The organism is Sediminispirochaeta bajacaliforniensis DSM 16054, from assembly GCF_000378205.1.
GTDB lineage: Bacteria > Spirochaetota > Spirochaetia > DSM-16054 > Sediminispirochaetaceae > Sediminispirochaeta > Sediminispirochaeta bajacaliforniensis.
This window is the reverse complement of the sequence record NZ_KB899407.1, coordinates 172,279-285,515: the sequence shown is the minus strand read 5'-3', so window position 1 is coordinate 285,515 and position 113,237 is coordinate 172,279. Positions and strand designations below refer to the sequence as shown.

The following is a 113,237-nucleotide window of genomic DNA, read 5'->3' as shown; positions in this document are numbered from 1 at the left end:
TGGTTCTTGCCGAGGCGGGGTGTTCGGTAACCGTCATAGAACGCGGTTCCCGGATTGAAAAACGTAAACGCGATATCGATGCCTTTGAGGCCGACTCGATCTTTCCCCTGTGCAACAACTATGCCTTTGGTGAGGGAGGGGCGGGGGCCTTTTCCGACGGCAAACTGACCTCCCGATCGAAGCATATCGGCCCCGAGCGTGCTCTTATCCATAAAGCCTTCATCGAAGCCGGGGCCCCCGAAGAGATAGCCTGGCTTGCACACCCCCATCTCGGCAGCGATAACCTTTTTCGAATAACTCGTGCTCTTCGTGCCAAGGTGGAGACCTTAGGAGGCTCCTTTGCTTTTGATACGTTTTTGGAGGGATTTACCCCTCTTTCCGCAGGCGGGTTTCGTTTATCATGCAAAAAAAGCATTGGCGGCAAAGGTTCGGAAATTGATGGGATGGAATGTGATTATCTGATCGTTGCCTGCGGCCATTCGGCCGACGATACCATCGCTATGATGATTCACAGCGGGGTACCTTATCGAACAAAAAACTTTGCTCTTGGCTTTCGGGTGGAGCATGAGCAGCGTGTCATTAATCATGCCCAATGGGGCAGCTTCCATGTGCCCGGGGTAAAGGCTGCGGAGTATCGTCTGACGGCAGCGGATAATGTCTATACCTTTTGTATGTGTCCCGGCGGTCGGGTGGTTCCGGCGGCGGCTTTTTCCGATCGAAATATTGTCAATGGTATGAGTAATTATTACAGGGACGGACGCTTTGCCAATGCGGCGGTGGTTGCTGGACTCCATCCCGACCAGCTTGCCGGACGCCCCGTTTCTCCTCTCGAAGCCCTGGAGCTTCTTGCCGATCTTGAGCGCCGTTTTGTGCAAGTAGGCAATGCTTATGCGGTACCAGCCGCCTCTATTTCGGCCTTCCTCGCCGGAAAGGCTCCGGGAATACTGCCCCAGGAGAGCTCCTATCCCTTTCCTCTCATTCCTGCAGACCCCGAGGCCCTCTATCCTGAATTGCTTCTTCCAAGGCTTCGTCGTGGTCTGGCTCAATTCTGCAGCAAGATCAGGGGGTTTGATACGGGAACCATCCTTGGATTGGAAAGCAGAACCTCTTCTTCCGTCCAGGTTCTGCGGGATCGGGATGGATCTATCCCTCAATTCCCGGGGCTTTTTGTGGTGGGGGAGGCCTCCGGCTGGGCCGGGGGAATCGTAAGTTCCGCTGCCGACGGCATCCGGGCGGCGATGACAGTGGTCGGAACTTAGTCGTCCGTTTCCTCTTCTATGGGAATGGCTTCGGCTCGTTCTTTTAGTCTTCCGGAAGGTGAGAATTTAACTACAGCTCTGCTTGGCTTTGCGGGAATTGTCATCTCCTCTCCAGTCGCCGGGACGGTAATGATCCTGGCTTTGCTTGGCGGCCTCACACGGTAACCGATTTTCCCGAGGGAGCCTAACGAGACCCGCTCGCCCAACATAATGCCGCTTTCCACCACCGAGAAGAAATCATCCAAAATTCTGCGGACCTGGAGTTGGGTGAGGTCGTTACGCCCGGCAATATAGGCTGCCATGCGATCTTTCGTAAAATGCTCGATCTTACCTGCCATAGGGGTTTCGATGGTGCAATTAATCCTTGCAAAGCCATTGGTCAAAAAAATGGTGGCTTCCCTGATCCTCTTTTCCTGTTCCGCAGGGGATACTCCTTCTTCGCAGACGGCAATGCGATATACCGGTGAAGTCTTTTTGATGGGAGCCCCATGAAGGATCGCAGGATTGCCGATCGAGAGGGAGGGTGCGTATGTGACCCCCTGTTCTCTGATGATGTCAGGAACATCGGATCGTATGGGGATGCTTGCATATTCCATTACCCGCCCTTCACCCTTATGGGGAAAAAGCGAGAGGAGAGAGCCTGAATTTGTAAGAAGGATACAGCCCCGGGAATCATCTTCGGCAAGTTCCGTTATTTCGGCCATTTCGAGAAGCCTTGTCTGCCCGGTAAAAAGCCGTTCCTTTTCCGACCATGCCTGTTTTAGACGAGAAAACCCTTCTTCGGCATCGACAAAGTCAAGCGTGTCGGCCAGGCCTCTGAGATGCTGCTCAATCACCTTCGGCATAGTTTCTACAACTTGTTTGTCATTATTCATACTTGAAAGATAGTTCGAAGCAGAAGAAAATTCAGCAGAAGAGAAAAAATATTGTTTTTCAACGCCATGGGTAGTACGTTCAATGCACTAGTTAAAGATGAGGAGGCAGATCAATGACGGATGGAAATGGTATTGAAGGAAAGATCAGAGACCATCTCAAGCTCCTGGTGAAAACAGCAGGCCTTCCCGGTAACGAAGATTCGCTGAAACAATTGGAGAATGCCTGGATGGAAAAGATGGAGGCATTCGATAGTGAGGTAGAATCTCGGGGAATGGAGGTGGCTGATTCCTTTTTTGCGGATGATGAGCGAGGTGCTCTGCTTATGACCTATTCTGGAAGCCTGATTACCTTGGGCCCGATGGTGGGGGAGTCCCGAAGTGCCGCCTACCGAAGTATTGGGATACGGAATGATGTTCCTGAATCGATTGACAGCAATGCCGCTTCTCTTTCCGGGGATGTAGAGGTTGATTCGGTCGTATCTTTCATCGACGGCCCCATTGAAAAAAGCTCTCCGATATTCAAAATTGCGGTTATTTCGAGCGATATGGCTGAAGAGGAACAGGAAGAACTTTTGGCCGAGGCGACGAGAATTCTTACCGAAAGCTTTGTGGACGTGAACAAGACCATCATTCAGTAGCCTATGTTTTTCTTGCCTTCGATAGTCACACGCAGAACGCTTCCCACTCGGGAAGCGTATCTGCAGATTGTGAAAGCCGCGACAGATAAACTCAGGGGAGAGGACCAGCTTGTTCGTCCCCGGGATGAGCATAATCGTCCCGGAGGCCTTATTCGTCTGCAGGAAGGGATCACCATGATTGTCCCCGATCTTCATGCCAGAATCCCTTTTCTTCTGCATGCCCTGGTTTTTCCCGTAGAAGGCCGACCTTTCATCGACCTGATGAAAGAAGGGGCGGGGACGATGGTTTGCGTGGGTGACGGCTTGCACTCCGAAGCCAGAGCTTACCAGCGGTGGCAGGTTGCTTTGCTGGAGCTTCTGGAGGGCTTTTCCCATCATGAAGCAATGGATGAGGAGATGCTGGAGGGACTGGGACAAATGGAACTGGTGATGCGGCTGAAACTCGCCTTTCCCGATCGTTTCCACTTTCTCAAAGGTAACCATGAGAATATTCTCAACAGGGAGGGAAACGGAGATCATCCTTTTCGAAAATTTGTTTTGGAGGGCGAAATGGTCCGCGTTTATCTTCAGAAATTCTACGGTGATGATTTTCTGAAGTCCTATGCCGATTTTGAACGAGCGCTTCCCCTTGTTGCTGCGGATGGTAACTTTATGGTTTCCCATGCAGAACCGGCGCGCTCCTTTTCCCGTGAGGAGGTTATCCGTTACCGTTCGCTTGATGATGTGGTGGAGGGACTTACCTGGACCCCCAACGACGGCTCAGATGAGGGAAGTGTACAAACGATGATAGAGAGTTTCTGTGCAAGCCCCGATCAGGCGGTCTATTTCGGCGGACACCGGACCATAGAGGGGCGTTACTCCCTTCGGGCTTCGGGACGTTTTATCCAGCTTCATAATCCCTCTTCCTTCCGGGTAGCCCTGGCCGATTCCGGACGGCCCTTCGACCCTGAGAGGGATATTGTCGATGTTTCGGGGGATCCGGCAGCGCTTTTACAGCGTTCGGAGCTTGAAATATCAGAGGAAACGCTATGAATCGGCCTCCGGAGATGATCGGAAAGTATAAGATCATAGATCTCATAGCAACAGGTGGAATGGGGGCCGTCTACAAGGGGGTGCATCCTACCCTTGATTGCTATGTGATCATCAAGAAACTGACCCTGCGGGGAAATCCTGATTTTGCCGAACGCTTTCGTCGGGAAGCGAAAATCCTCATGGATTTTCGCAACGACAACATTGTCGATATATATGACCATTTCAAGGAAGGACGCTCTCACTATATTGTCCTCGAGTATATCGATGGCCTTTCTCTGGAGCAGCTTATCAGACGGGAACGTTACCTCTCAAACGATATGGCCCTCTACATTTTTCGAGAGGTATGTAAGGCCCTCGATTATGCCCATAAGCGAAAGGTCGTCCACCGTGATATCAAACCGGCGAATATTCTCATCTCGAAAAAGGGAGAGGTGAAACTGGTGGATTTCGGTATCGCTTCTTCCAAGGAAGAGGAGGGAGAAGCTGGCCTGACCCGGGACGGGATGACTCTGGGATCGCCTTCGTATATGGCTCCCGAGCAGTTCGAAAATAGCAGGAATGTCGACCAGCGGGCCGATATCTACTCTCTTGGGGTGATGTTGTACGAGAGTGTCACGGGAAAAAAGCCGTATCCCGGTGGTTATACCGCCGATTTAATAGCGGCGATTACCAAGGGAAAGCATCCTGCCCCTCGTCGCCTTAATCCCAAGGTGAATCGTTTTGCTTCTTCGATCGTTAAAAAGACGATGCATCCTAAGCCAAAACGACGTTATCAGGATCTTACCCCTCTGCTTCGTCGTCTGGACCGTTACTTCCGCCGCAAACCGGTCGAAGTTCTTCGGGAACAGCTGAAAAAGGCAATTTCCGGAGGGACGTTGGAATCCACTCCACGAAAGAAGATAGGAAAGCTCCGACGTTTTTTTTCAATAGCTATATCCTTGTTGTTTTTGTTGTTCCTTTTGCTCGGTGGTGCATATCGTAGCGGCTGGTACCAGCGCCTCTTTCTTGCCGATAGCTATGGTGAGTTGAGAATCGCCTTGCATCTGGATCATTCCTATAAGGAGCCGAAGGACCTTTATTTGCGGGGCTGGCTTTTTGCCGATACAGGTGAAGACGGAACAGCCCTCGATATTGATCCGATACGTTTTCGTCTTCTCCCCACGCAAGAGCGGGAAGGAGAGCTGAATTTTGTCAGCAGGCGGGTTTTTCTTCCTGCAGGTGATTATCGTCTTAAGGTCCAGATAGAGAACAACTTGTTTTGGAACACCTTTAGGCTCCATACCGTAAAGGAACAACACAACCTTTACCAGGGCGAGCAGGGTCGTACCATCACCCTGTGCACCACCTCCCATACGCTTCCGCTTTCGGTCGATTTTTTTGTTCAGGATCGTGATACCTGGGTTGATATTACCCCGCTTTCCCTCATTGAACTCAAAACGGGCGGAAGGTGGACTCCATGGAATGATGAGCTTGCCGAAGGGCTTAAAACAGGATCGGTATATCGATTTCGCATTTCTGCCCCGGGATACACGGAAAAGGAATTTAGTCTTTTGATCCGGGAAGATCAAAGTACACTCTATCTCAACCCACGATTGGAGAAATCAAAACCATGAAAGGAGCCGAAGCATGAGTATCGGTCTTAAAAGAATCATTATCATAGCCTTGGGAATTCTTGCCGGTGCGGCTGCATGGCCACTGATGGAGCTTGTCCTTTCATTTCAGTCGTTTTTTCCGGGCTATTTTATCTTCAGCATTGTCCAGGGTGCCCTCTTCGGTCTCGTTCTCGGCCTTTTTTTCGGCTCTGGAGAGGGGCTGACCTCACGGAACGGAAAGAAACTTGGACATGGGCTTGCAAGTGGTGCGGCGGTCGGATTAATCGGAGGGGTGATCGGTTTTCTTTTTGGTCAGGGGGTGCTCTTTTTCATCCTTGATAAAACATCCAACTACCTTGCTGTCCCCGTGGCGAGAGGAATCGGCTGGGCGCTTCTTGGGCTTTTTGTCGGTGCTGTGGATGGCATCAGAGTCTGTAGCCTGAGAAAGACGGCAATAGGCGCTTTGGGGGGTATTATCGGCGGAGCGGCTGGCGGGGCCGCCATCGAGCTGATCCGCCTTCATTTTTCGGGGCTTCTTGTGATACGGGCCGTCGGCTTTATTTTGTTCGGCTTGCTTGTGGGAATCGGCTATGCGGTTGCCGAACGAAGCTTCTCCTTTGGCATCCTTCACGTCCTCAACGGGCCTCAGCGGGGACGGGAATACAGCCTCTCCCAATCCTCCTTTTTTGTGGGGACCTCTTCTTCGAATGATATCAGTGCAGAGGGGTATCACGATATTGAGCCTCGGCATATACGTTTTTATTCCAAGGGAAAAGAACTCTACATAAAAGATATCTCCGGGAAAGCAGTGACTAAGGTCAATGAGGAGGCACTCCGGGGAGAGCGCTTACTAAAATATGAAGATGTGATTCAGGTCGGTTCCCTGAAGATCTGTTATCTTACCGAATAGAGGATCATGGGGGTTTGTATGAATCGTTTCGCCGCTGTTGTTTGTATAACTGTTTTTTTGGCGTCTGCTTTTACACTTTCTGCAGAGACCCTGCAGATTACGCAGATAGATTCTTCATCACTGCTTCTTTCCCAGTCGGTTGATCTCTATGTTTCTCTGACCGATGATACCGGAACTCCCCTGAAGGGGATATCCGGGGATTCTTTTCAACTTTTTGAATCGGATGGTCCCGATACTTTTTCCGAACCTATGCTTATCCGATCGTTAGCTCCGAATCCGCACGAATCACAAGGCCTATCCATCCTCCTGCTGATGGATAACTCCGGGAGTATGTATGATACCCTTTCCGGTGATCCCACTGGCGATCCTGCTCTCATGCGTACCACCTATGCTCGCAATGCGCTTCGGACCTTTGTTGGCTCTTCCTTTCATGCCGGAGATAGCGTCTCTTTTGCCACCTTCAATACAAATGTTGTACTTCATGCGGATGAGGCCGGGGATCCCGTCGTAATGGATATGTTGCTTTCCGGTATTCGCCGCCCGGGAACGGACGAATCGTATACGGAACTCTACCACGCGCTTGCCGATATGGCGCTTCCTGTGGGAGAGCGGTCCGGGCGCCGGGCCGTCATTGTCCTTTCCGATGGGGAGGATTACTCCTATGCGGCCCATAGTGGAAACCTCCATCCCATCTACGGGAATCAGCAGCTTAGCCCGGATGAGGTTGTGGAGGAGTATATCCGCAATGGTGTTACCTTATACGCTATCCATTTCGGCTTGGAAAAGGACCAGTACCTTGGTGAGATGGCGCTCAAAACCGGGGGAGCAGTCTATGATGCAAAAGACCAGGAGGAATTGACAGGCATCTACCATGATATTCGGCAAAAAATCGATGGAGAGTACCTGATCCGCTATCGGGCCGGGATGTTTCCCACCGACAAGACCTATGTCAAACTGATTCATAAAAGCCCTGAGGGAAACAGTGAAGCGGTTCGTTACTACTATACCTCGACCATGTTCGGCCAGCCGGTGGTTCCTTTCCCTTGGAAAATCTTTTTGATTCTACCCGCCGTGCTTCTTATCTGGCTGTTGCTTCTCTTGATTCGCAACCGGACCTTCCATTCCGACGCTGCCTTGCGGATTCTTCGTGCAGGATATGGCACGAAGATCAGTTCGGCAACCATTGCGATACAGCAGGAAAAGACAGTGATCGGAGGAGGGGAACAGGCGGATCTTACCCTTTCCGGCAGAGGGGTTCCCCATGACCGGGATGTAACCATTGTGTTCGATAAGCAACAGAAGAACTACACCATTGTGGGAGGCGCCGGAGTTAGCGTCAACAACCAACCGCTCAAGGGTGAAAGGCGCCTGAGCGGTGGAGATGTACTTAATATCGAAGGGACTACCATCGTTTTCGAAGAACCGGACGAGAGCAAAAACTAAGCCTTTTTTCTGTTCACGACCCAAACACCGAGGAGCACGGCTGCTCCTCCGGCTGCCTGGAGAGGGGCGAGGCGCTCGGCGAGTACAAGAAAACCGGCGATGACACCGAAGATCGGACTAAGATTGCTGTACATGCTTGTGCCGGTGCTGCCGATTCGTTTTACCCCATGACTCCAAAGGACATTTCCGATCAGAATCCCGAAGGTCCCAGCATAGCCGATGCTGAAGAATTCAGCCGGCGTCGGGAAGAACAGACCCGACCGCAAAAAAACGGGAAGCGAAATCAGCAGAAAGGGGAGCAGTACGATAAAGATCACAATACAGACAATTTGTTCGATGGAATATCGTTTTGTAAGTGGGCGTACGTATACGGTGTATACGGCATAGGCAAACTCTGCAATGATCAGGAGCAGGACCCCTCGAAAGTAGGTGCCCTTGACGGAAACAGCTTCTCCTCCGGCGGTAATGGCCACCACACCGAGAACCGAAAGGGCTATTCCCAGGGCCTTTTTTACAGTGATTTTTTCCTGCCGGGTTACAATGGAGATGACGGCAACGAAAACAGGAAGCAAGGCGAGGATAATTGCCGAAATGCTTGCCGCCGTATCGTGTACACCAAAGGTGTAGCCACCTTGGAAGATAAAAAAACCACCGAGCCCTACCGCAATGAACCGCTTCCTATCCTCTTTTGCTACAGGCTTCCAGCGTCTTCCCAGCAGAACGAATATAAGAGAGACAAGAAAGGCCAGCAGCAGTCGAAGGGTGTTGTAGCGAAGGGGATCAATGGTCGCAAGGCCTATTTTCATGATCATCGGATTTATTCCCCAGATAAAGGCCGCGGCGATGAGCATGAGATGGGTCATTGTATGTAGTACCTTATGATTCGATGATCTTTTGGCTTACCATGGCTTCATCCTCAAAGATGAAATAGCCGGTGACCCTTTTCCCTTCAAGGACCTTCGGAAGCCAGAGAGCATCGTCTTCCCACATCTTATCAAACGGGATTTCCCCCACTGGGGTCCAGAATGGATCGGCTTCATCGGTTGCTCGTGCTTCGCCTTCATGGTTATAGGCAAAGAAAACCGTTCCTTTGAGCGAATAGCCGTCGGTGAAGATGAAATGGAGGCTGGCAACCTCTTTCAGCTCTTTTGGCGTAATGCCGGTCTCTTCCTGCATTTCACGGATTGCTGCATCGATAGGCATTTCCGCTGCCTCTATCCTACCGCCGGGAGCATTTACAAGGCCCCTGCCCAGTCCAGTTTTCTTATGTATCAGTAGTACCTCGTCTCCCCGAAAGAGATAGCAGAGGACCGCTTTTTCCGCAAATTCCCAGGCCTCCCAATCGATTCCGTCTGTGTCCCGGGGGATCTCTTCTCGAGGCGTACCCTTTCCCAGTGTATGACGGTTCTCTTCATCTATCTCTGGAGCTGCGATGGTTATCGGCTGAGGCTTCTCTTTCTTTTCCTCTTCCGGTTTCTCTTCTCCCTCCGGTGTCGGAGCGCAGGTGGCACAGAGGTTGTCATCTCTGCCGATGAACTCCCTGCTGGCTAAAGGTGCGCCGCAAGAGGCGCAGGTCCGCCGGAAGACAAAGATCTTCTTTCTCAGCAAAAAAAGGATGACTGCGTAAAGGGCAAAGGCGGGAATGAGCATCCAATCGGGTTGTTTATTCGCTGCGAGAAGTCCGATCTCGATCTGTAAGATAAGAAGAGTTCCGGCAAGCCACAGGGTGGCGAAACGTTTCTTCTCTCCTGTTGCCATATGCTTTCTTTGAAAAAGATTGAGGATCATGATCGAAAGCATCAGATAGTAAATAGGGGTTGATAGTTTTTCAGCAAGCATGAAAGCACATTACTCTCTCCCCGGCCCCAGGTCAAGGTTTATCTGGCCAGAGCCATCCGTTCCGGGTACAATACCTGCCATGAACGAAGTCAAGAACAATCCGGAGACCATCAGCTTCCTCAAAAGCCTCGGATTTCCCAGTGTGCGGGTGCACCATTCCTTTAATCATTTCGATTTTAGCCGTCCCGATCGCCGAATCCTTGTCATCGGGCCTATGGGATCGGGCAAAACCGAGTATTCGGCGCGGGTCTGGCGCGATGCTCAGGTTGCCCTGACAAAAAGCGAAGCTATTGCTCGGGAAACCAGTACCGACGGGGCCGATCGCAGGAAGGTTTTTTTTATTCGTTCGTTACTGGACACCCAGCGATTTCCCGATTATCCGGAGGATGCTCTTGCCTATCGGGGTGGATATGAGCGTTGCGGCGATTACATCGCCAGGATAAGTGACTCCTTTGCCCTTGAAAAGCTTGTACACGACATGCCGGAAATCGGTACCTGGATCGTTGATGAGGCCAGTTTTTACGATGAGCGGCTTGTCTACGTTGTACGAAACGAATGCCAGCGTCGTGGACTTATCTTCATCTTTCCTGCTTTGATCCTGAATTTCAGGCGCGATATTTTCAATCCCACGGCCCGGCTCATGCTCGAAACCGCCACCGATGTTTTTCCCCTGACCGCTTACTGTGAGCATCCCGACTGCCTTGAGGATTCTTTCTATACCTACCGCTACTACCAAATAGATGGAGAGGAGTGTCCCGCTCTCTATTTTGATCCGCTCATCGTGATTGGGGGGGACCGAAAAAAAGAGGATGCCGTGGAACCGAATTATTGTACCCGCTGCGATCGCCACCATTACCTCCCCGGCAAGGAGTACACCTTTTTTACCTTGAAACCTCTCGGCCAGCAGGCCAGCGGAGGCAATAGTGATCCGCTGAAACGGGAGCTTGCCGCCTTACAGGAGCGAAGAGGGAATTCCCTTCTCGCCCGTCATCTGCGGGACAAATTCGGACACGATGAGGAACAGCGGGTAAACCTGAATGCCCTCAAGGTTGCCCGCATTGCCGAGCGTGCCCTTATCTATCTTTATGCCGAGCAAAACCTGATCCCCGAAGAATTGCTGTTGAAACTCGTAAATGAATTAGGGCTGGACCGGGCATACATGAAAAAAACATTATCGGAAAATGGCCGACTCGTTAATCTGGATCAACAGATACTCGACGGCTTTTAGGCTTTCCCGCTATTGTTGAGTTTGTAAATATTTCTCGGCATATTTTTTGTCTTCAATCAAAATATGGTTTTTAATCCAGTCCTTGAGTTCCGAGGTTATTTTCATTGACATTACCAGTTTTCCTTCATCCATTGATGTACGAAAAGCCTGGATTTTTTCTCTTATCTCTTCATGAAGCCGTTTGTGTTCTTCAAGTTTCTCGTAGCCCATCTTTGTCATAAACCGTTCTTCTTCGGTAAAGTGATAGAGTGTATAATCAAGGACTTCATCCAGCAAGGTCTTTGTTTTGCTTTGAATATCGCTAGCGGCAAGCTGATCATAAAACGTATTGAGGATTTCTACAAATTTTTTGTGTTGTGCATCGATCCCGGGGATCCCAAGTTCATAGTCAGAATTCCATGTTATTAAACTCATGTCACACCCCTCCTTTTTGTATTACCTGAAAATACTTCTCGGCATATTTTTTGTCTTCGATCATGATATGCTCTTTGAACCACGATTTCAGTTCGGAGGTTACGGCTGTTGATATCACTAAATTCCCGGCATCCAAACGCTGTTTGAATCGAATGATTTTGTCCGTTATCTCTTTATGCATCTGCTTTTGCTGATTCAGTTCGTGGTAACCGATACTTGCCATGAGCTTTTCTTCTTCCGAGAAATGATATTGTGTATAGTCGATAACATCCTGAATAAGGCTTTTCATTTGGGCAGTAAGGTCTTTGTCGCTGAGATGGTCATAAAAACTATTCAGAATCGCGAGCCACTTCTTATGTTGCTCGTCCATTTCCGGGATGCCTAGTTCGAATTTCGAGCTCCAAGCCATAAATCCCATAGTTAACCTCCTGGTCGTAATGCTATTGTTGATAAAAATTCTATTAAACAAGAGATGTGAATGCAAATTTAGATGCTTGCCGAAGAGGTTTTTGCAGTATAGGCTTGTTCCATGGAAAAGGACGTGGTCGAATTTGTTCGAGATGAGCTGGCGCTGCAAGGTGATGAGTCTGTTCGTGAAAGTGGAAAGCGCTTTTTCAAGGAAGAAACCAAGAGCTACGGCGTAAAGACCTCTGTGGTAACAAAGATTGCGAAATCCAGTTTTCGTGAACTTAAAGGCTTGGATAAGAATACAATTCTTGCCTTATGCGAAGAACTCTGGAAGTCGGGGTACATGGAAGAGAGCTTTATTGCATGTCATTGGGCCTACGCCTTACGTGAGATGTTCATACCCGATGATTTTGTGATTTTCGAAGGATGGGTGGAGCACTATGTGAGTAACTGGGCTTCTTGCGATACCCTCTGCAACCATACGGTAGGGGCCTTTGTCGAAATGTACCCCGAATATCTCGAAAACCTAAAAGGGTGGGCGAAAAGCGAGGGGCGTTGGATGCGTCGGGCCGCTGCGGTGTCGCTTATCATCCCTGCAAGGTCGGGACTTTTTCTTGAAGATATTTTTGAGATTGCGGATACATTGCTGCTTGATCAAGATGATTTGGTGCAGAAAGGCTACGGCTGGATGCTGAAAGCGGCAAGTCAGGCCCATCAACGAGAGGTATATGATTATGTCATGAGCAAGAAAGCCGTGATGCCGAGAACCTCCCTGCGCTATGCCATCGAAAAAATGCCGAAAGAGCTGCGTGCAAAGGCAATGGCAAAATAATGAATCTTATTCCAGTATTTCCTTCATTTTGAGAAGGGTATTCCAATTACGTGCGGTGCAACTGGTCCCTAAGAGCTTTTCCACATAGTCGATGGTCAGTTTTGACCTGCCTGCTCCGTTTCTATAAGAGATATAAAGGAGATCTCCTCTGCCGTAGGTTTTTTCTTCTATGGCATTATCCTATCTCAACTGCTCTTCTACCGGAATTCGATTTCTTTCTTTGATTCTTAGGTGAGTCGAGCAAGTTTTGACGGTTACGCTTAAGGCTGCTGCATAGTCAAATTATACCGATAGGTTCCACCTTAAATAGTTTGCAAAACTGTTTGACAAACGGGCTCAACATAGTTGATGTAAAAGAAGCATTTCAGCAAACGTTGTTGACGAGAAATATTCTGATATCATGAAATTGAGGAAAACTCATGGCATAAAAACGCTTTGCATCGAAATCTACTTCATCTACGTAGGCAGAACCAGTATGCCTTGTGTCATGCTAGTTCTGCCGAAGTTTTTACTCTTTATTCTCCAAGGGCCTCTCTATCGGTCTTTTGTTTTTTCATCCGGTTCATCTGGGCAATTGCTTTCTTATCACCCGAAGTTTTAGCCAACTGGGTCATATCATCAAGAGCCTTATCGTAATCGCCCATCACTTCGGTTAACAGTATTGCATTGTACAAGGCCGCAAAATCCGAGGTTTCACTGTAAATTTCCATATAAAGATCGTAGGCCTCTTGGTAAAAATCTCCTTTGATGAGGTCATTGATCCTCTTTACGCGGGGGTCTTTATCATTTTCGAGCTTCGCCATTGTCCGATATTCGGTATAGGTTTTGGGGATGAGATCATATTTCACTTTGTTCACGATCTGATTGATGGCCTGAGACCGTACGGTTTCCTCGGATTTGAGGGCTTCGTATCTATCGGCGGTATCCTTTGCAGTTACCGTGTACTCAACAGTGTCGAGGATGGTGAGATCCGAGGCCGAAAGAATTTTGAAAACAACTGTTATTTGGGCTTCTCGTGTGTATTCCGGTACTTTGGTAGTATTGCCGTCGGCATCGGTTCTTTCATTATATTCTTTATTGTAATCATCCAATACCGAAGCAATCTTTCCTGTCACGACAGCCTCTGCTGTAATGGTGCCATTTGCTGCCTGCTGCTGCAATTGTTCTGTTGAGATAACCGTAAAGTAATCGGAAGAAGCTAAAACCGACTCAACCTTGCTTGTCAGGGCCGAGGCCAACTTCAAATCATCATGTAATGCTCTGCTATTGTACCAGGAAAAATAATACCGCAAGTCCTTTGTTGCTTCCGAGGCATCTTCAGAAGATGTGGTAAAGGGGATGACCCCGATGGTACGGGCACCACCATAATTCAGATTGGGAGGGACGGTCATCTGGACAGGAATGGATGTGCTGCAGCCGAATAAAATCAGGCTGAGCACTAATGCAGTGAGAACCTTTTTCATGTTGTCTCCTTGATATACTTCATAGAAATGATTTTTTAGAAAGTTTTACCTTTCTTGTCAAGATGAAAATTGTTTTTTCCTCACCAATTATGTATGTCGTGTCTTTTTCGTTGCCGGCAGATGCTGATATCGGTGATGACATACTTCCTATGGTGAAAAAATATGGATATAGTTGCCAAGAGCTGTATGGCTCGATTCCACGACTTTCTATCCTGCTTACTACCATTTGCTTCATCAAATTTCTCTTTGGGGTTTCTGCGGGGTCGGAAGTATCAGCTGATAGAAGACCAGGTTAAGCCATCTTCCAAATTTGTAACCTACTTGTTTGAGTTCTCCGCATAAAGAAAAACCCAGCTTTTTGTGGAGATGAATCGAGGCTGCGTTTTCTGAATCGATTCCAGCTATGAGGCAATGATAATCCTGTTCTGTCGCCTTAGCGATAATTTCGCGGAGCAAAATTTCTCCATATCCGCATCCCCGGTATTCTTTCTGAACGTAGATCGAATGCTCCACCGTATAATGGTAGGCAGGTCTGGCCCTAAAATTTCCATAGGTTCCGAAACCGATCAGCCGATTCTTCTCATCAACAAGACCTATTATCGGAAATCCTTTTTTTTCCTTGTCGGCGAACCAGGTTTCCATCGATTCGATTGTTCTTGGTTTGTAATCGTACAAAGCTGTCGAGTGAATAATTGCTTCGTTGTAAATATCCAAGATCAAGGAAGCGAAGCTCCTGCCGCAATCAACTAATTTCATGTCAAACCTCGTTTATTTCCTTCAAGGCCCTTTCCAAAGCCGTATTGAAGAAATTCCAGTCATGACCACCTGGCCATTCTTCGTAGCGGTTGGGGATATTCAGCTTTTTCAATTCGTGTGAGAAGCGTTGATTTTCATCTTTCAAATGATCTGCTGTTCCGCAGGCCAGATAGAGCCGGGGTGGGGCGGATCTTGACTTCGCCAGTTCGAGCAACTCGTATTCTGGTTTCCACTCCAATGCCTGACCGAATATCGACTCAAAATCGTTGAGTAGCTGCTTACCATACTGTTTTTCCATTTCCGCTGTCTTCCCATAACGTTGTTGCCTTTCCAACCCTTCCTTCAGGAAAAGGCAGGCAGAAGAGAAGGCTGCACAATAGCCATACTGATCGGGATAGGATAGCGCGCATTTCAATGCGCCGTATCCCCCCATTGAAGCACCGATAACCAAGGTGTCTTCCCTTTTTGCCGATATGTTGAAAATTTTTTTGACAATGGTGGGTAGCTCCTGATGAATGTAGGTGAAGAATTTCTGGCCGAAGACCATGTCGGTATAAAAACTTCTTGCCACTTCTGGCATGATGAACATGATGTCGAATGCTTCGGCGTAAGCAGGCAGCATTGTGTAATCCAGCCAGTCTCCGTTTCTACCGCAGAGGCCGTGCAAAAGATAGGCGACCTTGTATGGAGGGGTGCCCACGGCTTTATTGGGGATAAGTATTGAAAGCCCCGTTTCCATTTCAAGTGTCTGTGAAAAAAAAGATCCTCGTAATATCATGGTGAACTCCTCAAACAATAGCGATGCTATATCGAACACTTTACCTTGAGGTGGAGAAACGCTTTGTAGCTCGTAATTATTGTTCAGCATAGATACAATAGCCTGTCGTGGCAAGCCGCAGTGTTTATTAGCAGACATCCGCCCTGTCTCTTTTGACCTTTTTGTTGATTGTGTATACCGTACTATTGGTATGGTCCATATCTGTTTTCAGGAGGAAACGAATGGCTGAAATAGTACTGAAGGTGACAAGCCCTTCATTTGAAGATGGAGATTGGATACCAAGAAAACATTCGGCCCGAGGCGAAGATCTCTCACCTCCGCTTGTGCTGGAAGGAATTTCTCCGGATGCAAAAGCAATTGCTATTACATTAGATGATGCCTCGCATCCCTTGATCTCCAATTATAACCACTGGGTGATATGGGATATTCCTGTACAAAATAGTATTCCTGAGGCAATTCCCCATGGACCTTCTGTTGATAGTTTGGGACATGCGGTTCAGGGAAAAGCTTACGGAAAGCATAGATACAAAGGGCCGAAGCCCCCTTTGAAAGCCGTACACACCTATGTGTTTACGGTATTTATTCTGGATTGTACGTGTGGTATATCACCTCGAAGCAAAAAAGCTGATCTACTTAAAACAATGCAGGGGCATGTTCTCCAGAAAAGTACTCTTTCCGGAAAATTCCGGAGCAGAACATAGAGAACAGGATATCCTGCCATGGTAAAAATCCTGCGATATTGTTCCGATCCCGTATGTGAGCTGAAATGGGGCCGGGGAGAACACGCTGTTAGAAAGCATGCCCATAGCCTTTGGTCTTTTAGCATTGTTCTGTCTGGCCGAACGCAGATTGAGCTCGGAAGAGATCAGGCGACCCTGTCGGCCGGCAGTTCTGTTGCAATTCCAAGTGGGGTTGCTCATCTCTGTACGCCGGAAAAAGAACCGCCTTTTGCCTTTGCCGTTCTTTACTGCGACGAAAAGTGGTTGAAGGCGTGTGGGGTTGATTCAGACCGTGTCCTTTGGGGGCGGATCGGTGCACAGGAGTTTCAGGAAATGCTGCATACATCGAAGGGAACTGAAGCTGGTAGGATGTTGGGAGCCCTCTTGCAGCGCTTCGAAAGAATCTTACCGGATGTGGATCGGCTCACCTTTCCTAAGAATGCAGATTCGGAGTTTGCCTCTGTTGCCATCAGGTCGACATCTGAGAACCGCTTCAAGGCGTATCGGCAATATGCTCAGCGTTATTCTTTAGGTCCCCATGCTGTTCGGCAGAATAGGCGTATCGAGTTGGCAAAGGCCGCCTTACGTACGGGTCTATCCGTTGCGGAAACAGCTGCAGCCTGCGAATTTTACGATCAAAGCCATTTTGTTAAAACCTTCCGCCTTTATACCGGCACCACCCCTTCATTATACCAAAAGGGCATATAGCGCACATTTTTACAAGCCAAAATTGCTGCTTTCTTCCATACTTTTCGGGTAAGGAGACCATATGAAAGCTGCCATCATTGTAGATACTACTCTTCCCTTAGGCTTGATCGCTAATTCTGCTGCTGTACTTGGGGCCTCGCTTGGGGCATTGCATCCTGAAATTATCGGTGAGGACCTTGTCGACCTATCGGGACGCAGGCATGCGGGTATAACCGGCCTTCCGATTCCCATTCTTGGAGCGGATAAAGAACAGCTTCGCAAGCTGGTGGACAGCGCGGAGCATGATGATGATATTGATCTTGTTGCCTTTAACGATGTGGCACAGCGATGCAAGAACTATCAGGAGTATTCGAAATTATTGGCAGCGGTCCCTTCGGATACACTTCGTTATCTTGCGCTTCTTGTTGTAGGAAAAAAACAAGCGGTTAACAGGCTTACCGGTTCCTTACCCCTGGCGAAGTGAAGTTAAACTTCCATAAGGGGGAACCATATGCAACCTGTTGTTTTTTGAAGATATAGGTTACTCATTATTTACCTTGTTGATATAGCGATATATGGTGGGTTCTGAACAGGCAAGCTGCTTCGCCGCCTCTTTTACCGCTCCCTTTACCATGAAAATTCCTTTTTGATTGAGGATGTCGACGACGTGCAGACGATCATCCTGCGATAATCGATCCGAGGGAATACCGTTTTCACTAAGATATTTGTCCAGTACACTACTGATTTCTTCGGCGGCTGAACCGTAAAAGCGTTCTTCCGCATTATCGACAATCGTACTGGAATCGTACGACGTATTCAGTTCTACGAGCTTATCCGGATGGCATAGCTTCAGTATATTTTCGCTTAACGTTTTATATCGTCTATCGTCGAAATTGATACAAAGAAGTCCTACAATCTCATTTTTTTCATCCTTGATGAAAAGGGTGGAGGATCTTAAAATCCTTTGGTCCTTTGAAATACCATTATAGTTTATCTTGTAATCTTCTTTTTTATACCGTTCTTCTGATATGACTTCGAGGCCAAAGTTCGTCATCGGCCCGCCAACGGTGCGATGGCTTACATGACCATTTGCGATTGCCACAATGGAATTGATATGATCGTCGACATCATGGAGAACCACCTCATAGTCCGGCCCCAAAGCTTTACCCAGAAATTCGACAATGATACTGTACTGCTTTTTCATGGCATCGTTCATAGTAGTGCCTGCTTTCTCTCATTCATTGTTTCTATGGAAGAATACTTTAATTCTACCATGCTGTTAACGGAAGTACAACATGGCTAAAAATAAGCGTTGTCGTTTTGGCGGGCATATGTTTTTTACCTCTCTTTCCACTGTGGACGGTGGAAAGAGAGGTTATCGCTCAACCAATGCCGCCGTACAAAATACCAAGAATATAAATAAGAATCGTAAAACCACAGAACACATATTTTGTCATCGGTTCGAACCATCTCCCGATTTGCTTTTTGCGGCCTGTCTGGGCTTGCTGACGTGCGAATCCCGGCCCGCAGACCCAGAAAAACATGATTCCGGAAAGCAATGCGCCTAGAGGTATAATATAAATTGATACAATATCCATCCATGTGCCCAACGTCGATCCATTCTCCAGGATGAGTCCTGCGCTTGCACTTATTATTGCGACAACGGCAATTGCCGTACCTCTTGATACCTTGAATCGCTGTTGGATTGCTTCGACTGGGGTTTCAAGCAGGTTCATAAGTGAGCTTATCCCGGCAAAGAGTACTGCAACGAAAAAAATGATGGAAAACAAGTAGCCCATCGGCATCATCTTGAAGACATTCGGCATGGTGATGAACATCAATGGGGGCCCTGCTGTCGGATCGAGGTGGAAGACAAAGACTGCGGGAAGAATTACGATCGCAGCAAGCAGCGCAGCAATGGTATCGTAGAGGGCCACGTTTTTCGCGCAGCTGACGACATCTTCTGTATTCTTTAGGTAGCTTCCGTACACTACCGTTCCGGAGCCTGCAAGAGAGAGAGAGAAGAATGCCTGGCCGAGGGCGTATACCCAGGTTTTAGGTTTTGCAAGAAGCTCCCACTTAGGAATAAAAAGATACCTATAGCCTTCGATTGATCCGGGAAGCGTGAGGACTCGAATCGCTAGAAGAACAAAAAGAATGAAAAAGGTAGGCATCATGAATTTATTCACTTTTTCTATGCCTTTGGCAATTCCCATAAGCATAATTACAAAGGTTAAGGCCAAACCGGTAAAGTGCCAGCCGATACTTCCCAGCGGACCTGCAATCTTGCCGAAATATACTGCGCTGTCTGTTGTATTGATCACGGCTCCGGTAATGGATCCCACCACAAAGCGTAGTATCCAACCGACGACGACTGCATAGCCAATGGCGATACCGAGGGAGCCTATGACCGGTATAAGGCCCAAAAGCTCTCCATGTTTTTTGCCTCTGCGTAGAAATGCCTTTTTGAAGGACCCCAATGGACCTGTTCTCATTGCCCGACCGAAGGACATTTCTCCAATGACTCCCACCAGGCCTATAAAGATAATGGAAAGGCAGTAGGGTATTAGAAAAGCGGCTCCACCGAATTGTCCGATTCGGTAGGGAAACAGCCATAAATTTGCCATCCCGACGGCGGATCCGATACAGGCAAGAATAAAACCTATTCGTGTATTAAAGCTGTCGCGGGTAATTTCTGCACTTTGGTCATCCATTCTTTTCTCCTTTTATTGTTTAAGAAGAAAGGCGGAACCGGGGCCTTCGTAGAGAAAGCCCCGATTATTACTTTTATGTAAGAGGCTTAAGGCTTGCCTGGAAATGTCGCAAAACGGGAGGTTCCCAGGTGATTTTGTAGCCTTTTACCCTATTTGCCCTCTTCTTTATCTCGATTAATGCTTCTGCCATTACGTCGATGTGGGCTTGAGTGTAGACCCTTCTGGGAATGGCGAGCCTGGTGAACTCAAACTCTGCGTGAAGTTGTTTACCTGTATCGGGATCGTTGCCAAGCATGTACGAGCCTATATCGCATGTTCGAATACCGGCTTCTTTGTAGAGCTCCACCGCAAGCGCCTGACCAGGGAACTCATAATAGGGAATATGGGGCAACAAGGCCTTTGCATCTACAAAAATGCCGTGCCCCCCGGCCGGTGCCTGATAGGTGATCCCCGCATCATCCAGACGACTGGCGAGATACTCTATTTGGCCGATTCGGTAGCGCAACTGATTTTCATCGATTCCTTCGTAAAGGCCTATCGCAAGGCTTTCAAGATCCCGTCCCGAAAGGCCTCCGTAGGTTATAAAGCCCTCGAACGATATGGTTCTTCCCTTGCAGGCCGAAAAGAGTTCAGCATCATCCTTTATACCGATGAGGCCCCCCATGTTTACAATGGCATCTTTTTTTGCACTCATGGTAAACATATCTGCATAGGAGAACATTTCATTGGTTATATCTTTAATCGAAGCATCTCCATAACCATCTTCCCGCTTCTTGATGAAAAAGGCGTTTTCTGCAAAACGTGCTGCATCGATACAAAACTTGATATTATATTTCTTGCAAACCGATGCCGTTTCCCGGATGTTTTGCATCGATACGGGTTGCCCTCCTGCCGAATTGTTGGTAACGGTCATGATGACAAGTGCGACCTTTTCGGCTCCGTATTTTTTAATTAGTGATTCAAGCTTATCAACGTCCATATTCCCTTTGAATGGTGCCCGCTTGGCTGGATCCATAGCATCGGAAACCACACAATCGATGGCCCTCGCTCCGGTAAGTTCGACGTGCGCTCTAGTTGTATCAAAATGCATGTTGGAAATCGAAAACTGGCCTTTTCCCATCAGAATACCGAAAAGAACCTTTTCAGCTGCCCGTCCCTGATGGACCGGCTGGATGTATGCATAACCGGTGATATCCTGGGCTGCCTCGATAAGCTTGTAATAGCTGGCACTTCCGGCATAGGCTTCATCTCCTTTCATGACGCCGGCCCATTGTTCCTGACTCATTGCATTGGTACCGCTGTCGGTCAGAAGATCGATATAAACATCTTTTCCTTTAAGATTGAAGAGGTTGTATTTTGCTTCAGCAATCCTTTGTTCCCGTTCTTCGGGGGTAAGCATCTTAATTGTTTCAACCATTTTTATTCTAAACGGTTCTGGTAAGTATTTTATTGCCATAATGAACTCCAATGAAAATATGATGAAAATTAGTTTTTAGTAGCAATTGCCTCAATTTCTACCAAAGCATCTTTTGGTAATCGGGAAACTTCGACCGCAGAACGAGCGGGGACAGGCTCTTGAGCAAACATCTTTCGATATACTTCATTCATGCTTGTGAAATTTTCCATGTCGCTCAAGAATACCGTTGTTTTCACGACCCGATCCAAATCGAGTCCTCGTGCCTGTAGTACCTGTCTTACATTCTCTACGGATTGTTGTGTTTGGCCCTTGATCTCGGCAGACGCAAAGCAGCCAGTAGCGGGATTAATCGGAAGTTGTCCCGATACAAAGATGAGGGTATCGGTTTCAACAGCCTGAGAGTAAGGGCCTATTGCGGGCGGAGCTTTTTCGGTTACAATTGGTTTTATCATATAAATCCTCCTGTTGAGAAAATTTTATCTCTATAATATTTTTTTGTCAAATTAATAATAGAAAATTATCAAATTGAATGCATAATGTATGAATTTTGCGTATTTACCTGTTATTGTTGATTTTTGTGATAAAAAATTATTGTACTGTTTGTTGTCTTACTATTATTTTGCCCGTCTTCCTATGCGGCGCAATTTCCCCTGTTTGTGCATTCTCTCTGTTCGGGAGGCGCCTTCTTTGTTGCTGCTTCAGCCCAAATGGTCTGTATTGCATTGAGAAATATTTCCGCACTGCGCTGGTCTTGGCCGCTTTCTTCGGCTACTATGTCAGGCGGGGGGAGGTTACCATTTCTGGTACGGTAATACACTACCCTCTCCAGGCAGTGGAGAGGAGCTGTGTCCTGTTCATCGGCAAGGAACGTTGCATCAAAACTCATCCAGTACGGTTGAACCTTGAAAAGCTGAAAAACTGCATATTGCATGGCGCTGCTTACCGCTTGCTGGGGTTTTTCCGGAAATTCCACAGAGGAAAGAAGAGCAAAACGTGCTTTACGGTACCCTTCGAGGGTAAACGTTGCCAGCGTGAGTGAATGGTCTTTTTTATCCAGATAAAGAGTCGGTGGATTCGTTACAAGATTACCACCAAGGCACATCCGGATATACCTGTCGTTTTCTAATATTTGGCACTTGCATCGGCATTGATTGATAAGACAGTGGATATCAGATGGTAGTGTGAGTTGTGAGGAACAGGCCCTGGCAATTTCTCCATGAAAAAGCGTTTGGGGAAGTTCTGAAAATTCTCTGAGCAATAGAAAAGGCAGAGGAGAAGCAACAATAGCACTTTCCATTCCCTTTTCTTCATATTCCCGGCATGCTGCGGTACGGGCAAAAAAACGGATGTCGCCTTCAAAAAAAGAATCAAGTAGTACGACTTCACCCCAGCTCTGAAAACATGTGCCGTTAAAAAAAAGAAGCCCTAACATGCAGCCTCCCCCCTCTCTCGCTTTTGCTTCCGCCGGTTTGCTGAAAAGCATTTCGTGGGAATCCCGTATTTTGGCTATAAGGAAACCATCCCCTACTATTTTTTCTACCTCAAAGATGGTATAAAACCACGGATACGTAATAAAATGTTCAAGTACGACCTTTAGGTTGAGGTCGACTTTAGGTGCAATGCGCCTTGCGAAAGCCCTGGTAGATTCCGGATCCGTCAAAATGCTTCCTACTCTTGCGGTTTGAAATAATCTCCTTTTTGTTTCTCCGGAGAAAGGCCCTGCGGCAAGGGAAAAACGCCTCCATTCACGGTCGATATCCGCAGTTGTGGTCATAAGGTTGGCCAGGACCTCCAGAGCCGTTTGCATATAGTACACACGGGCGGCGAATACTGTTTGGGTTGTTTCCATGATATGTTCTCCTTTTTTCGTCTATGATAAATAAAGCGAAAAAAAGCATGGATGATTGCATTAATGGGTATTATTGAGAGATTTTTCTGATAGTGTCCGGAATCCTGGTGGTAATAAGAGGATAACGCTTGATTGGTCCTACGAATCGCCGGGATTCGGAACAGTGCCGAAATCCTTAAAAAGCTGGCTTGTCTGAATACCGCTATTTGCCTGATATTTACCGTCTGTATATTCGATATGATCTTCGGAAATCTGGTGATAGTAAATTTGGCAAATCTCAACTGCGGGATAAATGACAATGGGTTGAACACAGAAAATTTCCAGTGTCCAATATCCCCGAAATCCGACATCGCCGAAACCTGCCGTGACATGGATGAACAATCCCAGCCTTCCAACGGAAGAGCGCCCCTCGAGCATGGGGACGGCATGGTGGGTTTCGGTATATTCGATGGTCCTTCCTAGGTATAACCTGCCGGGTTCCAGGGTAAGACCTTCCTGCGGAATGGTTATTTCGTCTGCAGGGTTATCACGCTTCATATCCAAAAGCCGATCTCGATAGACCACCAATTTGTTATGAAGCCTAAGATTGTAGCTATTCGGATTCAGCTGCCTTTCATTGTATGGTTCAATGATGATATGCTTTCCGAGCTTTTTTTTGATTTCGTTTCCCGAGAGAATCATGTTGGCAGTGTAGCCGGATATGCTTTCGAGTACAAGCAGGAAATCTACTCTTGCCGGCTGAGCTCTTTGTTGGTAGTTTTGAGATATAATGGATCCTGTCGAATGCCTTGCCGAGGCCGGTCATAATAGCGCCTACGTTCTCTGGAGTGCCCTGGATGGCTATTTTGGCAGTGATAGTTCTTCTGGCTACCAAATTGCTTGCACCGAGGCAACGCTTCCTCAGCTTGCGGGCATGCCGGGATCTCTCGAATTCCCCGGCTCGGAATGGGCCGATGCCATATGGTATCCGATGGGACGGGAAAGTGGAGTTATGCTTCGTTGTGTTGATGCTCTCGATGTTGCTCCTCCCAGCACCGTAATACAGGGCCGTTTGTTACGTATGCCGGGGAAGGCGTGGTATCGAGACCCCTTTGGGTGCTATCCTCTCCTCCGAAACTCGCAGCTTAGTGTGGATTTTGAGGATGAAGGAAGTTGGCTTGATGCTGCGGAGATTGCCATCTATCTCTCACGATATGATTATCAACTGCCCGAGAAGGGGTTCGGTCCAAAGCGCTTTACCGGCCTGAAATTGCTTCCGGGTGAGCAACGGATGCTTTTGATGCTGATGCTTGGCGGTGAGCACCCGGGTAGAGGCCTTCGTTTCCTTTTTGACTGTGGCTTTATCGAAGAACATTGGCCGCTCTTTCTCAGTATGGCAAGGACACATCAAAGCAAGGATTTTCATCCGGAAGGTAATGTGTGGGACCATACACTTGCCACACTTGTGCACCGAAAGAAGGCGGATTCCGAGCTGGGGCTGGCTCTTTTACTTCATGACTGCGGAAAACCCTCTTCTCACCGGTCGGAGGGTAATCAATTTCACCGACATGCACAGATAGGAGCCGCTGCTGCGGTTCGTTTTCTTCGTTCGCTTGAGTTCGATGAAGAAGTGATCGGCCGCATTCATTATCTGGTCGCGAATCATATGGTTCCCTCGTTTTTGTCTGCCTCTCCGCCTCCTTCTATTGCCGAAGTACTCGACCATGAACTCTTTCCTCTGCTTCTTGAGCTTTTTCGCTGTGATATTTCTTCGTCATTTCGGGGGCCCGAACCCTATTATCAGGCGTGCAAGTTGTATCGTAATTGGAAAAGAAAGCGTAGGGTTTGAGTTTTTTAGCTAAGAGTACTTAACGTTTGTGTTAGAATTTTATGATGTTTTTATTAGATAATGATCGTTTCTCGCTTTTGGGCGCTGTTGGGATTAAGCGTCTTTATACTAAGATTTTTCCATGACTACGATTCTCTATATTGACGACGACCTGCATGATGGCGAAGTTGTTCATTCCATGCTGTTCGGTTACCATGTAGTTCTTGCCAGAAACGGTACGGCTGGGCTTGAAGCCTATTATCGCCTTATGCCGGATATTGTCATTCTCGACATACTTTTGCCCGATATGAACGGCTTGGAATTGCTTGATCGCTTGCCTACCGGTTGTGAACAGCATCCCGAAATTATTGCCCTTTCAGGTGTCGCCGATCCTGGTCTTGCTCAGGAGGTCCGACGGCGGGGTGTGAAGAAGTTTTTAAGAAAACCCATAGAGAGTAAAATACTCAAAGATGCCATCAACGAGTTGCTTAGAGGCAATGGAGCGGAGCGCCACGGGCAGCTGGAGGAACATCCTCCTGAATATACTTTTCTGGATGAAAGTGAGAACGCCTTGAGCGTGAAAAGTCCCGCATTTGCTTCGATTATTGGTTCTTCGATGATAATTTCCCGGTTGAAGGATCGGGCACATCGTTATGCCCGCTGCTCTTTTCCTGTTCTCATCCTCGGAGAGAGCGGGACCGGTAAGGAGCTTTTTGCAAAGAGTATTCATGAACTTTCCAGACGATGCAAAGATCCTTTCATCATTCTTAATTGTGCAGCACTCCCCGACACTTTGATCGAGTCGGAACTTTTCGGTACCGAAGCCGGGGCCTTCACCGGAGCGGTCAATCGGGCCGGAGGATTCGAGCTGGCAAACGGTGGAACCCTTTTTCTCGATGAAATCGGTGAGCTCTCGCCTTCCGGGCAGGCGAAACTCCTTCGTATCTTGGAAGAGAAGGTGGTATATAGGCTTGGGTCAAGACGGGGGAGAAAGATCGATGTCCGTTTTGTTGCTGCCACGAATAAGGATCTATTTTTGCGTGCCGAGGGGGGAATGTTTCGGAAGGATCTCTTCTATCGGATTTCCGGTCTCGAATTGCATATTCCCCCGCTTCGGGAACGGAAAGAAGATATAGAAGAACTTTCAGATGTGATTCTCCGCAAAGGGGTTGAAGGAGGTGAGGCAAATAGACATTATCGCCTTTCAGCGGCGGCCTTGGCACGGCTTAGGGCCCATCATTGGCCGGGAAATGTAAGGGAACTGGAACACGTTCTTCATCGTGCCATGCTTCATAGCGATTCGGCAGTAATCGAAGCAGCTCATTTGGAAGGTTCTCGTAATGGCAGGGACTATGCTTCTTTACCTGTGGATGAAAAGCAGCTCCCTCTTTTTTGACACGAATTCATCGTTATCTAATAATTCTTACCGCATTTCCCAATACGACAGGATACCGATTGCCCTGCGCGTCCTCGGAATATCCAATATACGTACCGAAAACGAGAACCTTTGTATTTAATGGAATTTCGATTGGACTTGTTTCCCTCGTTCTTCCTGCCGGGATCATATCAGCAAAACGATCACCTTCAAGCTGAACATAGCAACGGTACACTTCAACCGATTCCAATCCCTCCCATTCTCCTACGGTTAATTCTAAAAGGCCAATAAAACCTTCTTCCGCAGGCTGGAGGATCTCTCGTGCCGATACCGTCCCATCGATGGCTAATGTTTGATTCTGATTGATCTCCGGTGGCTGTGAACTATTTACCGAAAGATAGAGCGTTTTCAGATCAATTTCGGGAGCTATCGTTTGGGCGTTGGAAAAAGAAATCGCAAAACAGAAAAGGGGAAGAAAAAAGGAAAAAAAATGGTGAAAGCTTCGTCTCATCATGATATTGTAGAACGTGGAAACGTGCCGGTCAAGGACTGCCCACTGTTTTGCCGATTGCTTCATAGGTTATTTGACAAACTATCAGTAACTTCATACTATAACGAGAAGAGAACGAAGATAGAGGGTTGCTCATGAATAATAACGATATTGTACCCGGATTCGATGATGAAAAAGACGATAGTCTTAAAATACGGCTGCAGAAGGTGGATGATGTTGAAGGGTGCCTGGTTCTCTATCTGACCGGCTATATTGATACCTACAATTCCAACTTCTTTCAGAAACGGGTAACGAAAGCAGTTGAGCACAATTTTACCAGGCTGATTTTCAACTGTGGCGGACTTAACTATGTTTCCAGTACCGGTATTGGATCTTTCACTGCTTTCCTCAAGGCGGTAAAGCCACGGGGGGGAGATTTGGTTCTGCTGGAGATCCAGCCGAAGGTCTATGAGGTATTTCAGCTGCTTGGGTTCAGCCAGTTTTTCAATATTAAAGATAATCTGAATGAAGCCGTCGAATTCTTTTCTTCGGAAGGGAAGAGTGGTGCGACGGATGTCTTCCCCAAGATTTTCCAATGCCCTATCTGCAGCAAAAAGCTCAAGGCGACAAAATCCGGAAGATTCCGCTGTAGCGAATGTAAGACGATCCTTGCCATCGATAACGCGGGGCAAGTTTTTCTGGGATAGATGTAATGAACGCAGTGGAGCGTTACCTTCTAAACCTTGATCTGAATTATGAAGAGGTTGCTGCAAAAACCTATATTATTCATGAGCCCGAAAAAGGACTTGAGAATGTTGCGGTTATGCTTGATGACCCCTTGGTGATTGTGCAGGTTAAGGTGATGGATGTTCCGTCTTCCGGCCGGGAACGATTTTTCAGGACATTATTAAACCTCAACGCAACCGATTTGATCCATGGCGCCTACGGTGTCAACGGGGACGAGGTTATTCTGATAGACACCCTTCGTTCGGCTACCATGGATCTCGAAGAATTTCAGGCCTGTCTTGATGCGATCGGTCTGGCTCTTTCGCAGCATTACCGAATTCTGTCGGATTTCCGATAATATTCAGAAGGAGAATCGTAGATGGGGTTCTTCCAACGATTCAGACGAATGATTAAATCTAATCTGAACGAAATGATCAGCAAGGCCGAAGATCCGGAAAAAATGCTTGATCAGGTTATCGTCGATATGAATCGGCAGATGATCGAATCGAAAAAAAGTGTTGCCGGTGCCATTGCCGATGAAAAGAAACTTGAGCGTCAATTGAATCAAACCATTGCTGCCGCTAGGGAATGGGAAGAAAAGGCAAAGCTTGCGGTACGGGCAGGGAAAGACGATCTTGCCAAGGAAGCTCTTTTACGGAAGCAAGAGTATATGGGAGAGGCCGCCCAGTATCGGGAGCAACTTGAGGGCCAGCATGACTCGGTGGAGAAGCTGAAGCAGAGCCTTCGCCAGCTTCAACAAAAAATCGATGAAGCCCAGAGGAAAAGAAATCTTCTGATTGCCAGGGCAAAGCGGGCCAAGGCTCAGCAGAAAATGCAGGAGACGATCAAGGGCATTAATCAGAACAGTGCCTTTGAAGCGTTTGATCGACTCAGCGAAAAGGTCGACCGCATGGAGGCCGAGAACGAAGCGTATGAAGAATTGGATGCCCCGGTCAAGGATGATCTGGAGCGCCAGTTCGAAGCCTTGGAAGACGGTAGAGGCACGAGTGCCGACCTGTTGCTGGAGGATCTTAAGCAGCGGATGAAGCATGAAGAACCATCGTAATAATAATTCTTTTCGTTTTGTCGCAGCGGGAATCGATAGTGGAATTCGTATGCGCCTAAGGGAGGCGACCATTATTGATTCCCGTTTTCGTTTGAAAGAAATCGATCATTTTACTATTCCTCTCGAGTACGATGGTCCTGTTATCCTTTTTTCTAGCTTCGAGGTCCTCAGCAATCCCATGCTGAACGAAATCGTGGAAAGAGGATTCCCGTTGATTGTCTCGGGGCCGGCTTCTCTGTTGCTTCGGGCTTTTGAGTTGGGCGTAGCCGACTACCTGAGAGAGCCTTGGTCGGTAGAAGAGCTTTTGGCTCGCTGTGGCCGAATTGCCTCTCGTTTTCCCATTCCCGTTTCCAACGGCCTTTTGACCATTACGAGCGAGGGTATAACCGGTCCCGGCGGTAGTGTCGATCTTAGCGCAGCGGAAGGAAAGTTGCTTCGTCTGCTGTGTAGCGTGCCGGGACGATTGGTAGGTAGGATGGAGCTTGCATTAAGAGTAGGGCTTGAGAATGGGTCGAGAGCCCTGGATGTTCACATTTGTCATCTGCGAAAGAAGCTTGTTCAGGCCGTTCCGGCTTGGGCAAATGCGCATCAGGGGCCGATTATTTGTGAGCGGGCAAAGGGTTACCGATTTATCCCCTCGTGACTGGGATAACCTGTGGATAATTTGTATAAGAATGTGGATGAGCGTATCATATGATCAATTTTTCTGTTAACGATGAGTATAAAAATATTAACAAAGGAGTAAGGAATTGGGTGGTATCCTTGTAATTTTTTTAGTGATAAAGAATTACATGCCTATTATAGAATTTCTTGCTATATAGAAAATTTGGTTTCAAACAGTAGGTTTCGATATTGTTAGCCAGAAACCAATGGAGTTTTTTGTGGATGCTTGTGGATAACTTGTTATTAATATTGCTCGTCGGCTACTTGCGTGGTAGAGTTTGATGGTGAAGAAGATAATTCTAACGCCCTTTGTTCATTTGCTTTGGTTCCTCGTAGTGCTTATAGTAGCTTTTTTCTTTATTGTTACATACGGAACCGTGGTTTCTTCACTCCCGGGAACCCCCAATCCATCCTTGTTCCCCATTGCTGCAGATGCACTTTGGGATGCTTTTCTTATTGCAATGCCACTTTCGCTTTTTCTGGTGATTTTTTTTATTCGCAGACGCCGTAGTTTTCGTTTCCTTTCTGGAATCATAACGCTTGTTACCGCAACCTTGTTGTATGCAGCATGTTTTATTGCTCTGCAAACACTTATCGTTCCTTCTCAGATAAGAAATGACCGGGGACCCCGTCAACTCTTCGTCAAAGGAATGTTTCATCGATTCGGAGACGCATCGCTCTATCCCTTTGTGGTGAAGGATGACGGCAGCCCTGGTGAAAGCCTCTTGGTACGTCCCGGAGAAAACCCTCGTTTTTCTCTGCAAAGCGGCTTCTCGTTACAGCGTAGTGGAGCAGGGGTTTCTCTGGTCGCTTCCGACGGATACCGGTTGTCGTCACCCATGGTTAATCCCGTGGTTGAGCCCTATATTGAGCCGCCTGCAATCGTCCTGCGGCTATCATATGACTTGGAAACCAGCCATGGTGTATTATTGCGCGCCCGGGAGGACGGGTTCATGTTCTTTCTTCTTATGATCGGGGTTCAGTGTTGGTTTTGTATTCAGAGCTGGGTCATTGTGCGGGCAGGCCGATGGCCGCTCATGAACGCCGTACTTGGTATTGGAATCTTTTGGCTCTTTCTACGTGCTCATTGGTTTTTTGTATCTGATCTCTGGTTACGTTTTCTTGATTGGCTTCCCTCTTCTCTGCCCTATACGGCCATTACGGCGGGAGCCTTTTTCTTCCTTGCCTTACCCCTCTTTTTCTGGAATATTTTCAGCAGCGGGGAGGCAGCGGGTCATGAGTAAATCGGCAACGGGAAGGTGGCTTTTGGTACTTGTGCTGTTCTGGCTTATCGCTTTTGGAGCTTCTTTCGGGTACGCATTTTTCACCTTTCCTGCCGATCACGTTCTGCCGCTTTTTCGGCTGCCGTGGAGTTTTTATACCGGCTTTGATCTCTGGATTGATTTTTTACCCGCCGTTACCGCGGCCTCCATGCTGCTCTCTTTCTCTTTTTTCTTTCCCTCAATAGCTTCTTCGAATTCCGGGAAGATAAGCTTTTTCGGACGTATCTTTCCAGGAGTAATGGCCTGGGGGATTGTTTTTACCTTGTTATATGTAATCGGGGCCGAGTTGATCCTTCCTCCCTTAACAGAACGAAGGGAAGATATTGCGTATCAGAGCAAGAGGGCCGGAGAATGGGCTCGGCAGGGGGACGCTGCGGAGGCTCTGGCCGATTTTTCCGAAGCATATGACGCTTATAAAAGAGCTCTGGCCATCGACCTCGATAACCCTCTTCTTGTCGAAGATCTGGAACGGGTCGAGGGGCAGATCCCCCTTGCCGAACAAGGCGCTTCTTCCTCTTCTCTGGAAAGCAAAACCGGCCCGACGAGGCAGGAGCTTGAGATGCAGGCCTCCGATGCGCTTATGCTTGCGAAAAAGGCCTATGCAGATGAGGATTATTTTACCGCCCACTATTGGGCACTTCTTGCCTCGAGGTGGGATCCCGAGCAAAAACGTACGGCAATGGGGATAGCGGGGCGTTCCTGGGAGGCTATTGGGAAGCTTTCTCCCGACCGACTGGATGAAGAGCGGTTCGGCCGATTTGCCAAAAAAATTGCAGGGTACCAGGCTCTCGAACAAGGTGATGCGATTGAAGCATATCAGACATTTCTTGAACTTGCTGGAGATCCTGAAGCAAAATCCGATCCCGATATAGTCGAATTTTTGGAGCGTAGTCGGGAAGCTGTCGCTGATGTTTCCTATTCGGCGGAATTGGCGCTTCAGGCCGAGGCGATGCCTGGTGTTCCCGATCTTCTTTTCCGTGATTCTTCAAGCGGTCCCTTTATTGCTGCGGGAAAGATGGTATCCATCGAGGGGAAATCCTTTCTGCTTCATTTGGAGCTACTGGCATTGGACGATGACGGAAAACCGATAGTGCATATTACGGCCCCTGCTGCGCAGTTTCATGGAAAAACCCTTTTGCTTAGGGGCCTCGATCCGAACAGTGGTAAGATTGTAGATATCCCAGAAGAACTCTTTGCGCAGAGGCGTCTCTACCGTGGTACCGGTTGGCTGCTGGATCTTGATCGCGGCCTTCTGGCACTATCTTCCGACCAGCGTGAAATAGCGGATTTTGGATCGCAAAGCCACGGCTTAGGTGTGAGCAATGCCGCCGCGCTTTTTAGGTCGTCGATCCGTGAAAGTCGTCACGGATACTTTCGATTTCCCGGGCAGCTTGAACTTCTTTTTCGAGGTTCCATGCCCTTTTTGTTTTTGAATATGTTGATTTTTTCCGTAGGATTGGGACATTTTTTCCGGTTTCGGGGGGAGCATATCCCCATCTTCGGCTTTTTTTTCGTTCCCTTTGTGCCTTTCCTGATGAAATGGGCCATTGATCTTTTCTCATATGCCATGAGGCTTGTAACGGCGTTGTTGTTATTTTCCGTTTCCTTTTCTCTTGCTCTTGCCGCAATGTTGGTTTTTCATGGGATAATGCTCTTCGTGGTTCTGCTTTTTTCTGCTGGTCAACGTGATGCCTGATATGCGAAGCATTGGGAAGGGGGTTCACTTAGCCTTTGACCGTTATCCGATGGAAGTGTTGATCGGACTGTTGCTTGGGGTCTTAATCGGCTGGGGTGTATTCGGATCGGTTATCGGTGCTCTGTGTGGATATTTTTTTCGGGTTCTTCGCAGACAACTGGCGGCTGAACGTAGAGAATTTAACCATGAAGGATCAGTCCCGGGGGGATTGCTTGACGACGAAAAGCAAGAGGCAAAAAAGCAGGCTCTTGCCGAAGCCTATCGGGTTCTTGGGGTTGATTCGGATAGCGAGGTCGAATCGATCAGAAAGGTGTATCGTTCGCTTGCCGCATCTTTTCACCCCGATGGTATGGTAGCTCTCACCGATGAGCAGCGAAGGGACGCTGAGGAAGCCTTTCTGCGTATCCGTTCCGCATGGGAGTGTATTGCCCGGGATAGGGGAGCCCGTCCCTAATCTGCGGCTCCATCCCGCTCTATTCTTGCTCCCAGGCTTTTCAGTCTTTCTGCAAGCTTCTCATATCCCCTTTCAATCTGATAAACGTTGTGGATGATGCTTTTCCCTTCTGCACAGAGGGCGGCGATGACCATTGCCATGCCTGCCCGGACATCGGGACTGACCAGCTCTCCGCCACGGAGACGGCAGGGACCGCTGACTACGGCCCGATGAGGATCGCAAAGGATGATTCGTGCACCCATGCCGATGAGTTTATCGACAAAAAACATCCGAGATTCGAACATTTTTTCATGGATCAGGGTCGTTCCCTCCACCTGCGTCGCGACAACTGTTATGATGCTGGTAAGGTCTGCAGGAAATCCGGGCCAGGGGGCATCATCAATCTTGGGAATCATACCCCCGAGATCGGGGACAACCTTGAGGGTCTGGCCTCCGGGGATATGTATGGTGGAACCGTCGGTTTCCCAGTGAATGCCCAATTTTGCAAAGGCGAGACGAGTCATACGTAGATGTTTTGGATCGGCTTTTTCGATTTCCAGATCTCCCCTGGTAACAGCGGCCAGGCCGATATATGATCCTGTTTCCATAAAATCAGCACCGATGCGAAAATTGGTACCTTGAAGTTTTTTTACACCCTTTACATAGAGGATGTTCGAACCAATACCGGTAATATTGGCTCCCATGGTGTTGAGCATGTTGCAAAGGTCTTGAACATGGGGCTCACTTGCCGCATTGGAGATGATCGTTTCGCCATCGGCCAGTACCGCCGCCATGATGGCATTTTCCGTAGCAGTTACCGATGCCTCGTCGAGAAATATATCTTCACCAACAAGTTTGTTTGCCGTGATTCTGAACATACCATCGACCTCGATACGACCGCCAAGAGCACTTAGGGCAAGAAAATGGCTGTCTAATCGTCTGCGTCCTATCACGTCACCGCCGGGCGGAGGGAGCTGCACTTTCCCCGTTCTGGCAAGTAGCGGCCCCGCAAAGAGAATCGAAGCCCGTATGCTTTTGGCCATATCCGATGGTATTTCACTGGAGACAATATCGCTTGCCTTGATGCGATATACTCCCCCTTTTTCTTGTGTAACCGTCGCACCTAATTTTTCCGCAATCTCAAGCATGACCGAAACATCCTCAATGTCCGGGATATTTTGCAAAACAATCTCTTCTTCGGTCAAAAGAGAGGCCGCGATGCAGGGAAGCGCTGCGTTCTTATTTCCACTTGCCGTAATGCGGCCGCCTATCGGGTAACTTCCATCTATAGTATACGTGCTCATAACAAAAAGAATGTAGCCGACGTGGGCAAATTTAGCAAGGTGGCGTGCTACCTGACGATGATCCTGTACTGTGGCGCAACAAAAGGGTTCTTACTAATGGCAAGTTCCATTCTGCATAGGAGGCTTTCACTGTTTTTACATATCAACCGAAGGTCGAGAGGAACACTCTTGCCGGAACTACTGTCCAGATCGAAAGGATTTTCCAGAATGGGAGGATAAATGATAGAGACAATCTCATCGCAATAATCCAGGCTATTTTCGATACTGCTTTCGTCAAGGGGCGTAAATATGCTCTTCAGGAGGTCATTGCTCTTCTGCAGTTCCACGGGCCGGGAGAGATAGGGGGTAAGCTTTTGCGGGTTGTCGGTAAGGATTGCTTCTTCCAGCAGGGAAAGGAAGGTGTTGAGATTCCTTACTATATTTGTTGCCCCTTCTTCGCCGAAGTTTGTTCCATTCCAGCGATACCAAGTAAGGAAAGTTTCGTAACCGGTGCCTTCTTCGATCCCTTTGTGCCATTCTACGATGTCGAGAAGGCCGTCGTCATCAATATCTTCGACAAAGCTGCCGATGCTTACCGATCTGTGCATCGAAAAAAGCGAAAACTGATTGTAGCTTGAGAAGATCACCCATTCTATGGCTAAACCGTCGTGATTCTGAAATGCGGCTTCTACAGCATAAGGGTAGAGGGCGTTTTTCCGAAGATGAAAAGTCCTAAAACCATCGAGGACCATACGTCCGCCGAAAGGAATTCGGTACATGGATATAAGTTTGCCCCTAATTTGAAAGTACACGGAAAGATAGTAGTTTACCGGCTTTGCTTGGCTCTGGTAGAGCCTTTTTACATTTCCAAGATCGCTCTGAAAGATAGACTGGCCATTCTGTTCCACCGTAAGAACGAAAGCGTCGTCCTCTCCGTTTTGATCTATGTCCTGAATGGCCAGCAACGGTGTTCCGTTGTTCCTTCGCACCGGAGTGAATCGTTGGCCGGCAGCCTGGATGACAGAGAGCATCAGCTGCTCTTTACTCATCGGTTTCGGAGTGGCTTCGGATTCTTCGCTCCGATCCAGGGATGCTTCCTGTTCCTTTGTCGCTTCTTGCTCTCCTTGTTGTGAGGAAGAAACGCTCCTTTCTCCCTCACGTTCCTTCGCCGCAGCATGTTCTGCCGGGCTTGTTTCGACAGAGGAAGCGTCAGGAGGGGGCTGTTCTTTTATCTCCTTTGGTGTACTTTCACAACCAAGAAGCAACATTCCCGCCAGTACCAGCGAAAAAAAAAGTATCTTGGAAAACCGATTTTGAGGTCTCACGTCGCTATCCTATCAGTGTCGCCCCCTTTGCGCCATCACTTTTTTCGGGTATGATCCATTTCATGGCTGATGTACGTGATTACATTAGATTGTTTGATACGAACAATGTACTTAAATGGTTCTTTCTCATCATGCTCTGTGGCCTTGTCCTTGTCGGAGAGTCTGTTGTTCTTCTTTTGGCTGTAGATCGCTTTAGTCGTTATTATGTGCTTGCCTGCCTGACCGGAAGTGCCGTTATCGGGCTGCTTTTGACCTGGCCGGCCGTGCATAGAATCGTAAAGCATATAAGGAAGGACATTGCAGAGGGGGAATTCCCCAAACATGATATGGAACGTCTCTTAGGGACCATTGCCTCGGGAATTCTTATGCTCATTCCCGGCTTTGCTACCGACTGTCTCGGACTTATTATCTTTTTCTTCGGTCTGCGTCGTCCCGTCGGTAAACTTATCATGATGAAAAACAGGGATCGACTCTTTCAGGCCTATGAGTATCTGAAACTTTACGATTAGCTATAGATTTCTTCGTCGCATTTTCTCGATGAACAGCAAAATTCCGTAAAGGATGTATCTCAAAAAGGAAAACCAGCGCCATGGTCGGATCACTACTGCTGGAATCCACCAGCTATTGCGTTCCCAGCTTCTATTTGAGATGCGTTGTCGTTTTCCGCTGAAAATCTTGAAGCAACCATCACAGAAAAGACTGATCCCAAAACCGAAGGACCTTTCGTGCCGTTTCAACCAGAGGGCTTTTCCTTTCAGCCCGTCGCCTGCCAGCAGGATGGTCGGCCCTGCTTTCTTGATTGCTGTGATCACATCCCTTTCAATATCTTTTCGAAAATAGCCGGCATAACGGCCGACCAGCCGAAGTCCGGGAAAGGAGTCCCTAACATTACCGAAAGCCTTCTGAAGGGCATCGGGGCGACTACCTACCAGATAGAGTGTTCCTCCGATTTGTTCGATGGCGCCAAGTAATTTGATAACGAAGGCAAAGGGGTTGTGGCGGTGGGGAACCGGGAGCTTGAGAAAGCGTGCTCCGGCAAGAATCGACTTTGATGTGGGGATGACAAGGCTTGCCGTCCTAATCATATCAGCGTATTCACCTTTCCCCCGTGCCTTCATTAAACCTCGAAAATCGAGAAATACTATCTGATGTTTACCATTGTCGGTCGCCAGCCTCCGTATTGTCTCTCCAAATCGTTCTTCATCAATATCATCTACGGGGACACCGAAAATTTGTATCCGGTTTTGATCGTTCATTGGACCAATCTCCATATATCACGCTCAGCCACAAGAGCTTTGATAGCTGCCAGGCCATAAATTGCGGCGGTTTCCGCCCTGAGGATGTTCCCGGAAAAGAAGAGCGGGCAAAAGCCGGCTTGTAAAAACATCTCGCTTTCTTTCGGGGAAAAACCTCCCTCCGGCCCAACCGCTGCCGTTATTGAGCCGATCTCTCCAGAAAGATATCCATGAAGCGAACCGTTTGCAATAGGCCGTTCGTGAAAAAAGAGTTTAACATCCCTTCCTCTACCTTGAGACTCCGGCATCGGCGGATCTTCTAGTACCTCTTTTAGTGACCGGGGAAGCAGTATGGTGGTTCCTGTGGCCCCGCTTTGTTGGATCGCTTCGCGGACGATTATTTCCCACCGTTTTTGCTTTTTTTCCGCCTCCCCGGGGGTAAATTGGGGCACCGAGCGGTCGGTAAGCACCGGTATGATGAAATCAGCCCCCGCTTCCGTTGCCTGACGGATAACCTGATCCATTTTCTTCCCCTTTAAGATCGCCTGATAGAAGATAATCGGAGGAAAAACGGGGCCTTGTTCGGGAAGTTCACGAAAACACGCCTCGACTTCCTTTGCGGATGCCTCTTCCTCCCTCCTTAGGCTGAGTGTACAGGGGCTTTCCGATTCAAGAGTGATAAGATAGCGTTTGCCCCGGCTATCCTGGCCCGGAAATACCGCTCCCTGCGAGAGGCGGAGCACCCGAAGCAGATAGTGGGCCCGCTCTGGGGCCGGGGAAAAAGGTTCACCAGAGGCAAGCTCCATCTCACTATCATCTATAACGAAAGTACGCATAGGAAGACCCTATCCAAAGATTTGGACTGATACGGTTCTGCTCCTCGGTCCGTCGAATTCACAGAGATAGATCCCCTGCCAGGTCCCCAAGGGAAGAGCGCCTTCGGTAATTGGAATTGTCTGTGAAAAGCCGAACATGCTGGACTTGATATGTGCGGCGCTGTTTCCTTCCATATGATGATAGGCGTCCTTCCAGGGGACTATCTTGTCCAGTTCCGCCATAATATCGTGTTTGACCGCAGGATCGGCATTCTCGTTGATGGTGACGGCACAGGTGGTATGAGGAATATACACCATGCATATGCCGTTACGCACTCCGCTTTCCCGCACGGCGGATGTTATCTCGCCGGTGATATCCACCATATCGCTTTTACCTGAGGTTTTGATGTTTAGAACTGTTTCCCGTCTGTTCACTGTTTCTGCTCCTGAGCCAGCGTTCCCGTCTTTGGCTGAATTGCTCCGGTCTCCAGTAATGAAACGGCTTTTTTCAGCACCGGATCGTAATCAAGATCGAAGACCGGCGGCTGGTCCATTCTTCTGAACACCTCACCCCTGATCAGTCGCATCAACAAATCGAAGGGGAGTGTTATTTCTTCTTCCTGCTGCAGCCGTCTGGCAAAGGCTTTCTGCTCCTGTTCGCTGGGTTTGGGGTTTCCGTTGACGAAATTTTCCACAAGATGCTCTTCGAAAAGTTTCTTGAGAGATGCATTTTCTTCGTCGTTAAGCTCCGGTTCTGCGATTTTCAGGTTCGGTTCGATCCCCGTGCCGTTGATGTTTACTCCGGATGGTGTGTAATAGCGACTGATGGTAAGCTTGAAGCCTTCCCGTCCCAGAGGTACCACCGTCTGGACAAGCCCCTTTCCGAAGCTCGTATTTCCGATGAGATACCCTCTCCCGGTATCTTTAAACGCCCCTGCGAGGATTTCCGATGCCGATGCAGATCCGCCGTCTATCAGAATCGCTATCGGTACATCTGCGGCTACCTCCAGCGATGAGGTTGCGTTAAAGACCTTGTTCTCTTCCGCGACCCTTCCCTTCGTGCTGACGATGGGGCCGGAGGAGAGAAACATATCGATGATGTTGACCGCTGCGTTCAGAAGCCCTCCTCCATTGCCTCTGACGTCGATAATGAGAGAGTCGTACCCCTGGCTATTGAGGGTCTTTAAGGCCTCCCTGACCCTCGGTTCGGTATAGGGGGAGAATTGAATGATGCGTATATAGCCGATCCTGCCGGGAATCATTGCTTCTTTTACCGTGGGAATTTCGATACTTGCGCGGGTGATTGTCACATCGAAAATGATATTCTTTCCCCGCAGTATGGTTACCGTTATATCGGTGCCGGGAAGTCCCTTCATCTTCCCCGAAGCATCGTCGGAGGTCATATTCTCCGTCGACTGGTCTCCGATCGCGATGATGTAGTCCCCGGAGTGAATCCCTTTTCGGTATGCCGGGGTATCTTCGATTGGAGAGACGACCTTTATGAAAGGAAGATCATCTTTCGTGGTATCGAGCTCCGGCCACTGATCGGGGACCTTCACGACCTTTCCTTTTTCCTTTTCATCGACGGGAACGGGACGCGCGATATAGAGGCCGACCCCGCCGTATCTTCCGACCGTGGTATTGTTGTTTAGATCTTCCATATCGTCTTCGGAGAGATAGTAGGACCATGGGTCGTCAAGGGTATCGAACATACCGTTCAAGGCCCCTTCGTAAAGCTGCTTCGGATCCACCTCGTCGACGTATGCCTGAAGAATGTACTGAAAGATATACTGAAATCTGGCAAGGTAGTTTTTCACCTCAACCGATGACGACGATTGTGCCGAAAGGGTGGGGGTGATGATCAAGAATAAAGAAAAGCTTACGGTAACGATGGCGACCATAAGCCAGGCGAGTCTATTTCGTATCTGTTTCATTGGAGTACCTCATCTTTTGTTATTCTCTAGGTTCCGTATAATTTGTCAAGTTATTGACGCCCCGGCGGCCTGCGGCGTACACTTTTTTCATGATTAAGAAACTTGTGCTTCTTCTCATCGTGCTCTGGGAAGCTTTTCGCGCCGTCGGACTCTTTTTTTCTGCCGTTGCGCTCCTTAACCCAACATACCGTACGGAAACAACACTACTTATGGGATGGCTTTTTTCCGGTTCTCTCACTGTTTTGGCGACCGAGGCCTTACTCCTTTTTCGTGGGCTGACGGCCCAGGGTAGTCGTATTTTATCCGGCATCGCCGCTCTCGGCAAGTTTGTCACGCTTTTGCCCGGCATTATGCTTTTTTTACTGCTTTCCGGAGTGGGCCCCCAGCAGGATCAGGCCCCGCTTCTGCTGTTTCCCTTTCGGAACATCATCGCCTTGGTGAGTTTTGTTGATTTGCTTTGCATCGGCTTTCTGTTATTATTACTGAAGGATGGGCCCGGTAAATCTCGTCCCGATTCTGATTATCGTTTCACTGTTGTTGAGGAGGAATAGATGCGAATCTTGCCGATTGCAAGCGGTAAAGGAGGCGTCGGCAAATCTCTTGTCGCTGCGAATCTTTCCATTGCCCTCGCCCAGTCCGGGAAAAAAGTCGTTCTTGCTGATTTGGATCTGGGAGCTTCGAATTTGCATCTCATTCTCGGAGTGAGAGCCGTTAAACAGGGCATTGGGACATTTCTGACCAACGCTGAGATCGAATTTGAGGAGGTTATTCTTCCTACCGATTATCCCAATCTACGATTTATCCCCGGAGATGCAGAAATCCCCGGTATGGCCAACCTGAAGAGTTCTCAAAAAGCAAAGTTGATTCGGAAACTTAGGACAATCGAAGCTGACTATATCATTATCGACCTGGGCGCCGGGACCAGCTACAATACGCTCGATTTTTTTCTTTCCAGCTCTCGAGGGATTATCGTCACCGCACCAACCTTGACTGCTACATTGAATGCCTATCTTTTCCTGAAAAATTCCGTTTTCAGGCTTATGAATGGGGCTTTCCGCAAGAGTAGTCCTGCAGGAAAGTATATTGAGAATCTTCAACGCGAGGGAACGCCGCTCCAGCGGGTGTACATCCCCCGGTTATTGGAACGGATCATGGAAGAGGATCCTGAAAGTTATAAAAATTTCGCCCGTAGTATGGCGAATTTTCACCCGATGCTGGTTCTCAATATGCTGGAAGATCCCGAGGACGGGAAGAAGGCGGCAAGAATCCGTCGTTCCTGTAAGCAATACCTTGACGTAGATATGGAGCATCTTGGGGTGCTTTACTTTGACCATCTTCAGGAGATCGCTTTAGGAAGCCGAATTCCCATTGTCGCATATAAACCCCAGTCGGTTTTGAGCCAGGGGATTTACCGGATTGCCGATAAATTGATCCAGAAACAGGACGAGGGAGAAAGTCCTCTTGACCTGATGAGTCTTGAAGAGAGTTATCAGGTTGCCGAGATGGAGGCTGAGATCGATTTCGAAGCAAAGGTCCAGGATATGGAGAACCTTCTCCATTCCGGGGCCCTTACCCGGGGAGACCTGATTGATACGATTCGGTCTCAACAATATGAGATATCAACATTGAAAAAAGAGAATCAGCTGTTAAAATCAAAACTACTGAAAGCAGCGGAAAACGGTTTTCAGATATAACGAGGCCGCGGAAGTCATATGGAGCAGGGAAAGGGTTCGCTGAAGATTGAGATTAATGAAGGTGGTTTGAATGCAACGCTTGTTCTGACGGCCGACCCTGAAGGGGAGGTCTGGAGCCTTCCCAAAGTCCAGAATGTTCTCGAAGAAAAGGGCATCATCGAAGGGGTTTCCAAGGCGGCCGTGCAGGAAGCTTTAAAGGCTTTCGCCGAGGCCGAAGCGGGCACCTCTGTGCGTAAAGAGATTGCCCGGGGAACCAAACCGGAACCTGCCACGAGTGAATATTACGAGTGGAAAAAGCTTCCCCTTCCCGAATCTCTGAAAACGCAGGCCGATCGTCTGTTTCGGGAATATGCTTTTCCCGATATCAAGATAAAACGAACCGAGAAGGTCAAGGTCCGAAAGAAGGTCCTGAAAAAGTCAAAGCTTCTTTTTGTCGCTCCGAAGGAACAGATTGTTGAAGAGTGGCAAAAAAAAATCGTTGAAGAACCAGCCCCGATAAATCCGAAGGTAGCGGCAACAGGCTATGTCGAACAAGGTGACTATCTTGCGGAGCTGAGGGCGGGAGAGCCGGGTAGGGATGGTAGAAGTGTTTTGGGTAAGCCACTTTCCCCCGATCCTGCCAAGCCTGTTCTTTTTTATCCCGGAAAAGGGGTAAAGGTCGATAGGAACGGGCTGCTTGCCGAAAAAAGTGGTTTTTTTCGCCGTGGGAGCAACTGGGTCGAGGTTTTTGATTTCCTTTCCCATAGCTGGGAGCTTTCGCTCTCAAAGGACAAGGCAACACTCCTTTTTGCCTTTACTCCTGGGCATCGGGAGGCTTCCATTCCCGAGCCTTCTCTGATTATTGCCAAGGCCGGCGAAGAGTTCGGGTTTTCCGTCGAACAGTTGAAGGGGCCCGATAAGCTTCGAGAGGTGATGACCAGGAGTGTTCAGACCGGAAAAGCCCTCGAACGCATCCCTTTGACGCGAGACCGGGATGCATTCTTTTCCGTTGAAGTCTCATCGGATAATCTAAAAGGGCTGCTTACCGTCGTAAAGGGAAGTGGCCGGGGAAAACCGCTGATCTTGAGGGAGGTCGGTGCGGCTATCAAAGCCAGCGGCTTTTCCGGGCTTGATTTTGGGAAAATACAGAACGACCTGCTTGAGTTTTATCACGGCAACGGTATCGAGTTGCGTGATTACCTTCTGGCGGAAGGTGCTGCCCCTAGTCGGGGCGAGGATCGTTCCTTCGACTTTTCCGTTGATTTTCTTCCCGAGACCGAATATGAGGCCCTAAAGGTGGGGGAGAGCGGCTTCCCCTCGGAAGAGGCATATCCGATGGGTCAGGCCCGATCCCTTGCCAGGGTTGCAGAAGGGACGGTCGTCGGTGTGCTCTCGTCTGCGCAGGAAGGAAGCCCTGGAAAAGATGTGTACGGTAAGGTCATTCCCGGAATTCCCGGGATCGACCCTCATATTGAACTCCTGGAAAACGTCCGGATGGAAAAGGACCGTTTTATCGCCGAGACAACAGGGCTTCTTGAGGTTTTTGACGGTGCCGACGGTATTGTCCTCAGGGTGAGACCTTATCGGGATGCAGAGGTAAAAATCGAGCTTTCGACCGATAAAATGGAAGCGTGGCTCACCATAGAACCCCCGTCGGGCAGCGGCACAAAGGCAAACAGAAGCGAGATCGATCAGGCTTTGAAAGAGGCCGGTATCGTAAAAGGAATTATTGAAGAAGCAATAACCGATGCCCTTGAGATCAGCGGAGCGGGAAGTCCCGTCCGAAGAAGTGTCGTTGCCAGGGGCAAGCGCCCAGATGATGCGGGAGGAAGCCGGATTGCACTTATTGCCGATAGGCCCTCGGGCAAAGGGGTAACGATTACCCGATCCGGTCGGGCCGATTACCGAAATCAGGACCGTTTCGTATCGGTTAAAGAAGGGGATCTATTGGCTGAGATCCTTCCGAACGATCAGCCTGCAGAGGACGGATGGGATCTTACCGGGAAGCCTATTTCCGCTAAAGATGCTCCGGCCCTTGATATCGAAATCGGCGAGAATATCAGGCAGGAAGAAGAAGGCAATCGTATAAAACTTTATGCGGCCTGTTCCGGTGAGTTCGTATACGAGAAAAAAAAGCTGGATATTCTCAAGGTCCATACGGTCTCCGGGGATGTCGATTTTTCTTCGGGCAATGTTAAATTCTCCGGTACCGTGGCGGTAAGCGGGAGTGTACGAAGCGGCTTTTCGATCCTTGCCGAAGGACATGTAAAGGTTGCCGGTAATGCGGAGGCATCGCTTATATCCTCGGGAGAAAGTATTACCATAGCGCAGGGAATCGTTAGCGGCGGTAAGGCTGTTATACGGGCAAAAAGCAGCATTGAGACAATTTTTGCAGAGCAGGCTACCCTTCTCGCCGTGGGGTCGGTTTCCATGAAGAATGCCTGTCTCCGATGTATGGTGAAGTGTAATGGACGGCTTCGTCTGGTAGGGGAAAAAGGCAATCTTATCGGCGGTGTGGTACGTGCCAGGGAGGGGGTTATTGCCGCCAACATCGGAAATCCGAAAGGATCCCGAACAGAAATCTCTTTTGGACAAGACTATCTGGTCATGGATCGTATCGAACTTGAAGAGCGCGAGGTGAAAAAGCTCCGCAACGCCCTTGCCAGAATCGATACCACCATGGCCGGCTTGGAGAAGCAGGGAGACAAAGGGCGTCTTGAGATGGCGAGAAAAGAAAAACTTAAAATGATGAAGATGCTCGAAAAGCGAAGTATGTTGCTCTTTACCCTGCGTGAGAGATTCGAACAGCATTACGATTCTTCGGTTGTTGTCCGGGGGACTGTCTATCCCGGAGTCGTTATAGAAAGTCACGGCCGTTACTGGAGCACCGAAACGCCGAAAAAGGGGATTACCCTAATCTTCGATCAGGAAACCGGCCGAATTATCGAGGCTTCCGAAGCGGAGCCCAAGGAAGGGGAAAAATCTGCATGATATATATCAACTACCCGGAATGGATAAGCCCCCAAATCATTCCTGGTCTGCCGTTTCACTGGTACGGAATGATGTACCTGGTGGCCTTCGGTATCACCTATCTTTTATTCAATTATCAGCGAAAGCATGGAGAAATCGCGGTGAGCGAGGACCAGATGGCCAGTATTTTTTTCTGGGTAATTCTTGGCCTGCTCATTGGCGCGAGAATTGTTGCAACCCTGGTCTATGATACGAGCGGACAATACCTTAGGCGGCCCTGGTTGATTTTCTGGCCTTTTGATGAACATATGCACCTTGTCGGACTCCAGGGCATGAGTTATCACGGCGGTCTTGTCGGGGGTGTCGTTGCGGGCGTTCTCTACTGCAGAAAGGAAAAGATCAGTTTTTGGGCAGTCGCCGATACCGCGGTTGCCGGCATTCCTCTGGGATACACCTTCGGGCGATTGGGCAACTTTATCAATGGCGAACTCTGGGGCCGTGTGACAGCCTCTCCCCTCGGAATGATATTTCCCCATGCCCCAGGTCTCTCTTCCCGTTACGAGTGGGTCCGCCGCATAGCCGATAGTGTAGGCATTGGCTATAGCCCCGGGAGTTTGGTGAACCTTCCCCGCCATCCGTCGCAGCTCTATGAGGCCTTTTTCGAAGGAGTGTTTTTGTGGCTCATCATCTGGTTTGTTTTTCGTAAACGGAAACAGATTCAGGGTACTCTTCTTGGTGTCTATCTGATTGGGTATGGGATTATTCGTTTCTTTATTGAGTATTTTCGTCAACCCGATGCAGATATCGGTTTCCCGATTGCTCTTGGCCCCGATAGCCCACCCTCTCTTTTCCTATCGCCGTTGAACATTTCCACAGGACAGATTTTCTGCTTCGCAATGATTCTTGCCGGTATTGCCGTTATTGTATTCAGAAGACGTTTATCGTCCAGAAAAGCATGAGTATCGTGATCTCCTATCTCCTTGTATAGTTCTTTTTAGTTGACAGCGGCTCGACGGCTTTCTACTATGAGGTGTATGGAAACAATCATCCACTTCGATGCTGCCGAGTCGGCGCTTCGCCTGGACCGGGAAACGCTCCTCATGCTTTTGGACGCTTTTTTTTCGACAAGAGAGGACTATATCAAACCGATCAAGGGGGCGATAGCATCTCGGGATGCCGAAGCCTTGAGAAGTGAAGCACACCGCCTCAAAGGGGCTGCCAATAATCTGCGGGTCACAAAAATCGGGACCCTGGCCCAAACTCTTGAAAAAAGTTCTTCGGATACCGATCCCTCTTTACTTTTATCTACACTCGAACAGATAGAGGTCTCATTTTCTGCAGGAGAAAAAGAGCTGTCGGTCCTCAAGTCTGAGGTGTAAATTTGAATACCTCCTGGTCGATCCTTTTTTCGTATCGCCTCGGCTCGGAAGAATTCGAGTTGCGCGGCTTAAGCGGTGGTGCCACCTTTGCCGACGGAGTCCGTATCGTCGTTGAGCAGAGAAAACTTCCATTGGGGGAGCGTATTCTTTTCCATGCCGAACCGGCTCCCGGGGGGGAGGGGCTTTTTCCTGTTGCCGAACGTTTGGAGCTTAGGTTACGGTGTTCCTCCTGTGAAGCGGTTTTTCTCAACGGCTATCAAAGCTGGACCGAGAGCAGGGAACTGGAGGCAGAGGTTTTCCCGTTTCGATTTCGGCGCTTATTTCGTCCATGGACCAACCATTACCTTCTCGACCGCTATGGTGATGCATGTTTTACCGGTCGTTCTTTTTCAAAAAAGCGGTATCATGGATTTTCTTTTGCCACGCTTCGTGAAGGAAAGCAGGTGACATTGCTCGCCGGGATGATGGAGGATAGGGCCTTTTCCCGAATCGAGTGGAGATCGGAGCGCCATGGACGTGGATACTTGAGTTTTCTGCCCGAGCTCTCCAGCAACAAAATCAGTGGTGTTCGGACCTTGATGGATCTTGTTGTGCTGACAGGAGAAGAAGAAGCCGTCTATGACGGCTGGGCCTCGGCTGCCAACGGTTTCGGGCCTGTGGAACCTGGCGAGAGCCTGGGCGGCTGGACCAGCTGGTACGACCACTACGAAAAAGTGACGGAGGAGGATGTGCTGAGGGTGCTTGATTCGTGGCAGCGGCTTTCTCTTCCTCCCGGGGTTATCCAAATAGATGATGGTTGGCAGCAGTCTGTCGGTGACTGGTTGCGTGTCAAATCGACATTTTCCCGCGGAATGGCTCCTCTTGCCGCCGATATTTCCAGGGCCGGGATGGAACCGGGGCTTTGGCTGGCGCCCTTTATTGCAGAGGGCTCTTCCCTGCTTTTTGCCGGGCATCGCGACTGGTTTCTCATCGATGACGCTGCAGAACCTCTTGCCGCGGGTAATAATCCTTTCAATTGGAGCGGCTGTTTTTATGCCCTGAATATCTATCACCCCGAAGTGAGGACGTATCTTCGTACGCTCTTTTCTATAATTGTGAAACAATGGGGCTTTCGTTTCCTTAAGCTTGATTTTCTTTATGCTGCGGCTCTTCGCCGGCCTGAAGGAAAGACCAGAGGAGAGGTGATGCGGGATGCTGTGGCGTTCCTTCGTGAGATCTCCGGTGACGCCAAGCTCTTGGGCTGCGGGGTTCCTCTTGTTTCCGCGGCCGGGCTTGTCGAATACTGCAGAGTTGGGGCAGATGCGGCACTGCGCTGGGAAGATCGTCGGCTACGGGCCCTCGGTTACCCTGAGCGTGTTTCCACCCTCAATGCCTTACGCAGCACCATTTCCCGCAGGGGCCTGGACGGTCGGTTTTTTCTTAATGATCCCGATGTTTTTCTGCTCCGGGACTGGAATTCCGACCTGAATGAGCAGGAACGTTTTACCCTTTTCCTTTGCAATCATATATTTGGCTCTTTGCTTTTTACCGGTGACGATCCCGGCCGCTATGACGAGGCGACTCTTGCCCTGTTTCGTTCGGGATATCCTCTTCGAAAGAAGCATGGTCTCCGGGTGAACCGGATAGGAGAGTGCTTCGAGATTGAATTCTCTATCGGTACCCTTTGCTATCTTGCTTTTATTAATCTTGAGAATCGACCTCATCATGTTACCCTGGCTTCCGGGCTTTACTATGCATATGGCGAAGGGTTCCGGCGGGAAGGTCCCCTTGACCTGCGTCCCCATCAGTCGATCTGTTTTCTTGTTGTTGGTGAAACCGATTTTGCCGTTGCAGGTTCTACCGGCATGCTTTTCCCCGGTAGTGAAGTCGAAAAGATAGATGTGGATGGAGAGCACGTGACGCTTTCCCTTGTTCCCGGGACCTTATCCGAGGGGCTGCTCTTCTTTCGGGCCCCTCAGGGGGCCGGTGGTTGCAGTGTCAATGGTATCGACATAGAGGCGGAGGAGAAGGTCGGCTTTCGTCTCTGTGTAGTTGAAAAACGTCTCCTATAGTATAGGGGAAAGCCCTATATGAACTCTCAAAAACGCCTTATTGTTTTCTAACCCAAGCCGTTGCATAGTAACATCAACCATTTCTCTGGTAAGGGGTGGAAGATGAAATACGGTACATACAGCGACACAGTTATCGATTCCGATGTGGATTTCAACGACAGCGATCCTCTCTCCCTCTATTTAAAGCAAATTTCTGCTTATCCACTGTTGACAAAAGAAGAGGAACTGATGATCGGAAGGGAAATCCAAGAAAGAAAACAGGAGTTGCTTGAGCTTGAGGAGCTCTTAGGCAAGGGAGAAATCGAACGGAGTGCCTATCTTTTTCGAAAACGAACGATCGAAGCCGTACTTCGGAAAAGTAGGGATCGAATGATTACCAGCAACCTGCGGCTGGTTGTATCCATCGCTAAAAAGTACCAACATCGTGGTTTGAGCTTTCTCGATTTGATCGACGAAGGAAATATCGGATTGATTGAGGCGGTGGAACGTTTCGATTACACCAAGCGCTGCAAATTTTCCACGTATGGAACCTGGTGGATCCAGCAATCCGTTATCAAGGCGCTTGCGGATAAGGGGCGTACCATTCGTATCCCCATCCATGTTCTCAATATCATTCGCAAGCTTTTCTCGGTTACCAAGCATCTTACCCAGGAGCTCGGTCGCGATCCCTCCTCTGCAGAGATTGCCGCCTATATGGATCTTCCTGTGGAAAAGGTCGAGAGTATCCTTCAGTATTCCGGCGAGACGGCGAGTCTTGATGTGACCGTCGATGATGAAAATATTACAAGCCTTTCCGATCTTGTTTTCAGTGACGATTACATTGAACCTTTCGAGTCTGTCTTTCATGTGACCCTGAAGGATTTGCTTGATAATATCTTGGGTCAGCTCTCCGAGCGTGAGCAGACCATCATTAAGCTGCGTTTCGGGCTTGCCGATCGGACTCCTCTTACTCTTGAGGAGATTGGCTCCATTCTCGGTATTACCCGGGAGAGGGTTCGACAAATCCAGAATAAGGCGATCGAGAAATTACGCAGTATCGCTGCTATACAGGAGCTTGAAGAGATCGTGTAGAAAGCCTCTTTTTTACTTTATACTCTGGCAATCCTAACAGCATGGCATTATACTTACGGATAAAGTCTGAAGGAGGATGGAAAAGATCTAATGACGAAGAAGGTACTAGTTGTTGACGACTCTCGGGCCATCCGCCAAAGTATAAGCTTCGTGCTTGAGCAGAACGGGTATGAGGTGCTTGAGGCGAGTGATGGAGTGGTGGGGCTTGCGAAGCTTGAAGAAGGTACGGTTGAGCTTATCATTACCGATGTGAATATGCCGAACATGGATGGTATCACCTTTATTAAAAAGATTCGGGAGTTAGATGCTTTTCGATTCATACCCATCCTGGTGCTGACTACGGAGTCGCAGAAATCCGTTATGGAAGACGGCAAAGCTGCGGGGGCCACCGGTTGGATCGTTAAGCCTTTTTCAACCGATAAACTGATGGCTGCCGTGCGGAGGGTTGCTGGCTGATCTGCGGTATCATGTCAGCATGAACAGAGCAAAGGTTGTTATTACCACACCTCCTGCAAACTCGAGGACCGAATGAATTCGGTCGGTCCTCTTTGATCTTTCACCTAGTTTGATCAAAGATGCTCCTATGATCTTTGCTGCAACTGCAATGATGCTTAATGCCGTTCCCATACCGACCGACATACAAAGTACGGCGGCAATACCGTAGGGAACGATGTCGTAGACAAGGGCGAAAGAAAGAATTAACGCTGCTCCGGGACAGGGAATGAGGCCCGAGCCTATGATGGTAATTACCGTCACCCCCTTTTTTGCTGATTTGTCCTCTTTTGCCATTAATTCTCTTATTGCCGATATCATGATCCAGAGACCGATAGCAACCAGCAACAGAAAACTTCCTTTTTCAAGGGCAAATCCTATCTCGTCCATTCCCGCCGAAATTGGCCCGGAGGAAAGGAGGTAGAGAAGCCCGACGATGGCGACGGCGCTGCCTGCATGGAGAAAGGCAAACCCCATACCCGCTGCCAGGGCATCTCGTTTTCTATAACGTCCCGAAGCAAAAAGAGCCGCTATAATGGTCTTTCTGTGCCCTGGACCCAAGGCGTGAATAAAGCCATAGCCGAAGGCTATAAGCATGGTAAGGGCCATAACGGCGGCCGATGGGTGATCTTTCAGCTGCTTCATGGTGTCGGACAATGCGGCATTCAACCGTTTCTGCAGCGACGACAGGGTTTGCAGTGTTCCGCTCTCCACCGCCTTTTGTGGTTGCGAGTTTTGCTCCGATTCTGCAGGAGCTTTTTGCGTCGCAGTAAAGGGATTTACTTGTTGTCCCCAGCTATTTGTGACGAAAATAAAAACAAAAAGGAATAGAACATACCGATTTCGGGTATTCATAGTTTTGGGTCCTATTTCGATACCTCAATATATAGCTCTTCGGGATAAACGGTTCCTGAATAATTGACCCCATCTCTTCTTGCCGTACCTCCGGTCGGATCGTAGATGATTGGTGCGTTTTTATTCCGCAGAATTTTCCAATCAACGGAAAAAACGCCGGGAGCACGGACGATAACGGAGTCCTTTTCCATCCATGCAATATCACAAAAAAAGGTATCGTCGAAGATGGAAATCCGAAACTTTACGGGCTTCTTATCATTGTTTGTGGGAATAGCCATAGGGACAAAAAAGGTATAGCCAAGGCGATCATCCTTCATAAAGGCGCTGAAATTGGAGACCTTTTTAATATCGACTTGAGCTTCTCCGGTAGTGACGCTAATAAAGTAATGGTAGTTGGCCAGATTGCTGAAGGCTCCGGCCTCAATGGCTGAAATTTCATCTGCTGAAAAATTCTTGTCCATATTACGATCGTAATCAAGAAGAATTTGAGCCGTAAAAAACTGATCGAAAAGCCATTCGACCCAGAAGCCCTTCACACCTGCCTCGTCGAATTCAAGGGTGGTTTTACTGTCGATGAACATATGTGGATGGGCAAATAGGGCACAGGGCATGAGAAGCGTGAACACAAAGAGGAACAAAGGAAGATGCCGCTTTTCTAATTTCATGAAGGCTATTCTATACTGCTCCTTATCCCAGGCCAAGGATGATACCGCCCCGGTATACAATAAAAGCGGCAATCCAGGCGAGGGTAAGCTGGTATCCAAGAGAAAAAAACGACCATTTCCACGAGGCGACCTCTTTCACAAGGGTGACGAAAGCTACGATACAGGGCGTATAGAGCATGACGAAAATCAAAAAGGCGAAGCCGATCAACGGCGAATATGCATCTCTGAGTGCATCCCTGAGTTCGGTTCCCGATTCCTCTTTTGCTTCTTCGTCGCCAGCGGTAAAAAGGACACCGAGGGTTGAAACGACGACCTCTTTTGCTACAAAGCCAGTCATGAGACTGACATCCATGCGCCAATCAAAACCGAGGGGGGCGAGCACCGGCTCGATAAAGGTCCCTGCCTTTCCTATATAGCTCTGCATCACCTGCTTACGCTTAAACTCTCGCTGTAGAGTCTGGACCGCCTCCTGATGCCCCTGTTCCTGCTGTTCGGCGATCACCCTATCGTACTGTTTTTCCATTTCGGGCTGCTTCGGGTAATTCCCGAGGAACCAAATGATGATGGAGAAGATCAGCACAACACCTCCCATTTTCTGGAGGTAGTGCTTTGCTTTTTCCCACATATGGATCAATGCACTGCGAAAGGTTGGAATTCGATATGGGGGGAGTTCCATCACAAAAGGATATTCTTCGCCGCGGAATATTGTCTTTCGAAAAAGCCATCCCATACCAAAGGCAAAAAGGAAACTCAAAAAGTAGAGTATAAAGATCACATTGCCGGCGATATTTGGAAAAAAGGCACCAGTAAACAGGATGTAAACCGGAAGTCGGGCGCTGCAGGTAATCAGGGGGGCAATTAAAATGGTTAGGATACGGTCTTTTTTGGACTCCAGGGTTCTGGCTGCCATGATGGCCGGTACACTGCAGCCCACTCCCATGACCAGAGGAATGAAGCTTTTTCCATGAAGTCCGATCCTGTGCATGACCTTGTCCATGATAAAGGCGATTCTTGCCATGTATCCGGTGTCTTCAAGGATGGAGATTCCAAGAAAGAGGATGAGAATATTCGGAAGAAACACAAGAACGCCGCCGACCCCTGCAATAACTCCGTCGGTCAGCAGATCGCGAATCACTCCCGGTGCCATGGTCATACCGATCCAGTTACCTAATGTGGTTATCCCCGATTCGATCCAGGCCATGGGATAGGCACCCAGTCCGAAGGTTGTCTGGAACAGTATCCACATAAAAAAGGCGAAGATAGGATATGCCAGAAAACGGTTTGTGAGAACATCATCTATCTTTTCACTGATATTGATCCTATTTGCTTTCGGTTTGTTGACGGTTTCGTTCAGTGCTCCGATGATGAAGCCGTAACGTCGTTCACTAATGATCGTTGCCGCATCTTCTCTGTAGAGCTGCTCGATTTCCTTGCTCCGGCTTTCCAGCTCTTTGAAGATAACATTGTCGTCGGAAGAATCTGCGGGAACACTTTGCCGCACCTTGCGGAGAATTTCATCGTCCCGTTCCAGTAGTTTCAATGCATACCAACGCGGGCTTATTCCCCGAAGATTAAAGGAGCTTTTTTCTACAAGTCCGGCAAGGCTTTCGATGGCTGCCTCGATCTCCTTGCCGTAGTTGACGGAAACCTGGCGAGTTGCCGGGTGCTTTCCCTTTGCGACCCGGACCGCTTCGTCAAGGAGCTCGCGGACCCCTTCTCCATTGCGGCCCACGGTAAAGCGAATGGGAATTCCGAAGAGTCTGCTGAGGGCTTCGGTATCGATGACCGTTCCCGATCGCTTTAACTCATCACTCATGTTAAAGGCCAACACCATGGGGCGGCCCATTTCCATGACCTGGACTCCGAGGTAGAGGTTTCGCTCCAGGTTGGTTGAATCGAGAACGTTGATGATGACATCTGCATCGCCCTTGATGATGACTTCTCTGGCGACCAGTTCCTCCATGGTGTAGGCAGACAGGCTGTAGGTCCCCGGGATATCGATCAAGGTAATGCGATCGCTTCCCCGTCGTATATTCCCCTCTTTGACGTCGACGGTGACCCCTCCCCAGTTCCCAACCTTTTGATTAGCGCCCGTTGCAGCATTAAAGATTGATGTTTTTCCCGAGTTAGGATTTCCGGTCAGAGCAAAACGAAATGAGCTCATCAAAGGCTCCCCGCACATTCGCCTTCGGCTGCATGTATGTACTGATCTTTCGCCGGCTCAACTTCTATCATATCTGCTTCTTCGACTCGCAGCGAAACATTACATCCCGCAACCAAAATTTCAACCGGATCTTTTAGGGGGGCGTATCTGATAATTGATATCGTTTCACCTCGGCGGAAGCCCAATTCCATGAGTCTATTTTTGAGCCTTCCGCTTCCGTTTAATCTTGTTATAGTGACGATGTCTCCCTGGCGATATTGACTGAGCGTTTTCTTCATAGGTACTAGTAAGATAAAGAGGTGCTGCTATCTATGTCAATCCCGTGTCCCTCTCCCGTGATTGACATGACGAATTGTTTTATGCACGATACAAAAACGTTTCCGTCGTATATGGGGAAGTCCTGTGGGAATCAGGCACAGTCGCGCTGCGGTGTTGAGAAGCTCGTAAAGTGCATGCTCTTAGTCCGAATGCCATGATGGGAAATAATCCGATTTTGTCGCGTCAGCAAAGGGAGATATGAATGATCTACAAAACTCTGGTTACCGGTTTCCCTCGGATTGGGGAAAACAGAGAGCTGAAAAGGGCCCTCGAACACTATTGGTCGAAAACTGCTTCGCTTCAGGAGCTCCGCACAACGGCTGTTGAGTTGCGAAAACGGCATTGGCTGTTCCAAAAAAGACAAAACATCGACTTTATCAGCTCAAATGATTTTAGCTATTACGACAATATGCTTGACACCATTGTGATGCTGAATGCCGTTCCCGAGCGCTTTTCCGGTATCGAGGATGAGACCGAGCGTTATTTTGCCATGGCGAGGGGGACGGCTGGAGCTTCGGCCATGACCATGTCCAAATGGTTTGATACAAACTATCACTATATCGTTCCTGAGCTTTCCGGGACGCTTGATTTTCGCCTTTGTCCCGGCAAAATCTTGACTGAGTATGCCGAAGCAAAAAAGCTCGGGGTAAAAACAAAAATAAATGTGATAGGCCCCATTACCTTTATGGGCCTATCGCGGGCTTCCAAAGGTGAAAACCCTTTCGGCTATGCGAATCGCATTATACTGCTTTACAAAGAATTTTTGGCAAGGTGTGCGGAGCTGGATGATACCCTTTATATTCAGATGGAAGAACCTTATCTTGTGAAGAATCCGACTGAGGAGGTGCTTGCTCTGCTTAAAGCGGCATATCAGGACTTGGCTTCCGTCAGCTCCAATATTCGGATTATCGTGACAAGCTACTTTGAGCACTCGAACGAGGCAACGAAAATTCTTGCCGAAACCCCTATCTGGGGGCTGGGCCTTGATTTCGTTCACGGCACCCAAAATATTCAGGGCCTGAAGTATGCAAAGGATAAGACAATCTTTGCCGGTGTTGTCGACGGGCGCAATATTTGGAGGAATGATCTTGGTGCCTCTCTTTTTCTCCTTGGGAAAATCGCAGATATAGTCGGCAAGGAACAGGTCGTCGTTTCCACGAGTTGCTCTCTCCTTCATGTTCCCTATTCGCTCCGTAACGAGGCAGAAAGCGATAGAAAACAGTATCTTGCTTTCTGCTGTGAGAAGGTCGAGGAGTTGTCTTTGCTCGGTAGCGCCTTCCATGGTGAGGTCGTATCGGATTCGGATAAGATAGGTATGGAAACGGCCAGGAACCGACCCCTCGGCACACAATACGATGGTCCGGCCGATTCCGCGTTCGGAGAGCAAAAGGTGCGTGCCGGTGATTTTGCCGAGCGAAACGCCCTTCAGCGAAAGAGATTTCATTTGCCGAAACTTCCGACGACGACAATCGGCAGCTTTCCTCAGACTCTGGAATTAAGAAGCCTGAGACGGGATTTCAAAAAAGGTGTCATATCGGAAGAGGCGTATGAACAGGGTATAAAGGCCTATATTGATGACTGTATTGCGTTTCAGGAGGAAATTGGCCTTGATGTTCTGGTTCATGGGGAGCCCGAGCGAAACGATATGGTTGAATATTTCGGCGAAATGCTTGAAGGCTTCCATTTTACCGACAACGGATGGGTGCAGAGCTATGGGAGCCGCTGTGTAAAACCGCCTATTATATATGGCGATATCAGCCGACCGAAGCCCATGACTGTGCGATGGATCAGCTATGCCCAGAGGCGAAGCAGAAAGCCTGTCAAAGGGATGCTGACCGGGCCTGTGACGATCCTCAACTGGTCTTTTGTTCGGGAAGATATCCCCCGCCCCCTTGTGGCACGACAGATTGCGGCTGCCTTATGTGATGAAGTGGCGGATCTTCAGGCTGCCGGGATCGCGATCATCCAGGTCGATGAGGCTGCTTTTCGCGAAGGATATCCCCTGCGCAGGGAGAATGTTTCCGCATATGAGCGGTGGGCGGTCGATAGTTTCCGTTTGGCTGTTTCTTCTGCGGCTAAAGAAACCCAAATCCATACACATATGTGCTACAGCGATTTTACCGACATTATAAAAACGATTGAGGCCATGGATGCCGATGTCATAACGATTGAAACGGCCAGGGGCGGCAATCGGCTCTTGGATGTGTTTGAACGGGAAGGCTACCACAATGAAATCGGTCCAGGTGTGTACGATATCCACTCCCCCCGCATCCCTTCGGAAGAAGAGTTTGAGAAGCAGATTCTTTCCCGTCTCGAGGTCCTTGATGGGAAACGCATGTGGATCAATCCCGACTGTGGGCTGAAAACACGAAGCTGGGAAGAGGTTCGTCCCGCACTACAGCACATGGTATCCGCTACCCGAACCGTCAGGCTCGCCCTGGAACGGAATGAGTCTCCTTTGGCATAGATAATCAGATTCTTCATAGTCCCTTGCTTGACAGAAATAGCAAGGGACAGTACTATGCAAATGTTAGGAATGCCTAACTAAGGAAGGACTGATGCACAATACCTTTGCAATGAAATTTGGGCTTGATAGAGGCCGGCGGCATATGTTTCACGGACATGGTCACAGAAACCACCACTGTCAGGAGATGGGCTCTGTGGTATTGAGTGGTGTGGATGCCGGAAACTCTGTGCGTGTGGTATGCCTTTTCGGAGGTCAGGATGCCAAACGCAAACTCCTCGATATGGGGCTTGTGCCCGGCGAACTCCTTCGCGTTATCCGAAACGACAGCGACGGCCCTCTTTTATTGCAGGTTCAGGGAAGTCGTATCATGATCGGGCGGGGACTTGCGGAAAAAATCCGTGTTGTTGCGGCATGATTTTGATACGTGTTGTGCTTGGTTTTTTTAGGGCAAATATTAGGCAATCCTAATATAAAAAATATTGCCTAACTATATCAAATCAAAATAGGGGGAAGTATGGGGCAGCTCAAGGATTTTCGAGTCGGCGATAATGGAACCGTTGTCGGATTTGTTCCCGGTTCTGCACAATGGAAAAGTCGGCTTCTTGCGATGGGAATGACCGTAGGAACGGCATTCCAGGTGGAGCGTGTGGCACCACTGGGGGATCCCGTGGAAATAACGGTTCGGGGCAGCCGGATCACACTTAGGAAAGGCGAAGCAGAAGCGCTTCTTGTTGAAAGGAGAGTATCATGAAACGAGTAGAAGGTGGCGCCTCGGTGACCGATTTCACCATCGCCCTTGCCGGAAACCCGAATTGTGGAAAGACAACACTTTTTAATGCTCTGACCGGTGGAAACCAGCGCATTGGAAACTGGCCGGGCGTTACAGTAGAAAAGAAAGAGGGCTGGCTTTCCGGTAGTAGAAGGAAAAAGGTTGTCGACCTTCCCGGTATTTACAGCCTGAATGCAGGTAGTGAGGATGAAAAAGCCGCACGGGATTATCTGCTTTCCGGGGATGCCGATCTGGTTGTAAATATTGTCGATGCATCTCATTTAGAAAGAAACCTTTATCTAACCACAACGATTTTGGAAATGGGAGTTCCCGTCGTTCTGTTTCTCAATATGATGGATCTTCTTGAAAAAGAGGGAAGCACCATCGATATTAAGGAACTTGAATCCTCCTTAGGGGTCCCTGTTGTTGCCGGTACTGCTACGAACAAGAAAAGTGTAGCCGAAGCAGTTGAGCGAATTGCCGAACTTGTTGGTAAGGTCCATCCTTCTAAGCATAAACCGACCTACCCAAATGAGGTCGAAGCATTGATCTCAAAATGGGAAGAACGAGCCGGGGGGCGCTGGAATGCACTGGCCCTTTATGAAGGCACGGCACCTTCCGAAATCCACGGCCTCATACCGGAAAAAGAGATTCTTGCCGAGCGTGAGAAGATTTCATCTCTCCTGAAAGAGGATGCCGAGGTTATTCTGGCGGATGGCCGGTACGGATTTGTCCGGGGTGTGGTCACTGATGTATTTCGGGCCCAGGAGAGTAGGCGGAGTATTTCCGAGCGGATCGACAATGTAGTTCTGAATCGATTTCTCGGTATCCCGATTTTCCTTGTCGTAATGTATCTGATGTTTTGGCTCGCAATTTCTGTCGGATCGGCATTTATTGATTTCTTCGATGTTCTGTTCGGAACCGTTTTTGTCGACGGTTTTGGGGTGTTGTTGGAAAATATCGGGGCCCCTGCCTGGGTCGTTGGTTTCCTGGCAGGCGGGGTAGGCGTTGGTATCCAGACCGTTGCAACCTTCGTCCCTGTCGTCTTCTTTATGTTTCTTGCATTAAGTCTTCTTGAGGATTCCGGCTATATGGCCAGGGCCGCCTTTGTCATGGACCGTTTAATGCGGGCACTCGGACTTCCCGGTAAGGCCTTTGTCCCGATGATCGTCGGTTTCGGATGTACGGTTCCGGCCATCCTGGCGACCAGGACCCTTGAAAACAAGCGGGACCGCTTCATGACGATCTTCATGGCACCTTTTATGAGCTGTGGGGCCCGTCTTCCGGTATATGCCCTTTTTGGAGCTGCTCTTTTCGGAGCCCGTGCCGGAGGTATCGTTTTCTCGATCTACATCGTAGGTGTTGTGCTCGCCATCCTGACCGGGCTCTTTCTAAAACATTCACTCTTTCGTGGTGAACCCGGATATTTCATCATGGAATTGCCTCCTTATCATGCACCTCGGTTTAAGCATGTCATGTTACACACTTGGACGCGATTAAAGGTCTTCATTGCCAGGGCCGGAAAGGTTATCGTTCTTGCGGTATTTCTCTTGGGTGTCCTCAATAGTCTTGGCACCGACGGTAGTTTCGGAAATGAAGATACCGAGAATTCGGTTCTTGCCGTTACCGGAAAGGCAATCACTCCCGTTTTCTCACCCATGGGAATCGAGAGCGACAACTGGCCTGCAACCGTTGGACTTTTTACCGGCCTTTTTGCAAAAGAAGCGGTCGTCGGGACTCTGAACGGGCTTTACGGCCAGATGGCCGCCAGCGAGAATGCAGCGATCGATGCAGCGGGTGAAGAGGAAGAACCCTTTAACCTATGGGCCGGTATCGGCGAATCCTTTGGCGCCTTAAAGGACGGGGTTCTTGGTATTTCCGGTGGAATAGGTTCCATAGTCGGTGCCGATGTTATCAGTGGTGGAGATGAAGAAGCGGTTGCTGAAGCCGAAGAGGTGGATATCTCGATTTTTGCACTCATGCGAAGGAATTTCACTTCCGTATCGGGATATGCATACCTGCTCTTTGTGCTGGTCTATTTCCCCTGCCTTGCCGCATTCGGTGCTGCTGTAAAGGAGATGGGAATAGGATTCGGCGCTCTTCATGGACTTTATCTTACCCTGACCGCCTGGGCTGTGGCGGTACTTTATTATCAGATTGCCGAAGGCGGAAGCCTCTTGTGGATGATTGTCTCGGCCGCAATCATGGTCGCTCAGTTCTTTATGTTCAGGGTGATCGGCAACCGCAATCGGAAGAAGGCAGCTCTCCAGTCTGCCTAATACATTGCTTCTCTCTAACGTAAGGCAGCCTGTGGGTGGATGCATTCACAGGCTGCCCACCCCCTTTGGGAAAAAGTTTGATGGAAAAAAGTGTCTATTCCCCTGATCTGGGGACGTGGAGTGTTTGCTGATGAAGGTACTTGCTCACCATATCTATGAATACAAAAAGGGGCTTCGCAGCCTGGTTCTGCATACCCTGGATGCCTCATCTGAGGCTGAAGCCGTTCGTCGTCTTGAGCGAAATAATATCAGCTATTTGATCAGAAGGGTGAACAAGCGGAAAATTAATATTTTTTTCGGTAACAAGGCCTGCGTCCATGTTGTAACAAGTTTCGGTGACAAACCTTTGAACGCCTTTACGCCAGAAGAAGATTTCATTTTGGGAATTATGCTTGGCTACAACAGGACCGAGCAGTGTAAGCGCTATCTGGCCAGAAAAGAAATTTTCGGGATAGAGGCTGAAACTGCTCGTGACCTATCATTTCTGCCTTCAGGATCATTGGAGAAAACCGGCTGATCAACGCTGATTAACTGGTTTTCTGTGTCTTTCCTGTTATTTTTTTAATGATCTGCCGGTTTCCTTTAGCTCTTGTTCAACGATACCGAGAAGTTGTGTTATCTTTTTCTCCATCCCGATGAAAACTTCACAGGTTTCGGGACAAAGCTGGCTTCCTGCCGCTGCTTTTATCTCGGTGAAGGCTTCTCCTAATGACCGAGGGGAGCGATATGGTCTATGGGTTGTGATGGCATCGAAGGTATCTGCCACAGCGATGATTCTTGCCCCGAGGGGTATTTCTTTTCCCGCCAGACCATCGGGGTACCCCTTGCCGTCCCACCGCTCGTGATGATGTCTGATATAGAGTGCAATCTCCTGCAGAATGGGAATCTTGTGGACGATTTGATACCCTATGATCGAATGAGCCTTGATAAGTTCGTACTCATAGGGCAAAAGCTTACCAGGTTTGTTTAGAATAAAATCGGGAATGCCCACCTTTCCTATGTCGTGAAGATGTGCCGCGATATGCAAAGTATCTATCCATTTTTGAGGAACATTCATCTCTTTTGCGATTTGCTCGCATAGTGCCGCTACCCTCCAGGAATGTTCGTAGGTATAGGGATCCCGTGCGTTTAGAATCGTCACAATGACTTCCACCATCTCATGGAGGGTGATTTCATCTTCTGCCGTTGCCATGCAATCTCCTCTTGACGGTATTCATACTTTTTTTGTATAATTAGTTGTAACTAATTAGATTACTTAAAGCAAATAATGTCAAGCGAAACGATCCGAGCTGTTCGGATGGGAAGGAGTTTTTATGAGCAAAATTGCTATATTTTATGGCTCTACGACAGGGAACACAAAGGATGTTGCCGAACGGATACAGAATGCCCTTGGCGATGCGGAACTGTTCGATATTGCCGATACTTCGGTTGAAAAGATGGAAGAGTACGATGCCGTTGTCGTAGGAACCTCTACATGGGGTGCTGGGGATCTGCAGGACGATTGGGAGATGGCCGTTGGAAAGCTTGGAGGGGTGACCCTGGCAGGGAAAAAGATGGCATTTTTTGGGCTCGGCGATCAGGAAAGTTATTCCGATACCTTTGTCGACGGTATGGGACAACTGTATGATGCCTTTGCCAAAAAGGATGTAAGCTGCATCGGCCAGTGGCCGACCGACGGCTATGATTTTGAAGAATCCAGTGCGGTCAGGGACAATGCCTTTGTCGGCCTTGCCCTGGACGAGGATAACCAGTCCGATCTAAGCGATGGGCGTATCGCTTCATGGGCCGAACAGGTTAAAAAGGAGTTGTAAAAAACATATCACATGAGTTCTTTCGTTTGGGGTTAGTCTTGAGGGGCCGTTCGGTAACATGCCGAACGGCCCCGTCTTTGGTAGAATCGGCCAGCTATTCGTTTATGACATCGGCGCTACGCAGATTATCAATGTACATCTTCTGGATTATGCTGTTTTCCCCAAGTCCGTGGAGGTAGACATCGACCGTAAAGCCTTCTTTGGTAAGAATACTCTTCCAGGAATCGTCCTCGTCCCCAGCCATATCGTTTGTTGCATGATCTCCTGCCACAACCATGAAAGGCATTAATGTCACCTTTGAGATATGACCACGATGCAGCAGATCGATAACATCATCGAGTGCAGGATACCCTTCCACGGTTCCCACATACACGGGTAAACCCTTTCGCGCGAGCATGTACTGAAAGGCCGCATAGGCACAGTTTGCGGGATGCTCGGTCCCATGCCCCATCAGTACCACAGCCTCTCCCTGTCCGAGAGACGGTAACTGGGCCTTAACGGCGTCGACCGCTTTCCAATAATTCTCCGTGGTGGAAAGGATCGGAGAACCTATCGCTATCTTTTCGAATTTTCCGGAATAGCGGCGTGCAACGGCGAGAACCTCGTCCGTGTATTCCTCTCCGGGAATGATGTGCAGGGGCTGGATGAGCACCTCCGAAAAGCCTTCTTTGTACATCTTTTCCAAAGCCTCTGCGGGCGCGTCGACATGAATACCATCCCGTTTATCCAGAATACCAATGATAATGTGGCTGGTAAAAGCGCGTCGTACCTCGTATTCGGGGAAGGCCTCGGCAATCTTTTGTTCGCAGGCATCGATGGTCACTGCCCGTGTTTCGGGGTAGCTTGTACCAAAGCTTATCACAAGAATTCCCTTTTTGCCGTTTGTGTTCATTGTCAGCTTTTCTCCTCCTGTACTTGCACACGCTGCAAGCATCAAGATACCTGCGAGGGCAAGAGCTATGCAGGCTACTTTCCTCATGCTTTTGCTTTTCATTCTTTACTCCTTTCCATTGTATTCTCTTCAGAAGCTGCCGCGGATGCCGAGATAGATGACCGGCCCTGCAAGAAGGTCCGAGAAATCGTCTTGTACACCCGTAATATTGTCCACGCCTCCGAATAGTTCAAAATTGTCCTTAAGGCCCTTTTCGAGATACACATCAAAGGTAACGAGGGTATGCTCGCTTCTTTCGTGGGGGCCTGTCACCGAAGTCGAAAACTTGGCCTTCAAGGCAAGAGGCTTCAGGAGGTAGTGCACAGATGCCCCTCCTGTATGGCTTGGTACAAGGTCGAGCTCTTCACCTGCGCTTCTGTCGTAGGCAAACAGATACCCATAACGTGCGGTCATGGAGAGGTCGGTTAGCACATTCCAGTTCAAGGAAAGGTCGAAACCGCTTCTCGATGAACGATCGAGGTTTTCCTTGGTGATGACCTGGCGTCCGTCGTCGTCGGCCTGGTCCGTGTAGTCATAGACGATTTCGTCGCTTAATTCGCTATGATACCCGGCGAATTGCAGCGTTACGTTTTCCCTGGTCCAATCCACACCGATATTGAAGGAAACGGATCTTTCCGGATCCAGGTCGGGATTGCCGTATTTGTGATAGATATTGCCTGCGGAATCGAGATAGAGCTCGAGAAATGAGGGCGCACGGTAACCAAGTCCGACAGAGGGTAGGATTCGTATCCCGGGCCTAGGCACATACATGCCGGATAGTTTTGGTGCGAAGAAGATGCCGTAATCGTTGCTGTATTCACTCCGCAAGCCTGCAAGCAGGGAATAGTGGTCCTTCTTGTACTGTTCATCCTGCAATACCAGAGAAAAGGTATGGCGTTGGTGAACCGCATAGTCTCCGATGTTGTATTTTTTGAGTCTGTCGTATCCGTAGGAACCGATCATCGTCAGTTCGTTCTGGTCTCCAAGCGGCTGGGTGTACTGGAGATCCCCGCTTAGATAGTGCTGATATTCGCTGCCAGAATCGTTCCACTCGTCCAGAATGCCGCTGTATTGGGATTTGTCCCGCTGAAAATAGTTGTGATAAAGGTTCGCTTTGAAAAAGCCCTTCTTCTCTGTGGGGAAGTCATAGGCGATGTAGGAGTTAAGCCTCTGGGTATCGATTCGGTCGAAGGCCCCTCCCGAGGAGATATTCTCCTTCTGGCGATGAAAGGAGTAAGCACTACCGAAGGCCAGGGTCCCTCCGGATGAAAAAACGATGTCGGAATCAAGTCCTGCGTCTGCCCTGGTGGCGCCCGGATAGAGGGACTGGTCTTCATCGTCCAGATAGGGAAAGGCGTGTTCCGCCGACAGGGTAAGGCGGTTGGCGAAGGCCCCGATAGGGAGGTTCAGGTGGGCCATGCCGCTTTGTTTGTTCGCCAATGATGTGTAAGCGGGATCGGAACTCTCCGAGATCGGTATCAGGGCCCGGGTCGTGACCTGATAATCCCCCGATAGTTCGTAGTCCGGTTTCTTGGTGATGATGTTGATCACTCCGCCGATTGCCTCGGAGCCGTATAGGGCCGACTGCGGACCTCGTATGATCTCAATCCGTTCTACGTTATCCATGGCAATGGTATTCGCCACGATGTTTGATGCAACCCTGCCGCTTACCCTCCGTCCGTCGATGAGAAAAAGAATCCGCTCCCCGTCCATACCCTGCATCTGGATATGGCTTCCCATTCCCGTTTCGGCAAACTGAAGGCCCGCTTCTCCCAGAACTCCTTCAAGAGTATCGGAACCGGAAGCCTCAACCTGATCCTTCGTGATCACCTCGGTCTGAATCGGCGAATCCTTCTGCTCTTTTTCGGTCCGCGTTCCCGCCACCACGATATTCAGCACCGGCAGTGCAACTGCTTCCTCTGTTTGCTCTTCTACTATTTCCGCTTGTGTTTCGGCTGCTGCATTTTCTGCTGTTTCCTCCTGTTGCTGGGCGGAAAGGGCCGGGGGCCATACAAAGGCCCCCGCAATGAGCAATACGGCAGGCAAAAGCTGTTTTGTCATGGCCATCACTGAATTTGGGCGGTCCTGACCTTGTAGATGTACTTATAACTGGTCTGGCTCTCAGACTTCGCCTTCACGTACTCGGCATCAAGGATCTGCAACTTGTAGTAGGAACTCCCGTCGCCGCTTCGGACGATGTAGAGATTATTTGTGAAGTTGGAATAATTGGGTGCCATCCTCTCCCATTCGGCATAGGCCCTGCCGAGGCTGAAGTTAACATCTTCACTGAAAATCCATGCAGTGGAAGTTGTTCGTCCGTTTCGTTCAGGGGTCTGGGGATAACTATCATTGTAGGCATAGCCGGGGTAGGAAATGGCATTCCCCGTGGTCGGTTCGGTGGGTTCAGCACTGGTCGTTTTGTATTTATCATAATAGGAATAATCTTTTCCGTTGCCGTCGCTTGAGTAGTCATTTGAATCGGCGGCAAAAAGGGCCTGTGCTTCGGGAATACTTATCGACGCGTCGAAGTTGCTTGTCTCGGCATAGACCACGCCACCCTGGCCGCTGGAACTTAAAGATGTTGCGGTTACCCCGCTGTTGGTCAGGATTTCCTTCTGGGCCGTAATCATGATCTCCCAATTGGTGTTTGATCCTTCTGTAATAGTTGAAAGATCATCCCCTCCGGTAACTTCCACCGGGTTTTCAGGATCTTCAAGGTCGATAAAAAGGTAATGATAGGTAGTGGTGGTACCTGATTTGACTTTTTCGCCTGTGTAGGTAACGGTGTCACCGTCGGAATCGGAACTATTAAGATCGCAGCCAGCAAAGAACAGAAGGATTATCAGGAATGGCGTGATGGCCTTTCCCACTTTTTTCATGTACACATGTTTTCGCATAGTCTCCTCCTCGTTTGATTGAATCACGGGGATAGAGAAACTACCTGGAAAAATCACAGCAGAAGGCCGGGCCGACAGTGAACCGGAATGGTAGGATTTTTCTTCGGCACACTCTTCCCCGAGATGCGCTTTGCATGGCGGTGGGCACCTTTCGTTTCAGAAAGGTCCTTTTTCAAGGCCGGATATCCTGACTCCCGGATTGGCCCTCGTTTCCGCCTTCCCGGCGTCCTGCGCCAGTGGCTTTGTAGAAACTTGGTACCCGGTTACAGTAGCGGGGTCTGTTCCGGATTCTCACCGGATTCCCCGAACCCAACACCATCTAAATATGTACGATAAAAGCATGACGGAAAAAAATCGATTGGTATAGTACTTTTTATTGCGAATTGGTATTTATTTCTTAGTGTTCGGAATCCTGGTGATATGCATGCCTTTTTGCCGGTAATATCCTTGCGTTTATGTCGGTGCTTACTTTTTTTCATAGCTTGACTTTCAATTGACTGCGGGGAAGAGAATTGTCTCCCTTCAACCACCAGGATTCCGGACACTATATTATACAGTGGAAGCAGGGATCGCCGCCGAAGCATCATCCGGCGGCGATACTACTCACCCTTAGTAGTTTTCTTCTTTGCCGGTACTTTGGGAGACTCCAGCATCGTCGAAGGATGCCATTTCCGAAGCGATTTTGATACCAAGATTGACCAGAAAGCCGCCGATAACCGCCCCCGTCCCTTCTCCCAGCCGCATATCCAGCTCCACAATCGCCTCGAGACCCATGGCATCGAGCATCACCGCGTGTCCTTTCACCTTTGACTTGTGGCCGGCGAAGAGGTAAGACGAAACTTCGTTGTCCATGAGCCAGGCCATATAGGCCCCGGCTGTTACCGGAAATCCGTCGATCATACAGGCGCAGCCCTTTCCCTTAAGACCAAGGATAAAGCCTGCCATGGTAGCCAACTCGAAGCCGCCGACCTTGCGCATGATATCCTTTGCATCGGAAAAAGGGGCGTGGCGTTCGACAGATTCGAGGATGACACGTCGTTTGTGATCGAGCATTTCGCTGCTGATACCCGTTCCCTTGTCGATGATCGATTCGGCAGGCAGCCCTCCGGCAATTGCCATGGCCGCGGCGGTCGTCGTGTTACTGATCCCCATATCACCGAGGGCGAGGATTTTGTAGCCGTCGGCAACCGCTTTTTCCGCCAGATGTTTTCCATTCGCAAGACAGGTTTCGAGTTGGTCGGCAGTCATTGCTTCTGTTTCGTGAAAGTTCCGGGTTCCGTATCCTACCTTACAGCCGATCACCTGGGAAAGCTCGATGTCCGAGGCTATTCCTGCATCGACGATAAAAACATCGAATCCGCAGTGACGCGCAAGTACGTTGATCCCCGCACCGTTTTGGGTAAAATTGGCAACCATCTGCTTGGTGACCTCCTTGGGATACATGGAAACCCCTGCTTCATTGATGCCGTGGTCTGCGGCGATGACAAAGGCGCCCATTTTTCCCGATTCTGGAACTACCTTTCCCTGAATCTCCGCCATTTTGACGGCAAAGTCCTCCAGTTTTCCCAGGCTTCCAACCGGTTTGGTCAGTCCGTCAAGGTGCTTCCGGGCTGCTGTTCTGATTTGTTCGTTGTTCATGTCTTCTCCCGTCTCTCTGTTGTTTCATCCTGTCCGGTTGGACCGCTTTCGGCGGCAAGGAAACCGAGCAGTTGTCTATTGTTTTCTTCGCTTGAAATTCCTATCCGGTAAAACCCCGGCAGGTTAAAGGATGTACAGTCGCGCAGGGCGATGTCCGAGGCGGCAAGATGTTCACGGAACCGCCGTGCACGCGCATTTGCTCCGGAGTACAGGAGGAAAAAGTTGGCCGTTCCAGGGAATATGCCGTAACCTAATGCTGCGGCTGCCCCCTCAAGGCTCTGCCGCTGCAGTCGGAGCCGTTGCCACTGTGTTTCGAAGGCTTCCCGCAGCCTTATGGCGGCAAGGCCTGCAGCGAGGGCCGGGGCGTTGATGCTCCACTCGGGGCAGGCGGCGCTAAGGGCCCTTGCAATCCGGTGGGGTGCAATAATATAGCCCAGTCTGAGTCCGGGGAGGGCAAAATCCTTTGTCATGGAACGTAGCACCACGACGTTTTTGGCCTCCGCGCAGTAGCGTCTGTTTTCATCGACAAAGTTCATATACGCCTCGTCCACCACCAGAAGACCGCCGTAGCTGGAACAAGAGTCGGCTAACTCCTCAATGTCCCGTTTATCGAGAAGAAGCCCTGTGGGGTTATTGGGATTGCAGATCCATGTCAGCGCGGGCTTCAACTCCCCAATGGTCCTGATAAGGGAAGGGATGGATAGCGTGAAGCCTTCCTGTGGCTGTGCCCGAAAAATAGAAAGCCTCGCCCCCATGAGGGCACTGTTTTTTGCATACTCTTCGTAGGTTGGCCCGATAATCAGCACGTTTCTTCCCCGTTCCAGGAGGCCGAAGGCGGTAAGAAAGATGGCCTGGCTCACCCCGTTCGTAAGCAACAGACGTTCGGGATCACAGCCGTGTAACATTGCAAGCTCCCCGGTAAGCTTCTGGCCTCTTGTGTCGGGGTAGCGCTCCATCGGAGCGGCTGCAATGGCCGTGGCAACCGAATCGGGAAGAGGGTAGGGGTTCAGACAGACCGAGAAGTCAAAGGGTTTTGCCTCTCTTCCGCCGTGAACCACCCTTTGAGATGTAAGAAGCTCGGGGCGTATCAGCGCCGCTTGTTCCGGTTTCCCTGCTTGGTGTTTTGCATCAGGAACCAAAGATCACCCCCGTACAGGCAAGGATACCGGCCAAAAGTAGAAGAAAAAGGAGGGCAGATTTTCGAACCAGCCTAATGCAACAGCGAATATCGGCGGGTTCCGGAGGGCGACCTTCACTGTTTATGACGTAGTGCCCTCTTTTTTCCAGGCGTAAGCCTAAAATAGCGGCTGCAGCGCCCATGGTCCAGCCTGCGTTGGGGCTTTCGGTAGCATTCTGCCATGCAAAAAGGGATGTAAGGGGATTTTTCCCCCGGGCACCGTTACCTTTTTTCTCATGGAGTGATCGTATCGGCATGATGCTTCCGGCCAGAATGATGAGCAGGGCCGTTAACCTGGCCGGTATGAAGTTCAGAAGGTCGTCGCAGCGAGCCGCCCATTTACCCCCGAACTCGAAGTCTCCCGTGCGGTAGCCCAGCATGGCATCGCTGGTATTGATATAGCGGAAGGCAAAGGCACCGGGAAGGCCCGCAAGAAGATAGTACAAAAGGGGTGAGGTAAAACTGTCGGTAAGGTTCTCCGCAAGGGATTCGACCACCGCACCGCAAAGCTCCGACTCCTCCAGTTCGCTCGTGTCCCGACTGACAAGGTGAAAGGCTGTCAGCTTTCTCGCCGATGCAAGGTCACCGGCTTCCAGTGCCCGTGCGATCTTACCTCCCGTTCGCAGGAGGATGGTGAGAGAAAAGCTCATTTTCAAAAGAACGATCGACAGAACAAAGCTCGGCAGGACCGGAATCCTCTGCAAAAGAAGTAGGGGAAGGGAAAAAAGCAGGGCCCCGCAGATGGTCATAAGGGCGCCGTAGGAAAAAAGAAGTAACTTCCCCTGTTTGGGGCGATGCTGCCAGAGACGGGAAATGAGTCTTCCCATCCAGGCTACCGGATGAAAACGGTTGGGAGGATCACCCCAAAGCAGGTCGTAAAGCAGGGCCCCGGCAAGAATCGGCAGGCAAAGGTTCATAGTCCGATGATTGCCTCCAGCTGCTTCATATCGATGGCCGCTTCCACCTCATCGGCCAGGGCCACCAGTTCTTCTTCCCGCTTCTGGACAAGGCTTACCGGCTTGCCTTCCGGCTCCCAGCCCAGAGATGCGAGCCAGCCCCGTCTGAAAGCGGCCTCGTCGAAGAGGCCGTGAAAGTAGGTTCCGATGATGCGGCCGTCCGGGGAAACCGCACCGTCATGCCCCCCTGAGCCGGTTGCAAGAAATGGGCCAGCCGACTCTCCCAGCGCGCTATGACCCATGTGGATTTCATAACCGTCGACCTTACACCCTTTGAGCGGAGCAAGGGTTCCCTGGTTGCTGCAGAGGACACCTGTCTCCTGAATAGTTTTCTTTTCCCGACTGAAGTAGGTGGTTACATCCAGCAGACCGAGGCCCCGGAGGCTTCCGGCGCTGCCCTCCACCCCCTCTTTGTCGATGATCCGCTTACCCAGCATCTGAAAGCCCCCGCACATGCCGATAATCGAAGTCCCCTCTTCGGCTTTGCGGCAAATGGCCTCGGCAAGGCCGCTCTGCCTGAGCCAGAGGAGATCGGCCATGGTGGTTTTTGTTCCCGGCAGGATGATTGCCGCAGGGTTCCCCAGCTCTCTTGGATGTTCCACAAAGCGAAGCTGCAGGCCCGGCTCCATGGTCAGGGCGTCGAAATCATCGTAATTGGAGATGTGGGGCAGGAGTATGACCGCTATCCCGGTACTTCCCGAGCCGAAAAAGCGGTGCTCTTCGAGAAACACCGAATCTTCCTGGGCAAGGGATATCTCCTTCAGGTAGGGAACTACGCCCAGGGTCGGGACGCCTCCTGTCAGATCCCGGAGCATATCGAGCCCCGGTTTGAGCAGTTCGACATCGCCCCGGAATTTATTGATGATAAAACCTTTGACCAGTTCCCGTTCCTCCGGTTCGAGAAGGGCAAGGGTACCGTAAAGGAATGCGAAAACGCCCCCCCTGTCGATATCGGCGGCCAGAAGAACCGGGGCCTGTAGATAGCTTGCCACCCGCATGTTGACGATTTCGTGTTCCTTCAGGTTGATCTCGGCGGGGCTGCCTGCTCCTTCGACGATAAGCAGGTCGTTCTTTTTTCGTATCGTATCCAGGACCTCGGTGATGGTTCCCCACAACGCAGGCTTCGCCTTGTAATACTCACCTCCGCTCAGGCGGCGCCATGGCTTTCCCATCAGCACCACTTGGGAGCTGCTGTTACCCTCCGGCTTAAGAAGTACCGGATTCATGGCTACCTCGGCATTCCGTTTGGCCGCGGTAGCCTGGAGGGCCTGGGCTCTGCCGATCTCCAGCCCCTCGCTGGTTACGAAAGAGTTGAGGGCCATGTTCTGGCTTTTAAAGGGAAAGACCCGAAGCCCTTTTCGCGCAAAAATTCGGCAAAGGGCGGCGACAAGGAGGCTTTTGCCGACATTCGAGGATGTTCCCTGGATCATCAAAGTTTGTGACATAGTGTAGATCTAGTAGAGCCGAAATCTTCTCTTTCCTCAAGGAGTATTGTTTTTATTTTTGTACTATTTTTCGAAAAAGAAGATTCCGGTCCCTTTCCAAAGGGGCATGCCTCTTGCAAGGCCTTTCCTTGGGGCTATAATGAAGCCAACCATTCCAGGTGGCCAGAATCGGCAGAATAGGGAAGCAGGTGCGAGTCCTGCACTCGGTAAGAGAGCTGTAAACGGGGATAAACCTACCATCCGCCACAGGCGGAACGTCACTGCATCTGAAGGTGTGGGAAGACGGTAGAAGTAAGAAGATCCGTAAGTCAGAAGACCTGCCTGGGAAAACGGAGAGCATCCATGCTTTTGCACTTTCGCAGCTCTCCGGATCTTCCTGTCTCTGGTCCTCCTGTGTCTATCAGAGGAGGAACAATGGTTTTCGTTCGAAGGGCTTTCGCCATTTTTCTTTTGCTTTTGTGTATGTCAACTCTGCTTTCTGCCGGAGGGACACAGGAGCCGACATCCGGTCGAAAGGCGGTAGGTAGCCCGCAGTCGGGGATGGCGATTTTGGGCGAGAGCGACGCGTCGGTACGCTTTCGGGAGGCTTCGGGCCGGATTGTCGAGATTCCCAAATTCCCCAAACGAACCGTCGTCATGCACAATTCGATACTCGACCTCTGGTATATGGCCGGAGGAACAAGCCTTGCCCGCCTGAGGGGGGCAATCAATGTGCCCGCCGAGGCAAAAGATCTTCCCGTGCTTGGTTCCATTGCCAGTATCGATGTCGAAAAAATCATGAAACTGGAACCGGACTTACTTATCTTTTCGGGAACAAGTGAATACCAGCGAAAAATCAGTGATTTTTTTGCCTCCGAAGGGGTGGCAAGCCTTGGGATCAATTATGAAAACTATGATGATTTCCGTCTCATCTTCGATCTCTTTACCAGGCTCAACGGCCGACGGGATCTCTACGAAGAGTATCTGATACCGACGCAGGAAAATGTTCAGTCCATTATCGATCGGGTACCGAAGGGAGTACACCCGAAGGTGTGCATCCTCTTTGCTTCCACTAACTACGTGAAGGTGGAAACCGAGGAGACCGTGACCGGAGACTACTGCAAGCGTCTTGGAGCGGTGAATATTTATCGTGAATCGGCCTTCGAAGGAGCCGGTCGAGTCGACCTCAGTCTTGAATATATCCTCGAACAGGATCCTGATTTCATATTCGTCACCACCATGGGTGATGTGGAAAAGTGTACGGCCAGAATAGAGATGGAGGTTTCATCCAATCCCGTGTGGGCTTCCCTTTCGGCTGTGAAAAACCGACGGTTTCATTACCTGGATAAGTCCTTTTCCATCTATAAGCCGAGCCGTGCCTATCCCGAGGCATTTCAGAGGATTGCCGAACTCCTGTATCCCGGAACGGATTTCAGTCTCGGTTCCGGGGAGGGGAAGGCTGAGTGAGCCGTTTCGATATCAGGAGCCGCACCAGTTACCGTCTTGCAATTTTAGTACTTCTTCTCTGTCTGCTGTTTGTCGCCCTCCTTTTAGCGATTCGTTTCGGCTCTTCCGGTTTTAGCTTCCGCCAGATCCTTCGGGCTCTGTTTTCCGACACTACGTCGGTGGACCACCGCATCCTGATGATGGTGCGGATGCCGCGAGCCATTGCCGCGGCCCTGGTCGGTTTTTGTCTTGCCCTTTCCGGTACACTCCTGCAGGGGGTGATGCGCAATCCCCTTGCCTCGCCGAATGTGATCGGGGTTTCCGCCGGGGCCGGGCTTGCGGCGGTCTGCATCTATATCCTTTTTCCCGGCCACTATTTCCTTGTGACGCCGGTGGCATTCGGCGGGGCCTTTTTGGCCACTCTTTTGGTCTACCTGCTGGCCTGGAAGGGGGGAGCATCCCCATTGCGTCTCGTCCTTTCGGGAATCGCCGTCTCCTCCTTTCTCGGCGCCGGAAGTAACGCCTTGATGATCTTCTTTCCCGATCGGGTTCAGCACGTGATCGGCTTTATGGTGGGAAATCTCTCTGCCGTCACCTGGCAGCAGGTCCAAATCCTGTGGCCCTACGCCCTCATAGGGTTTCTTTTTTCCATGCTATTGGCGGACCGACTCAACATTCTGCTTCTCGGCGACGAAACGGCCAATAGCCTGGGCCTCAATGTCGAGGCCTCCCGCATGTTTTTCATGCTGATTGCCTCCCTCCTCGCCGCATCTGCGGTCAGTATTGTGGGACTCCTGGGCTTTGTGGGGCTGATCGTTCCCCATGTGGCGCGGCTTGTGATCGGGAATAACGCCCGTTACCTCATTCCCGCTTCAGCCCTTCTCGGGGCCGTTGTTGTTCTTCTCTGCGACACCCTCGGGCGGGTCCTCCTTCGGCCTCAGGAGCTGCCGGTGGGTATCATCATGGCGATGTTGGGTGCACCCTTTTTCCTTTACCTGCTCAGGCAAAAGGGGGAGAAAATGGGAGGCGGCCATGGTCATTGAGGCTGATAAGCTTTGTCTTGGGTACGGCGGCAAACCGGTTGTTAAAGATCTCTCTCTTTCCGTGCCTGCCGGCTCCTGGGCATCAATCATCGGTCCCAACGGCTGCGGGAAATCGACGCTTCTGAAGGCCCTTTCCCGCAACCTGAAGCCTGTTTCCGGTTCCGTTAGGGTCATGGACCGGCCCTTGGAGAATTACGGAGGACGGAGCCTTGCCCGAACCATGGCCTTTCTCGCCCAAACTCCCCAGATCCCCGATTATTTTTCCGTGAAGGAACTGGTGGGCTATGGCAGATATCCCCATACCGGATGGTTCGGCAGCCTACGTCCCCGGGACCGGGAGGCTGTTGAGCAAGCGCTGGAGGCAACGGACATGCTTGACTTTAGCGAGCGTGAGGTTGCAAGCCTTTCCGGTGGTGAACGCCAGCGGGCCTGGATCGCCATGGCCCTGGCCCAGGAGGCGGAACTCCTGCTTTTCGACGAGCCGACGACTCATTTTGATATTGCCTACCAGTTCCAGATTCTCGAGTTGATTGACAGGTTGCGAAAGGAGATGGGGCGGACGGTGGTGACGGTGCTCCATGATCTCAACCAGGCGGCCCGTTACTCCGACCAGCTTTTTGTGATGAAAAACGGTTGTATTTTTGCTACCGGGGAACCCTCGGTGGTCCTTACTCCGCAGCTCCTTGGGGATGTCTTTTCCATCGATGTGCGGCTTCTGCAGGACGAGGAACTTGATTGTCCCTTTGTCGTTCCCCTGGGAGGAAAACAGCAATGAAGCGTATCTCTTCCCTTACCCTTCCCCGTTTCGTGATTGCAGGAGCATCTTCCGGCAGCGGCAAGAGTACGCTGACCCTTGCGCTGATTGAGGCACTTCGTCGGCGCGGCTATCGGCCTCTTCCCTGGAAAGTCGGGCCCGACTATATCGATCCCGGTCACCTCTCTGCAGCCGCAGGCCTCCCTTGCCGAAATCTCGATCCGGTGCTGATGGGCGAAGCGGGAATGGTTTCCTCTTTTGTCGGGCACTGTAATGAGGCCTGCCGAAAAGAGCAGAAAAGCCTTGCGGTTATAGAGGGTGTTATGGGCCTTTTCGACGGCAGGGGCGGAATCTCTTCCGAAGGCTCCACCGCCTCGGTTGCAAAAAGCCTCTCGGCTCCCGTGATTGTGGTCATCGATGCGGGAGCTGCCGCCCAGACCGCCGGGGCGGTTGCCCTGGGCATGCAGCAGTTCGATCCCGACTGCCCTGTCGCCGGTTTTATCGCCAACAGAATCGGATCGGAGCGCCACTTCTCCATGGTTCGTAGGGCCGTGGAAGGGGCCACCGGTCTTCCGGTTCTGGGCTGGCTTCCGAAATCGTCCATGCCGTCCATGCCGGAACGCCATCTCGGCCTGGTGGCCGCCTGGGAGAAGGAGGGGCGGCAACGGCTTTCCTCGCTCCTGCATATCCTCGGCGATGCTGCTGCCGAGCATATCGACCTGGATGCTCTGCTTGCCATCGCCGACTCCGTTTCTTCCCTTACACCGATCCGGGGCGAAAGCAGCGATGGTATCGATATTTCGGGCAGGTCTGGTGGGGCCGATAGGGCTATAGCCGGGATCGGGACCGATACTCCTTGTCTTGCCGTGGCAATGGACGATGCCTTCCACTTCTACTACCAGGACAACCTCGATATGCTGGAAGCCTTGGGAGCCAGAATCGTTCCTTTCTCGCCTCTTTCGGCAAGCCGGCTTCCCGATGGCTGTGACGGTGTCTACATTGGTGGCGGTTATCCCGAGCTTCATGCAGAGCGACTTTCGGCAAACCGCACGATGATCGAATCGATTCGGGCCGCTTCTTTTGACAATATGCCCATCTACGCCGAATGCGGAGGGCTCATGTACCTTTGTCGGAGGCTGTTTGTCGGGGGAAAAGGGTATCCCATGGCCGGCCTCTTCGATACAGAGATCGAGATGGGCAACAAGCTTTCGGCCCTGGGCTACCACAAGGCCAGGGCACTAAGGCCGAGTGTGATCGGTCCTGCGGGAATGGAGTTGGTGGGACACATTTACCGTTGGTCAAATATGGTGAAAGGTCCATCCGAAAACGAATGGCTTTTTCGACTCGACAAGGAAGGAACGATAGGCTTTGACGGCCTTTCGGTGCGTAGGAGTACGGCTGCCTATCTTCATCTCCACTTTACCGGCGTTCCCGAACCTGCGCGACACCTTGTGGCGGCTTGCAGGGAGTATCGGCAATCAAGGAGTAAGAACGATGAACAGTAGCAGAGGAAAGGTGATTACCGAAGAGAGTTTCCGCATCATCAGGAGCAGGCTTGGGGATTTTTCCGCAGGCGATGATGTGACGGAGATCGTGATCCGTATTGCCCATACCACCGGCGATGTTGAGTTTGGAAAGAGCTGTTATGTGCCTAAGCTTTCCGTGAAGCGGGGAATAGAGGCGATATCTTCGGGCTGCCCCATTGTCACCGATGTGGAGATGGTGCGGACGGGAATTCGTGCTGCTTTGGCAGAGAAACTGGGATGCCGTGTACACTGTTTTCTCAACGATACCGAGGTGATTGATGGGGCCAGGCAGAGCGGAGAGACCCGGTCGGCCCTGGGAATGCGGCAGGCGGCAGAGTGCTCTCTTTTGAACGGGGCCGTGGTTGCCATCGGCAATGCGCCAACCGCCCTTTTTGCGCTCCTTTCGATGATAGAATCGGGCCGGGTGAAACCGGCGCTTGTGGTCGGTATTCCGGTGGGCTTTGTCGGGGCCCTTGAGTCGAAACAGGCCCTTTACGATTCCGGTTATCCCTGCATTACCAACCTGAGCGAACGAGGCGGAAGTCCCATTGCCGCGGCCATCGTGAACGGATTGCTTTTTCTTGCCGAACAAAGGGCGGAACAGAGGGGCTGAGCATGGCACAGTGGTACGATCAGGAGCTGGGGAAGGTCTCGGGCATGCGTCTGGGGATCACCACCGGCAGCTGCGCTCAGGCAGCGGCCAGGGCCGCCCTTGAATTTCTCCTCGGCACCTTTGCGGATAAACGGGTCGAAATCACCCTTCCGAAGGGTCACAGGCGCTACAGCGGCAGGCAGATTCTTGTTCCCATAGAGCACATAGGGGCGACTTCCGACGGAATAGGGGCCGAGGCTCTGGTGCGCAAGGATTCGGGGGATGATCCCGACATCACCGACGGCATACTGATCGGTGCCAGGGTTCGCCTAAAAGAAGGGAACGGGGTCGAAATCGACGGCGCAGAAGGGGTCGGGCGCATTACCCGACCGGGGCTTGCCGGCAAGGTGGGAGAGGCGGCCATTAATCCGGTTCCCCGGAAGATGATACGAGAGGAGCTTTTACCCTTACTGCCAGAAGGGAGGGGCTGTCAGGTCGAAATCTTCGTTCCCGAAGGGGCTGCCCTGGCCGGAAAGACCTGGAATCCCCGGATCGGTATCCTGGGCGGGATCTCGATTATCGGAACCAAGGGGGTGGTCGAACCCAAGTCGGAGGAGGCCTACAAGGCATCCATCAACCGGGTGATCCACAGTTATCTGAAAAGCGGGATGAGCCGTTTGATTATTACCCCAGGCTATGTGGGTGAGGCCTTTCTCTCTTCCAGGGGCATCGCGTTGGACCGGGTGGTTACCGTGGGGGATCATGTGGGCCATGCCCTGCTCCGCGGGGCCGACCATGGGGCAAAGGAACTTCTTCTGGTCGGCCATATCGGAAAGCTAACAAAGATCGCCGTTGCCATGTTCAACACGCACTGGAGCAGCGGGGATGCCAGGCTCGAGGTGATCGCCGCCTATGCAGGCGCCGCCGGTGCCTCGGCCGAGATGGTCCGCAGGCTTCTGTCGCTGAACCTTGCCGAAGAGGCGGTTGCCTTGATACACGACTGGGGCCTCGATGAAATTTGGAACGCTATTGCCCGCCGGGCTGCCGAGCGGACGGAGAAACTGGTGGAGAGGCGTTGTGCGATCGGCGTCGTGCTTCTCGATTTGAAAGGCAATGCCCTGGGCTCCTGGCCGAAGGAGCGGGTGGAAGGATGGCTGAAATGATCCATATCATCGGAACAGGGCCCGGAGATGGGCGCTACACCCTCGATCAGGCCCGTGAAACCATAAAAAGGTGCACGGCTTTTGCCGGATTTCGGAGCCATGCCCTCCGCTTTATCCCTCCCTCAATCCCTTTTATCGATCTCTCTTCGGAGGGAGGAAGGGGCATCTATTCAGGGCTGAATGAGATAGAGCGCCTGCGCCTGGAGGGGGAAGACGAGATCGGTATCCTGGTATCCGGGGACCCCGGTTTTCATAGCCTGCTTCCCCTGGTCCGTTCCCGCTACCCTCAGTGGGAGCTTCGCATCGTTCCCGGCCTAAGCGCCTTTCAGGTGGCCTGTGCAAAGATCGGCATCCCCTGGCAGGAACTGGAACTGGTATCCCTCCACGGCAGCGGAGGCGAGGATATCGCATCCTTTGTCCGCAGATTCGTTTCCCATCCCCCTTCGGGGATGAGTGGATTTGTCGTCCTTACCGCAGGTCCTTGCGGCGGCCGGGATCTTGCCGAGAGGATTATTGCGGAAGATCCAGGTTATAGCGGATACAAGGCGTGGTTTTGTCGGGACATCGGCGAAGAGGGGGAGTCGATCGTCTATTGTCGCCTGGATGCCGTTCAGGAAGGTGGGCGGCTGTGTACGGTTATCATACCCAGGATGGAAAAGGAGTCAGTGTGAAGGTTTATTTCATCGGTGCGGGACCCGGGGATCCCGAACTCATCACCCTCCGGGGGCGTCGGCTTATCGAAGAAGCCGAGATTGTCATGTATGCCGGTTCTCTGGTGAATCCCAAACTGCTTGACTGGGCGCTGCCCGAGGCAGAGATATACGACACCAGTTCCATGGATCTCGATGCCATATGTGCCGTTTTCAAGAAGGGAGCCGACCACAATGGGAGTATCGCCCGGCTCCATACCGGAGACCCCTCTCTCTACGGTGCCATCGGCGAGCAGATTTGCTTCTGCCGAGCCGAACAGATTCCCTGGGAGCTTGTCCCCGGTGTCAGTTCTTTTTCCGCATCGGCGGCTGCCCTGGGCCGGGAGCTGACCCTTCCTGGGATAAGCCAGACGGTGATTCTTTCCAGACGGCAGGGACGTACCCCTGTGCCCGAAGCCCAGAGGCTCCGGGCCCTTGCCCGGTCACAAAGCACCCTGGTGCTCTTTCTCAGTGCCTCCATGGTAAAAGAAGCAATGGAGGAGATTGCTCCCTTCTACGGTACCGACACCCCTGCTGCAGCGGTTTACCGGGCAAGCTGGCCGGACCAGCGGATCATCGAGGGAACCATTTCCACCCTTGCCGGGCTTATGCAAAAGGCGGGAATCGACAGGCAGGCCATCATCCTTGTCGGCGATGTTCTGAACCCCGGTACCTTCGAGGCCTCCAAGCTCTACGATGCGAATTTCTCTCACGGGTTTCGAAGTAGTCGGGAAAACGCAGGAGGTGGAGCGTGAAACTGGCTGCTCTCTGTATAAATGAAGCAGGGAAGAACGCCGCAGGCCAGCTTACCGGGCAGATGCCCAATCTGTCTGTTGTCGATTGCAGCCGACCGGGCAGTCTCGCAGAAGAGAGTGCACGGCTCTTTGTCCTCTGCGATGGACTTATTTTTTTCTCTGCGGTGGGAATCGCCGTCAGGATGATTTCCGCTTTTCTCCGGGATAAGTATCACGATCCTGCGGTGGTGGTTGTCGATAATGGCTGCCGCAATGCGGTGAGCCTCCTTTCCGGACACGAGGGTGGAGCAAACCGGCTCTGTTGGGAGGTCTCCCGTATCCTGGGCTGTCGCCCCGTTGTGAGTACCGCCACCGAGGCCCGGCGCTCGATTGTGCTTGGTATTGGGGCCCGTAAGGACATCCTTGCATCCGCCGTGAAGGAGGCCGTTACCACCGCCCTTATGGAGGCCGGCCTTTCTCTATCGGATGTCAGAATTGCAGCCACCATCGGTAAGAAATGCCTGGAACCAGGCCTCTTCGAGGCTCTTGCCGACCTCGACATTCCCCTTACCCGGGTGAGTGCCCGGGAGATCAGCCGCTTCTCCGGCGCCTTTCTCCCCAGTGCCGCCTCCCGGCACATCGGCATTCCCGCCGTGGCAGAGCCCTGCGCCCTGCTTACTGCCAGACAAGGTTCTATAATTGCGCCCCTGTATCGCCGCGACGGGGTGACGGTTGCGATTGTCCGGGAGCGGATAGGCCCTCTTTCCATTTCCGACGAGCTGGCCGCTTCGGCTGCTTCGGTCGATTTGCCGCAAGTGGCCGAAGCGATCAATAGTGTGGATGAAGGGAGGGCCGGGGAGCATGCGGGAGACGAGGTCGAAGGGCTGCCCCCCCACCGCAAACAGCATCATACAAAAGGCGTGTTGTACGTGGTCGGGATCGGACCGGGATCGCCGGAGCATATGACCCTTGCGGCGATTCGGGCCATCGAAGCGTGTGAGGTTGTGGTCGGTTACAATCGCTATCTCCAATTTCTGGGGGAGCTCATTGAGGGAAAGGAGACCGTTGCTTCGGGGATGCGGAAAGAGAAGGATCGGGCCGTCGCTGCCATCGATCTTGCCCGAACGGGGAGACGTGTTGCTGTTGTTTCCACCGGGGATGCCGGTATCTACGGTATGGCGGGGTTGATCCTGGAGTTGGCCGGGACCGATGCGGGAGAGTGCTTTGATCTGCGCATCCTTCCCGGAGTCACCGCTGCTTCTTCTGCCGCTGCCTTGCTTGGTGCGCCGCTGATGCACGACTTTGCGGTCATCTCCCTAAGCGATCTGCTGACCGAGGCTTCCCTGATCGAGAAACGGCTGCGCCTTGCCGCCGAGGGAGATTTCATCACCGTGCTATATAATCCGAAAAGCCGAAGCAGAAAGGCCTTGCTGGAAAAGGCTTTGGAGTTCTTTCGCGCTCGTCGGTCTCTGGATACTCCGGCTGCGGTGGTGACAAACGCCCTGCGCGAGGGCCAATCGGTCCGTCTTGAGAGCCTTGGAAGCATCGATGCCGATGATCCTGATATCGGCATGTCCTCGGTTGTGGTAATCGGCAACAGCAGTTCCTATCGGCAGGGGCGATGGTTTATCACCCCCAGGGGGTACAAAATCGAGGAGTCACATGAAGGATAAACGACCCTATAGCCACAAATTCTTTGAAAACCGCGACTGTCGCTATTATCCCTGCCACCGGGGGATCGAAGAGATGAACTGTCTTTTCTGCTTCTGTCCTCTCTATCAATTTCCCGATTGCGGAGGGGATTATCGCTTAACTGCCGACGGGGTCAAGGATTGTACCGGCTGCATCAGGCCGCACATTCCTGAAAACTACGATCTCATCATTGCCGAACTCAAACGGCGAAAAGCTTCCCCTGGTGGGAAGAAGAAATAGGTTTCATGGCTGGGGTGGATAAACTGCGCATCGGCCTTGCCGTCATGGAAGCAAGGCCCGGAGATCTTCGGCACAACGCCGCGATGGTAGGGCACTTGTGCGAGCAGGCGGCCGAAGCGGGGGCCATGCTGATCTGTTTTCCCGAGGCAGCCCTCACTTCCTATAGCGGCCCCAAGGCCCGGGAATTTGCCCTCTATCCGGAGGCGGTATCATCCATTCTTCTGCCTCTGGCCGATCGCTACGGGCTGACAATCTTTTGTGGTTTTATCGAGGCCGGTGAGTCAGGTGGCAAACCCATTGTTTCCCAGGCCGTGGCGCTGCCCGGGGCTTCTGAGATTGGATTGTACCGAAAAAGTCATCTGGGCACTTTGGAGCAGGAATGGTTTGAGGCGGGCAATGAGATAGGCCTTTTCGACATCGGCGGGATGATTGGTGTCGGGGGCTCGGCAGGGCCCACGGTCGGCATCCAGCTGTGCATCGAGACACATCTGCCCGAGATTGCCCTGGTCCAAAGTCTTAGAGGGGCGGCTCTGATCTTAGCCCCCTTTGCCTCTCCTCTTTCCGTCCAAAGGCGCCGGGAGCTTTGGCTTCGATATCTCCCGGCCCGGGCCTATGATAACGGCCTCTATGTCGCTTCCTGCAACCTTTGCGGAGGGCACTTCGGCGGCGGCGCGCTCATCATCGATCCAAAAGGACAGGTTGTGGCCGAAGATTTTTCCGGCCGACAGGCCTTGCTCTGTGCAGATATCGACCTCTCCCTTGTAAAACATCTTCGGCAGCAGGAAAACACGAAAAACCCGGCCATGGGAGACCGCTGGTTTCCTTCCCTTCGCCGGCCGGAACTCTACTAATCGCGTTTTTACTTCCGCCTGCTTCGGATGAGAGCCACCGAAAGGTAGCCTTGCTCCTTCTCTGCCAGGTCGATAAGGCGCCCTGCTGCTTCCCGCTCCAGGCCAACACCTACGACAAGATGGGCCTGCTCAGCCAAGCCCCTTTCGCTAACCCACCGGGCCAACTCCTCCAGACGTGAGCCGATTTTGTATACGACGATACAGTCCGCAAGGGGGAGGTAGGCATCGAGTTCATCGAGGTTCTCAGGCAGCGGGAGGAGCGCAAGCCGCTCTTTCCCTTCGACCAGGGGCAGCCCCAGGCGGGCTGCTGCAGCATTTGCCGCCATGATGCCGGGGATTACCGCAATGCCGGCGTTCGGTTGTTGCGCCTCGACCTCTCGGCGAAGATAGATCCAGGTGCTGTAGACCGATGGGTCTCCCAGGGTGAGGAATACCGCCCGAAGCCCGCTGTCGAGGGCCTTGATAACCGGGGCGGCCGCCTGACTCCAGGCTTTCTGCAGGGTTTCGGTATCTTTCGCCATGGGAAAGGTGATCTTTTGAATCTTGCTTTCGTCTATTCCCGTACCAGCAGCGATGGAGGCCGCCAGGGATGCTTTTGAAAATCTTGAAACCGGTGTGAAGACGATGTCCGCTTCCTTGACGGCCTGGGCCGCAGCAAGGGTTAAAAGGCTGGGATCTCCCGGTCCGACACCAATGCCGATTAATTTCGCTGTTGCTCTTGTGTGCAGGCTCTTCTTTTCTGCCATGGGGCGATACTATGCCTGTCGGCAGGGCCGGGTCAAGATACATTGCGAAATCGTCGCCATCGGGAAGCGTTACCGTATTTTCCGCTTGATCAGCATTGTCCCCAGATAGACCGCTGCGGCGAAAAGGATGATGGTGGCACCTGCCGGTTTGTCCGCCGAGTAGCTGATGGCAAGTCCCCCTCCCGTGTAGAGAAAACTCAACAGCGACGCAAAGATCATCATCTTCCAAAGGTTATGGGAAAAGAGTCCTGCAGTGGCAGCCGGAAGGGTCAAAAGTGCTATAACCATGACAATACCCACGAGCTGAACGGCCAGCACGATGGTAAGGCTGGTAAGCAGAAGCATCAGATAATAGATCCTGCGCACCTTTACTCCCCGCAGCGCCGCAAACTCACCGTCGAAGGTAACGGCGAATATCTCCTTATAGCGAAATAGAATCACCAGAATCAGTACAAGATCCATGACCAGGAGGAGCATGGTGTCGCTTTTCCTGATCATCAGAATATTTCCGAAGAGATAGCTCATGAGATCCTGAGAGTAACCAGGGGTTGCGGCGATGAAAAAGATACCGATTGCCATGCCGATGGCCCAGATTGCGGCCAGAACCGTTTCCGTTCGCTCCCTGCCCCGTCCCGTGATGCCTCCTATGATCAGAGCGACGATGACTGCCGCCACAGCCGCGCCCTGGAGCGGTGTCGGATAGCTCCAGCCGAAGCTCACCTGGAGAAAACGTGCGGCTCCCAGTCCTGCGAGCACCGAATGGGCTACGGCTCCTGCCATGGAATTGATCCTCTCCACGGTGACGTAGGTACCGATGATCCCTGCAGCCGGCGCAAGAAAGAGACAGGCAAGGAGGGCGTTCAACAAGAAAGGAAAGGTAACAAGGTCGTGAAAAAACTGGCCGAAGAAATTCAACACGGTGAATCCTCCTTTGCCGAAGCGGCGGGGGCTTCATTGTGTATATCGTGTAATACCAGCTTCATATCGTCACCGTAGAGTTTTCCAAGGTCTTCTCCCGTTAGTTCGCAGCCAGGATGTCTGGCAAGGGTCCTGTTTATGCAAAGGATGGTATCAGCCAGATTGGAAACGACGGCGGTGTCATGGCTTACCAGGAGTATGGTTTTCTCTCCCTTCAATGAACCCAGAAGGGCGTAAATTTCCTTTTCCGCCGTCCTGTCTACATTGCTGGTTGGCTCATCGAGGATCAAAAGATCTGCCTGGCTTGCCAGGGCACGGGCAATGAGTACCCGTTGGCGCTGACCTCCGGAAAGGGCCGGAAAGGGGCGTTTCTCGAGTCCCTCAAGCCCAACCGTTTTTAGGGCGGAGGCAGCAATGCAGCGATCTTCCCGGCGAAAGAAACCGAGCCTGCTTTTTGCTCCCAGCCGTCCCATCAGAACCACATCCTCCACCGTCGCAGGGAAAAGCGGATCAAAGAGCGTGTACTGGGGAACATAGCCCACCCGTTTCCGGGCTTCCTCCGAAGGAGAATCGAACAGCCGTATCCGACCTTCATCGGGAATGAGGAGTCCGAGTATAAGTTTGAGAATGGTGGTTTTTCCGCCGCCGTTCGGCCCGATGAGTGCGACAAAGTCTCCCCGAAGGATTTCAAAGGAGACCGATTCAAGAACACGATCCTCACCGTAGCCAAAAGAGACATCCTCGAAATTTACCACAGACAGGGGCTCCGTTGACGGAGCCCCTTTTTCTTCATTATCACTCATCAGCGGAGGCCTTCCTCCAGGGCCGATGCCACGGCGTCGAGGTTGGCAATATACTCCTTTGCCAGGGCGCTGACCGGCACAACCATTCCTCCGATCTCTTTTGCCACGGTTTGGGCGCTCTGCCGGGGAAATTCGGGCTGCACAAAGATGATTTCCACATCAAGTTCCTTTGCTTCCTTGATATAAAAGGCCAGCTGTTTTGGGGTCGGCTCCTTCCCCTCTATTTCCAGGGGAATCTGTATCAGGCCGTAGTCGTCGGCAAAATAGCCGAAAGCCGGATGATAGACGAAAAAGCGCTTTCCGCGTAGTGGTTCCAAATCCTGCGCAAGTCGCGTATCAAGGGCCTTTAAATCCGATTCAAGGCCTGCAAGGTTATCCATATATATTTCGGCCCCGTCGGGATCCGCTGCAGCAAGGGCGTCGGCCATGGTCTGTGCCATGACCATCATGTTACGGGGACTCATCCAGATATGGGGATCGGGAGTTCCTGCCTCATGGTCGTGGCCGTCTTCCCCCTCACCTTCGTGATCCCCATCATGTTCTTCATCGTGGGAATGGGCAGCATCCATGGTTCTAAGGGTTAGCCCTTTTCGAAGGTCGATAATGGTAAGATCAGGACTAAGCTCTTTTACCTTCGGCAAAAAGCCGTTTTCAAAGGGAACCCCGATCCGGAAAAGGACTGAGGCTTGAGCAAGAGCGCTCATCTGCTTTGGTGTGGGTTCGTAGGTAGCCGGACTTTCGCCGGGAAGTACTACTACCTCTGATGTAATGCGATCACCGCCGATTCTATCGGCCAAAAACTGGGCCGGCAGAATAGAAGAATAGACGATCGGTTTTTCACTATTCCCGGATGTGGGAGCCGATTCACGATTGCCTCCTGCCATGAGCGGAAGGCTTGCTATAAGCATAAAAAGCAGTGCACTAACAATACTACATCTCTTTTTGTGACGCTTCATGATGATCCTCCTTGAGATCGCACGAAAGATAGTATTCGTGGCACGACTCACAACGCACCACATGGTGATGTTTTGAAAACTTTTCCCAATGATTCTTTTGATCAGGGGTGAGATAACCACTTCCCTGGCAGAGCGGACAGATATTGTCCAGTTGGGCAAAGAGCGCCTTTCTTATAAACTCGGATCTATTGGGAACCCTCCGGAGTAGTTCCGCCAGAGTCGGGTCGGCTTTAAAGGTTATGGTCTCTTCCTTTTGTTGTGCCATCGGTTTTCTCTCCTCTCGATTTTTTGTGAGTATGGTATTACAAAGTAATACTGGTCTTATGAGATGTCAACTACCTTCCGGAGATTCTTTACGGAGATGCCGCCAGCAGGACCGCAATCCGGTAGTTAAAAAGTTCTCTTCCTGCCAGCGTCGGGACATGGTAGGGCTGGTTGGGGTGATTTTCGGGATCCCAGACGATGAAATTACCGGAAGCATCCAGTTTCGGCGCCACGAACCTGACATGTTCTCCCAGTACCATCCCTCGATCATTCACCGGTGGATGTGCTCCCCAGCGCTCGGGGTGGCCTACAAGCCAGACAATGGCACCGAGAAAATGCTCATCAGTACTGATTAAATCCTTGAGCTGAGCATCATCGGCCTTCACTTCCTGTAGCGTGTAAAGGGATGCAAGATGATGATCTGCAATGTAGTGATTCAACTGTTTTACCACGACAGGTGGATGCGTACCATAGTTGTTCCAGCGAATGGTGTTTCCGGGGCCTCTTCTTCCCTGGTCTATGTTGTTGCAGACAAAGGCGGTTTCCGGGTCGAGCCCCTTCGGAAAATCCGCAAGGATTCCTTCTTCGGTAAGGTCCGGGATCCCGATACATGCGGCGGTCATACGAACCAAGGCCGCCTCGCAGCTTAAAAGATGCTGTTGATAGAACTCCTGATGGTGATCGGCAAGCCATGTACAGACTTCCTGTTTCGTGAGCGGCCGATACATTGGTAACTCGGCAGAGGAGGCATCCGAAGAATTTGGCGTTGTCCCCGTGATATATAAAACAGATCCCGAAGGAATCGTTTCGTAAAACCACTGGGCATCTGCTACCGAGAGGCGGATACAGCCATGGGAGGCAGGTTGTCCTATGCGCTTGGCCTCCTCCTCAATAATATGCTGGTCTTTATCCATGGGTACGGAATGGAAGAGATATGTTCCCCCAATAAATCCGACCCAGTACTTCGCCCCTTCTCCGTATGTGTCCGAATAGAACCATTGGCCTCGCTTGTGTCCACTTTCATCGATGATAAAACGACCGGTAGGTGTTGCATTATCATTTTCGGGAAGGCCTGAGGAGCAGATCATCCTGCGGATCTCTTTCCCGTTGTGGTAGACAAAAACCCTTTGTTCATCCAGATTCACCATTACCACATACGCCGATTCCTGCAATTCGGGAGCATTTGGAGGAAACCCTCCTTCTCTGATTACTGGTTCTGCCGATAGATTGGTCGTGATTATCACTACCATCCCCATAAAAAAGAACCGTATAGTGTTCTTGAAATGACTTTGCATAGCGGCTCCTAAACTATATTCTCTGTCTGAAACAGTACCCCATTATGTTCGCTCTTGCGAGGGATCTCCTGAGGCAAGAGAGTGAATGAGTTGCCGACTTGCCGCACTTAACGGATGGCGTTTGTCTTGTACAATACAGATTTCCCGTTCAGGTATATCGATTGAAAGGGTAAGCGCGCGAATCTCACCTGAGGCAAGTGCGGGAGATGCCATTATTTGGGGTACGAAACCTATCCCCAGATTCTGTTTGATAAAAGGGATAAGCAAGTCCGCTGTTGCAAGTTCAATATCGGCCTTCCATGCCATTTCATGCGAGGCATAGAGGGAGGAGTAAAAACGATATGTTGCGGTTTCTTTCGAAAGGGTGATTAATGGGTATGTCGGTAATTCCTCAATGGTAAGAATTCGGTTTCCCAAATGGGAAAACGCAGGTCCGGCCACAAGAACATCCCGGAATCTTTTTACCTCGGTAATGGCCAAATTTTTTTCGTCTTTGATGGGAGTTGTTAGCACCGCAATATCGATCGCTCCCGATTTGATTTCATCGATAAGTACAGGAGCACTGCGGTTGATGATAGTAAGAGTAACCTTGGGATGAGCCTTGTGAAATGATGCCAGTTTTTCCAGTAGATAACAGTGAATAGCGATTTCCGTGGTTCCGATGGCAACCGTACCGCTTTCCAAATGCAAGGCCCTTGACAGAGCTTTTTCTCCTTCAAATATCGATTCACAGGCAGAAGCTATATGGTTGTAGAGTAGTGCCCCCTCCGGAGTAAAGGTAACCCCTTTTTTCGAGCGAACAAATAGACGGCACGATAGATCGTATTCCAGATTCTTGATGCTTCGGCTTACGGAAGGTTGGCTGGTCGAAAGGAGATGGGCTGCGGTTGTGAGATTCTGATGTTTGCCCACATAATAGAAAACCTTGTAATATTCGAAATTCGGATTGGTCAAAATCTTTCCTGCCCTTCTTTGCTTATTATGCGTTTCTGATATGATAACAATATCAACTATTTATTTTAACACTTCCTCCGCTTTGTATATAATCAGCCGAAGATAAAGCTGAACGCTAAAAGGATGAAAAATATGCTTGATTTACTGGAAGCCTTGATGATCTTATGTTTTGGTCTTTCCTGGCCCATTTCGATTTACCGTTCCTATGTTTCCCGGACGGCAAAAGGGAAAAGTCTCTTTTTCGAAGTATTTTTATGGATTGGATATGTCTTTGGTATTTCCAGAAAAATTCTCCAATGGTATGGAAGTGGTTCCGCATCCCTGAATTTTCTCTTCTATCTTGGGTGGTTTTTCTACATCTTGAATATTGTGGAGATTACCATCGATATGGGGCTCTATTTTCGCAACGTTAAACTCGATCGTGAACGTGATGCTGAGCCTGCGATAGAGAAGGCGGAAGAGGTTATAGAGGAGAGCAACGAGATTATCGAACAGATGAAAGAGCTTGAAAAGGGGCTTGATAGCGGGGAAAAATAAAAGATATGGAACCATGAGGTTTCGAGAGATAGGGACTATGCCTCAGAAACATAAAGGCTGGTTCCCTTTTGCGTGCCTAATTTGAGAACCTTTCCCTTTGCCGTCTCTATTTCGAGCCAGCCCCCGCCTTCGGAGCGTCCTATTACATCAATCAGTTCTCCCGGTCTCATTCCGTTTTGCTCAAGATATTTCAGAAATTCTCGATGTTCTTTTCGCTCTTCCACTTTGATAATACAATAGCGATTGCCCGGTTTTGCCTGATCAAGTCTCAATAGCGACTCGGTACTATATGCCCGATAACTTTCCACGTCGCGAAAAATCGGCTGTCCATGGGGATCTTTTTCCGGGTAACCTAACAGGCGGTCGATGTATTCAACGACTTTATCCGAAAGCTCATGTTCGAGAGATTCTGCCTCTTCATGGACATCGGACCAATCCATTTTCAGAACCGTTACCAAAAGGGCTTCAACTAAACGATGTTTCCGAAGCAGCGTTAAGGCTTGATACGTTCCCTTCTCAGTTAATCGGCAACCCTTCCTCGGAATATATTCTACCAAACCTTCAGTGGCAATCCGTTTTATCATTGTTGTAACGGTTCCCGGGGTTACCTTCATCCGTTGGGCCAGCAAGCCCAGGTGAACGATCTCGGAGCTATTATCGCCTGATTCCTCCAGGATGATTTTCAGATAGTCTTCTACCGTTTTCGAAAGGTTTTCTCCCAACGCATTTACCTCGACATGGCTTCCCGGGCAAAAGAGATCCCCCTATGGGTTAAGCGTAACACGTGCCCCTCGGACCGGATAAGCCCTTTGCTTATGGCTGTGGAAAGAACCACATGCGCGAACCGGACATCCCAATTAATATGTTCAAGCAGATGATCCTCACTGCATTCCGTTGCCGATCGCTCTTCATCCCTATGGTGTAACAAGTGCACCGCAAGCATGCTTATTCCGAATTCAATCTTCTGACGTTTTCTTTTTTTCCGAATTGATACTATACCCCTATCGGGGGCAAAAAGAAAAGCCGCTAGGAAGAAAAGGCCTGCGATAGATGCCATCGCACCGGCTGCTGAGGCGTCCATGATCCAGGAGGCCCAGAATCCTATAATCGAAGAGAGTATGGCAAAAAGTACTGCAAGAAGTACCATCACGCGAAGATCGTCTGTCAATAAATAGGCTGTTGCCGCAGGGGCGATCATGAGCGCCACAACAAGAATCGATCCTACCGCGTCAAAGGCCCCGACAGTGGTAATGCTTACATCGATCATGAGAATGTATTGAATCAGGGAAGGGGAGAAGCCTATCGATGCAGCCAAGCCTGGGTCGAAGGTGGCCAGTTTAAGTTCCTTGAAGAAAAGCAAGAACAGAGCAATATTCATTATGAGAATAAAACCCATTACCCAAGCGGTCCGAGGTCCCAAATCAATTCCCTGGACGATGATTCTGTCTAACGGAGTAAATACCAGTTCACCCAACAAAACAGCGTCGGTATCGAGATGCACGTTTCCCGTGTATTGGCTTACCAATATTACGCCGATGCTGAAGAGGGCCGGAAAAACGAGGCCGATGGCAGCGTCTTCTTTTACAAGTGATGTGCGTACCAGTAGTTCCGAGAGAACCACCGTCAGCAGTCCCGTTGCAACTGCTCCGATAAAAAGTAAAGGCGAGGCAAGGGTGTGGGTTATCAAGAAGCCGACGACGATTCCCGGCAGTACAGCATGACTGATTGCATCGCTCATGAGGGACATTTTTCTGAGCACCAAAAAGACTCCGGGGATGGCACAGGCAACGGACACAAGTACCGCTATCAAAATAATTTCTGCTATCATGTTGTTACTCCCTTTTCCAGAGCTTCTGCTTCTTCCCTGCCCTTTGGTGTAAGGTTCCACAGCCGTTTGCTTTGTTCTTCTACCCATCCGCGAGATTGCAGGGCTTTCAGTGCAACCCGGATAGTCCCCTTCCGCCGTCGGATCATGGCAATCGTTCTCTGATCGTGGGCACGCCTATCTTTCCCATGTTGCTGTTCCAGGTGGTAGAGATCGAGCAAAAGACGGTGGAGAGAAAACGAAAAACGATTTTGATAACGCCTTGCTATCTGAGATACGAATCCCCTGTCTGGTGCAAAAAGCAAAGAAATGAGAACTAAAGCAGTCAAAACAAGGACAATGGTTGGCCCTGTCGGAAGATCGGAAACTAAACTGGAAAGTAAAGCACCTATTACTCCTGCCAATGCGCCAAAAAAAGCAGAAAGCAAAACCATGTGGCCAAGTTTGTTAGTCCATTGCCTTGCCGCTGCTGCCGGTGCGATTAACATGGAACTCATGAGGATGACTCCTACCGTTTGCAGCCCGGTAACGATGGCGATAACGATCAAACCGGTAATGATGAAATCAAGGAGCTTCCCCGAAAATCCGATGCTCTCGCCGAAAACCGGATCAAAGGTCATCAATTTAAGTTCCTTCCAGAACAACATCATAAGGATGAGCGCTATTCCCCCGAAGAAGGCTGTTGTTTTGACATCCGCAGGGAGAAGGGCCGCGGCCTGCCCGAAAAGATATTTGTCAAGTCCTGCCTGGGCCGCGTCCGGACGTGATTGGATAAAGGTAAGTAAGAGCAAGCCTATTCCGAAGAATACACTGAGCACAACGCCCTGGGCTCCGTCACTGACGATTCGAGTATTGCGGATAACCGCAAGAATACATGTGGTAGCTATCCAGCCGGCAATAGCTGCCCCGACCAGAAGGACTAATGGGTTTTTACTGCCGGTGACCATAAAGGCCAGCACGATACCAGGAAGGGCCGCGTGAGAAATGGAATCACCCAAGAGACTCTGTTTTCTAAGCAATGCAAAACAGCCCAGAGCTCCCGAGGTGATACCAATGAGGGCCGCCCCAAGGGCCACTGTCCGAAGAGTGAAATCGCCAAATACCTGGATAAGTGTGTCCATCCTACTGCTCCTTGGCGTCATCCAAGAATGATAGACGTCCGCCGTAGGCCTTACGAAGATTTTCGGTGGTGAAAGCCTCTGCTACCGTTCCTCCTGCTATTCTGCGTACATTCAGAAGGGTGACCCAGTCGAAATAATCGCTTACCGTCTGTAAGTCGTGGTGTACTGCTACGACAGTCTTTCCCCGGTTCCTTAAATCCTTCAATAAGGCGATGATGGCACGTTCGGTGGAGGCGTCTACACCCTGAAAGGGTTCGTCCATTAGGTATATTTCGGCATCTTGTATGAGTGCTCGAGCAAGAAAGACCCTCTGCTGTTGTCCGCCGGAGAGTTGGCTGATCTGACGGTCGGCAAAATCCTTCATTCCAACCTTTTCCAGTGCCTCTATCGCCTGAAAATGTTCCTCTTGTCCCGGCCGTTTTATCCAGCCCAATTTTCCGTAGCTCCCCATCAGCACCACATCCAAAACCGTCGTTGGAAAATCCCAGTCAACAGCGGTACGCTGAGGGACATAGCCCACGAGTTTTCTCTGTCGAGAGTAAGGCTTTCCAAAAATGGAAACCTGTCCTGCGGTAAGAGGAATCAACCCAAGCAGCCCTTTAAGTAATGTTGATTTTCCTGCCCCGTTGGGGCCGATGATTGCCATCATCACCCCTACAGGGATCCGCAGGTCGACATCCCAGACTACCGGTTTATCATGATACGCGATTGTTACATCTTCCGCCTCAATAGCCCAGCGTTGCTGCATCATCATTCCTCCGTGATCGTTAATCCTGCAACAATGGTATCGATATTGTGCTTGACCATACCAATATAGGTCCCCTCGGGCGTGCCGAGTGTTCCCATGGCATCGGAAAACAGCTCTCCGCCTATCTTTACATCCCATCCCCGGTCGCGGACCGCTGCCTGCAGCGCTTTGATACTTTTGGGGGAAACCGAAGACTCGACGAAAAGTGCTCCGATTTTCTTTTCCGCAATAAAATCTGCAAGTGCCCGTACATCGCCGGTTCCCGCCTCGTCGACGGTACTGATTCCCTGCAAACCCCTGACCTCAAATCCATAGGCCCTGCCAAAGTAGTTGAATGCGTCGTGCGCGGTAATCAGGATGCGTTGTTCCTTCGTTACTTCCTCGGCGCGTTTTATCACATAGGCATCGAGTTCTTCCAGCTCTTCCTTGTACGCCTTCTGTTGTTCTCTGTAGCGTCGTTCGCCTTGAGGATCGGTGTGAATAAGTGCATCACGTATCTCTTCCGATGCGCGGATCCAGTTTTTGACGTCAAACCAGATATGGGGGTCATGGGCCCCTTCTATGGTGATAAGCTGGTCTTCGGGGATTGACCGCGAGACCGCTATGATATTCTTACGCTCGGATAGTTTCTCAAGTACATCGGCCATCTTTGCCTCAAGGTGAATGCCGTTGTAGAGGACAAGATCCGCCTTGTTCAACCGTTCGAGGTCGCCAGCCTTTGCCTTATAAAGGTGAGGGTCCACCCCCGGCCCCATCATTGAATAGACGGAGATCCTCTCACCACCGATCTTTTGTGCAACATCGCCGATCATGCCGATGGTTGCGACTACCGAAAGCTTCTTTTCTCCATCGTCTGCACTCTTCGTTCCTTCTTTTTGGTTTCCGCATCCGAAAAAGAATGATGCGATTCCGAGCATCAGCAATATACGTAGTATATTTTTCATTCTTAAAACTCCTTAGTTTGAATAATCAAAATATAGGATAAATGAAGAGGTTTGTCAATTTCCGGAGTATGTGTGTTTCACGTATGTTTTCTTTCGGTCAAAAATAGTTGACAACACTTGTAATTCAACCATATAATAAAACCAACTAGTTGGTTGGAGAGTAATGCTTATGTCGTATCTGAAAAGGGAGAGACTCCCTGAATACATTGAATCCGAAGAGGAGCTGGATGATCTCATGAGTCTGCCATCGAAGCCGCTTATCGACTTTCAAAAAAACTTGGAGGGCGACCTCATAATTTTGGGGGTTGGGGGCAAGATTGGTGTTCAGTTGGCACTGGCTGCAAAAAAGGCATCTATAGCTGCAGGCGTACCGAGGCGGATCATCGGGGTCTCTCGTTTTAGTAATCCGGAGAAAAGGACACAACTCGAAGAGAAGGGAATAGAGACCATCAGTTGTGATCTTTCCGATCCTGCTGCGGTAAAGCAGCTTCCCGATGCAAAAAACGTTGTGTTTATGGTCGGTAAAAAATTCGGGACCTGCGGCTCGGAAGAGGAAACCTGGGCAATGAACACCCTTGTTCCCGATTATGTAGCAAGGCGCTATGCCGATAGTGCTATTGTCGTCTACTCAACGGGAAACGTATACGGCCTGGTTCCCGTCAACTGCGGCGGTTCTATAGAGGCCGATACCCTTCATCCCCAAGGAGAATATGCAATAAGCGCCCTCGGACGGGAACGGATTTTCCAGTATTACAGCAAAAAGAATGAGACTCCGATCTCCATTCTGCGCCTCAACTATGCAATTGATCTTCGCTACGGTGTGCTGCGGGAGATTGGAGAAAAGGTGAAAAACCAGGAGGTTATAGACCTTTCCATGGGAAACGTAAACGTGATATGGCAGGGAGACGTCATCAACCAAACCCTGCTTTCCTTTGCTCACTGCACATCACCAGCGAATATCATCAATATTACCGGGCCCGAAACAGTCTCTATCAGGTATGTGGCAGAGCTTTTTAGCCGACTTTTCAACAGACCATTGAGGCTCGAGGGGGAGGAAGGTGGTACCGCCTTGCTGAACAATGCTTCGTATGCCGCTTCTCTTTTTGGTTACCCGCATGTGAGTCTTTTGACAATGGTGAAGTGGATTGCCCATTGGCTGGAGATCGGGGGGGCTTCCCTTGATAAACCGACCCATTTTGCCTCCCGAAACGGGATATTCTAGGAGCGGACCTTATGAACATGAAAGAAATTCGTCGTCTGCTTTTCCAGGGAATGGCTATTCCGGCAATTCCCCTTGCCTTGCATGAAGATGGTACATTTGATCCCTTGCATCAACGCGCCCTGCTCCGCTACTACATCGATTCCGGGGTAGGAGGGATTGCAGCTGCAGTCCATACCACGCAGTTTGAGATTCGGGAACGGCCTGACTTTTTCCGGGACTTCCTCACCTTCGTTTCCGGGGAAATTTCCTCTTACGCTGCAAAAAAAGGACGGCAGATACTAAAGATCGGTGGTGTTTGTGGAAATACGGAGGCTGCCGTTTTGGAGGCCGGACTTCTCAGAGAAAAGGGTTTCGATCTTGGGCTTCTTAGTCTTGCAACTTTCAAGGGAAAGAGCTCCGATAGCATCCTTGAACATTGCAGAAAGGTTGCAAACGAGATCCCCTTGTTCGGATTTTATCTGCAGCCTGCGGTCGGCGGTATTCCCCTGTCTCGCGAGTTCTGGAAAGACTTTGCGTCGATTCCCAATGTGCTTGGCATTAAGGTGGCGCCCTTCAACCGCTATAAAACCCTCGATGTTGTTCAGGGAATCTCGGAGGCAGGGCGCGGCCATGAGGTCGCTTTGTACACAGGAAACGATGATAGCATTGTTTTCGATCTGCTTTCATCCTACCCGTGTTCAGAGAAAGCGGGTAGGGCACTACGCTTTTCCGGCGGTCTGTTGGGACACTGGTGTGTCTGGACCAGCAAGGCGGTGGAACTACTTGAGGAGATCAAGAAGCTTAAGGCAGAGGGCTCGGATATCCCTTTTGAGCTGCTGGAACGGGCCCAAAAGATTACCGATGCAAATGCCGCTATTTTCGATGCACAGAACGATTTCGCCGGGGTAATCCCAGGGGTCTATGAGATCCTTCGCCGGCAGGGGCTTCTTGAATCGAGACGTTGCCTTGATCCTTCTTTGGAACTATCACCGTCCCAGATGGGAGAGATTGAAAGGGTGATTGGTGCATATCCTGAACTCCAGGATGATGCATTTATATCATTACATATTGACCAATGGCTAACAAACTAAAAGGGGGAATCTATGGATAAAAAGGAAAAAGGGATATCTCGATTGGCCTTCTTACTTGGACCGGGGGTGATAACAGCCGCCACGGTCCTTGGCCCGGGAAGCATCACGGTAAGCAGCAAATCCGGCGCGCTGATGGAATATAGCGTGCTTTGGGCAGTTGTTATCGCAGGGGTTTTCATGGCGACATTTACCAGAATGGCTGCAAGGATCGGTTGTCTGAATGATGATTCACTCTTAAACATCGTCAGAACAAAACAGCATCCTGTTCTGGCAGTGGTGGTCGGCTTGAGCGTATTTCTTATTGCGGGGGGCTTCCAGACAGGGAACAATATCGGTGTTGGCCTTGCAATGGATGCAATGTTCGGTGGTGGCATGATGCTGTGGGCACCGATTTTTACCATTATTGCCCTTCTCTTTATTTGGATATCGCGGGATTTTTACAAGCTGCTCGAAAAGGTGATGATGACCTTGGTTGTGATTATGATTGTTGCCTTCATAGCGAACGTCTTTATGGCTGCTCCCAGTGTTGGAAAGATAGCCTTAGGGCTTGTTCCTTCTCAGCCTAAAATATGGGGCCTCGTCATTGCCATATCCGCAACAAGTTTTAGCATTGCAGCTGCCGCATATCAGGCCTACCTGGTACAGGGAAAGGGATGGAGTGCTGCGTTTCTAAAAAAAGCACAGCGGGATGCGACCATAGGAATCGTCATTTTGTGTGGCCTGGCGGCCCTTATCATGATTACATCGGCGGCGGTTCTTGCACCGCGGGGTATCGGGGTCAAGAGCGCCGTTGACATGGCAATCCAGCTTGAGCCGCTGCTGGGGCCTTTGGCAAAATTGCTTTTCCTCTTTGGGCTATTGGCAGCCTCCTTTTCTTCCTTTGTCTCAAATGCCGTTCTCGGCGGGATGTTCCTTTCCGACGGCTTCGGGCTTGGTAAAAGCCTCAACGACATTTCCGTGAAGGTATTTACAACCTTGCTTCTACTTTTCAGCACCACCCTTGCCGTGATACTGAAGACGAACCCCATAGAGGTGCTCGTGGTTGCCCAGGCCTCGACAATTCTGGGAGGGCCGTTGGTTGCCATCGTGCTCCTGCTTCTTGGAAACAACAAAGACGTGTTGCAGGAGCATACCAACAAACCTGTTACCAATGTCATCGCCGTGCTGGCCATCCTCTGGATAAGTTATCTCTCCTATAACCAATTGATGGCCTTCATCGGTTGAGTTAGAATGCGGTCGGGATTAGCATATAAAGAGCAATACGTACTGGTATTGCTCTTTATATCAATGCTAAAATTTGAATCCGATGGGATTGTCATGCAAAAACGGAGCAGGGACACAAAGGAACGTATTTTCAAGGCCGCGGTAGAGGAATTTGCCAAGTCGGGGTTTCACGGTGCACGTGTAGATAATATTGCGAAAAAGGCTAAGAGCAATAAGGAACGCATCTACGCCTATTTCGGCAGCAAAGAAGACCTTTTCATCGAGGTATGGAAACGTACCTATATGCTTATCATCGAAGTTGATGAACAGTTTATGGACCTAACCGATGAGGATATCCCATCCCTCACCGGAATCATATTGAAACGGTATGTGCATTTTCATCAGGAACATTCGGAATTCTGGAAGATCTTCGTGTGGGAAAATATGCTTGATGGAAAACATACGGAAAAGGTAAAGGGATTCAAAGAAAGGCCTTATAAACATTTGCGTAGACTCTATGCAAGGGGGCAGGAGCTGGGATCCTTCTCTCGTGAGGTCTCTTTCGAGACCTATATGTTCGTCATCACTGCCGTTTCGTTTTTCTATGCTTCGAATAGGTGCACCATGAGCCAGTCCCTCTCGATAAACCTCACCAACAATGATGTTGTTGAGGGGATGATTGAAGAAGCAACAAAGATGCTTAATGGAAAATGATATATGTTCATGGAACAACAATTGGAAAAGATTTCCCGGGAATTGCTGCGCATTTTGTCGGATCTCGTTTCCTTCAGAAGTGTAAGCGGTTCGGATAATGCGGATATCATCACATACATTGCCGATTACCTTGTTTCGTATGGTTTATCCCCCAAGCAGGTCTCCGCCGGTCGTTCGCACAGTAATAATCTTTTCGTGACCCTAGGGGAAAGCCGGGATGGAGGCGTGCTGCTCTCCGGGCATACCGATATTGTCCCCGCATCCGGCGCAGGCTGGGATTCGGACCCCTTTGTACTGACTCCCCGCCAGGTGTGTGGGGAAGAGAGGCTGTATGGACGGGGTGCCTGCGATATGAAGGGTTTTCTTGCCGCTATTCTTGCGCTGGTCCCTCTCTGGATCGAAGAACGATCGGGTTGCGATAAGGAGCCGATTCATCTTGCCTTTACCTATGACGAGGAGATCGGATGTATTGGCGTCGACGATCTTATCGCCGAATTGGGTTCTTGCCTCCCCCGTCCCGATGCGGTGCTTGTTGGAGAGCCTACCTTGCTGCAGCCCGCAGACGGACATAAAAGTGCATCACGCTATATCACCACCGTTAAAGGTGTATCCGCCCATTCCAGCCGTCCTGCCTCCGGGGCAAACGCCATCTATGGGGCAAATCATCTTATTGCCGAACTTCAGAGATTTGCCGGAGAGATACAAAGCCGGAGTTCCCAGGACCCGGAAGCCCGGCGTTTCGATCCCCCCTATTCAACCATTTCCCTTGGGACCATTCATGGGGGAACGGCAATCAACGTCGTGGCAGAGCAGTGTGAATTGGGCTGGGAGGCACGGGCCCTTCCCTGGGAGGACCCCCAGCAATACCTGCAACATATTGAAGACTTTTCCCGCCACCTGTCAGAGACACTCCCTAACGGAAAGAAGTTGGTGTTTACCCATCGGCTCGACTCCTTTCTTCCCGGGCTTAGCCCGAAGGCCTCTATGGCATATGGCTATTATCAAGCCATGATGGTCGCAGGTAACAAAATTCCCCAACCTGCTACAACCGTCGCGTTTGGTACCGAGGCGGGGAAATATGACCAGGCCGGGATTCCCTCCTTGATCTGGGGACCGGGTTCGATTGACAGGGCCCACGGGAAGAATGAATACATCGAAAAACAGCAACTTGTTGACTGCTGTGCTCTGTTGTCGAAGCTCTGATAGAAATGGATAGAATTTAAAAAAGTCCGTTTGTAAGGGTCCCTATACCTGTTACACTTAGCATATGGAGAAAAAACGCAGAATCATCTTGTTGATTTGTTTGGGACTTTTTTTGTGCCTTAGCTCACCTCTTTGGGCCGATCCCGGACTGGAGGCCCTGTACAAGGAACATTTCGATACCCTTGTTACTTCCGTCTACCCTCTTTTTGATGTGAGATTCTTTCCTTCTGGTGCGTTGGAGGATTCTTTTTCGCCTTTAGAGGAGCAACGGGCTCAAGAACTTTTTTCGGTTTTGGGCGACTACCTTGATAAAGACGAAGATCCCCATCCCTATCTGATAGACGCCCGCGATTACGGTACAAAAGCCTTTGCTGAAGGGGCTTTTTCAATTGGCACCTATGCTGCGGGGGATGATTTCCCATCGCTTTTTCCCGTCATTGAGCCGAAATTCACCCCTGATGGCAATGATGAGACGATTCGCCTTGTCCTCTCGAAGCGGGCATTCGATGAGGAAGGCGTAGCAACCGCTGTTGCCGTTGCACAGTTTGCAAATCTTTTGAAGCAATTCTACGACGCCAACCACAACAGCATCGTCCAGTTTATTAACGGAAGAAACCTTTCCGAGGAGTTTCTTTACATCCGTGACGCCTTGATGGTGCAGGATTCTGTCATCGAATTTTACCTTGATGCTTCGGATAAAACTCTGGAGGGCGCCGAATTTTTTCTCGCCGATTCCTTTTTTCGGGATCAGATGGACAGCGTTATGATGCTTGGCTACGGTATCGATCAGCGGATGATGAAATTCCTTGATACCCGTTACCAGACCCTGCTTTCCCAACAGGAAAACTTTGAGTCGTTTATCGACGGTTTGGACCAAATGATACAGGGAGCCGAGGACAATGCTCCGGACCCCGAACAAGGTAGTGAGTTTGATCTTTTGATCTACCGAAACAGGGTGGCAACCATGTGGATCTTTCAGGGGTGGTATCTTGCCCTGCTTCCCGGTCGGTTTCCCGTCTATGACGCCCCGGAACCAATCAAGATGAAGCTGTCTGCGCTTTTGCGTCGTTGGAAGGGGATGGAGGATGATATCCTTGCTTCCGAAGCGATGTTGACCCAGAAGCGTACCGAGTTTGTCGCCAGGATCATGGAGCCTGCCGATGGTTGAGCTGCAAAGAGGGGCTGCCGTGGCGCTCCTTCTTCTTTGCTTTTCCGGCTGGGGCTTTTCGCTTCCCGAGAATCATCGTCCCTCTCCCTTGTCGATGGAGGAACTATCTCAAGCTATAGTACAGGTGCATGACCGCTATGAGATTCCCTATCCGCCCCTTGCCGACATAACCCTTCTCTACGATGGGGCCCGTGTCCGCGCCTGGATTGAGGCCTGTAATGAGGGGAAGGCCCTTCCCATGCCGCATCGCTGGTTTACCGGGGAGGGAACCGGATTTTCCTCAATGATCTATATGTCGTGTGTCTCCTTTCTCACTGAGAAGGGGTGGGCACTTGCCGAATCCGCCTTTGGAAAAAGGTTGGGTAATGATTCTGTTAACGAAAGAAATAGGGCGATCCTAAACGCCTTTCTTGCGATTGACAACCAGGAAGACATGAAAAAGGCGGTGCCTCGCTTTTTCCCCTTTCCCACCTTTCTAAAACGACGTGGACTGGGGGACGGCGTTTCGATTCTTCTGCCCGATGTTGCCTGGAAGCTCCTGCCTTCAGGATCGACCCCCTTGGCTCGGACCTTGGTATATGGGGATGAGGGATTTCTTCGGGGGCTGGGATATGATCGAAAACGGGTCGGTCCGGGCTATGATATTCGTCGGGACCCGATTGCCATGGCAAGCTGTATCAAGGTCCGTATGGAGAAGGCGGTCAATGGAAACGATACCTATCTTCCTCTGCGACCGGGAATGCCGTTTGCCATTGCAAAAAAGGTCGCCGTGGGAGATTTCTTTGCCGATACTATCTGGTTTCAGCCCTTTTTCTCTGCTCCCGATGGTGTAGAGACCGGCGCAGAAGGTCGTCTTTATCTCAAACAGGGGGATCAGCTTTTCGTTGTATCGCTTTTCTCCATGGTCGATTCCTCTCATCCCGCAGCAGATGGGGACCTCCTGTTGGGCGAAGCGTCTTCTCTCCTCTCCACCCTACAATTTCCAGCGGAGGATACTCTTCTAGACTCCCACCGTTTGGCAGTTCTTTCTGAGTTGCTCCATGTTGGAGATGTATCGCTATTACGACTGGAACTCCAAACTATCGTAAGAGAGACCGGTAGCATTCACTTCCCCGACTCTCATGGCGAACCCTTTTGGCATAAGATATTTCTCGATTTCGATCGGGATGATCCGCGGCGGGAAGCGCTGTTGAAGCTTTTTATTTCTCTTGGGGTAAATCCCGATGCCTCTGGTCCTTCGGGAAAACGGGCCGTCGACTATGCTGTTGAGCAGGGGGATGCTCGACTGCTGGAGGATGTACTGCTTGCACGGGCCCATGGGGATTACCTGACCAAGGATGGTTCCACTCCATTAATTGAGGCCGCTTCAGGTGGTGATGTCTGGTGTGTTCTTACCCTGCTTCGGGCCGGAGTGAATGTGGATTTGCCGGATATACGGGGAAGGAGTGCCCTTCATTGGGCGGCACGGCATGATTACCTTGCTGTTGCGAAATTGCTGTTGGAAAAGGGGGCCTCTCCCGAAAACCGGGATATTGCAGGCAAGAGTCCTCTTGACCTCTCTCCTGTCTTTCAGGATATGAGGCGTTCGCCCTTGTTTGTTATGGTCCAGAAGTTTTGCGGCAGCCCGACATGGGCAAAGGTACAGCCCGAAGAGCAATGAGTACAGGCTCCGCTGCAGCGGGCAAGGGCATCTCGTTGCAGGTACCCGAGTCGTTCCAATTCAGTGAGGAGCATTTCGATCATAGCCACCGTAGTTTCTTGCTTTTCGGCGATGGATGCTTTATCAACCATTCCCTCTTTTTTAATCTGTTGTAATATGGAGCGATATTGCATGGCACCTTCCTATTATGATCAAGATAGTAAAAAAAGCGTGGGAGGAAAAGGGTGATGATGGATCCTGAATACCGTATCTTGATCCAGACGGCGGAAAGTCGTGGTCGTCTTTATCGGGACCTTGTACGAAAACTGCGGCGCGTGGCACCGAAAGAGCTTGCGGCGGTTATGCAGGAACTTCACGATGAAGCTTTCAGGCGCATCGACTGCCTTAAGTGTGCACATTGCTGTGCGGTAGTAGGTCCGCGACTTACTGATACCGATATACAGCGATTGGGAAAAGCGCTTTCCATGAAGCCTTCGGCATTTGAAGCTACGTATCTGATCAGGGACGAGGATGGGGATCTTGTATTTCGTGAACATCCCTGCCCTTTTTTGCTGGCGGATAATCGTTGTCTCCTTTACGATCGACGGCCAAAGGCGTGCAGGGAGTATCCGCATACCGACGACAAACACGCCAGGGGCCTACTCAAAATTTCTCTCGTAAACACACGCTTCTGTCCAATTGTTGCATTGGTGTTTCAGGGGCTGGAGGAGCGCTACGGTTAGGACTTTTTCTGAGGCTCCAGGAGGTTCGACCTGAGAAACGAAAACGCATCGTAGACGGTGATCTTCGAATCTCTGCCGCGCAGTTCGGTTTCACTTTTACAGGACTCGGGTAAGGTGATGCCGATACGTGCTCTGGTCTCCTCACTGATAACGATACCGCCGGCAGGTGCTATATGTTCGAGACGGCTTGCGGTATTGACCGTATCGCCGATCAAGGTATTGTCGTAACGATCATGACCACCGACATTTCCGCGGATGATAGGCCCCGAATGAATACCTACACGGAATTGTACAGGGGGATGTTCCTGGTTTTTTCGTTGCAGGTTAACCTGTTCCAGTTCGTCCTGCATTGCCGTCATGGCCGTGACGGCCTCTTGAGCCTTTGTAAAAACGGCGAAAAAAGCATCTCCAATATATTTGTCGATATCACCATGATTTTGATAGATATGTTTTGCTGCGACTTCAAAGACCGTATTCAGGATAGAGACGACCTGCCTCGGTTCCATATGCTGGGTCATAGCCGTGAAGCCCTTGATGTCGGCAAATACGATGGTGAGGTCCAGCTCTTCTTCCGGAATGGATATCTTCTGTTCGTGTGCAAAGGTTTTCGCGATATCCCAGATTGTTTTCGGAATATAGTTCTTGATCAGATCAAGAAGAATAAAATCACTGATTGCCTTTTCATGGAGGTCGCCGACCTGTTTCATCATGTTCCGGTACATGACATTCATGACAATAAGCGGACGTATCCTCTGCGGAAGACGATGTATGTCGGTGTAGACGATATGCGCATCGAAACCACTGTCGTACACCTCATCGATAAGCTTTGTTTCATTTCCTTTGGTGATGAGGAGAATAGGGACATGACGAAACATCTCATCCTGCTTCATTTCTTTCAACAGGGCGACGGTTCCTGCCATCTCCGACTGTGCGACGATACAATCGACTCCGCCTCCACCATAGAATATCTCTTCTGCGGCGGCCTCGGTTTCTACCTTTACCACATCAAAATCACCAATCTTATTTTCTGCAAGATATCTTCTGATTTTTGTGGTATCAATTGGTAAGTTGGAAACAATAAGAATCGTACCTTCCATGTTGGAGATGGTATCATACTTCCGGTGGAAAATTCATCTTTTCTCGGATACAATCGAAAAAAAGGAGAGAACATGAAACGTTTTATTCTTTCGCTGCTGATTGGTGCACTGGCTGGCATTGTCGCAGGTTATTTTGTTTTTGGAAAAAGCGGGGTGACCGGAAGTTATGTGCCGGTGGATCAACTCTTTGGGGGGGCCAAGAATGCTCTTGTCTCTCTAAGTCGGGCGGTAACCGGGCTTGACCACATTCGGAATGAAATTTTGCTTTCCGGATTGTTCGGGGCAAGCATGGGTGTACATATCGGTTCTATCGGAAGGAGACGGTAGCCATGAATAATCCTGTTCATCCGCGGCTTTCCGCTCTGCGAAGGAAGATGGAGGAGAGGGCATTGCAGGCTGTTGTCTTTTTCGGTACCGACCCTCACCAAAGTGAATACGCCGCGCCCCGTTGGAAAGATCGGCTCTGGATTAGCGGCTTCACCGGTTCCGCCGGGACGGTCGTTGTTACCGAAACAGAGGCTGCGCTCTGGACCGACAGTCGCTACTGGCTTCAGGCCGCGGACCAACTTGACGGCAGCGGTGTTGTTTTGATGGCCGATGGTGACCCTTCCGTCCCTTCTCTCTCCGACTGGCTGATTTCAAAACTCAGCCCCGGAGCCCGGGTCGGTGTGGATTATCAAACCCTTTCCGTTGCCTCTGAACGCCGGCTTTCCCATACCCTGGGCGCCAAGGGAATAGCCCTCGTTTCATTCGAATCTCTCCTTAACGACCTTTGGACCGATCGTCCGGCCCGACCCTCTGAGCCCATGTATGCTATCGACCTCCACTATGTAGGTAAATCGAGGGAGCAGAAGATTGCACTTTTGCGTGATGCCACAAAGAATGTCGGTGCGGATGCCATGTTTCTTTCCGCTCTCGATGAGATTGCCTGGGTTCTCAACCTTCGGGGAAGTGATATCGCATACAATCCGTTTTTCTTTTCCTATTTGCTGATTCGGGAAACGGATACTCTCCTTTTTGCAGATATTCATGCTGTTTCGAAAGAACTGGAAGAGCTGCTTGCAGAGGAGCACATTACCTTGAAGGCGTATGAAGCAGTCGGTGAGATGCTTCGGGAATTCGATGGCGCTCTTTTCGTCGACCCTGCCTCTTTTTCGATGGCCCTGAAGGGCGCACTTTCTCCAGGGGTTAGAATTGTAGAGGAACAGAGTCCGGTTGCCGCTTTGAAGGCCAGAAAGGAAGCGGTAGAGGTGGAAGGCTTTCGCCATGCCCTTCGTAAGGACGGGGTTGCTTTGATTCGCTTCTGGATGCGACTTGAACGGATGCTCGAACGAGGGGACGGAGACGAAATTTCCGTGGCTTCGCTTTTGTATGAGGAACGAAGCCGAATGCCTGGATTTGTGGGAGAAAGCTTTGCCCCGATTGTGGGCTTTGCCGAGCATGGTGCGATTGTTCATTATAGCGCGACCAAAGAGAGTGCAATTCCCGTCACGGGAAGAGGGCTGTTGCTTATCGATTCCGGGGGACAATATATTGAAGGCACCACCGATATTACCAGGGTCTTTGCCGTCGGAAAGGCGACGGAGGAAGAGATCTTTGATTATACAACGGTCTTAAAAGCCCACATCTCCCTTGCAACCGCAATTTTTCCGATAGGTACCGTCGGCGCAAGGCTCGATGCCATGGCCCGGCGGCCGATGTGGGAAGCCGGTTTGAACTATGGACATGGGACAGGCCACGGGGTTGGTGCATTCCTCGGGGTGCATGAAGGCCCTCAATCGATTTCAACCAGGTTGCTGCCTGTCCCTATAGAGCCGGGTATGGTCTGTTCCAACGAGCCGGGAGTATACCGAGAAGGAAAGCACGGGATTCGGATCGAAAATCTAATTCTGGCCGTGGAAAAGTTTAATACGCCTTTCGGGCGCTTTTTGGGCTTTGAAACCCTGACTCCCTTTCCCTTTGAGCGTAAGCTTATCGATGTTTCTCTTCTTACCGAAGGGGAACGGCAATGGGTCGATCGCTATCACGCCTGGGTTTTCGAGCTTCTATCTTCGGAGCTCAATCCGCAGGAGCGGTCGTTTCTTGCAGCTAAGACGGGAGTTGTTTAACTATGAAAGAAAAGGGGCGAAAACCCAGCGATTTTCGTATCCGCATGATCAGGCGGGCGAGCTGGGTCGGCATTCTGGGTAACGGTTTGCTGTCCGCCTTGAAAGTAACCGTTGGTTTTTTTTCCGGAAGTCTTGCCCTTGTCGGGGATGGCATCGACTCGGCGACGGATGTTGTTACCTCTTTTGTATCGCTCCTCACTGCGGGGATTGTTGAGCGTCCTCCCGACAATGAGCATCCCTACGGCCATGCCAGGGCCGAGACCGTGGCTACAAAGATTCTCGGCTTTCTTATTTTTTTTGCCGGGGCCCAGCTTGCACTTTCGACGCTTCGTTCTCTTTTCTCCGGCGTTTCTCGCTCCTTACCTGAATTCCCCGCAGCCATGGTTGCCTTAGTCTCGGTTGTAGGGAAATCCCTTCTTGCCTTTTACAAACTGCGGGTCGGCAGATCTATAGACAGTCCTATGCTCATGGCCGATGCCCGTAATATGACCGGAGATGTGGTGATCAGCCTCGGTGTGTTTGCCGGTATCGGTGCGACCTTGCTCTCCGGTATTGCTTTTCTCGATTCGATCATCGCCCTTCTGGTGAGCCTCTGGATCATGAAGGTTGCCTTTTCGATTTTCATGGAAGCGGGGGATGAATTGATGGATGGTCTCGATAATCCCGATCTGTATCGGCGTCTCTTTGATGCGGTGGGAACCGTGAAAGGAGCCGGCAACCCTCATAAGGCACGTATCAGAAAGCTTGGGAATGCTTGCATCATTGATCTCGATATCGAGGTCGACGGAGCGATTTCCGTTGCCGAGGGGCACGAAATTGCCAGAGCGGTTGAGAGGGCAATACATCTGCAGCTGAAGAATGTCTACGATGTGCAGGTTCATGTCGAACCCTTGGGGAATCTGGAAAAGAAAGAACGATTCGGTCTGTCCCGCCAAAGCCTTGAAACCTCTGGAAAATAGTAAGATATTACAGAAAACAGAACAAGGAGCAGGATCTATGGTAGAAGCTTTGAAAGCTAATCCGGCCTTTTCAGGGAGAAAGGGTCCGGTTGTTTTGGTAATTATGGACGGAGTCGGTTTCGGGAAGTATACGGAAGGAGATGCCGTAGCAGCGGCCCATACCGAGGTTTTGGACGAATTGATGGCGTCCTACCCTATGACGAAGTTAAAGGCCCACGGGACCGCCGTCGGCCTTCCCAGTGATGATGATATGGGAAATAGTGAGGTCGGTCACAATGCCATCGGCGCTGGCCGGGTCTTTGCTCAAGGTGCAAAACGTGTAAACGGGGCCATTGAATCGGGAGAGATGTTTACCGGCGAGACGTGGAAGAAGTTGACGGAGAATGTCAAAAAGAGCGGAGGGACCCTCCATTTTCTTGGATTGTTGTCCGACGGTAATGTACATAGTCACATCAATCATCTGAAAGCAATGGTTGCACGGGCAAAAGCGGACGGCGTAAAACGAGTTAGGGTCCATGCGTTACTTGACGGAAGGGATGTGGGAGAGACCAGCGCGCTGGACTATTTTGATCCCTTTGCCGATTATCTTGCTTCCCTTTCCGACGCTGGCTTTGATGCAAAGATCGCCTCCGGCGGCGGAAGGATGAAGATCACCATGGATCGCTACAACGCCGACTGGGAGATGGTCCACCGCGGCTGGCAGATCCATGTTCTGGGAGAAGGCCGACAGTTTGCCAATGCTCATGAAGCCATCGAGACCCTTCGCAAGGAAACCGGTGCCATCGATCAGGACCTTCCTCCCTTTGTGATCGCAGAAGGGGGAAAGGCTGTTGGATCCGTTGAAGACGGCGACAGCTTTATCCTTTTCAATTTCAGAGGAGATCGTGCGCTTGAGATCACCAAGGCCTTTGAGGCCGGCGACGACTTTTCCGAATTCGACCGTGTCAGGGTTCCGAAAGTCGAATATGCCGGGATGATGGAGTATGATGGTGATCTTCATGTTCCGAAACAGTATCTTGTCTCCCCTCCCTCCATCGATAAAACCATGGCCGAGTATCTCGCAGCTTCGGGAGTGAAGATGTTCTCCATAAGCGAGACCCAGAAGTTCGGTCACGTTACCTATTTCTTTAACGGAAACAGAAGCGGTAAATTCAGCGACGAGTTGGAAGAGTATGTGGAAATTCCCTCTGATCGGGTTCCTTTCGAAGAACGCCCCTGGATGAAGGCTGCCGAAATCACCGACCGGGTCATTGAAGAGATCGAGAAGGGTACCTATCGCTTTATCAAATTGAACTATCCGAATGGTGATATGGTCGGCCATACCGGCATCTATGAAGCAGTCCTTTGTTCTATGGAAGCCCTGGACCTTTCCCTTGGGCGTTTGAAAAAGGCGATTGAAAAGGCCGGCGGGGTGATGGTCATCTCGGCTGATCACGGCAACAGCGACGATATGTTCGAACACGACAAAAAAAGCGGTGCCGTTAAAACGAAAGCGAATGGAAAACCCCAGGCGAAGACAAGCCACAGTCTCAATCCCGTTCCCTGTATAGTCTACGATCCCGGTTATAAGGGAGAGTATGCAAAGGAACTGCGTTCCGGTTTGGGAATTTCAAGCCTTGCAGCGACCTGTATCGAACTCCTTGGCTTTCAGGCCCCCGGAGATTACGATACAAGTGTTTTTACCTGGTGATATCCACTTTTTACGTAAGCATGAAATGGCGGGCCGTTGTCCGCCATTTTTTATTCGATATAGAGGGTTTTTTCCAATCGTGCAATTTCCTTTCTGAATTCCGGAGGAAGACCTTCATCGGTAATGATGATATCAAAATCGGAAAGGTCGGAAAAATAACCATTCTGTATTTCACCAAATTTTGATGAGTCGGCGACTAAAATCGTCGTGAGGGATGATTTTAGTGCAATCCGTTTCGTTGTGCTTTCGAAAAAATTAGAACAGGTAATCCCCAGCTTTGCACTGATCCCACTGGCGGTAACGAACGCTTTTTTTGCCCGGTTACGTTTAATCAGGCTAAGCCCCTCTTCGCTTTCAAAGACCATGGAACTTCCGTGATAACAGCCGCCGGTAAGGATAAGAGTACAGTTTGCACGCTTGCTAACCACTGTTGCAATATTAAGCGCGTAGCAGATTATCGTAATAGGCTTGTCCTTAGGCAGAAATTCGGCAATGAGCTCACCGGTCGAACCTGCGTCTATAATAATGATGTCGTCCGCTTCGACGAGGGATGCTGCTTTCTTTGCGATCTTTTTTTTCGCTTCAAGCATGTGCGTCCTGGCTTTGATGATTGAGTAGTGATCTCCCTGCTCAGACTCCTGGTAGATGACTCCTCCATGGATGATTTTAATTGGCTGATTTTCGATAAGTTTCTCGAGATCCCTTCTAATGGTCATATGGGAAACCTCAAAGTGCTCGGCAAGCTCTTGAATCGTCGCCGAACGACTGTTTTTCAGATAGTCGATGAGATGTCCGCGCCGCAGGCTGCTGTTCATGCCGTATAGTATACACGAAAAGGACGACTGGATAAAGGAAGTTTGATGTTATTATCACACAATGATGTGAACTATAGATAAAAATTGTCATATGCCGGAGCATATAATAAAATATTCCTTGACCTAAGGAATATAGCGTTCTAAAATTAACAATCAATGTTAAAAAAGTAACATAAATATGACCTGATTTTTCAGGTATACAAGGAGGAGCCATGAAGAAGATCGTTCTTATTATCGTGATCGTTCTTGTACTGTTGCCATTGCATCTTTTCGCAGGTGGGCAAAAGGATGCCGCAGATGCGAATAAGTATGAGATTGTAACAGTCGTAAAGATCACGGGAATTCCTTGGTTCAATCGTCTTGAAGAAGGAGTTGATGCAGCTGCCAAAGATCTTGACGTGAATGCTTACCAAATTGGTCCATCCGATGCAGACCCTGCTCAGCAGGTAAAGATGGTGGAAGACTTGATAAGTAAAGGGGTTGACGCCATCTGTATTACACCAAATGATGCCACCGCTCTCGAACCTGTGTTCCAGAAGGCTAGAGAGAAGGGCATATTAATCCTGACCCATGAATCACCTGATCAGGCGGGTAAAGATGTTGATATCGAGCTTATCGATAATGTGGAATTTGGTCGCCATACCTGGGATATGCTTGTTAAATACATGGGTGATAAAGGACAATACGCCATTTTTGTAGGCGGCCTTACCGTCCCCCTTCATAACCTTTGGGCAGATGAAGGCCTTAAATATGCAAAGGAGCACTACCCGGGGCTCGAGCTGGTAACCAGCCGGATTCCCTGTGGTGAGGACCAGGAACTTGCCAAGCAAAAGACGCTTGAGCTGCTGAAAACGTATCCGGATTTGAAGGGTATCATCGGTTTCGGAAGTCTGGGACCTCCGGGAGCTGCTCAGGCCTTGAAAGAAAAAGGCCTGGCTGGAAAGGTCGCCGTTGTCGGAAACGTCATTCCCGGACATGCTGCGCCCTATTTGAAGGATGGATCCATGAGCCATGGTGTTCTCTGGGATCCGAAGGATGCCGGCTACTCTCTGACTTACGTGGCAAAGTATCTTCTTGACGGCGGTAGTCTTGCCGACTTGAAAGAGATTCCCGGAATCGGTGCCGTTGTAGTGGATGGGGATGTTATCAAGGTTGATGCCATGGCTGATATCACAAAGGAAAATGTTGACAGTTTCGGTTTCTGATTTGGTCGGCTGTTTTTCTTATTACCGGCGCCGTATTCTGCGACGCCGGTTTTTACAAGCGAAAGTAGAGGAGTTATGGAAACACTTTTTCTTTCAATGAAGCAGATTACAAAAGTGTATGCTGGGGTTCGTGCTCTGGACGGGGTAGATTTTTCCATCGCTCGCGGTGAAATACATTGTCTGGCTGGTACGAATGGTTCGGGAAAGTCGACATTAGTTAAGATTATTTCCGGAGTTGTAGCTCCCGAAGCGGGAGCAGAAATCATCATGGATGGAGAACTGCTGGATCAGCATAGCTCTCGGACGGCCATTAGCCATGGTGTAGAGGTAATCTATCAGGACCTTTCGCTTTTCCCGAATTTAACAGTGGCGGAAAATATTGCTGTGAGTAGCAATATTGCCCAACGGCGATGTCTCATGGATTGGAAGCGTGCTGAAACGACGGCCACAAAGGCCATGAACAGGATTGGGATTTCTATCCCTTTGGATGCCAGAGTAGGTGAACTCTCCATGGCAGACCAGCAGTTAGTGGCTATTTGCAGGGCTCTTACTGGGGATGTTCGGTTGTTGATTATGGATGAACCTACTACAGCCCTGACGAAGAAGGAGATTGATGCCCTTTTGCGTGTTGTCATTGAGCTAAAAAACAAGGGGATTGCCAGCCTGTTTATTAGCCATAAACTTAACGAAGTAATGCAGATTGCAGAACGTGTTACAGTTCTCAGAGACGGGACATTAATCGGTACATACGACGGCAAAACAATTGATGATAAAAAATTAGAATTTCTTATGACAGGAGAGACCTCTGTGTATGAGCCCTATCATATATCTCCTGACCGTAATGGGAAACCCATTCTTCGACTGGAAAATTTTTCCAGGAATCATAGTTTTTGTAATGTAAGTCTGGAGATCTATTCAGGAGAAATAGTCGGCATAACAGGGCTTTTAGGTTCTGGCAGGAGTGAACTTGCTCTTTCTATTTTCGGTTTTCATCCTGCAGACTCGGGGCGGATGGAGATGAACGGTGAGGAGGTTTCGATTGATTCGGTTGAAACTGCCAAACACCATGGGATTGCTTATGTGCCGGAGGATCGGATCCATCAGGGACTGGTAATGGACCAGTCGGTTTCCCGAAACCTGGTGGCGACCATTATCGATCGTCTTCAGGGGAAAACTTCACTTATCGATACCAAAAAGCTGCATGAGACCGTTGCCTATTGGGTTGAGACGCTAAAAATTAAAGTGCCTTCTCTGGATGCACCGGTAAAGACCCTATCCGGCGGGAATCAGCAGCGGATTGTTCTCGGAAAATGGATAGCTACCGAACCCCGACTCTTTATTCTTGATAACCCGACCGTCGGTATAGATGTTTCTGCAAAAAGCAGTATCCATACGACGATAAAAAAACTGGCACGGGAGGGAATGGGTGTCATCATCATTTCAGATGAGATTTCCGAGGTGCTGAACAATTGTTCGAGAATTTTCGTGATGCATAAAGGGCGTATTATCGGGTCCTTTGATACAACCGAGGCCAGTGAAGAAGAGATTCAGGCCTTCATCGAATCGCAAAGTATATAGGGATATAGGGATGACGAGTATGAAACGTTTCATGAAAACCCATGAATTCCATGTATTGGTGGTTATTCTTATTCTCTCTGCTGCCATCACCGTGGTAAATCCGAATTTTCTTACCTTGGAGAATGGATTCGATCTTTTGAAAAGCTATTCTTTCATGGGTGTTCTGGCCATCGGGATTCTTTTTGTTTTGATCTCCGGAGGGATTGATATTTCATTTGCCGCCACGGCGACCGTTGCTGAGTATGTGATGGCGGTAGTGAGTATCAAATTGGGCGGAAATATGATTACATCATTGCTCCTTGCCACTCTGGTAGGCCTCCTGCTGGGAGCCTTTAACGGCTTTCTCATCTCAAAGTTTAAGATTGCCCCTATCATAACGACCATTGCCACCATGAATTTTTACTATGGAATCCTTACGGTGATAACCGGCGGGAAGTGGATCTATGCCCTTCCCGAATGGTTTCGCGCCTTTGCCGATATTAGAGTTTTTACCCTTGTCTCCAGGGCCGGAACGCCCTATGGGCTTTCGGTCATTACCCTTTTCTGGGCAGTGATTACCGTTTTGGCTTTTTTTCTCCTCCGTTATACGATACTTGGTCGGGGTATCTACGCCATTGGCGGTGATATAGGCTCGGCCGAGCGGGTCGGTTTCCCTGTAAGACGGCTTCAGATTTTTGTTTATTCCTTTATGGGTATGATGGCCGGGATTGCCGGTGTAATTCAGGCGTTGCTTGTACAAACCGTTGCACCGAACTCCATAGTCGGAAAGGAGTTGGATGTCATTGCCGCGGTTGTGCTTGGCGGCGCAAGCCTTTCCGGTGGTTTCGGGAGTGTCGGTGGAACCCTGTTGGGAGTTTTTCTTATTGCCGTCGTCAAAAACGGAATGACCCTCGTCAAGATCCCGGCCGTTTGGTACGACGTCTTTATCGGTGCAGTTATTCTCATTAGTGTCGGATTTACCTCCTGGCAAGGGAAAAAAGGATATCACCAGGCTGTTATCGATATCGAAAAAGAGGAGGCCGCATAATGAAACGGAAAGAATTGAGGGTTTTGACCATCATCATGGTTCTCTCTTTTGTGTTTATGACGGTGCTCAATCCTCGAGATTTTCTGCGAGCCGGAAACTTTCAAGGTATGGCTTTTCAGCTTCCTGAGTTGGGGGTTCTGTCGCTTGCCATGATGATTGTTATGCTTACGGGTGGTATAAATCTTTCCATTATCGCCACTGCCGATCTCGCCGGTATTGTTGCCGCGATGATTCTTACGATTCCGAAGTTTGGCGGAGTTCAGGCTCCCGGATGGCTGGTTATGGTTGCTCTGCTAGGGGCAATTGCAGCCGCATTACTTGTCGGGTTGTTAAACGGAGTATTAATTGCGTATATCGGTGTTGCTCCCATTCTTACCACTTTGGGTACGATGACCCTCGTAAACGGCATAACTATCGTTTTAACAAAGGGGTATGTCATCTCCGGTTTTCCGCCAGCGGTTCGCTTTATCGGAAACGGGATGCTTTTGGGAATTCCGTTTCCACTTCTCCTTTTTGGAATGCTCGCAGTCATTATGGCTATTTTCTTGAATCGTACACCAACCGGATTTAATATTTACATGTATGGTTCGAATGATGTCGCTACTCACTTTTATGGTGGGAACAATGCCGGTATCATCTTGCGGACTTATCTTGTTTCCGGGCTGCTTTCCGGGTTCGCGGCGCTTATTATGATAAGCCGTTTTAATTCTGCCAAGGCGGGTTACGGTGCTTCTTATTTGCTTGTAACCATTCTTGCCGCTGTCCTTGGCGGGGTTAGTAGCGAGGGAGGTTTTGGACGGGTTTCCGGGCTTATCCTCTCGCTTGTTACATTACAGATTATATCCAGCGGCCTCAACCTGCTAAGGGTGAGTTCGTTTATGACCATTGCGATCTGGGGTTTCGTAATGATTTTGGTAATGGTCGTAAATTACTACAGTGATAAACGCAGGGAACGCCTGCTGCGGACTCAAGGATGAAAGGAGCCTTTTCATGAGCGGAAAAGAGATACATTGCGTCGGATTTGATTGCGGAAACTCATCAATCAGAACGGTACTGGGACACTTCGACGGCACGAATATTGAAGTAGAGGTTATTCAGCAGGTTCCCAACGGAACGGTTCGAGTCGAGGGGTACGATTACTGGGATATCCTGCATATTTTTTCTCAAATGCAGCAAGGCCTGAAACAGGCGGTTGCCGCTGCCGGCGGTACGGTGGCTTCTGCTGCCATCTCAACCTGGGGGATAGATTTCGGGCTTTTCGGCCCTTCCGGCCAGCTTCTTGGTAATCCCCTCTGCTATCGCAACGAACTGGGGGCTCTGGGGCTTGGGACCCTCGGCGAAGAGAGCAGAAAAAAGATGTTCGAACAGAGCGGAATTCAAAATCATCCCATGAATTCCGTTTATCAGCTTGTGGGGATTCGGGACCATCTTCCCGAATATTACCGCCTTGCAGAAAAAATGATGTTGACCCCCGATCTCCTTAACTTTCTTTTTACAGGGAGCTTTAATACCGAAACATCCATCGCCTCGACCACTCAATTGATGAATATGCGTTCGGGTAGGTTTGACGACAGCCTGTTCGATATTGCGGGGATCAAAAAGGGGATCATGCCCCCTGTTGTCGGCCATGGTACGGTGCGCGGCATGCTCCGCCAGGACATTGCCGACTATTTGGATATTGCTCCGCTGCCCTTTGTCGCTGTTCCCAGCCATGACACGGCTGCTGCGGTGGTAACGGTGCCCTCTCTTGAAGGGCCCTTTGCCTTTATCAGTTCGGGTACCTGGTCTCTCATCGGTACCGAGCTTTCTACACCTTTGATCAACGACGAGGTCTATAACTGCGAATTGGCCAACGAGGGGGGAGCTTGTGGCACGATTACTCTCCTCAAGAATTCCGCAGGAATGCACATCCTTCAGAATGTTAAAAACGAGCTTGAGATGCGGGAAAATCGTCGTTTCGCTTGGGATGAGGTTGTGGATCTTTCTCTGAAGGCCGCTGCTTTTCTCGGAGACGAAAAGATCCCGCTTTTCGATCCCAACCATCCTTCTCTGTATAATCCCGACAGCATGATTCAGGCCCTCCAGGTACTTACCGGTGAAAAGAAACTCGATAACATTTTGGCTGGAATTTATGCATCCCTTGCCTGTAACTACGGAGCTACCATTTGCGACATTGAGAAAATAACCGGTACCGAATATCCTGTTATTCATATCATCGGCGGGGGTTGCAGAAATGATCATCTGAACCAAATGACGGCCGATATTTCCGGTAAACCGGTGGTTGCCGGCCCTGTTGAGGCAACTTCTCTTGGGACTATTGCTGTACAGCTCATGCACCATGTACCGGGACTTGGACTTACGGATATCCGCAAGATCGTTTCCGATTCGGTACAGCCTCTGCACTTCGAACCAAAGGAAGGTAGGGATAGACTCTACCAGCGCTACGAAAGGCTTTTAAACCCCTGAACTCGAGGCCTCCGTACATCCCCCCAATAGCACTTTTCCGATAGCTGCCTATCATGGCAGCTATCGGTTCGTGTTTTATGCGTGTTGGTCTGCTCGTTTGGGCTTCTTGCGAAGATTGGCTTTTATCCAATTCCAGTTAAACACGATGTGCAAGGTAACTATGCCAAGAAAAATGAATCCGGTGATAGAGTGGATTCCATACATCAGTGAATAAAACAGCCCGAATTTCATGAAAATCCCGGAGATCCCCTGAACAAGTAGAGAAAGGAAAAGAATCGGATTGATAATAAGAAGCGCTTTTTTGTTCATAGCAGTAACCTTCCCGATCCCCTGCCTTTGTGGCGTGCAGTTAGATTGTCTTTCTCTCCCCATGCAGTAATCACTGTGTATTCTTTTCCTTCTTCGAGGAGCTTATCGTATGCATCCCTGCTGTTTTTGGGAATTCGGAAGGTAATAGAGGTTTCTCCTCCTCTTTCGGTTCCCTGAATAATCTCTACATCGGAGGAACCGCCTAGTGC

General features: G+C 50.2%; 113 protein-coding genes and 2 riboswitches (2 of these 115 only partly in view). Of the genes, 64 read left to right on the top strand and 49 right to left on the bottom strand.

Translation table 11 applies throughout. The features are described from left to right. Positions 1 to 1,259 carry the 3' portion of an NAD(P)/FAD-dependent oxidoreductase gene (locus tag F459_RS0103145; protein WP_020611286.1) on the top strand. The gene continues 292 nt to the left of window position 1, outside the view, so 1,259 of the gene's 1,551 nt are visible here — the last part of the coding sequence; the start codon falls outside the window, past its left edge; the stop codon is at positions 1,257 to 1,259. Here F459_RS0103145 and F459_RS0103140 read toward each other — a convergent pair. Next, positions 1,256 to 2,134, bottom strand: a complete 879-nt coding sequence (locus tag F459_RS0103140; protein WP_026294860.1) for an HU family DNA-binding protein — start codon at positions 2,132 to 2,134, stop codon at positions 1,256 to 1,258. The two genes, F459_RS0103145 and F459_RS0103140, sit on opposite strands and share 4 nt — an antisense overlap. A gap of 113 nt (positions 2,135 to 2,247) precedes the next feature. Between F459_RS0103140 and F459_RS0103135 the strand changes: the two genes are divergently transcribed. Genes F459_RS0103135 through F459_RS0103115 form a run of 5 tightly spaced genes read left to right on the top strand, consistent with a single transcriptional unit; the run spans position 2,248 to position 7,749 of the window. Further along, positions 2,248 to 2,772 (top strand): hypothetical protein, encoded by a 525-nt coding sequence (locus F459_RS0103135; RefSeq protein WP_020611284.1) that lies wholly within the window; start codon positions 2,248 to 2,250, stop codon positions 2,770 to 2,772. Positions 2,773 to 2,775: 3 nt separating this feature from the next. Continuing rightward, entirely contained in the window at positions 2,776 to 3,804 is a 1,029-nt protein-coding gene (locus F459_RS0103130) for a metallophosphoesterase family protein (RefSeq protein WP_020611283.1), read from the top strand. Beyond that, the gene (locus F459_RS0103125) at positions 3,801 to 5,417 is read left to right on the top strand and encodes a serine/threonine protein kinase (RefSeq protein WP_020611282.1); all 1,617 of its coding nucleotides are present in this window, start codon (positions 3,801 to 3,803) and stop codon (positions 5,415 to 5,417) included. The genes F459_RS0103130 and F459_RS0103125 overlap by 4 nt, the downstream gene beginning before the upstream one ends. Before the next feature lie 13 nt (positions 5,418 to 5,430). Next, entirely contained in the window at positions 5,431 to 6,306 is an 876-nt protein-coding gene (locus F459_RS0103120) for an FHA domain-containing protein (protein ID WP_020611281.1), read from the top strand. A gap of 18 nt (positions 6,307 to 6,324) precedes the next feature. Then, the gene (locus F459_RS0103115) at positions 6,325 to 7,749 is read left to right on the top strand and encodes a VWA domain-containing protein (RefSeq protein WP_020611280.1); all 1,425 of its coding nucleotides are present in this window, start codon (positions 6,325 to 6,327) and stop codon (positions 7,747 to 7,749) included. Here F459_RS0103115 and F459_RS0103110 read toward each other — a convergent pair. After that, entirely contained in the window at positions 7,746 to 8,612 is an 867-nt protein-coding gene (locus tag F459_RS0103110) for a DMT family transporter (protein WP_020611279.1), read from the bottom strand. The two genes, F459_RS0103115 and F459_RS0103110, sit on opposite strands and share 4 nt — an antisense overlap. 13 nt (positions 8,613 to 8,625) lie before the next feature. Further along, a complete protein-coding gene (locus tag F459_RS0103105; protein WP_020611278.1) occupies positions 8,626 to 9,588 on the bottom strand; it encodes an 8-oxo-dGTP diphosphatase in 963 nt (320 codons plus the stop codon). A gap of 79 nt (positions 9,589 to 9,667) precedes the next feature. Between F459_RS0103105 and F459_RS0103100 the strand changes: the two genes are divergently transcribed. After that, the gene (locus tag F459_RS0103100; protein WP_033301164.1) at positions 9,668 to 10,816 is read left to right on the top strand and encodes a thymidine kinase; all 1,149 of its coding nucleotides are present in this window, start codon (positions 9,668 to 9,670) and stop codon (positions 10,814 to 10,816) included. Positions 10,817 to 10,825: 9 nt separating this feature from the next. On the opposite strand, the gene F459_RS0103095 is transcribed toward F459_RS0103100, so the two are convergent. Together F459_RS0103095 and F459_RS0103090 are read right to left on the bottom strand one after the other, a co-directional pair. Then, positions 10,826 to 11,230 (bottom strand): bacteriohemerythrin, encoded by a 405-nt coding sequence (locus tag F459_RS0103095; RefSeq protein WP_020611276.1) that lies wholly within the window; start codon positions 11,228 to 11,230, stop codon positions 10,826 to 10,828. A gap of 1 nt (position 11,231) precedes the next feature. Beyond that, on the bottom strand, positions 11,232 to 11,648 hold the full coding sequence (locus F459_RS0103090; RefSeq protein ID WP_020611275.1) for a bacteriohemerythrin: 417 nt from the start codon (positions 11,646 to 11,648) through the stop codon (positions 11,232 to 11,234). A 111-nt stretch (positions 11,649 to 11,759) separates the two neighbouring features. Here F459_RS0103090 and F459_RS0103085 point away from each other — a divergent pair, with 111 nt between their 5' ends. Beyond that, a complete protein-coding gene (locus F459_RS0103085; RefSeq protein ID WP_020611274.1) occupies positions 11,760 to 12,470 on the top strand; it encodes a DNA alkylation repair protein in 711 nt (236 codons plus the stop codon). Positions 12,471 to 12,985: 515 nt separating this feature from the next. On the opposite strand, the gene F459_RS0103080 is transcribed toward F459_RS0103085, so the two are convergent. The 3 genes from F459_RS0103080 to F459_RS0103065 form a co-directional block, all read right to left on the bottom strand. After that, entirely contained in the window at positions 12,986 to 13,933 is a 948-nt protein-coding gene (locus F459_RS0103080) for a putative periplasmic lipoprotein (protein ID WP_020611273.1), read from the bottom strand. Between the two features lie 234 nt (positions 13,934 to 14,167). Then, positions 14,168 to 14,689 carry a GNAT family N-acetyltransferase gene (locus tag F459_RS0103070; protein WP_020611271.1) on the bottom strand — a complete coding sequence of 174 codons (522 nt, stop codon included), beginning with the start codon at positions 14,687 to 14,689 and terminating at the stop codon, positions 14,168 to 14,170. A 1-nt stretch (position 14,690) separates the two neighbouring features. Further along, positions 14,691 to 15,605 carry an alpha/beta hydrolase gene (locus F459_RS0103065; RefSeq protein WP_245540062.1) on the bottom strand — a complete coding sequence of 305 codons (915 nt, stop codon included), beginning with the start codon at positions 15,603 to 15,605 and terminating at the stop codon, positions 14,691 to 14,693. An 83-nt stretch (positions 15,606 to 15,688) separates the two neighbouring features. On the opposite strand from F459_RS0103065, the gene F459_RS0103060 reads away from it, so the two are divergent. The 3 genes from F459_RS0103060 to F459_RS0103050 all read left to right on the top strand — a co-directional run bounded on the left by F459_RS0103060 (position 15,689) and on the right by F459_RS0103050 (position 17,357). Continuing rightward, complete coding sequence (locus tag F459_RS0103060; protein WP_020611269.1) at positions 15,689 to 16,168, top strand: YbhB/YbcL family Raf kinase inhibitor-like protein; 480 nt, start codon at positions 15,689 to 15,691, stop codon at positions 16,166 to 16,168. Between the two features lie 18 nt (positions 16,169 to 16,186). Next, complete coding sequence (locus tag F459_RS0103055) at positions 16,187 to 16,894, top strand: helix-turn-helix domain-containing protein (RefSeq protein WP_020611268.1); 708 nt, start codon at positions 16,187 to 16,189, stop codon at positions 16,892 to 16,894. A 61-nt stretch (positions 16,895 to 16,955) separates the two neighbouring features. Next, complete coding sequence (locus F459_RS0103050) at positions 16,956 to 17,357, top strand: DUF2000 domain-containing protein (RefSeq protein WP_020611267.1); 402 nt, start codon at positions 16,956 to 16,958, stop codon at positions 17,355 to 17,357. A gap of 57 nt (positions 17,358 to 17,414) precedes the next feature. On the opposite strand, the gene F459_RS0103045 is transcribed toward F459_RS0103050, so the two are convergent. The 6 genes from F459_RS0103045 to dcd all read right to left on the bottom strand — a co-directional run bounded on the left by F459_RS0103045 (position 17,415) and on the right by dcd (position 23,534). Then, a complete protein-coding gene (locus tag F459_RS0103045; protein WP_245540061.1) occupies positions 17,415 to 18,077 on the bottom strand; it encodes a helix-turn-helix transcriptional regulator in 663 nt (220 codons plus the stop codon). A 178-nt stretch (positions 18,078 to 18,255) separates the two neighbouring features. Next, a complete protein-coding gene (locus F459_RS0103040; protein WP_020611265.1) occupies positions 18,256 to 19,587 on the bottom strand; it encodes a sodium-dependent transporter in 1,332 nt (443 codons plus the stop codon). 73 nt (positions 19,588 to 19,660) lie between these two features. Further along, a complete protein-coding gene (locus tag F459_RS0103035; protein WP_020611264.1) occupies positions 19,661 to 21,043 on the bottom strand; it encodes a tryptophanase in 1,383 nt (460 codons plus the stop codon). A gap of 29 nt (positions 21,044 to 21,072) precedes the next feature. Beyond that, on the bottom strand, positions 21,073 to 21,456 hold the full coding sequence (locus F459_RS0103030; RefSeq protein WP_020611263.1) for a RidA family protein: 384 nt from the start codon (positions 21,454 to 21,456) through the stop codon (positions 21,073 to 21,075). 179 nt (positions 21,457 to 21,635) lie between these two features. Beyond that, positions 21,636 to 22,853 carry a hypothetical protein gene (locus F459_RS0103025; RefSeq protein ID WP_020611262.1) on the bottom strand — a complete coding sequence of 406 codons (1,218 nt, stop codon included), beginning with the start codon at positions 22,851 to 22,853 and terminating at the stop codon, positions 21,636 to 21,638. 138 nt (positions 22,854 to 22,991) lie between these two features. After that, positions 22,992 to 23,534 (bottom strand): dCTP deaminase, encoded by a 543-nt coding sequence (gene dcd / locus F459_RS0103020; RefSeq protein ID WP_020611261.1) that lies wholly within the window; start codon positions 23,532 to 23,534, stop codon positions 22,992 to 22,994. An 88-nt stretch (positions 23,535 to 23,622) separates the two neighbouring features. Between dcd and F459_RS0103015 the strand changes: the two genes are divergently transcribed. Together F459_RS0103015 and F459_RS0103010 are read left to right on the top strand one after the other, a co-directional pair. Next, on the top strand, positions 23,623 to 24,681 hold the full coding sequence (locus F459_RS0103015) for an HD domain-containing protein (protein ID WP_020611260.1): 1,059 nt from the start codon (positions 23,623 to 23,625) through the stop codon (positions 24,679 to 24,681). Positions 24,682 to 24,802: 121 nt separating this feature from the next. Next, positions 24,803 to 26,056 carry a sigma-54-dependent transcriptional regulator gene (locus F459_RS0103010; protein WP_020611259.1) on the top strand — a complete coding sequence of 418 codons (1,254 nt, stop codon included), beginning with the start codon at positions 24,803 to 24,805 and terminating at the stop codon, positions 26,054 to 26,056. Positions 26,057 to 26,069: 13 nt separating this feature from the next. On the opposite strand, the gene F459_RS0103005 is transcribed toward F459_RS0103010, so the two are convergent. Then, complete coding sequence (locus F459_RS0103005; RefSeq protein WP_245540060.1) at positions 26,070 to 26,546, bottom strand: hypothetical protein; 477 nt, start codon at positions 26,544 to 26,546, stop codon at positions 26,070 to 26,072. Positions 26,547 to 26,680: 134 nt separating this feature from the next. Here F459_RS0103005 and F459_RS0103000 point away from each other — a divergent pair, with 134 nt between their 5' ends. The 7 genes from F459_RS0103000 (at position 26,681) to F459_RS0102970 (ending at position 32,413) form a co-directional block, all read left to right on the top strand. Then, a complete protein-coding gene (locus tag F459_RS0103000) occupies positions 26,681 to 27,232 on the top strand; it encodes an STAS domain-containing protein (RefSeq protein WP_013252761.1) in 552 nt (183 codons plus the stop codon). 5 nt (positions 27,233 to 27,237) lie between these two features. Then, positions 27,238 to 27,609 (top strand): type III secretion system chaperone family protein, encoded by a 372-nt coding sequence (locus tag F459_RS0102995; RefSeq protein WP_020611257.1) that lies wholly within the window; start codon positions 27,238 to 27,240, stop codon positions 27,607 to 27,609. A 21-nt stretch (positions 27,610 to 27,630) separates the two neighbouring features. Further along, positions 27,631 to 28,317, top strand: coding sequence for a PspA/IM30 family protein (locus F459_RS0102990; RefSeq protein ID WP_020611256.1), 687 nt, complete (start codon positions 27,631 to 27,633; stop codon positions 28,315 to 28,317). Then, positions 28,301 to 28,960, top strand: coding sequence for a response regulator transcription factor (locus tag F459_RS0102985; protein WP_020611255.1), 660 nt, complete (start codon positions 28,301 to 28,303; stop codon positions 28,958 to 28,960). Before F459_RS0102990 ends, F459_RS0102985 begins: the two co-directional genes overlap by 17 nt. Before the next feature lie 301 nt (positions 28,961 to 29,261). Next, positions 29,262 to 30,224 (top strand): hypothetical protein, encoded by a 963-nt coding sequence (locus F459_RS0102980; RefSeq protein WP_020611254.1) that lies wholly within the window; start codon positions 29,262 to 29,264, stop codon positions 30,222 to 30,224. After that, positions 30,217 to 31,959 carry a hypothetical protein gene (locus F459_RS0102975; protein WP_020611253.1) on the top strand — a complete coding sequence of 581 codons (1,743 nt, stop codon included), beginning with the start codon at positions 30,217 to 30,219 and terminating at the stop codon, positions 31,957 to 31,959. Before F459_RS0102980 ends, F459_RS0102975 begins: the two co-directional genes overlap by 8 nt. Continuing rightward, entirely contained in the window at positions 31,952 to 32,413 is a 462-nt protein-coding gene (locus tag F459_RS0102970; RefSeq protein ID WP_033301131.1) for a J domain-containing protein, read from the top strand. The genes F459_RS0102975 and F459_RS0102970 overlap by 8 nt, the downstream gene beginning before the upstream one ends. On the opposite strand, the gene murA is transcribed toward F459_RS0102970, so the two are convergent. Further along, positions 32,410 to 33,696 (bottom strand): UDP-N-acetylglucosamine 1-carboxyvinyltransferase, encoded by a 1,287-nt coding sequence (murA, locus tag F459_RS0102965; RefSeq protein WP_020611251.1) that lies wholly within the window; start codon positions 33,694 to 33,696, stop codon positions 32,410 to 32,412. The genes F459_RS0102970 and murA overlap by 4 nt on opposite strands. A 47-nt stretch (positions 33,697 to 33,743) precedes the next feature. Next, positions 33,744 to 35,000, bottom strand: coding sequence for a hypothetical protein (locus tag F459_RS0102960; protein ID WP_020611250.1), 1,257 nt, complete (start codon positions 34,998 to 35,000; stop codon positions 33,744 to 33,746). 62 nt (positions 35,001 to 35,062) lie between these two features. On the opposite strand from F459_RS0102960, the gene F459_RS0102955 reads away from it, so the two are divergent. Beyond that, positions 35,063 to 35,509, top strand: coding sequence for an FxsA family protein (locus F459_RS0102955; protein ID WP_020611249.1), 447 nt, complete (start codon positions 35,063 to 35,065; stop codon positions 35,507 to 35,509). On the opposite strand, the gene F459_RS0102950 is transcribed toward F459_RS0102955, so the two are convergent. Genes F459_RS0102950 through F459_RS0102935 form a run of 4 tightly spaced genes read right to left on the bottom strand, consistent with a single transcriptional unit; the run spans position 35,510 to position 38,984 of the window. After that, on the bottom strand, positions 35,510 to 36,256 hold the full coding sequence (locus F459_RS0102950) for a WecB/TagA/CpsF family glycosyltransferase (protein WP_020611248.1): 747 nt from the start codon (positions 36,254 to 36,256) through the stop codon (positions 35,510 to 35,512). Then, positions 36,253 to 37,071 (bottom strand): RsmE family RNA methyltransferase, encoded by an 819-nt coding sequence (locus F459_RS0102945; RefSeq protein WP_020611247.1) that lies wholly within the window; start codon positions 37,069 to 37,071, stop codon positions 36,253 to 36,255. The genes F459_RS0102950 and F459_RS0102945 overlap by 4 nt, the downstream gene beginning before the upstream one ends. A 9-nt stretch (positions 37,072 to 37,080) precedes the next feature. Further along, positions 37,081 to 37,485: a secondary thiamine-phosphate synthase enzyme YjbQ gene (locus F459_RS0102940; RefSeq protein ID WP_020611246.1), complete on the bottom strand. Its 405-nt coding sequence runs from the start codon at positions 37,483 to 37,485 to the stop codon at positions 37,081 to 37,083. Beyond that, positions 37,482 to 38,984: a S41 family peptidase gene (locus F459_RS0102935; RefSeq protein ID WP_020611245.1), complete on the bottom strand. Its 1,503-nt coding sequence runs from the start codon at positions 38,982 to 38,984 to the stop codon at positions 37,482 to 37,484. The genes F459_RS0102940 and F459_RS0102935 overlap by 4 nt, the downstream gene beginning before the upstream one ends. A gap of 89 nt (positions 38,985 to 39,073) precedes the next feature. Between F459_RS0102935 and F459_RS0102930 the strand changes: the two genes are divergently transcribed. The 8 genes from F459_RS0102930 (at position 39,074) to F459_RS0102895 (ending at position 48,584) form a co-directional block, all read left to right on the top strand. After that, positions 39,074 to 39,535 carry a hypothetical protein gene (locus tag F459_RS0102930; protein ID WP_020611244.1) on the top strand — a complete coding sequence of 154 codons (462 nt, stop codon included), beginning with the start codon at positions 39,074 to 39,076 and terminating at the stop codon, positions 39,533 to 39,535. Continuing rightward, complete coding sequence (locus F459_RS0102925; protein WP_020611243.1) at positions 39,536 to 40,678, top strand: P-loop NTPase; 1,143 nt, start codon at positions 39,536 to 39,538, stop codon at positions 40,676 to 40,678. Positions 40,679 to 40,696: 18 nt separating this feature from the next. Further along, positions 40,697 to 43,648 carry a flagellar assembly protein A gene (locus F459_RS0102920; protein ID WP_020611242.1) on the top strand — a complete coding sequence of 984 codons (2,952 nt, stop codon included), beginning with the start codon at positions 40,697 to 40,699 and terminating at the stop codon, positions 43,646 to 43,648. Further along, positions 43,645 to 44,586: a prolipoprotein diacylglyceryl transferase gene (gene lgt / locus F459_RS0102915; protein WP_020611241.1), complete on the top strand. Its 942-nt coding sequence runs from the start codon at positions 43,645 to 43,647 to the stop codon at positions 44,584 to 44,586. The genes F459_RS0102920 and lgt overlap by 4 nt, the downstream gene beginning before the upstream one ends. Before the next feature lie 75 nt (positions 44,587 to 44,661). Next, positions 44,662 to 45,006: an Hpt domain-containing protein gene (locus tag F459_RS0102910; RefSeq protein ID WP_020611240.1), complete on the top strand. Its 345-nt coding sequence runs from the start codon at positions 44,662 to 44,664 to the stop codon at positions 45,004 to 45,006. 2 nt (positions 45,007 to 45,008) lie between these two features. Then, positions 45,009 to 47,057, top strand: coding sequence for a glycoside hydrolase family 36 protein (locus F459_RS0102905; RefSeq protein WP_020611239.1), 2,049 nt, complete (start codon positions 45,009 to 45,011; stop codon positions 47,055 to 47,057). A gap of 102 nt (positions 47,058 to 47,159) precedes the next feature. Next, the gene (locus F459_RS0102900; RefSeq protein WP_020611238.1) at positions 47,160 to 48,128 is read left to right on the top strand and encodes a sigma-70 family RNA polymerase sigma factor; all 969 of its coding nucleotides are present in this window, start codon (positions 47,160 to 47,162) and stop codon (positions 48,126 to 48,128) included. 90 nt (positions 48,129 to 48,218) lie between these two features. Next, positions 48,219 to 48,584, top strand: a complete 366-nt coding sequence (locus F459_RS0102895) for a response regulator (protein ID WP_020611237.1) — start codon at positions 48,219 to 48,221, stop codon at positions 48,582 to 48,584. A 9-nt stretch (positions 48,585 to 48,593) separates the two neighbouring features. On the opposite strand, the gene F459_RS0102890 is transcribed toward F459_RS0102895, so the two are convergent. The 4 genes from F459_RS0102890 to F459_RS22060 are packed head-to-tail and all read right to left on the bottom strand — an operon-like array spanning position 48,594 to position 52,582. Continuing rightward, complete coding sequence (locus tag F459_RS0102890) at positions 48,594 to 49,475, bottom strand: nickel/cobalt transporter (RefSeq protein ID WP_020611236.1); 882 nt, start codon at positions 49,473 to 49,475, stop codon at positions 48,594 to 48,596. Between the two features lie 11 nt (positions 49,476 to 49,486). Next, a complete protein-coding gene (locus F459_RS0102885) occupies positions 49,487 to 50,140 on the bottom strand; it encodes a DUF1007 family protein (RefSeq protein ID WP_020611235.1) in 654 nt (217 codons plus the stop codon). Positions 50,141 to 50,162: 22 nt separating this feature from the next. Then, a complete protein-coding gene (gene feoB, locus F459_RS0102880; RefSeq protein WP_020611234.1) occupies positions 50,163 to 52,304 on the bottom strand; it encodes a ferrous iron transport protein B in 2,142 nt (713 codons plus the stop codon). Next, a complete protein-coding gene (locus F459_RS22060) occupies positions 52,304 to 52,582 on the bottom strand; it encodes a FeoA family protein (RefSeq protein ID WP_013252786.1) in 279 nt (92 codons plus the stop codon). The genes feoB (F459_RS0102880) and F459_RS22060 overlap by 1 nt, the downstream gene beginning before the upstream one ends. A gap of 242 nt (positions 52,583 to 52,824) precedes the next feature. On the opposite strand from F459_RS22060, the gene metE reads away from it, so the two are divergent. From metE to F459_RS0102850, 5 genes are all read left to right on the top strand, one after another. Then, positions 52,825 to 55,089, top strand: coding sequence for a 5-methyltetrahydropteroyltriglutamate--homocysteine S-methyltransferase (gene metE, locus F459_RS0102870; RefSeq protein ID WP_020611232.1), 2,265 nt, complete (start codon positions 52,825 to 52,827; stop codon positions 55,087 to 55,089). A gap of 91 nt (positions 55,090 to 55,180) precedes the next feature. Further along, a complete protein-coding gene (locus tag F459_RS0102865) occupies positions 55,181 to 55,504 on the top strand; it encodes a FeoA family protein (protein ID WP_020611231.1) in 324 nt (107 codons plus the stop codon). Positions 55,505 to 55,603: 99 nt separating this feature from the next. Next, the gene (locus tag F459_RS0102860; RefSeq protein WP_020611230.1) at positions 55,604 to 55,840 is read left to right on the top strand and encodes a FeoA family protein; all 237 of its coding nucleotides are present in this window, start codon (positions 55,604 to 55,606) and stop codon (positions 55,838 to 55,840) included. Continuing rightward, positions 55,837 to 58,137, top strand: a complete 2,301-nt coding sequence (gene feoB, locus F459_RS0102855; RefSeq protein ID WP_020611229.1) for a Fe(2+) transporter permease subunit FeoB — start codon at positions 55,837 to 55,839, stop codon at positions 58,135 to 58,137. The genes F459_RS0102860 and feoB (F459_RS0102855) overlap by 4 nt, the downstream gene beginning before the upstream one ends. 130 nt (positions 58,138 to 58,267) lie before the next feature. Further along, entirely contained in the window at positions 58,268 to 58,654 is a 387-nt protein-coding gene (locus F459_RS0102850) for a DUF2023 family protein (RefSeq protein ID WP_020611228.1), read from the top strand. Between the two features lie 36 nt (positions 58,655 to 58,690). Here the strand turns inward: F459_RS0102850 and F459_RS0102845 are convergent, their stop codons facing one another. Further along, on the bottom strand, positions 58,691 to 59,329 hold the full coding sequence (locus tag F459_RS0102845; protein WP_020611227.1) for an HD-GYP domain-containing protein: 639 nt from the start codon (positions 59,327 to 59,329) through the stop codon (positions 58,691 to 58,693). 121 nt (positions 59,330 to 59,450) lie between these two features. Between F459_RS0102845 and F459_RS0102840 the strand changes: the two genes are divergently transcribed. Then, complete coding sequence (locus F459_RS0102840; protein ID WP_020611226.1) at positions 59,451 to 59,948, top strand: flavodoxin; 498 nt, start codon at positions 59,451 to 59,453, stop codon at positions 59,946 to 59,948. 94 nt (positions 59,949 to 60,042) lie between these two features. Here F459_RS0102840 and F459_RS0102835 read toward each other — a convergent pair whose 3' ends face one another. The 7 genes from F459_RS0102835 to F459_RS0102800 form a co-directional block, all read right to left on the bottom strand. After that, on the bottom strand, positions 60,043 to 60,942 hold the full coding sequence (locus F459_RS0102835; protein WP_020611225.1) for a sirohydrochlorin cobaltochelatase: 900 nt from the start codon (positions 60,940 to 60,942) through the stop codon (positions 60,043 to 60,045). Positions 60,943 to 60,969: 27 nt separating this feature from the next. Beyond that, the gene (locus tag F459_RS0102830; RefSeq protein ID WP_020611224.1) at positions 60,970 to 62,946 is read right to left on the bottom strand and encodes a TonB-dependent receptor plug domain-containing protein; all 1,977 of its coding nucleotides are present in this window, start codon (positions 62,944 to 62,946) and stop codon (positions 60,970 to 60,972) included. Beyond that, positions 62,946 to 63,776, bottom strand: coding sequence for a hypothetical protein (locus tag F459_RS0102825; RefSeq protein ID WP_020611223.1), 831 nt, complete (start codon positions 63,774 to 63,776; stop codon positions 62,946 to 62,948). Before F459_RS0102825 ends, F459_RS0102830 begins: the two co-directional genes overlap by 1 nt. A gap of 160 nt (positions 63,777 to 63,936) precedes the next feature. Beyond that, positions 63,937 to 64,134: riboswitch (cobalamin riboswitch) on the bottom strand. Between the two features lie 251 nt (positions 64,135 to 64,385). Then, complete coding sequence (gene cobT / locus F459_RS0102815) at positions 64,386 to 65,414, bottom strand: nicotinate-nucleotide--dimethylbenzimidazole phosphoribosyltransferase (RefSeq protein ID WP_020611221.1); 1,029 nt, start codon at positions 65,412 to 65,414, stop codon at positions 64,386 to 64,388. Next, positions 65,411 to 66,553 (bottom strand): pyridoxal phosphate-dependent aminotransferase, encoded by a 1,143-nt coding sequence (locus F459_RS0102810; protein WP_020611220.1) that lies wholly within the window; start codon positions 66,551 to 66,553, stop codon positions 65,411 to 65,413. The genes cobT and F459_RS0102810 overlap by 4 nt, the downstream gene beginning before the upstream one ends. Then, positions 66,543 to 67,508: an adenosylcobinamide-phosphate synthase CbiB gene (gene cbiB / locus F459_RS0102805; RefSeq protein ID WP_020611219.1), complete on the bottom strand. Its 966-nt coding sequence runs from the start codon at positions 67,506 to 67,508 to the stop codon at positions 66,543 to 66,545. The genes F459_RS0102810 and cbiB overlap by 11 nt, the downstream gene beginning before the upstream one ends. After that, positions 67,505 to 68,992 (bottom strand): cobyric acid synthase, encoded by a 1,488-nt coding sequence (locus F459_RS0102800; protein WP_020611218.1) that lies wholly within the window; start codon positions 68,990 to 68,992, stop codon positions 67,505 to 67,507. Before F459_RS0102800 ends, cbiB begins: the two co-directional genes overlap by 4 nt. 139 nt (positions 68,993 to 69,131) lie before the next feature. After that, positions 69,132 to 69,331, top strand: a riboswitch (cobalamin riboswitch). Between the two features lie 75 nt (positions 69,332 to 69,406). Here F459_RS0102800 and F459_RS0102790 point away from each other — a divergent pair. The 11 genes from F459_RS0102790 to F459_RS0102740 are packed head-to-tail and all read left to right on the top strand — an operon-like array spanning position 69,407 to position 79,701. Beyond that, entirely contained in the window at positions 69,407 to 70,438 is a 1,032-nt protein-coding gene (locus F459_RS0102790; protein ID WP_033301157.1) for an ABC transporter substrate-binding protein, read from the top strand. Continuing rightward, positions 70,435 to 71,460 carry a FecCD family ABC transporter permease gene (locus F459_RS0102785; protein WP_020611215.1) on the top strand — a complete coding sequence of 342 codons (1,026 nt, stop codon included), beginning with the start codon at positions 70,435 to 70,437 and terminating at the stop codon, positions 71,458 to 71,460. Before F459_RS0102790 ends, F459_RS0102785 begins: the two co-directional genes overlap by 4 nt. Further along, positions 71,450 to 72,235, top strand: coding sequence for an ABC transporter ATP-binding protein (locus F459_RS0102780; protein ID WP_020611214.1), 786 nt, complete (start codon positions 71,450 to 71,452; stop codon positions 72,233 to 72,235). The genes F459_RS0102785 and F459_RS0102780 overlap by 11 nt, the downstream gene beginning before the upstream one ends. Further along, on the top strand, positions 72,232 to 73,719 hold the full coding sequence (locus F459_RS0102775) for a cobyrinate a,c-diamide synthase (RefSeq protein ID WP_020611213.1): 1,488 nt from the start codon (positions 72,232 to 72,234) through the stop codon (positions 73,717 to 73,719). Before F459_RS0102780 ends, F459_RS0102775 begins: the two co-directional genes overlap by 4 nt. After that, complete coding sequence (locus F459_RS0102770; protein WP_020611212.1) at positions 73,709 to 74,353, top strand: precorrin-8X methylmutase; 645 nt, start codon at positions 73,709 to 73,711, stop codon at positions 74,351 to 74,353. The genes F459_RS0102775 and F459_RS0102770 overlap by 11 nt, the downstream gene beginning before the upstream one ends. A 2-nt stretch (positions 74,354 to 74,355) precedes the next feature. After that, positions 74,356 to 75,495, top strand: a complete 1,140-nt coding sequence (gene cbiD, locus F459_RS0102765) for a cobalt-precorrin-5B (C(1))-methyltransferase CbiD (protein ID WP_020611211.1) — start codon at positions 74,356 to 74,358, stop codon at positions 75,493 to 75,495. Continuing rightward, positions 75,483 to 76,166: a precorrin-6y C5,15-methyltransferase (decarboxylating) subunit CbiE gene (gene cbiE, locus F459_RS0102760; RefSeq protein ID WP_020611210.1), complete on the top strand. Its 684-nt coding sequence runs from the start codon at positions 75,483 to 75,485 to the stop codon at positions 76,164 to 76,166. The genes cbiD and cbiE overlap by 13 nt, the downstream gene beginning before the upstream one ends. Further along, positions 76,163 to 76,939: a precorrin-4 C(11)-methyltransferase gene (gene cobM, locus F459_RS0102755; RefSeq protein ID WP_020611209.1), complete on the top strand. Its 777-nt coding sequence runs from the start codon at positions 76,163 to 76,165 to the stop codon at positions 76,937 to 76,939. The genes cbiE and cobM overlap by 4 nt, the downstream gene beginning before the upstream one ends. Then, a complete protein-coding gene (gene cobJ / locus F459_RS23525) occupies positions 76,936 to 78,591 on the top strand; it encodes a precorrin-3B C(17)-methyltransferase (protein ID WP_020611208.1) in 1,656 nt (551 codons plus the stop codon). The genes cobM and cobJ overlap by 4 nt, the downstream gene beginning before the upstream one ends. Continuing rightward, positions 78,581 to 78,850, top strand: a complete 270-nt coding sequence (locus F459_RS0102745) for a cysteine-rich small domain-containing protein (RefSeq protein ID WP_020611207.1) — start codon at positions 78,581 to 78,583, stop codon at positions 78,848 to 78,850. Before cobJ ends, F459_RS0102745 begins: the two co-directional genes overlap by 11 nt. Before the next feature lie 5 nt (positions 78,851 to 78,855). Further along, positions 78,856 to 79,701 carry a nitrilase-related carbon-nitrogen hydrolase gene (locus tag F459_RS0102740; protein WP_020611206.1) on the top strand — a complete coding sequence of 282 codons (846 nt, stop codon included), beginning with the start codon at positions 78,856 to 78,858 and terminating at the stop codon, positions 79,699 to 79,701. Positions 79,702 to 79,709: 8 nt separating this feature from the next. On the opposite strand, the gene cobI is transcribed toward F459_RS0102740, so the two are convergent. From cobI to F459_RS0102705, 7 genes are all read right to left on the bottom strand, one after another. Continuing rightward, positions 79,710 to 80,447: a precorrin-2 C(20)-methyltransferase gene (gene cobI, locus F459_RS0102735; protein ID WP_020611205.1), complete on the bottom strand. Its 738-nt coding sequence runs from the start codon at positions 80,445 to 80,447 to the stop codon at positions 79,710 to 79,712. A gap of 69 nt (positions 80,448 to 80,516) precedes the next feature. After that, on the bottom strand, positions 80,517 to 81,365 hold the full coding sequence (locus F459_RS0102730; protein WP_020611204.1) for a metal ABC transporter permease: 849 nt from the start codon (positions 81,363 to 81,365) through the stop codon (positions 80,517 to 80,519). Then, on the bottom strand, positions 81,359 to 82,168 hold the full coding sequence (locus tag F459_RS0102725) for a metal ABC transporter ATP-binding protein (RefSeq protein WP_020611203.1): 810 nt from the start codon (positions 82,166 to 82,168) through the stop codon (positions 81,359 to 81,361). Before F459_RS0102725 ends, F459_RS0102730 begins: the two co-directional genes overlap by 7 nt. After that, on the bottom strand, positions 82,168 to 83,124 hold the full coding sequence (locus F459_RS0102720) for a metal ABC transporter solute-binding protein, Zn/Mn family (RefSeq protein WP_020611202.1): 957 nt from the start codon (positions 83,122 to 83,124) through the stop codon (positions 82,168 to 82,170). The genes F459_RS0102725 and F459_RS0102720 overlap by 1 nt, the downstream gene beginning before the upstream one ends. Next, positions 83,099 to 83,389, bottom strand: coding sequence for a hypothetical protein (locus tag F459_RS0102715; RefSeq protein WP_020611201.1), 291 nt, complete (start codon positions 83,387 to 83,389; stop codon positions 83,099 to 83,101). The genes F459_RS0102720 and F459_RS0102715 overlap by 26 nt, the downstream gene beginning before the upstream one ends. Before the next feature lie 88 nt (positions 83,390 to 83,477). Beyond that, the gene (locus tag F459_RS23145) at positions 83,478 to 84,644 is read right to left on the bottom strand and encodes a L,D-transpeptidase (RefSeq protein WP_169517931.1); all 1,167 of its coding nucleotides are present in this window, start codon (positions 84,642 to 84,644) and stop codon (positions 83,478 to 83,480) included. Between the two features lie 81 nt (positions 84,645 to 84,725). Next, positions 84,726 to 85,637: a LysR family transcriptional regulator gene (locus tag F459_RS0102705; RefSeq protein WP_020611199.1), complete on the bottom strand. Its 912-nt coding sequence runs from the start codon at positions 85,635 to 85,637 to the stop codon at positions 84,726 to 84,728. Between the two features lie 132 nt (positions 85,638 to 85,769). Here F459_RS0102705 and F459_RS22050 point away from each other — a divergent pair, with 132 nt between their 5' ends. Further along, a complete protein-coding gene (locus tag F459_RS22050; RefSeq protein ID WP_020611198.1) occupies positions 85,770 to 86,174 on the top strand; it encodes a hypothetical protein in 405 nt (134 codons plus the stop codon). Positions 86,175 to 86,209: 35 nt separating this feature from the next. Here the strand turns inward: F459_RS22050 and F459_RS22045 are convergent, their stop codons facing one another. The 5 genes from F459_RS22045 to F459_RS0102675 are packed head-to-tail and all read right to left on the bottom strand — an operon-like array spanning position 86,210 to position 90,812. Further along, positions 86,210 to 86,896, bottom strand: coding sequence for a metal-dependent transcriptional regulator (locus F459_RS22045; RefSeq protein WP_020611197.1), 687 nt, complete (start codon positions 86,894 to 86,896; stop codon positions 86,210 to 86,212). 5 nt (positions 86,897 to 86,901) lie between these two features. Continuing rightward, positions 86,902 to 88,002, bottom strand: a complete 1,101-nt coding sequence (locus tag F459_RS0102690; RefSeq protein WP_020611196.1) for a metal ABC transporter permease — start codon at positions 88,000 to 88,002, stop codon at positions 86,902 to 86,904. Next, complete coding sequence (locus F459_RS0102685; protein ID WP_020611195.1) at positions 87,999 to 89,120, bottom strand: metal ABC transporter permease; 1,122 nt, start codon at positions 89,118 to 89,120, stop codon at positions 87,999 to 88,001. Before F459_RS0102685 ends, F459_RS0102690 begins: the two co-directional genes overlap by 4 nt. Position 89,121: 1 nt before the next feature. Then, on the bottom strand, positions 89,122 to 89,871 hold the full coding sequence (locus F459_RS0102680) for a metal ABC transporter ATP-binding protein (RefSeq protein ID WP_020611194.1): 750 nt from the start codon (positions 89,869 to 89,871) through the stop codon (positions 89,122 to 89,124). Next, complete coding sequence (locus F459_RS0102675; RefSeq protein WP_020611193.1) at positions 89,871 to 90,812, bottom strand: metal ABC transporter solute-binding protein, Zn/Mn family; 942 nt, start codon at positions 90,810 to 90,812, stop codon at positions 89,871 to 89,873. The genes F459_RS0102680 and F459_RS0102675 overlap by 1 nt, the downstream gene beginning before the upstream one ends. 169 nt (positions 90,813 to 90,981) lie before the next feature. On the opposite strand from F459_RS0102675, the gene F459_RS0102670 reads away from it, so the two are divergent. From F459_RS0102670 to F459_RS0102635, 8 genes are all read left to right on the top strand, one after another. Continuing rightward, positions 90,982 to 92,034, top strand: coding sequence for an NAD-dependent epimerase/dehydratase family protein (locus F459_RS0102670; RefSeq protein WP_070415620.1), 1,053 nt, complete (start codon positions 90,982 to 90,984; stop codon positions 92,032 to 92,034). An 11-nt stretch (positions 92,035 to 92,045) separates the two neighbouring features. Next, positions 92,046 to 93,104, top strand: a complete 1,059-nt coding sequence (locus tag F459_RS0102665) for a dihydrodipicolinate synthase family protein (RefSeq protein ID WP_020611191.1) — start codon at positions 92,046 to 92,048, stop codon at positions 93,102 to 93,104. A gap of 12 nt (positions 93,105 to 93,116) precedes the next feature. Continuing rightward, positions 93,117 to 94,328 (top strand): NRAMP family divalent metal transporter, encoded by a 1,212-nt coding sequence (locus tag F459_RS0102660; protein ID WP_020611190.1) that lies wholly within the window; start codon positions 93,117 to 93,119, stop codon positions 94,326 to 94,328. 63 nt (positions 94,329 to 94,391) lie between these two features. Then, on the top strand, positions 94,392 to 95,021 hold the full coding sequence (locus tag F459_RS0102655; protein WP_020611189.1) for a TetR/AcrR family transcriptional regulator: 630 nt from the start codon (positions 94,392 to 94,394) through the stop codon (positions 95,019 to 95,021). 9 nt (positions 95,022 to 95,030) lie between these two features. After that, positions 95,031 to 96,224 carry an acetylornithine deacetylase gene (argE, locus tag F459_RS0102650; RefSeq protein ID WP_245540059.1) on the top strand — a complete coding sequence of 398 codons (1,194 nt, stop codon included), beginning with the start codon at positions 95,031 to 95,033 and terminating at the stop codon, positions 96,222 to 96,224. A 64-nt stretch (positions 96,225 to 96,288) separates the two neighbouring features. Then, positions 96,289 to 97,392: a hypothetical protein gene (locus F459_RS0102645; RefSeq protein WP_020611187.1), complete on the top strand. Its 1,104-nt coding sequence runs from the start codon at positions 96,289 to 96,291 to the stop codon at positions 97,390 to 97,392. Then, the gene (locus F459_RS0102640; protein ID WP_020611186.1) at positions 97,385 to 99,052 is read left to right on the top strand and encodes an ankyrin repeat domain-containing protein; all 1,668 of its coding nucleotides are present in this window, start codon (positions 97,385 to 97,387) and stop codon (positions 99,050 to 99,052) included. Before F459_RS0102645 ends, F459_RS0102640 begins: the two co-directional genes overlap by 8 nt. A gap of 227 nt (positions 99,053 to 99,279) precedes the next feature. Beyond that, a complete protein-coding gene (locus tag F459_RS0102635; protein WP_020611185.1) occupies positions 99,280 to 99,774 on the top strand; it encodes a YkgJ family cysteine cluster protein in 495 nt (164 codons plus the stop codon). On the opposite strand, the gene F459_RS0102630 is transcribed toward F459_RS0102635, so the two are convergent. After that, on the bottom strand, positions 99,771 to 100,871 hold the full coding sequence (locus tag F459_RS0102630) for an adenylate/guanylate cyclase domain-containing protein (protein ID WP_020611184.1): 1,101 nt from the start codon (positions 100,869 to 100,871) through the stop codon (positions 99,771 to 99,773). The genes F459_RS0102635 and F459_RS0102630 overlap by 4 nt on opposite strands. Positions 100,872 to 100,943: 72 nt before the next feature. On the opposite strand from F459_RS0102630, the gene F459_RS0102625 reads away from it, so the two are divergent. From F459_RS0102625 to gpmI, 4 genes are read left to right on the top strand one after another with little or no spacing between them, the layout of a single operon-like run. Beyond that, on the top strand, positions 100,944 to 101,198 hold the full coding sequence (locus tag F459_RS0102625) for a hypothetical protein (RefSeq protein ID WP_020611183.1): 255 nt from the start codon (positions 100,944 to 100,946) through the stop codon (positions 101,196 to 101,198). A 2-nt stretch (positions 101,199 to 101,200) separates the two neighbouring features. Beyond that, on the top strand, positions 101,201 to 102,979 hold the full coding sequence (locus F459_RS0102620) for an aminopeptidase P family protein (RefSeq protein ID WP_020611182.1): 1,779 nt from the start codon (positions 101,201 to 101,203) through the stop codon (positions 102,977 to 102,979). Positions 102,980 to 102,981: 2 nt separating this feature from the next. Next, positions 102,982 to 103,938, top strand: a complete 957-nt coding sequence (locus F459_RS0102615) for a cation diffusion facilitator family transporter (RefSeq protein WP_020611181.1) — start codon at positions 102,982 to 102,984, stop codon at positions 103,936 to 103,938. A gap of 37 nt (positions 103,939 to 103,975) precedes the next feature. Beyond that, complete coding sequence (gene gpmI / locus F459_RS0102610) at positions 103,976 to 105,628, top strand: 2,3-bisphosphoglycerate-independent phosphoglycerate mutase (protein ID WP_020611180.1); 1,653 nt, start codon at positions 103,976 to 103,978, stop codon at positions 105,626 to 105,628. A gap of 50 nt (positions 105,629 to 105,678) precedes the next feature. On the opposite strand, the gene F459_RS0102605 is transcribed toward gpmI, so the two are convergent. Continuing rightward, the gene (locus F459_RS0102605) at positions 105,679 to 106,443 is read right to left on the bottom strand and encodes a DeoR/GlpR family DNA-binding transcription regulator (RefSeq protein ID WP_020611179.1); all 765 of its coding nucleotides are present in this window, start codon (positions 106,441 to 106,443) and stop codon (positions 105,679 to 105,681) included. Between the two features lie 212 nt (positions 106,444 to 106,655). Between F459_RS0102605 and F459_RS0102600 the strand changes: the two genes are divergently transcribed. The 5 genes from F459_RS0102600 (at position 106,656) to F459_RS0102580 (ending at position 112,719) form a co-directional block, all read left to right on the top strand. Then, positions 106,656 to 107,648, top strand: coding sequence for an autoinducer 2 ABC transporter substrate-binding protein (locus tag F459_RS0102600; RefSeq protein ID WP_020611178.1), 993 nt, complete (start codon positions 106,656 to 106,658; stop codon positions 107,646 to 107,648). A gap of 75 nt (positions 107,649 to 107,723) precedes the next feature. Next, positions 107,724 to 109,226, top strand: a complete 1,503-nt coding sequence (locus tag F459_RS0102595) for a sugar ABC transporter ATP-binding protein (RefSeq protein ID WP_020611177.1) — start codon at positions 107,724 to 107,726, stop codon at positions 109,224 to 109,226. A 19-nt stretch (positions 109,227 to 109,245) separates the two neighbouring features. Continuing rightward, positions 109,246 to 110,253: an ABC transporter permease gene (locus F459_RS0102590; protein WP_020611176.1), complete on the top strand. Its 1,008-nt coding sequence runs from the start codon at positions 109,246 to 109,248 to the stop codon at positions 110,251 to 110,253. Then, positions 110,253 to 111,230, top strand: a complete 978-nt coding sequence (locus tag F459_RS0102585) for an ABC transporter permease (RefSeq protein WP_020611175.1) — start codon at positions 110,253 to 110,255, stop codon at positions 111,228 to 111,230. The genes F459_RS0102590 and F459_RS0102585 overlap by 1 nt, the downstream gene beginning before the upstream one ends. A 13-nt stretch (positions 111,231 to 111,243) precedes the next feature. Then, on the top strand, positions 111,244 to 112,719 hold the full coding sequence (locus tag F459_RS0102580; RefSeq protein ID WP_020611174.1) for a rhamnulokinase: 1,476 nt from the start codon (positions 111,244 to 111,246) through the stop codon (positions 112,717 to 112,719). Between the two features lie 75 nt (positions 112,720 to 112,794). On the opposite strand, the gene F459_RS0102575 is transcribed toward F459_RS0102580, so the two are convergent. Together F459_RS0102575 and F459_RS0102570 are read right to left on the bottom strand one after the other, a co-directional pair. Continuing rightward, a complete protein-coding gene (locus tag F459_RS0102575) occupies positions 112,795 to 113,028 on the bottom strand; it encodes a DUF4405 domain-containing protein (RefSeq protein WP_020611173.1) in 234 nt (77 codons plus the stop codon). Next, a protein-coding gene (locus F459_RS0102570; RefSeq protein WP_020611172.1) for a DOMON domain-containing protein crosses the window boundary here: on the bottom strand, positions 113,025 to 113,237 show its end. It continues 291 nt past the right edge of the window; only the last 213 of its 504 coding nucleotides appear in the window; its start codon lies off the right edge, out of view — the gene reads right to left on this strand; its stop codon occupies positions 113,025 to 113,027. Before F459_RS0102570 ends, F459_RS0102575 begins: the two co-directional genes overlap by 4 nt.

Bases quoted from the DNA above. Each gene is read 5' to 3' on its own strand.
- F459_RS0102920 (WP_020611242.1), top strand. From the start codon at position 40,697: ATGGAGCAGGGAAAGGGTTCGCTGAAGATTGAGATTAATGAAGGTGGT.
- F459_RS0102935 (WP_020611245.1), bottom strand. From the start codon at position 38,984: ATGAAACAGATACGAAATAGACTCGCCTGGCTTATGGTCGCCATCGTT.
- F459_RS0102945 (WP_020611247.1), bottom strand. From the start codon at position 37,071: ATGCGTACTTTCGTTATAGATGATAGTGAGATGGAGCTTGCCTCTGGT.
- F459_RS0102955 (WP_020611249.1), top strand. From the start codon at position 35,063: ATGGCTGATGTACGTGATTACATTAGATTGTTTGATACGAACAATGTA.
- F459_RS0102775 (WP_020611213.1), top strand. From the start codon at position 72,232: ATGAAGCGTATCTCTTCCCTTACCCTTCCCCGTTTCGTGATTGCAGGA.
- F459_RS0103115 (WP_020611280.1), top strand. From the start codon at position 6,325: ATGAATCGTTTCGCCGCTGTTGTTTGTATAACTGTTTTTTTGGCGTCT.
- F459_RS0102835 (WP_020611225.1), bottom strand. From the start codon at position 60,942: ATGAAAAGCAAAAGCATGAGGAAAGTAGCCTGCATAGCTCTTGCCCTC.
- F459_RS0103015 (WP_020611260.1), top strand. From the start codon at position 23,623: ATGGATCCTGTCGAATGCCTTGCCGAGGCCGGTCATAATAGCGCCTAC.
- cobT (WP_020611221.1), bottom strand. From the start codon at position 65,414: ATGAACAACGAACAAATCAGAACAGCAGCCCGGAAGCACCTTGACGGA.
- F459_RS0102770 (WP_020611212.1), top strand. From the start codon at position 73,709: ATGAACAGTAGCAGAGGAAAGGTGATTACCGAAGAGAGTTTCCGCATC.
- F459_RS0103025 (WP_020611262.1), bottom strand. From the start codon at position 22,853: ATGGAAACAACCCAAACAGTATTCGCCGCCCGTGTGTACTATATGCAA.
- F459_RS0102825 (WP_020611223.1), bottom strand. From the start codon at position 63,776: ATGCGAAAACATGTGTACATGAAAAAAGTGGGAAAGGCCATCACGCCA.
- F459_RS0103125 (WP_020611282.1), top strand. From the start codon at position 3,801: ATGAATCGGCCTCCGGAGATGATCGGAAAGTATAAGATCATAGATCTC.
- F459_RS0103030 (WP_020611263.1), bottom strand. From the start codon at position 21,456: ATGATAAAACCAATTGTAACCGAAAAAGCTCCGCCCGCAATAGGCCCT.
- F459_RS0102850 (WP_020611228.1), top strand. From the start codon at position 58,268: ATGAAGGTACTTGCTCACCATATCTATGAATACAAAAAGGGGCTTCGC.
- F459_RS0102630 (WP_020611184.1), bottom strand. From the start codon at position 100,871: ATGGAAGGTACGATTCTTATTGTTTCCAACTTACCAATTGATACCACA.
- F459_RS0103130 (WP_020611283.1), top strand. From the start codon at position 2,776: ATGTTTTTCTTGCCTTCGATAGTCACACGCAGAACGCTTCCCACTCGG.
- F459_RS0103140 (WP_026294860.1), bottom strand. From the start codon at position 2,134: ATGAATAATGACAAACAAGTTGTAGAAACTATGCCGAAGGTGATTGAG.
- F459_RS0103070 (WP_020611271.1), bottom strand. From the start codon at position 14,689: ATGAAATTAGTTGATTGCGGCAGGAGCTTCGCTTCCTTGATCTTGGAT.
- F459_RS0102660 (WP_020611190.1), top strand. From the start codon at position 93,117: ATGGATAAAAAGGAAAAAGGGATATCTCGATTGGCCTTCTTACTTGGA.
- F459_RS0103095 (WP_020611276.1), bottom strand. From the start codon at position 11,230: ATGAGTTTAATAACATGGAATTCTGACTATGAACTTGGGATCCCCGGG.
- F459_RS0103100 (WP_033301164.1), top strand. From the start codon at position 9,668: ATGAACGAAGTCAAGAACAATCCGGAGACCATCAGCTTCCTCAAAAGC.
- F459_RS0102715 (WP_020611201.1), bottom strand. From the start codon at position 83,389: ATGGCACAACAAAAGGAAGAGACCATAACCTTTAAAGCCGACCCGACT.
- cbiE (WP_020611210.1), top strand. From the start codon at position 75,483: ATGGCTGAAATGATCCATATCATCGGAACAGGGCCCGGAGATGGGCGC.
- F459_RS0102605 (WP_020611179.1), bottom strand. From the start codon at position 106,443: ATGAACAGCAGCCTGCGGCGCGGACATCTCATCGACTATCTGAAAAAC.
- F459_RS23145 (WP_169517931.1), bottom strand. From the start codon at position 84,644: ATGGGGATGGTAGTGATAATCACGACCAATCTATCGGCAGAACCAGTA.
- argE (WP_245540059.1), top strand. From the start codon at position 95,031: ATGGAACAACAATTGGAAAAGATTTCCCGGGAATTGCTGCGCATTTTG.
- dcd (WP_020611261.1), bottom strand. From the start codon at position 23,534: ATGATTCTCTCGGGAAACGAAATCAAAAAAAAGCTCGGAAAGCATATC.
- F459_RS0102725 (WP_020611203.1), bottom strand. From the start codon at position 82,168: ATGAGTGATAATGAAGAAAAAGGGGCTCCGTCAACGGAGCCCCTGTCT.
- murA (WP_020611251.1), bottom strand. From the start codon at position 33,696: ATGAGCACGTATACTATAGATGGAAGTTACCCGATAGGCGGCCGCATT.
- F459_RS0102585 (WP_020611175.1), top strand. From the start codon at position 110,253: ATGAAACGGAAAGAATTGAGGGTTTTGACCATCATCATGGTTCTCTCT.
- F459_RS0102930 (WP_020611244.1), top strand. From the start codon at position 39,074: ATGATTAAGAAACTTGTGCTTCTTCTCATCGTGCTCTGGGAAGCTTTT.
- metE (WP_020611232.1), top strand. From the start codon at position 52,825: ATGATCTACAAAACTCTGGTTACCGGTTTCCCTCGGATTGGGGAAAAC.
- F459_RS0102790 (WP_033301157.1), top strand. From the start codon at position 69,407: ATGGTTTTCGTTCGAAGGGCTTTCGCCATTTTTCTTTTGCTTTTGTGT.
- F459_RS0102925 (WP_020611243.1), top strand. From the start codon at position 39,536: ATGCGAATCTTGCCGATTGCAAGCGGTAAAGGAGGCGTCGGCAAATCT.
- F459_RS0102980 (WP_020611254.1), top strand. From the start codon at position 29,262: ATGGTGAAGAAGATAATTCTAACGCCCTTTGTTCATTTGCTTTGGTTC.
- F459_RS0102720 (WP_020611202.1), bottom strand. From the start codon at position 83,124: ATGAAGCGTCACAAAAAGAGATGTAGTATTGTTAGTGCACTGCTTTTT.
- F459_RS0103065 (WP_245540062.1), bottom strand. From the start codon at position 15,605: ATGTCTGCTAATAAACACTGCGGCTTGCCACGACAGGCTATTGTATCT.
- F459_RS0102950 (WP_020611248.1), bottom strand. From the start codon at position 36,256: ATGAACGATCAAAACCGGATACAAATTTTCGGTGTCCCCGTAGATGAT.
- F459_RS0103110 (WP_020611279.1), bottom strand. From the start codon at position 8,612: ATGACCCATCTCATGCTCATCGCCGCGGCCTTTATCTGGGGAATAAAT.
- F459_RS0102655 (WP_020611189.1), top strand. From the start codon at position 94,392: ATGCTAAAATTTGAATCCGATGGGATTGTCATGCAAAAACGGAGCAGG.
- F459_RS0102625 (WP_020611183.1), top strand. From the start codon at position 100,944: ATGAAACGTTTTATTCTTTCGCTGCTGATTGGTGCACTGGCTGGCATT.
- F459_RS0102640 (WP_020611186.1), top strand. From the start codon at position 97,385: ATGGTTGAGCTGCAAAGAGGGGCTGCCGTGGCGCTCCTTCTTCTTTGC.
- F459_RS0102845 (WP_020611227.1), bottom strand. From the start codon at position 59,329: ATGGCAACGGCAGAAGATGAAATCACCCTCCATGAGATGGTGGAAGTC.
- F459_RS0102635 (WP_020611185.1), top strand. From the start codon at position 99,280: ATGATGGATCCTGAATACCGTATCTTGATCCAGACGGCGGAAAGTCGT.
- F459_RS0102885 (WP_020611235.1), bottom strand. From the start codon at position 50,140: ATGAAATTAGAAAAGCGGCATCTTCCTTTGTTCCTCTTTGTGTTCACG.
- F459_RS0103045 (WP_245540061.1), bottom strand. From the start codon at position 18,077: ATGAAAAAGCAGTACAGTATCATTGTCGAATTTCTGGGTAAAGCTTTG.
- F459_RS0103040 (WP_020611265.1), bottom strand. From the start codon at position 19,587: ATGGATGACCAAAGTGCAGAAATTACCCGCGACAGCTTTAATACACGA.
- F459_RS0103120 (WP_020611281.1), top strand. From the start codon at position 5,431: ATGAGTATCGGTCTTAAAAGAATCATTATCATAGCCTTGGGAATTCTT.
- F459_RS0103055 (WP_020611268.1), top strand. From the start codon at position 16,187: ATGGTAAAAATCCTGCGATATTGTTCCGATCCCGTATGTGAGCTGAAA.
- F459_RS0103005 (WP_245540060.1), bottom strand. From the start codon at position 26,546: ATGAGACGAAGCTTTCACCATTTTTTTTCCTTTTTTCTTCCCCTTTTC.
- feoB (WP_020611234.1), bottom strand. From the start codon at position 52,304: ATGAGCTCATTTCGTTTTGCTCTGACCGGAAATCCTAACTCGGGAAAA.
- F459_RS0102865 (WP_020611231.1), top strand. From the start codon at position 55,181: ATGCACAATACCTTTGCAATGAAATTTGGGCTTGATAGAGGCCGGCGG.
- F459_RS0102860 (WP_020611230.1), top strand. From the start codon at position 55,604: ATGGGGCAGCTCAAGGATTTTCGAGTCGGCGATAATGGAACCGTTGTC.
- F459_RS0102895 (WP_020611237.1), top strand. From the start codon at position 48,219: ATGACGAAGAAGGTACTAGTTGTTGACGACTCTCGGGCCATCCGCCAA.
- F459_RS0103060 (WP_020611269.1), top strand. From the start codon at position 15,689: ATGGCTGAAATAGTACTGAAGGTGACAAGCCCTTCATTTGAAGATGGA.
- F459_RS22050 (WP_020611198.1), top strand. From the start codon at position 85,770: ATGCTTGATTTACTGGAAGCCTTGATGATCTTATGTTTTGGTCTTTCC.
- F459_RS0102800 (WP_020611218.1), bottom strand. From the start codon at position 68,992: ATGTCACAAACTTTGATGATCCAGGGAACATCCTCGAATGTCGGCAAA.
- F459_RS0103080 (WP_020611273.1), bottom strand. From the start codon at position 13,933: ATGAAAAAGGTTCTCACTGCATTAGTGCTCAGCCTGATTTTATTCGGC.
- cobI (WP_020611205.1), bottom strand. From the start codon at position 80,447: ATGGCAGAAAAGAAGAGCCTGCACACAAGAGCAACAGCGAAATTAATC.
- cbiD (WP_020611211.1), top strand. From the start codon at position 74,356: ATGGCACAGTGGTACGATCAGGAGCTGGGGAAGGTCTCGGGCATGCGT.
- cbiB (WP_020611219.1), bottom strand. From the start codon at position 67,508: ATGAACCTTTGCCTGCCGATTCTTGCCGGGGCCCTGCTTTACGACCTG.
- F459_RS0102890 (WP_020611236.1), bottom strand. From the start codon at position 49,475: ATGAATACCCGAAATCGGTATGTTCTATTCCTTTTTGTTTTTATTTTC.
- F459_RS0102615 (WP_020611181.1), top strand. From the start codon at position 102,982: ATGAAAGAAAAGGGGCGAAAACCCAGCGATTTTCGTATCCGCATGATC.
- F459_RS0102985 (WP_020611255.1), top strand. From the start codon at position 28,301: ATGAAGAACCATCGTAATAATAATTCTTTTCGTTTTGTCGCAGCGGGA.
- F459_RS0102580 (WP_020611174.1), top strand. From the start codon at position 111,244: ATGAGCGGAAAAGAGATACATTGCGTCGGATTTGATTGCGGAAACTCA.
- F459_RS0102645 (WP_020611187.1), top strand. From the start codon at position 96,289: ATGGAGAAAAAACGCAGAATCATCTTGTTGATTTGTTTGGGACTTTTT.
- F459_RS0102620 (WP_020611182.1), top strand. From the start codon at position 101,201: ATGAATAATCCTGTTCATCCGCGGCTTTCCGCTCTGCGAAGGAAGATG.
- F459_RS0102595 (WP_020611177.1), top strand. From the start codon at position 107,724: ATGGAAACACTTTTTCTTTCAATGAAGCAGATTACAAAAGTGTATGCT.
- F459_RS0103085 (WP_020611274.1), top strand. From the start codon at position 11,760: ATGGAAAAGGACGTGGTCGAATTTGTTCGAGATGAGCTGGCGCTGCAA.
- F459_RS0102685 (WP_020611195.1), bottom strand. From the start codon at position 89,120: ATGGACACACTTATCCAGGTATTTGGCGATTTCACTCTTCGGACAGTG.
- F459_RS0102900 (WP_020611238.1), top strand. From the start codon at position 47,160: ATGAAATACGGTACATACAGCGACACAGTTATCGATTCCGATGTGGAT.
- F459_RS0102995 (WP_020611257.1), top strand. From the start codon at position 27,238: ATGAACGCAGTGGAGCGTTACCTTCTAAACCTTGATCTGAATTATGAA.
- F459_RS0102970 (WP_033301131.1), top strand. From the start codon at position 31,952: ATGCCTGATATGCGAAGCATTGGGAAGGGGGTTCACTTAGCCTTTGAC.
- F459_RS0102575 (WP_020611173.1), bottom strand. From the start codon at position 113,028: ATGAACAAAAAAGCGCTTCTTATTATCAATCCGATTCTTTTCCTTTCT.
- F459_RS0102670 (WP_070415620.1), top strand. From the start codon at position 90,982: ATGTCGTATCTGAAAAGGGAGAGACTCCCTGAATACATTGAATCCGAA.
- F459_RS22060 (WP_013252786.1), bottom strand. From the start codon at position 52,582: ATGAAGAAAACGCTCAGTCAATATCGCCAGGGAGACATCGTCACTATA.
- F459_RS0102830 (WP_020611224.1), bottom strand. From the start codon at position 62,946: ATGGCCATGACAAAACAGCTTTTGCCTGCCGTATTGCTCATTGCGGGG.
- F459_RS0102675 (WP_020611193.1), bottom strand. From the start codon at position 90,812: ATGAAAAATATACTACGTATATTGCTGATGCTCGGAATCGCATCATTC.
- F459_RS0102690 (WP_020611196.1), bottom strand. From the start codon at position 88,002: ATGATAGCAGAAATTATTTTGATAGCGGTACTTGTGTCCGTTGCCTGT.
- F459_RS0102600 (WP_020611178.1), top strand. From the start codon at position 106,656: ATGAAGAAGATCGTTCTTATTATCGTGATCGTTCTTGTACTGTTGCCA.
- F459_RS0103010 (WP_020611259.1), top strand. From the start codon at position 24,803: ATGACTACGATTCTCTATATTGACGACGACCTGCATGATGGCGAAGTT.
- F459_RS0102910 (WP_020611240.1), top strand. From the start codon at position 44,662: ATGGAAACAATCATCCACTTCGATGCTGCCGAGTCGGCGCTTCGCCTG.
- F459_RS0102680 (WP_020611194.1), bottom strand. From the start codon at position 89,871: ATGATGCAGCAACGCTGGGCTATTGAGGCGGAAGATGTAACAATCGCG.
- F459_RS0103135 (WP_020611284.1), top strand. From the start codon at position 2,248: ATGACGGATGGAAATGGTATTGAAGGAAAGATCAGAGACCATCTCAAG.
- F459_RS0102590 (WP_020611176.1), top strand. From the start codon at position 109,246: ATGAAACGTTTCATGAAAACCCATGAATTCCATGTATTGGTGGTTATT.
- F459_RS0102975 (WP_020611253.1), top strand. From the start codon at position 30,217: ATGAGTAAATCGGCAACGGGAAGGTGGCTTTTGGTACTTGTGCTGTTC.
- F459_RS0103105 (WP_020611278.1), bottom strand. From the start codon at position 9,588: ATGCTTGCTGAAAAACTATCAACCCCTATTTACTATCTGATGCTTTCG.
- F459_RS0103035 (WP_020611264.1), bottom strand. From the start codon at position 21,043: ATGGCAATAAAATACTTACCAGAACCGTTTAGAATAAAAATGGTTGAA.
- F459_RS0102745 (WP_020611207.1), top strand. From the start codon at position 78,581: ATGAAGGATAAACGACCCTATAGCCACAAATTCTTTGAAAACCGCGAC.
- F459_RS0102840 (WP_020611226.1), top strand. From the start codon at position 59,451: ATGAGCAAAATTGCTATATTTTATGGCTCTACGACAGGGAACACAAAG.
- feoB (WP_020611229.1), top strand. From the start codon at position 55,837: ATGAAACGAGTAGAAGGTGGCGCCTCGGTGACCGATTTCACCATCGCC.
- F459_RS0103050 (WP_020611267.1), top strand. From the start codon at position 16,956: ATGAAAGCTGCCATCATTGTAGATACTACTCTTCCCTTAGGCTTGATC.
- lgt (WP_020611241.1), top strand. From the start codon at position 43,645: ATGATATATATCAACTACCCGGAATGGATAAGCCCCCAAATCATTCCT.
- F459_RS0102740 (WP_020611206.1), top strand. From the start codon at position 78,856: ATGGCTGGGGTGGATAAACTGCGCATCGGCCTTGCCGTCATGGAAGCA.
- F459_RS0102990 (WP_020611256.1), top strand. From the start codon at position 27,631: ATGGGGTTCTTCCAACGATTCAGACGAATGATTAAATCTAATCTGAAC.
- F459_RS0102780 (WP_020611214.1), top strand. From the start codon at position 71,450: ATGGTCATTGAGGCTGATAAGCTTTGTCTTGGGTACGGCGGCAAACCG.
- F459_RS0103000 (WP_013252761.1), top strand. From the start codon at position 26,681: ATGAATAATAACGATATTGTACCCGGATTCGATGATGAAAAAGACGAT.
- gpmI (WP_020611180.1), top strand. From the start codon at position 103,976: ATGGTAGAAGCTTTGAAAGCTAATCCGGCCTTTTCAGGGAGAAAGGGT.
- F459_RS0102665 (WP_020611191.1), top strand. From the start codon at position 92,046: ATGAACATGAAAGAAATTCGTCGTCTGCTTTTCCAGGGAATGGCTATT.
- F459_RS0103090 (WP_020611275.1), bottom strand. From the start codon at position 11,648: ATGGGATTTATGGCTTGGAGCTCGAAATTCGAACTAGGCATCCCGGAA.